Source organism: Crocosphaera watsonii WH 8501, assembly GCF_000167195.1.
Taxonomy (GTDB): domain Bacteria; phylum Cyanobacteriota; class Cyanobacteriia; order Cyanobacteriales; family Microcystaceae; genus Crocosphaera; species Crocosphaera watsonii.
Map to the genome: position 1 here is coordinate 115,090 of NZ_AADV02000002.1, position 115,343 is coordinate 230,432.

Genomic DNA, 115,343 nt, shown 5'->3' on the forward strand with positions numbered 1-115,343 from the left:
GTTTAGCGTAAAATTTACGCTAACAATTGTTTTTTATCCAAAGTCCAATTACTATGTTAGGTAAAGTATCCCACAATTAGGTTTTTTTATGTTGCGTCGTTTTATCTGGTTAATGCCATTGGCGATCGGATTATTTCCTGCTTCCGTTAACGCCCTTCCTACCTCACCTCAAATTAATCAATTAGCCCAAAGAATTTGCAAACTTCCGGCTACATCCCCCGAGGTTTTTCAAGAATCTATGGTTAAAGAAATGATCCAAGCAATGGGAGGATGGATGGAGGAAGGCAACTTAAGTCTCGAAGAAATGCAAGATCAACAAACTCTTTTTGAAATAGGCAATGAAGTTGGCTTACAAATGTATGAAATTTGTCCAAATCGGATGAACGAAATCGGTAATCAATTTAGTAATGGAAGTTTATAAAACACCAATCATTAATTTTAATTAATCAGGCAGCAAATTAGATTTGATTTGTTCAACGGAATAGGGACATTTTTCAGGAAAAATCCATTCTGATAAACCTGTTTCGTTGACTGTATCTGCTTGAGGTAACTCCCAGAGAAAGTATTATTTTTTACTATTATAAAATTTCGTAGTCAAGGCTTTAGCCTTGAGCGTGACTATCTTTATCGTCTGTTTTGCCCTTTTTAGCCATTGGTTTATTTCTTCGTATTAATGGGTTTAAATTAGTAGCGACTCCAAAAGGGGCAACAGAAATCATGTTAAAAGTAGCAAATAGTGAAATAACAGAATCAGAATTAACAATTTGGATCGCAAATAATATTAACACCTAATCTTGTACAATAGATGAAGTCTTCAACTGTTCTACTTATGACTTCATCTCGTTATAAAGTTTGTATCACCCTTGGAACCCGTCCCGAAGCCATAAAACTTGCTCCTGTGATCCAAAAGTTTCGTAATTCAGAGGCATTTGACACCCATGTTATCTTAACGGGACAACATAAAGAAATGGTGGAACAGGTGATGCAACTGTTTGAAATAACAGCAGATGAAGACTTAAATATTATGCAGCCTAAACAAACCCTAACCGACATTACTCACCGCAGTTTACAGGGTTTAGAAGGCATTTTCAAGAGAATACAACCTGATTGTGTGATTGTCCAAGGAGACACCACAACCGCTTTTGCTGCCACCTTAGCTGCATTTTATAAACAAATTGCCATCGGTCATGTAGAAGCTGGTTTACGAACGGATAACATCTATAACCCCTACCCCGAAGAAGCTAACCGTCGTCTTATTTCTCAACTGGCCCAGTTACATTTTGCCCCCACAAAGTTGGCCTTTGAAAACTTAGGCCGTTCCGGTGTCACAGGAGAAGTACATTTAACCGGAAATACCGTCATCGATGCTTTATTAACCGTTGCAGACAAACAACCCAACTGTGATGTTGAAGGGTTAGATTGGAATCAATATAGAGTGTTATTGGCTACCGTTCATCGACGGGAGAACTGGGGAAAGCCTCTAGAAGACATCTTAAAAGGGTTTCACCTCATTTTAGACAAATTTCCCGATACGGCATTGTTATTGCCCATGCACCGCAACCCAACGGTGAGGGAACCTATACAAGCAGCTTTAAGTAACCATCCCAGGGTGTTTTTAACAGAACCTTTGGACTATGGGGAGTTAGTGGGGGCAATTCAACGCTGTTATCTATTATTGACTGATTCTGGTGGTTTACAAGAAGAAGCACCTAGTTTGGGTAAACCGGTGTTAGTGTTACGAGAAACAACGGAACGTCCTGAAGCTGTGGATGCAGGGACGGCTAAGTTAGTGGGGACAGATTATCAAAATATTGTTAGTAATAGTAGTGAATTATTGAGCGATAAACTAGCTTATGAACAGATGGCTAATGCGGTTAACCCTTTTGGGGATGGGAAGGCAAGCGATCGCATTTTAGAAATTGTACAACGTTATTTAGGAGAACTCAATGAATGATAACTGATAACTGTTCACTGATAAATCTACCACTTTACCAATAATTGCGATCGCCGGTGCTTCAAAGTTAGTCTCTTCTACCTGTTTAATAATAGTCTCTAACGTCCCCATTAATTGTTCTTGTTCTGGTCGAGTTCCCCAACGAATCAAAGCAATAGGAGTTGCAGCAGTTAAGCCACCTTTTTGTAATTTTCTGATAATATTAGGGAGGTTATGAACACCCATATAAATAACAATAGTTTCTGAACCTTGAGCGATCGCCTCCCAATTAATCTTAGGTCGATATTTTCCTACTGCTTCATGACCAGTAACAAAGGTAACAGAAGAACTATAACCCCGATGAGTGACGGGAATACCTGCATAAGCAGGGGCTGCAATACCAGAAGTAATTCCTGGAACCAGTTCCACAGGAATACCTGCATTAACTAAGTCTGCCATCTCTTCTCCTCCGCGACCAAATACAAAGGGATCACCACCTTTAAGACGAACTACGACAGGATATTGTCTCGCTTTTTCGATTAAAATTTGGGTAGTTTCTGCTTGTAACTTAGAATGACGACCCCGACGTTTTCCTGCATCGATTTTAATCGCTTTTTCCCCAATCATATCTAGTATCGGAGGGCTTACTAGGGCATCATAAACGACGACATCAGCGTGTTCAAGCAAAGTTTTGCCTTTTATGGTCATTAACCCAGGATCACCGGGTCCTGCCCCAACTAAATAGACCTTACCTAAGCAAATTTCGCTAATATTTTCCGTCATTTTGTTATTTCCTATATCATTAGCTGATCACTGATTTTGAACTATTTATCAAATGACTCACCATCATTTGAGCTAGTTCTGGAGTTGCCCCTAAAGGTTGTCCTAAGTTAAGTTGAACTTGGGGTAAACTTTCTTGTAGTTGTTGAACTTGTTGAGCGATCATATTGGTGATGCCCCCAGTAAAGAGAAAATAAGGCACAATAGTAATCCGTTGCTGACCCTGTTTCACAAAAGCATGAACCTGCTGTGATAAACTGGGTTTGATGCTCCAGTAAGCAACCTTAGCTTTTAATTGAGTTGCGATCGCCTCAACTGAATCATTGCCCCCTTGACGACGACTCCCATGAGAGACAATAATTCTAGCGTCTTGGGGATACATTAAGAACTGATGAGAGATAATCTTAATCAACCCTTCATAACTACCCAAGTAGGGACACAAATCTATTTCTATTGTATGGCCGATTTCTGCTTGGGCTGTAGCGATTTCTCTGGGAATATCTTCCCTAACATGAACACCGGGTAAGAGAAATAAAGGAACAATTTTCAGAGTTTTAATGCCTACTCTTTCTAGTTTAGTGGCAAATTGTTTAATTTTTTCGGATAAGGGAAGCTCAGATAATTCTAGGGATGCTGTTTGAACCATCGTTACCGGAGATAGTACCGCGCAATGGCTGCTTTGATCTGGGTTGCTTGTTTTATTGGTAGAGAATTGTAGTTGTTCTTCTACTAAATAGGATAATCGTTCTAATGCAATCTGTGGTCTAGGATCACGACTGCCGTGGGAGACAAGGAGATAAGCTGATGTTAAAGTCAAGGGATTTATAAAGAATATTCTATTTTTTTCAAACTAGAATATTCTAATTATACATTATTAATTATTACATTACATTACATCATGAATGAGCCGCAGTTTATATACTGGTTGGGTTTCATCCCCACCTAAAATGTGAATGTTTTTGATAAAATTTTTAGGTGGGGATGAAACCCTATATCTTTGATAATAATAAAATTACAGGCACCATTATGGCAGAAGAGACAAAACCCGTAGCGAAAAAAGGGAAGCCCCCTGCGATCGAGAAAAAACCCTTCACCGAGTTTATGGAGGAGCATTTTACCCCTACTCTCAAAGAAAGTCTCACAAAAGAGGGACTCAACGATATTGAATTATCCTTCACTAAAGCACCTGTTTCTATCCCTGGGGCCATATCCGATGAACCTTGTTGGCAAGTCATTGGTACTTGGGACAAAGGAAAACGACAATTTAACATCTATTTCCCCGGAGAGGATATAAAAGGACAAAAAGCCTTTTCTTATGCGGTTAATGGTAAACCTCCGAGTACCATTGAATCTTTTATGATCGATGAGCGTAAAGTTACCCTTGATTTAATGGTCTTATATACCTTACAACGCCTCAATGGGCAGAAATGGTTAACCCGAAATTGACCAAAATTTGGGAAGGGTTGGAAAAGTTTGAGACTCCCTGGGTTAAAATCACAGGGATTCTAGCTGTCTAGGTTTGTCTAGGTTTGTCTAGCTTTCATGAAGCAGCGGTAGGTTTCATGAAGCGGCAGAAAACTCTCCTAAAATTTTCACCTCTGGTTCTAATAATAAAGACCAATGAGACTGGACTTTTTCTTGAATATGATTAATGAGGTGGAAAATGTCCTGAGCTTTTGCCTGACCGCAATTTAAGATGAAATTAGCATGACGTTGGGACACCTCTGCATCTCCCACTCTATAGCCTTTTAATCCTAATTGTTCGATTAACCAACCGGCTGCATAAGGACTAGGGTTACGGAAAACGCTGCCACAACTAGGTTTATCGTAGGGTTGAGAACTTTTACGCTTCCAAAGGTTGTCTTGTGTCTTAGCAGTTATTTCTTCGCGAGTAAAGCCAGTTTGTAGTTGAAAAGTGGCTTCTATGACTAACCTTTTTCCTCCCTGTAACGCAGAGGTTCGATAACTATAATTTAGATCTTCTGGGGTCAAGGTTTCCACCTTGCCATCTGGGGACACCACCACAGCACTCACTAAAGAGTCAGCCGTACATTGATTGTGTGCCCCTGCATTCATTACCACTGCTCCCCCAACGGTTCCAGGTATCCCCACAGCCCATTCTAAGCCACTCCAGCCAAGTTTGGCCGCTTGCCAAGCCACACCAACAATGGGTTTTCCTGCTGCTACGGTAACTTGCCCTGTTGCCTCATCAAAGCGACGATGACGGAGATAACGGGTACTTAAGACTAACCCATCGATGCCGCGATCGCTGATCAACAGGTTGGATCCAGCGCCCAATAACACCAAGGGAATATCTTGTTTTTGGAACCATTCAAAAGTTTCTTGTAACTGTTCAAAGTTTCTGGGGGCAGTATACCATTGGGCTTTTCCCCCCACTCGATAAGAGGTATGAGAGGCAAGGGAAACATTAGGGTGGATTATTGGTTCAGAAGAAGGTTTAAAAGCAGTAATCATGGCTATTAGGGGACAATGAGGGTAATTTGAGCAAGAAGACTAGAGATTAAAGTATTTATTCTTGTAGAAATTCAACTGATAACTAAACTAAGCTGCTTGATATTGGGAAATGACTTGAGGAATAATCTGATTGAGGTTCCCTGCACCTAAAAACAGCACTAAATCCCCCGGTTGCAGTAAACTGGTTAAGGCTTCATTTAAGGCTTTTAGAGATGGCTCATAGATCACTTGGGCATGATGATTATCCTGTACTGCGATCGCTAAATCTTGGCCACTGATGTTGTGTCGGTTGACTTCTCCGGCACTGTAAATATCGGTTAAAACTACAAGATCGGCGTAGTTGAAACAAACAGAAAACTCCTTCAAAAAGGTTGCAGTTCGACTGTAGCGATGGGGCTGAAAAATAGCCACAACACGAGAAATATTGTTACCATCCACTTTACAACGAGCAGCAGAGAGAGTTGCTTCAATCTCGCTAGGATGATGGGCATAATCATCTATAAAGGTAACACCGTTACAATGGCCACGTTGCTCAAACCGTCGTTTTGCCCCTTCAAAGGTGAATAAAGCATCAGCGATTACAGAAAATTCTAAGCCCAATTTTCGTCCTACGGCGATGGCAGCTAAAGCATTACTAACATTATGATTGCCGGGGATAGTTAAGCGCATTTCCCCTAAATACTTGTCTTTTTCCCAAACTTGTGCAGTAGTCCCGTTATGATCGCTCAAGAGTTGTTTAACTGTGTAATCTGCTCCCTTATTGCTATCTAAGCTGTAGGTGATAGAGGGCGTGAGTTGAGTTGCTACGGTTTCACAGTCGAGACAACCGATTAAAATGTCGCACTGGGTTTCAAAAATTTGGAAAGTTTTGACCACATCATCTAGAGTTTGATAGTGATCGGGATGATCTAATTCAATATTAGTAACAATACCAATGTTAGGATAATGCTTAGTCAAAGACCCATCGGACTCATCCGCTTCTGCCACCAGATAACCCCCTCTAGCACCAATACGAGCATTTCCTTCCCAAGCATCCACTTCTCCACCAACAATAATGGTTGGATCAACCCCTGCCTTGAGGAGCATATAACCAATTAAACTACTGGTAGTAGTTTTGCCGTGGGTTCCGGCAACGGCAATACTTTGATAATCTCGAATCAAAGCAGCTAAGACATCGGAACGGTGGAAAATAGGGCAGCCTTTTTCCTTGGCTGCAGCATATTCCGAGTTATTATGACCAATAGCTGTTGAACAGATAACTTGGGGTAAATTTTTGTTAAAAGATAAAAGGTTAGAGTTTCCAAACCCTGTATTATGACCTTTGCGGTGGGTTAAGTCATTACCATTGGTAGCCACCGATACGGTTTCTAATATTTGTTCTGGACCATCGCTAAATAATTCTAAATTGGTTGCTTCTTGGCTGCTAAAAATATGCGCCCCAACCCCTTGTAATCGTTCAGTAATATGGGTTGAACGCAAATCAGACCCTGACACGGGTAATTGCCGTTTTGCCAGAACATATGCTAAAGCTGACATACCGATGCCACCAATGCCAATAAAATGAAAGGGCCGTCCACTAAAATCTACGGTTTTCACCATTACCTCTCCTCAGACACCACTAAAGTGAAATCAACTAATTATGATTTTACGGGCTATGATATCAAAAACTGACTCGTTGGTCATTAAGACACTTCATTTTCAGTATGTACCACATCAGATTATCTGAACCCAGTTTCTTCTCAAGAGTTCCCTGAATGGTCTCTATGGAGCAAAAATTATGGTATCTTGAATAAAGCCGTGATGCGCTCAAAGATTAATATAACCACAAAATCATAATTTGTAGGAGAACAATGGTAAAACGACTCATCCTGACGGCGATCGCCGCTGTCTTTTTCTTTTTACAATTCCCCATCCATAATGCTACTGCCTTAGAATTAAACGAAAAAACTCGCACAATTCCTTTAGCCGAAGATGGGCAAGAGACAACTCTCAGTGACCAACAATTGGCCAATGGTAACAGACTATTTATACGTGAATGTACTCAGTGTCATTTACAAGGGAAAACCAAAACCAATAATAACGTTAGTTTAGGGCTAGAAGACTTAGCTGGGGCTGAACCTCGTCGCGATAATTTATTAGCGATCGTTGATTACCTCAAGCAACCCACCAGTTACGATGGAGAAGACGATTACACCGAATTCCACGTTAATGTTAATCGTCCTGACATCTATCCAGAGTTAAGAGACTTCACCGAGGAGGATCTTTATGATGTATCTGGTTATGTTTTAGTAGCACCTAAATTAGATTCTTACTGGGGTGGCTCAATTTACTTCTAAAACAAATTATTAAAATAATTTGAGTTCATTTTTAATTTTATCTCTCTAGTTTTTTCTAGGGAGATTTTTTCTCAACGGATAATGGATAATATAGAAGCCGAGATATAACCGCTAAATGCTCTTACTACTATTTCATCTAGGGGATGAAAGATACGCCATTGATGGTACAAAAGTTGTGGAAATTATCCCACAAGTGTTACTGAGAAAACTCTACCAAGCACCAAAATACGTAGCCGGGGTGTTTAACTATCGGAGTAAAATCGTGCCGGCCATCGATTTATGTTATCTAATTGGGGAATATCCCTGTCGTCATTGTCTGAGTACAAGGATTATCATAGTAATTATCCTATGCCTGATGGTACCACCCGCTACCTTGGCCTAATGGCAGAACGAGTAACAGACACCCTCTATAAGTCAGAAGAAGAATGGATGTCAACAGAAGTCTCCTCTGAGGTAGCCGCCTACTTTGGAGAGATGATTCCTGAAAAAGACGGTATGATTCAAAGACTAAGGGTTGATAAATTACTCTCGGATGCTCAACGAAGCTGGTTGTTACCGGAAAATCTCTCACAGTAAGCAAAACGATGAACCAAGACTATCAAGGGATTAAGAAGTTATTAGCCCAAAAAATTGGTTTGGGTCCAGATAAAATTGGTCAGCGTCAGTTAGTTAGGGCGGTCAATATCCGTCAACAAGCTTGTGGCCTCAAGAAAATATCGGATTATTTAAAACGATTACAATCTTCAGCTTATGAATTTCAAGAATTGGTTGAAGAAATTGTCATTGGAGAAACTTGGTTTTTTCGGCATCGAGAGGCATTTTCTTTATTACATCATTATGTTAAAACTCAATGGCTGCCCTCCGGCTCACAAGAAACCCTAAGAATACTCAGTGTTCCTTGTTCAACGGGGGAAGAACCCTACTCCATTGCCATGACTTTACTCAACTCTCCTTTAACCTCACGACAATTTATGGTTGAAGGGATGGATATTAGTCAGGAAGCATTGACAATTGCGAAAAAAGGTGTTTATGGAAAAAACTCTTTTCGTTCTCACGATCAAGTAGATTATCGGCATTTTTTTGAGGTTGAGGAAAATCGTTATCAAGTTTCCCCCTCAATTCGCCGTCAAGTTAAGTTTTCTGCTAAAAACTTACTGTCTGCTTGGCCTCCGAATTATCCTCCCTATCATGTGATTTTTTGTCGTCATCTATTAATTTATTTAGATGAAGCCTCTCGCGATCGCGTTCTCAAAACCTTAGATAATCTGTTATCAGAGGGGGGATTATTATTCGTTGGTGCCGTAGAAACCACCTTGGTTAAAAGTCCTCATTTTCACTTTATGCCGTACCCCTCGGCTTTTGCTTATCAAAAAGTTGCCCTCCCTGTGGGCAAAGTTACTTCAAGATCAACGCAAATTCACCAACCTTTGAGGCGATCGCCTCCGAACAAAAAACCCTCAAAACAACAAATCCAAGTTTCTCCTTTAGAAATAGCACAAAAGTTCGCTAATCAGGGAAAATTAGAAGAAGCGGCCCAATCTTGTCAAACTTATCTCCAACAAAATCCCATTGATGCTGAGGGTTATGTCTTGTTGGGGGAGATTTCTCAAGCGCAAGACAACCCAGAAGAAGCTCAACGGTGTTTCCAAAAAGCTCTCTATCTTCAGCCTAATTATCGCAAAGCTTTAGTTCATTTAGCCTTGCTGCGAGAAAGTAAAGGAGATAAACAAGGGGCAGCCATCCTAAAAAATCGCATTCAACGATTAGAGAATCTTCAAGGTTGAAACTATGAAATTTTACAGATCGATGACTATCGAATCCAAACTATTGGGACTGTTGGTATTTTCTGCTTTTATTATGGGAGTTGGTGCCATAGTTACTTGGGTGGGGATGTCTAAGCTATACGCGGAAGTTAGACAAATGTCAGAAGAAGATTTATCTTTGATTCAAAATTTGATTTTAATGCAGGAAAATCAACTGGAACAAGTGCTTAACTTTGAGAAAGCTTATATCGCTGGCGTTAATAGTGTCAATAACCCCACCAATAAAACTAATTTTAATCAATCTCGTACTAACTTTCTTAATAATCAAAGTCGGGTTCGTACTGCCATCGAATCTTCCCAAAGTCTCATTCGTAAGCAACTAGATACTGCCAATAACCCAAAAGATGAAAGTGATTTTCAGGCGATCGCCGATAGCTTAAACGATTACGAACAAGCTCATATTAGTTATAACACTGGGGCTGAGAAGGTGTTCAGTTTAATCAATAGTAATGACATCGATTCTGCTAGAAATATTGGCAGCAGAGTTCAGGCTTCTCAAGATGGACTCAAAGACAAAAATATTGCTCTAGTTAACCAGGTAGTTGGTTTATCCCAAGATTCTGCTAAAGTAGCGAAACAACATCAACAAAATACCGTTAACATTGTTTCTATTACGTTTATCATTAGTATTATTACAATTATCAGTTTAGGCTACTGGATTACTCGTACCATTACTCACTCTTTAGGACACGCAGTTCAACTGGCAGAAGAGGTTTCTAATGGCAATCTCACCGGAGAAGTAGAAGTAATTTCTAAGGATGAAATTGGACAACTTCTAGAAGCTTTAAAAATCATGATTTATAACCTTAATTCTTTAATTTCTAAGGTACAACAATCGGGTATTGCTATTACCAGTTCAACAACACAAATGGCTGCTTCTCGCAAACAATTAGAAGCGACTTTAACCGAACAAATTGCTTCGACTAATGAGGTAACAACCACCGCCCAAGAAATTGCTAATACCTCTGAAGAATTAGTCAATACCATGGAACAAATTACGGAACTTTCCCAAAGTACGGCCACCGCAGCAAATCAAGGTCAAGATGATTTGGGGAGGATGGAAACTACTATGCGTCAATTGGCAGAAGCAACCACTTCTATTGCTTCTAAATTGGGAATTATGAGTGAAAAAGCCCACAATATTAACAGTGTGGTCTTAACTATCACCAAAGTAGCGGATCAAACCAATTTATTGTCTTTAAACGCTGCTATTGAAGCAGAAAAAGCAGGAGAATATGGTGCAGGGTTTGCAGTAGTTGCCAGGGAAATTCGTCGTTTAGCGGATCAAACTGCGGTAGCAACCTTAGAAATTGAACAGATGGTTAAAGAAATGCAATCTGCTGTTTCTACAGGAGTTATGGAAATGGATAAATTTAATAAAGAAGTGAGTAGTAGTGTGCAAGATGTGGGCAATATTAGTCATCAAATTGCTCAAGTTATCGAACAGGTGCAAAGTATTACCCCTCGCTTTGAATTAGTGAGTAAAAGCATGGAAGAACAATCTCGCAGCGCCCAACATATCCGTGAAGCGATGGAACAGTTGAGCGAAGGGTCCGAACAAACCGCTTATTCTCTCCACGATACTCATCTTGTCTTAGAAAGATTAAATGATGCTGCACAAAGTTTACAAACAGAAATCTCTGTGTTTAAAGTGAAAGATTAATGTTGAACCCAGGTATTTTGATAGACCTGGGAATTTCCCTTGATTAATCAAGATAGCCCATTAATAAAGCTGGATCATCTATTTCGTTAGGAGCAACAGGACGATTGCCCATAACGGTATAGGTTTCACTGACTTGTAAATGACTGACCATGATCGGTCTTTGTCCAGAGATGGTTAAGGTACTGGAGATTTCCATATCACCAGCAGCAACGGGACGGGCTGCACCAACGGACTTATAGGTACTGACTATCTTCAGATGACTAGCTTCTACGGGACGGTTTCCAGGGAGAAGGCCAGGTTCAGTAATTAGTTGAATACCCTGAGCGGTTGTACTGGTTTTTTCTTTAACAGATAAGGCACTACTCTGTTTTTCTGCTGTCGCTGTAGTAGTTCTACTGCGAGTGGTGGTGGTTTTGCTAGTAGCTGTTGTCTTTGGGGTTTCTGCGCTTGGAGTGCCGTTAGTTTGGGTTTTTTGGGTAGCCATAATTATTTATCTCCTGAATATTATTATCCTAAGCTTACAGGATTATAGTTCATTCAATATCTTACCTTGGCGAGAAGCCATTGTGGATAGTGTTTTGTGTTGTGATGTGCTTGGCTTCCACATTCAGAGTTACTCAGAAAAGTTTACATTGATCTGTGGTGATTTTTTATTATAATAAATAAATAATAGTCTTTTTGTTTGACATACAATCCTTAAATATTGACCGTTTAATTAACTTTAAAATCATGGTATCATCCTTAGAGAACACTCAAAATAAGTCGCAAAAAACGACCAACCAACAGGTATTAGAAACTTCCTCAAATTCAGATCCTATTTTATGCCCCCATTGTAAACGGACAGCCAGCAATGGTATTAAATGTAAAGGAATATGTATTGCTGATAATGATTATTAATCTTTATATAGAAAGTTTACAATAGTCAGATAATTGGGGAGCATCCCATTTTTGTATTTAGACAGTTTAAAAGGATGCAGATACTTCGCGAAACTTATTCGCGAATAAGTTTAAATATTTACCTTCCATCAATTAATTCTGACATAATGGGGGTGTAAACATTGAGAATTATCTCATTATGACTCCATTAGAAAGACTTGAACTTGAAGCTTGTATAAACAGAGCAAGTGAAATACTTTATAAAAATGCAGACCCTGACTCTTTAGAGACTCTTGAAGACATCGAAACTGCTGTGAGGGAGCAGGTTTTAGAGAATGTTAGTCCACAAATAGCCCGTCTTGTTGCGCCTTCCCTTGCGCCGTAAGACGACGCGGGTTCGCACCGCTTTTTTTATCGAAAGAAAAACAAAAACGAGAAAAGGAAGAAATCGGAAAATAAAAAGTTGTGTGGGACAATTAAAAATAACTGAAAAACAATGTGACCGCTTAGGCGTTAATCCTTATACTCGTCATAGTCCCCTTCTAGAAAAGTGTTGTTTGCTCTTAAGTGCCAATGAATCTTATCAGAATGCGGAGAAGGATATGTTATTATTAATGGGCTTTAAAGTTGGACATTCAACCCATCATCGAAAAGTCCAGAGAATCGACAATTTATTACCAGAAGTAAAACAAGGCTGTTCAGAGGTTGCTGTAGATGGAGGGAAAATCAGATTAAGAGGAGAAGACGGGGAAAAAAGTTATTGGAAAGAATATAAAACTGCTAGATTACAAGGAATATATTACGGTGCTTTTTTTGAGGATAATCAATCTTTAATCGATTGGGTTAATAGTCAGAAGTTAACTAATCCGCTTTATTATTTAGGGTTTGCTGAATAAAAGCAAAACCCTATTCTTTAAAAGGTTACACCCATATTCGCGATCGCAAAAAAGATCAGCTTTGTCGGCTACAAACCGCTATAATTGGTAGAAACACCTCCCAGTTGTTGGTCAAGAACAAATGTATCGAAAAGAGGAGCAACCTTTACCGCCCCCAGAAAAATTTGAATTACCTTTCGAGGGCAAATTGTCCCCCAATAATTGTTGGGTAATCATGGCAGAGTTGATACCTTGGGATGATTTTGAGGAAGAATATGCTAAACTTTTTTCAGCGGAAAAAGGTGCGCCAGCCAAACTATTTAGAATGGCATTAGGGACATTAATTATTAAGGAAAAATTAGGAACAAGTGATAGAGAAACTATAGAACAGATTAGAGAAAATCCCTATCTACAATACTTTATAGGTTTAAATTGTTATCAACAAGAGCCACCACTGGAATCTTCAATGCTAGTTCATTTTAGGAAAAGAATTGATGGAGAATTGATAAACAAAATCAATAAAAAAATAGTAAAAAGAGAAATAGACAAGAGTGATAAAGAAGTAAAAAAAAAGGATTGTCTCCAAGAAAAAGGAGAAAAAATAAAAAATAAAGGTAAACTAATTTTAGATGCGACTTGTGCGCCAGCAGACATCAAATACCCAACGGATTTAGGCATATTAAATCAAGCCAGAATTGAGACAGAAAGAATAATAGATAATCTTTATAAACCATTAAGAGTAAAATTGAGAAAAAAGCCGAGAACTTCTAGAAAAATTGCTAGAAAGGAATACTTAAAAGTAGCTAAAAAACGAAAAGTATCTTACCAAGAAAGAAGAAAAGCTATCGGGAAACAGTTAAAATACCTTAAGAAAAATTTAGGAAATATAGAAGACTTAATTCAAGCTGGGGCTTCCCTGGAAAATCTGAGTAAAAGACAGAAAAATTGTCTAGAGACTATCAAAAAAGTTTATGAACAACAACAGTCAATGTGGGAGAATAAGACCCAGAGTGTTCCTCAAAGAATTGTAAGTTTAACTCAACCGCATATTCGTCCAATAGTGAGGGGAAAAGCAGGAAAACCAATAGAGTTTGGAGCTAAACTCTCAGTAAGCTGTGTAGATAACTATGTGTTTCTAGACAAAATAAGTTTGGAAAACTTCAATGAATCTTGTCATTTAAAAGAACAAGTAGAAAAGTATAAAGAAACGTTTGGCTATTATCCCGAATCCGTCCATGTAGATAAAATTTATCGAACTAGGGAAAACAGAAATTGGTGTAAGGAAAGAGGGATAAGAATCAGTGGTCCGAAGTTAGGAAGACCTCCGAAAATGTCAGTGAAGAAGAAAAGAAACAAGCCCACTCCGATGAATGCTTCCGTAATGCTATTGAGGGAAAGTTTGGACAAGCTAAACGAAGATTTAGCCTAAATCTCGTGATGACAAAACTCCCTGAAACCTCCATTACATCTATTGCTATTACATTTTTAGTTGTCAATCTTTCTAAACTTCTGAGGCAGTTTTTGTCGCTTTTTTTGTCCTTATTTACTAATAATAGAACAGGGAAACTCATCAAACCGCCTTTCATTAATTTTGATTATACTTTAAACAATTTTTATGTACTAAAAGTTATTGATTTGTCAGAAAATTCTTGGTCAAAAGTGGCATAAATTTTGGAGAAACTTTTTCAGCAAACCCTAAATTAGTGGAAGATGGCAAGTTAGAGGTGAGAATTGGGATTCCCGTCGATAAAATAAGCATAATTAGGCGTAAAAGTCAATATTCTGTATTAATTAATAATAAACAGTATGGTGCCAAGCTTTCTGCAATTTTACCAGAAGTAGATGCTGCTACCCGTACTCAGACCATCATTTTAAACCTAGAATCCAGTGCAGGGTTTAGAGTTCCCCAAGGTGCGATCGCTCGTTTAAATGTGAATGAAACCATTGCTCAATCAGGGTTTTGGTTACCGACTACAGCGTTAATTAAAGGCGATTGGGGTTTGTGGTCTTGTTATGTGGTTATTGAAGGGGAAAATGGCACACAAATAGTTGAAAAAAGAGATATAGAGATTTTATATACCGAAAGTAGTCGAATTTTAGTCAGAGGAACGATTAACCCAGGGGATAGGGTTATTACTCAAGGAACTCAACGAGTTGTACCAGGACAAATTGTGATCAGTGAATAGTTAACAGTTAACAATTATGGATTTTTTATCAATTACATTTCTGATCTTGATTTTCTATCAATTACACTTCTGAATTACATTTCTGTGGGATAGCACACTCTACGTATTGAGAAACTTCTGACTTCTGACTTCATAAAATGGCTACTATCTTTTATCGAAATTTACGCTTATTAATCCTAACAATTCTCCTAATCCTTTTTGTGGGGTTATCTTCCTTTCAACTACTTCCGCGTATGGAAGATCCTGAACTCCTATCACGGGTAGCAACCATCACCACTTTTTGGCCAGGAACAAATGCTGAACGGGTGGAATCGCTAATAACCGAGAAATTAGAGGATAAATTGCAAGATATTGAGGAAATTAAAAACTTAGAATCCGTTTCTCAAAGGGGACTTTCCTTAATTACTGTAGAGTTAGAAGACTCAGTTAAGGAAGTTGATCCAATTTGGTCCCAAGTCCGAGGTAAACTGAATGATGCTCAAGTTAATCTCCCCAAAGAAGCAACCGAACCCGAATTTGAGGAATTAAAAATCAAAGCCTATGCAATGTTAATTGGCCTAACCTGGGAGGCGGATAATGAACCAAACTATGCTATATTACGCCGTCGTGCGAAGATGCTAGAAGATGAATTACGGTCAATTTCGGGGACAGAAGAAGCAGAATTACGAGGAGAACCCGATGAAGAGATTTTAGTGGAAATTAACCCCATTACCCTATCTAGTTTAGGGTTAACCCCACAACAAGTGGCTCAAACCATTGACGAAAGTGACGCTAAAGTCGCATCAGGACAACTCAGAAACCTAGAAAATGAGTTATTGCTAGAAGTTGATACAGAGTTAGACAGTTTAGAGAGAATTAAACAAATACCTCTACAATCTTCTATTTCTAGTCAAATCACCCGTGTGGGGGATATTGCCTTAGTCAGTAAAGGAATTAAACAACCACCCTCAGATATAGCAATTAGGTGATTTCCAAGAAAAAGTTTCCCACCCATTCTCAGAATCTGTTTGTAGAACATCTCAAATAAGCGAAAAGGGAAAAATAAAAAGTTGTTCGCGGATACTTTCCGCGAACAAAAACCTCCCTATCTAAAAGAAAGAAATACGCTAACTTTTAAATTAGCTTTGACTATTTTTAAAAAGGAAATTCACTTAATTTTACACTCTTATTAACTTTTTAGACTAACTGGGTCTAATCAAAATATCCCATTTAGGTAAGTGAGGATTACGTTCTAAACGTTTCTCAATTTCCTTCATCTCTTTTTTCGTTAAAGAAATGCCTTTTTGATAAACTTTTTTACTTAACTTAACTATCGGATTTAAGCCTTTCCATGTCATAGTTTTTACCCAAGCTAACATCGTTTGAGCATTTCTCAGAAGTGTTCCTTTCCAATGCCTCTCTAAAATTCCCCAACATCTTTCTATGGGATTATATTTACTGTGATAAGGAGGAAAATATAGTAATTGAATAGATTTCTTAGTTTGGTCGGCAAACTCTACCATTCTCTTCAAAAATTGCCTTCTTATTCCACTATTTTCTGGTCCATTATCAACTTTAATTTGGATGTTCTCTAGTTGCTGCTTTTCATTTATACTCAGACTTGTCCACCATTGCTCCAAGTTATCTACCATGAAATCACTCGTTTTATAAGAACTTCCAAAAGTTACATAAAGTTGCCCTGTATCTTCATCTACAATCCCACAAGGAACGTATTTTTCTTTAGTTCCCATATCATGATCTTGAGCTTGATTATAACCTCTGGTTTGTCCGCCACGTGAATATTCTCCTATTTCCACAGTTGCTTTACAATCCATACTTAAACGTTTCACAGAAGGGTCTTTTTTTCTATCTTTTTTCTCTATATTCTCGAAGATAGCGTCTGTCTCCGAGATTTTTTTTTAGGTTTAGCTTTTACCACTTTTCTTAATCGATAGCCCAAACGATTTAAAATATCTGCCATTGTCGAAGCAGCAGGAACCTCCTCTCCATTATATCCTAGATTTCTTAATTGTTTAATGGCTTCAGCCGCCGTTAATCTTGTATAGGCAATGGGGTTATTAAATGTGGGGTTTTGTTGTGCGTGAGCTTCGGCTATTTCTTTCAATGATTGGGCAACTATTGGGTATCTTTCCTCCCATTTTTTACATCCACTATTGACTGATTGTAATCCTAAACACACTATCCCAGTTCGTTTTTCATGTAATCCAAGTTGAACATTTTTTCTCCCCCAACCAAACACGATTTCGGTTTGTCTGGCACTTCCTCCACAATACTTGAGACACATTTCAGCTTGAAATGAACGACGCTCTGCTCCCGTCATTTTTGAGGCTGCTAAACGTAAATCATCGACCATCGACGGGGTTAAGGGATGATTTGTCTGTTTTAGCTTTAATTTACTCTCTCTAATCTTTTTACCTCTTCATTTTAATCTATTCCTTCTGTTTTTTCAGACAAGCCAATTATGAAATTTTAAAGTTGTGTACCAAGATCCGCTAACTCTCTGTTCCTTTTATTTCTTGAAAGCCTTTAGTCCAAGCGATTACCCCCTATGGGAAAAGCTTTCTCGGAAATCACCTTCCCTGGGTGGTCATATTTTGGTCCGCGTTTAAATCCTTTTTTGCGTTTCTTTTTGTCAGAAGGCTTTTTTAGTTGGTCTGATGATGGGGGGACTGAACTGTTTTTTGAGTTACGGTTTTTTAGCTTATCTCTCTCTTCTTTCAATTTTTCAATTTCTTGCTGTTGTGTAGAGATTTGTTGTTGTTGCTGGTCAATCAGTCTTTGTTGAAGAGATAACTGTTGTTGTGCCTTGACTAGCCACTCAATCATGAAGACATTGTTCGCCAACTGTTCATCGGCGATAGCTCTAACTAGCTTTGAATCAATGGTAGCATTTGTGGTCATAACCCCCACTATACATAAAAATCCCCGATTTTACCTTTATGTTGTCAAGACAGATTCTTTATTGCGGTGAGCAATTACTGTTTCTTTTCTTCTTCACTGACATTTTTCGGAGGTCTTCCTAACTTCGGACCACTGATTCTTATCCCTCTTTCCTTACACCAATTTCTGTTTTCCCTAGTTCGATAAATTTTATCTACATGGACGGATTCGGGATAATAGCCAAACGTTTCTTTATACTTTTCTACTTGTTCTTTAAAATGACAAGATTCATTGAAGTTTTCCCAACTTATTTTGTCTAGAAACACATAGTTATCTACACAGCTTACTGAGAGTTTAGCTCCAAACTCTATTGGTTTTCCTGCTTTTCCCCTCACTATTGGACGAATATGCGGTTGAGTTAAACTTACAATTCTTTGAGGAACACTCTGGGTCTTATTCTCCCACATTGACTGTTGTTGTTCATAAACTTTTTTGATAGTCTCTAGACAATTTTTCTGTCTTTTACTCAGATTTTCCAGGGAAGCCCCAGCTTGAATTAAGTCTTCTATATTTCCTAAATTTTTCTTAAGGTATTTTAACTGTTTCCCGATAGCTTTTCTTCTTTCTTGATAAGATACTTTTCGTTTTTTAGCTACTTTTAAGTATTCCTTTCTAGCAATTATTCTAGAAGTTCTCGGCTTTTTTCTCAATTTTACTCTTAATGGTTTATAAAGATTATCTATTATTCTTTCTGTCTCAATTCTGGCTTGATTTAATATGCCTAAATCCGTTGGGTATTTGATGTCTGCTGGCGTACAAGTCGCATCTAAAATTAGTTTACCTTTGTTTTTTATTTTTTCTCCTTTTTCTTGGAGACAATCCTTTTTTTTTACTTCTTTATCACTCTTGTCTATTTCTCTTTTTACTATTTTTTTATTGATTTTGTTTATCAATTCTCCATCAATTCTTTTCCTAAAATGAACTAGCATTGAAGATTCCAGTGGTGGCTCTTGTTGATAACAATTTAAACCTATAAAGTATTGTAGATAGGGATTTTCTCTAATCTGTTCTATAGTTTCTCTATCACTTGTTCCTAATTTTTCCTTAATAATTAATGTCCCTAATGCCATTCTAAATAGTTTGGCTGGCGCACCTTTTTCTGCTGAAAAAAGTTTAGCATATTCTTCCTCAAAATCATCCCAAGGTATCAACTCTGCCATGATTACCCAACGATTATTGGGGGACAATTTGCCCTCGAAAGGTAATTCAAATTTTTCTGGGGGCGGTAAAGGTTGCTCCTCTTTTCGATACATTTGTTCTTGACCAACAACTGGGAGGTGTTTCTACCAATTATAGCGGTTTGTAGCCGACAAAGCTGATCTTTTTTGCGATCGCGAATATGGGTGTAACCTTTTAAAGAATAGGGTTTTGCTTTTATTCAGCAAACCCTAAATAAGTTAGCAGAATCTGAAGAAGAATTAAGACAGTTAGAAAGATATGAAGAGGAGATCACATCCTACGACAAAGCTTTAGAAATTAAACCTGATGATCATCAAGCTTGGAATAACCGAGGGGTTGCTTTACGTAACTTAGGAAGATATGAAGAGGCGATCGCATCCTACGACAAAGCTTTAGAAATTAAACCTGATAAACATGAAGCTTGGAATAACCGAGGGAATGCTTTAGGTAACTTAGGGGGATATGAAGAGTCGATCGCATCATACAACAAAGCTTTAGAAATTAAACCTGATAAACATGAAGCTTGGAATAACCGAGGGAATGCTTTAGGTAACTTAGGAGGATATGAAGAGTCGATCGCATCATACAACAAAGCATTAGAAATTAAACCTGATGATCATCAAGCTTGGTATTTTCGAGGGAATGCTTTATATAACTTAGGAAGATATGAAGAGGCGATCGCATCTTATGATCAAGCATTAGAAATTAAACCAGATAAAGATAAAGCTTGGTATAACCGAGGGATTGCTTTACATAACTTAGGAAGGCTAGAAGAGACGATCACTTCTTGGGATAAAGCATTAGAAATTTCATCTAATGATTATGAAGCCTGGTATTGTCGAGGGAATGTGTTATTTTTCTTAGGAAAGCATGACGAGGCCTTAGAATCCTATCTCAAAGCAAGAGAATTGCAACTTGATTATGATGAAGTTTGCATTAAAGTATGCAATTTATTTCATCCTACTAATTCTTTTCGTCCGCCTATAAATATACTAGAACGGATGATAGAGCTTAAGATGGCCGATTATAACGAATATAACGGATTGAGATCACTAGACGAAGGTTACGACGAAAAAATAATGAATAAATTGAAACAATAAATATCTATTGTAGGGACATAATATTATTATGGCCGCAAATGGCATTATAGCGTTTCTTAGACTTATGAGGTACACCCTGCCCTCCTGTAGAGACGTTGCATGCAACGTCTCTACAACAAACTATGTACCTCACGAGTATGAGAAGTGCTATATGTCCAGATAATACCCTCAATTGGGTTTTTAGCCAGGGAATTAGGTTAAATCGCTTCGAGATCGCTTTCTCCAGTGCGAATGCGAATAACCTGGTCGACAGGAGAAACAAAAATCTTGCCATCTCCAATTTCCCCTGTACGTGCAGCCCCTCTCAGCTTGTCAATAACCATTGCTACCTGATCATTCTCAACCACAATTTCCAGCTTCAATTTTTGTAGAAATTCTACCGTATATTCCGAACCGCGATAACGTTCGGTTTGTCCTTTTTGTCGTCCAAACCCCCGAACCTCAGAAACTGTCATACCAACAATTCCCGCATTGACTAAAGCGATCTTTACTTCGTCTAATTTAAAGGGGCGGATAATCGCTTCTACCTTTTTCAAAGTGGGTTACTCCTCGTAATCTAGGTTTACTCGTTGTCTACTATAGATATAAATTCCCACCCAGTTGCCCATAAACCCTAAGATTTTTAAGTATTGATGAGTATTGATCCTCGAAAAATCCAAATCCAGTTACAAAAACCTGAACTTCCCCTACATATCTTTGATACAGTTACCTCCACAAATCAAGTGGTTTGGGACTTATTAGCAGAGGGAAACCCCTTCCCTCTGATGGCGATCGCTTCTCAACAAACAGCAGGAAGGGGACAATGGGGCAGAAACTGGGTTTCTGCGGTGGGGGGACTTTATCTATCCATCGGTCTAAAATTGCAGATAACAGCCCAAAATGCTCCCCATTTAACCCTCTTCAGTGCTTGGGGTATTGCTGAGAATTTACCTCGTTATGGACTACCCGTAAAATTAAAGTGGCCTAATGATCTTATTTTGCAAGGCAGAAAATTAGGGGGAATTAAAAGCGAAACTCGTATTCAACAAGAGACAATTACCCACTGTGTCATTGGTGTAGGGATTAATTGGTGTAATCAAACACCAGATCCAGGGATTACCATTCAATCTTACGACAAACCCCATAATATTGACAGTTTAGAAACCTTAGCGGCCATTACCACCAATGGAGTCTTTCGGGGTTATGACCATTATTTGAGCAATGGGATTGATAATTTACTGAGAAATTATATAGAAATCTTGGATAGTGTCGGCCGTAAAGTTATCATTGAAGGAATGACAGGAACTATCATCGGTGTTAGCACTCAAGGAGAGTTAAAGGTTTCTTTGCAGGCCCCTGGGTCAAAAACCACCCTGAAACTACCACCAGGAACCCTATCCCTTGGTTATTCACAAGGGGAAACATGACCTAATTGAACATTAACAAGAGGAAGGTTTAAGATTATGCAAGCGATTTATATTCCCCATTTACTCAACGCTCCCAATAGAACCCAAACCCTTGTTTTTGATGATTTTATCCCTGAATTACAAAGTTTAACCCCCTTTCGTGGGAAAATGATGGTTCGTCACGGAGGAACTTTTTTGGAAGTGGGGGTTAAAGGAGAAACTATTATTACCTTAACCTGCGATCGCTGTTTACAACGGTATAATCGTCGTCTTGCTCTAGATACTTCGGAAATTATTTGGTTAGATAAAGACGCAGAGTTACCGCAAAATTATCCTCAAGAAAGAGAAGTTTCTTTGGAAGATTTATCAGAAACTTTATCCCCAGATGGACATTTTGATGCTCAAGGTTGGCTTTATGAACAATTATGTTTAGCGGTTCCTTTAAGACAATTATGTGGTAAAGATTGTCAACCCCCAAAAACAAAAACAGAGGAAAATGAACCAAAAATTGATAGTCGTTGGTCTGGTTTAGAAGCTTTAAAGCAACAATTACAGAACTAGACAAGACCCCGTTCTTAATGACGGGGTTTAAGTGAGTTGACAACAGTTTCCTTAAGTTCAGTAATGGGGGATAAATGGTGAATAAGATTGATAAAGTTGCTCTTTTTGGTGGTACTCATGGCAACGAGATGACGGGAATTTATTTGATTAAAAAATATCTCCAAAACCCCGATTTAATTGAGCGTTCAACTCTTAAAGTTTTTCCATTTTTATCTAATCCTAGAGCAATTGAATCCAGAGTTAGATATACAGAAATTGATTTGAATCGTTGTTTTGGTTCGGAGGAAATAGACAATTTAGATAATTTTTTATATGAGCAACTTTTAGCTAAAACCATTCATCAAAAGCTACTCAATGAGCAGATAAATTTTGTTGTGGATCTCCATAGTACAACAGCTAATATGGGATTAACAATTATTCTTTCTGATACAGATGATTTTCATCTACAACTCTGTAGTTATTTAAGCAGTATTTATCCCGAAATTAAGGTTTTATTCTATGCTTCAAAGGAAAAAGATAAATTGTTGAGAAGTAATACAGAATTAGGATTGACCATTGAAATAGGTGCAGTTGCTCAGGGAGTCTTAGATGCAAATTTATTTATTAAAACAGAAAAGATTGTTGAGAGTTTATTAGATTATTTAGACAAAAAAAATCAAGATCAAATTCCTGAAAAAAGTCATAAATTAGGATTTTATGAAGTATTTGAAAGACTTGATTATCCCAGAATAAATGAAGAAATAGCAGCTATGATTCACCCTAATTTACAATTTAAAGACTATAAACCTCTTAATCCAGGGGATGATTTATTTATTACTTTCGATGGTAAAACTATCACTTATCAGGGTGATTCAACAGTTTACCCTGTCTTTGTGAATGAAGCAGCTTATTATGAAAAAGGAATTGCTATGTGTTTAGCTAAACAACGGGAAATAGTTGTAAATTTTAATAATGGATAATGGATAATGGATAATGGATAATGGATAATGGATAATTACAGAGATAGAATATAGAATGACATTTGATTCTACATTCTATCTCACTGCCTTGGTCAAATTTCTAGTAGTAGAATTATTAACAGAGTAGATGTTAAACAGGCAAACAATGTCCTAATTACATTCCACTTATTCCAACGGGGTTCAAAGTTTAAACGTGCTGTTTTTAATGTACTTTCATCCATATCCATAACATCCCAAGTTTGTAGTTTATTATTCAGTGGAACATTAATGGTAAAAGTGGGTAATTGAACACCAAAAATGTAAATAAATGTACCAACAAGAAGCAGAGGAAAAAATTGATTTAATTGTCCAATGCCAAGTATGGCAGAAGTGATTAAAAATATTACTGAACCAACCCAAACTAAAACAAAAATTGGTTGATTGTTCTGAATAATACTATCTATCACCTGAAAAGCACGAATAAACTCTCGGTCATTTAAACGTTGTATTCCCGGCATCACTACTAGGACAAAAGCAAACAAAAATCCAGCGACCAAAGAACAGAAAAGTGTGGCTATACTTAGGGTTTGCTGAAAAAGTTTCTCCAAAATTTATGCCACTTTTGACCAAGAATTTTCTGACAAATCAATAAGTTTTAGTACATAAAAATTGTTTAAAGTATAATCAAAATTAATGAAAGGCGGTCTGATGAGTTCCCCTGTTCTATTATTAGTAAATAAGGACAAAAAAAGCGACAAAAACTGCCTCAGAAGTTTAGAAAGATTGGCAACTAAAAATGTAATAGCAATAGATGTAATGGAGGTTTCAGGGAGTTTTGTCATCACGAGATTTAGGCTAAATCTTCGTTTAGCTTGTCCAAACTTTCCCTCAATAGCATTACGGAAGCATTCATCGGAGTGGGCTTGTTTCTTTTCTTCTTCACTGACATTTTTCGGAGGTCTTCCTAACTTCGGACCACTGATTCTTATCCTTCTTTCCTTACACCAATTTCTGTTTTCCCTAGTTCGATAAATTTTATCTACATGGACGGATTCGGGATAATAGCCAAACGTTTCTTTATACTTTTCTACTTGTTCTTTTAAATGACAAGATTCATTGAAGTTTTCCCAACTTATTTTGTCTAGAAACACATAGTTATCTACACAGCTTACTGAGAGTTTAGCTCCAAACTCTATTGGTTTCCCTGCTTTTCCCCTCACTATTGGACGAATATGCGGTTGAGTTAAACTTACAATTCTTTGAGGAACACTCTGGGTCTTATTCTCCCACATTGACTGTTGTTGTTCATAAACTTTTTTGATAGTCTCTAGACAATTTTTCTGTCTTTTACTCAGATTTTCCAGGGAAGCCCCAGCTTGAATTAAGTCTTCTATATTTCCTAAATTTTTCTTAAGGTATTTTAACTGTTTCCCGATAGCTTTTCTTCTTTCTTGATAAGATACTTTTCGTTTTTTAGCTACTTTTAAGTATTCCTTTCTAGCAATTTTTCTAGAAGTTCTCGGCTTTTTTCTCAATTTCACTCTTAATGGTTTATAAAGATTATCTATTATTCTTTCTGTCTCAATTCTGGCTTGATTTAATATGCCTAAATCCGTTGGGTATTTGATGTCTGCTGGCGCACAAGTCGCATCTAAAATTAGTTTACCTTTGTTTTTTATTTTTTCTCCTTTTTCTTGGAGACAATCCTTTTTTTTTACTTCTTTATCACTCTTGTCTATTTCTCTTTTTACTATTTTTTTATTGATTTTGTTTATCAATTCTCCATCAATTCTTTTCCTAAAATGAACTAGCATTGAAGATTCCAGTGGTGGCTCTTGTTGATAACAATTTAAACCTATAAAGTATTGTAGATAGGGATTTTCTCTAATCTGTTCTATAGTTTCTCTATCACTTGTTCCTAATTTTCCCTTAATAATTAATGTCCCTAATGCCATTCTAAATAGTTTGGCTGGCGCACCTTTTTCTGCTGAAAAAAGTTTAGCATATTCTTCCTCAAAATCATCCCAAGGTATCAACTCTGCCATGATTACCCAACGATTATTGGGGGACAATTTGCCCTCGAAAGGTAATTCAAATTTTTCTGGGGGCGGTAAAGGTTGCTCCTCTTTTCGATACATTTGTTCTTGACCAACAACTGGGAGGTGTTTCTACCAATTATAGCGGTTTGTAGCAGACAAAGCTGATCTTTTTTGCGATCGCGAATATGGGTGTAACCTTTTAAAAAATAGGGTTTTGCTTTTATTCAGCAAACCCTAAGTAGAAAGACTAAAGAAGCAGGAAAATTTATTTTAGCAACTAACTTAGTAGAGGAAAATAAATTAGAAGCTAGTGAAATTCTGATAACTTATAAAAACCAGCAATCTACGGAAAGAGGATTTCGATTTTTGAAAGATCCCTTATTTTTTACTGATAGTTTCTTCGTTAAAAAACCAGAAAGAATAGAAACAATGTTATTTTTAATGTCTTTGTGTTTGTTGATTTATAACTTGGGGCAAAGAGAATTAAGAAATTGTTTAAAAAGAGTCAAAAAAGGAATAAATAATCAAGTAGGGAAAGTAACATTGCGTCCGACTTTGAGGTGGATATTTCAATGTTTTCAAGGTATTCATTATGTGATTTTAAACGGAGTTAAACAAATTGTCAATTTAACAGAAGAAAGGCGTTTTATATTGAGTTTATTACCTGCATCTTGTTAAAGATATTATCTATAAATTGAATTGGATAAAGCAAAAATAATAAAAGAATAAGAGTCTAATGATATCAAATGAGAAGAGGAAACTCTCCTTCGTTTGTGCTGAGTCTTGCTAAGTTTTCAATGAGTATAAATCTTCTTAATTTGATTATTTTTCCTAAAAATTTAATGAAAAGAGAAATATTCTTGCCCAGGTATGATTTTCGGACTTTTTGAAACTATGTATTTTTTTATACTACATTTTGAAGTGCGGAATCTGGGTTAAAATTTAGTGTTTGTAATAACCAAGTAATTTCTGAGGGTACATAATATCTTTCATTGCAGTTAATTGTTTTTTTGTTGCCCAGATCATCTTCAATATTAAAAATGCTCGACTCTCGAAAAGTCATTAAATCAAAAGAATGATTTTCCGTGTTTCCAGAATTAATATTATCATCCATCAAATCTTTAACGGAATGATAGAGGGGATATAAAGCATTTAAAGCCGTAAAAATAAACAGTCCCCCAGGTTTTAAAGCCTTAGCTGCACTAGCAAGAATTTGGAAATTCATGTCATCGGTTTCCATTAAACAAAATCCCCCTTCACACATAATATAGACCAAATCGAATTCATCAATAAAAGGTAAATTTCTAGCATCATGTTTATAAAACTCAAGAGATAAATTTTCCCCAAGCACTTTGTCTTTAGCCCTGTTTAATAGGGAATCTGACAAATCGATACCTACTACTTGATAACCTCGTTTGGCCAATTCAATAGAATGTCTGCCTGTTCCACAACCGATATCTAATATTCTGGTATTTTTATCATAATTAATTTCTTCTTCAAGAAAATCACACTCACCAACAGTTCCTTTAGTAAACCCTTCTTGATCGTACTTAAGAGCGTAATTTTCAAATAATTCTTCGTACCACTGTTTCATGATTTTATCTTAAGGGAATAAATGTGACAGGGATATCATAACTTGTTGACAACTCCACTGCCCTTATGGCGAGTGAATTCTTCCTTCACCGCTCAACGCCTTGCAAAAGCAGTGCCTTTGCTTGGTCTGACTCGAACTCCAGAAGCAGCAGCGAGATGCCCTCCCGCCAAAATTCGTAATCCTTCATCTTTGATATTTTTAGCAGCGTTTATGTCACGATCATGGGTAGTTTGACAATGCTCACAAGTCCAGGTTCTAACATTAAGTGGCAAACTGTCCACTTGTGTTAGGCATACGTTACAGGTCTTAGAGCCAGGAAAAAACCTATCAACTTCAATGTAAGTTGTTCCTTCCCATTCTGCTTTATACTTAAGCATGGTGCAGAACATCCCCCAACCAGCGTCGCTAATAGACTTGGCTAGGCTATGGTTCTTAACCGCCGACCCACCTTGAATTGAATTCAAGGTGGAAAGCGGCGGTGCATTCCGCACCATGTTTTTGACCGCCAGATTTTCTACTACTATGACTTGGTTTTCGTCAACTAAATTACGACTTAGCTTGTGTAGAAAATCCTCACGACATCGGCTTATCTTTTCATGAACCTTAGCAACTTTAACTTTAGCTTTATTACGGTTACTAGAGCATTCTTGCTTACGGCTAAGTTGTTTTTGTTTAATTGCTAACTTTTTCTCATACTTACGATAGTATTTAGGATTACCGTGCTTAGTACCGTCGCTAGTTATAACGAAATGGGTTAACCCTACATCAATACCGACCGCCTTGCCTTGAGAGTTAGGCTCAGGCTTTTCTTTCCCATCATCGTACAAGCAAGAGGCGTAAAATTGACCAGAGGGGGTCATAGAAACAGTTACGGACTTAAGCTTACCTTGGGGCAATTTAGATACCTTACAGTAGACTTTCTTTATTTTAGGTAATGTTAAGTAGTCCCCTTCTAGCTTGATTCCTTGAGGAAATCTGATAGATTGTTTTTTATGCCTCTTCTTGAAATTAGGGTACTTGGCGCGCTTCCCAAAGAAGTTAAGAAACGCACTGGACAAGTCTAAAGCTACCTGCTGTAAAGCTTGTGAAGGTGCTTCAGGCAGCCATTCGTACTCTTCTTTAAGTGTAGGTAAAAGTTTAATGATGTCGTTGCGACTCAACCCTTTACCAGTGTCTTTGTAGGTTTGGCTTGTTAGGTTAAGAGCATAGTTGTAAAACCAACGAGCGCACCCAAAAGACCTAATTAACAAGTCTTTTTGGGCTTCTGTTGGATATATACGGTACTTGTACGCTTTTAACCTTATCTTTACCAAACTTACGACACTATGTTAAACTAACCAGTTAGGTAATGTCAACCCCTAAATCAAGTCCCCCTAAAAGGGGGAGGTTTTAAACCCAATTTTTCGATAAGTTGCAAAAATAACCAGATCAACTCCGAACTCCGAAATCCGTTTGATAACTGAGCAACGATAACGCATGACAATTCGATACAATATTGTCAACGAGACATAATCAAGCTAAACTCTCGAACGAACACTATCCGCGATTAAATGGAGTAGCTGGAGAAACAAACACACATGGGCAAAGTAGTCGGCATTGATCTGGGGACAACTAATTCTGTCGTTGCAGTAATGGAAGGCGGAAAACCAGTCGTGATCGCCAACTCAGAAGGAATGCGTACTACCCCTTCTGTGGTTGGCTTCAATAAAGATGGAGAATTAGTCGTTGGACAAATGGCCAGACGACAAGCGGTTTTGAACCCCCAAAACACCTATTATGGGGTGAAGCGGTTTATGGGACGAAAATACCCAGAATTAACCCCCGAATCAAAACAAGTTCCCTACACCATCCGTCGGGATGAATACGGTAGCATTAAAATAAAATGTCCTCGCCTCAAAAAAGACTTTGCTCCCGAAGAAATTTCAGCTAAAATTCTCCGTAAATTGGCAGAAGAAGCGGAACGCTACTTAGGAGAACCTGTTACAGGAGCCGTGATCACCGTTCCGGCCTATTTTAACGATTCCCAACGCCAAGCCACTCGGGACGCTGGCAGAATCGCTGGATTAGAGGTTTTACGAATTATCAACGAACCCACAGCAGCGTCATTGGCCTATGGGTTGGATCAAGAAAGGTCACAAAAAATTCTCGTCTTTGACTTAGGAGGAGGAACTTTCGATGTATCTGTGTTGGAAGTGGGAGATGGAGTGTTTGAAGTCAGAGCTACCAGTGGGGATACCCAACTAGGAGGAGGAGACTTTGATAAACGCATTGTCGATTGGTTGGCCGAGCAATTTTTAGAACAGGAAAAAGTCGACCTTCGTAAAGATAGACAAGCATTACAACGGCTGACAGAAGCAGCAGAAAAGGCGAAAATTGAGCTATCAGGGGTCAGTGTCACCGATATTAACCTCCCCTTCATTACTGCCACCGAAGAGGGTTCCAAGCACATAGAAACCCGTCTGATGCGCCCTCAATTCGAGGATCTCTGCGGAGACTTAGTAAGTCGTCTCACTCGTCCCATTAAACGGGCTTTGAACGATGCTAGATTAACCCCTGTACAGATCGATGAGGTGGTGTTAGTGGGTGGGGGGACTAGAATGCCCATGATCAAAGCCCTGGTACGGAGTTTTATCGATAAAGAACCCAACGAAAATGTTAACCCCGATGAAGTAGTAGCGGTGGGGGCGGCCATTCAATCGGGTATTTTGGCAGGGGAAGTGAAAGAAATCTTGTTATTGGATGTTACTCCTCTGTCTTTGGGTTTGGAAACCATTGGAGGTGTCACTAAAAAGTTGATACCCCGTAACACCACTATTCCTGTACGTCGTTCCGATATCTTTTCTACTGGGGAAAATAATCAAACTATGGTAGAGGTTCATGTGGTGCAAGGAGAAAGGGAAATGTCTAAGGATAATAAATCCTTGGGACGGTTTAAATTAACAGGGATACCACCAGCACCAAGGGGCATTCCTCAAGTGCAGGTAGCTTTTGATATCGACGCTAACGGAATTTTACAGGTGACGGCACGCGATCGCACCACAGGCAGAGAACAAAGTGTGGTGGTTCAAGGTGCTTCTACTCTTAGCGAAGGGGAAATTAATCGGATGATTAATGAAGCAGCGGAGTTTGCTGAGGAAGATAGACAGAGAAGGGAAAGGATCGAAAAACGGAATAAGGCCAAAGCTCTAACGGATCAGGCATTACGTCGTTTAAAAGACGTTACTTTGGACTTTGGAACCCAATTTACCAGTGGTTATCGTCGTCAAATCGAAGCTTTAAATGCAGAGATCATGGATAGTTTAGATAAAGACGACGAAAGACGACTAGATCGGGCGCAAGCAGACTTAGAAGATGTTTTGTACGAACTGAAGCGAGAAGTGCGTTTACAATATGAGGATGAAGAAGATGAGGGCATTTTTGATTCTATCCGTCGTACCCTAGTGGGAGACGATGAGGACGACTATCCTTATACTCCCCGTGGTTCAAGTTATGGTAACGATTATGATACACCCCGTTATCCAGAAAGATCAGACTATGGACAACCCCGTTACGATGAACGTCGTTATGATGAGCGTCAAACCTATGGTTCTCCTCCTTCTCGTTATGAACGCAATGATCGTTACGATGACGAATACGATGAATGGGACAGCGGCGATCGCCCCAGTCCCCGATCCCGTCGTCCTTCTCCTGAACCCCGTCGCTATCCTCCCAAAGACTCCGATAGCTATTACACCCGCGATCGCTCCCGTCGTATTCCCAAAGAAAACCAATGGGATGAAGAGGATGATGATTGGTTTTGAACTACCACACGCTGACGCAAGCGTACAGCGTGGGTTTCCTACCCAGAGACAAGCACAGTAGTAGATTTCTTGCGTCCTCTATTACTGCGGCTTACAGTCTGGCGATAGGCTTTGTCCCGTGTCCCACAGGTCAAAATTCGTAGTCCCTCTTCTCTGAGGTTAATTGCAGCATTAACATCCCTGTCGTGTGTTGTATGGCAGTTATTACAAGTCCATTTTCTGACATCAAGGGGTAAACTACCCACTTGATTTAAGCAAACATGACAAGTCTTTGAGGAAGGGAAAAACCGATCAACTTCAAGATAGGTTTTTCCATCTTGTTCTGCTTTGTATTTAAGCATGGTCATGAACATTCCCCATCCCACTTGTCCTATGGCTTTAGCCAGACAATGGTTTTTCATCATACCTTTAACGTTAAGATTTTCTGTCACAATGACTTGGTTATCGTCAACAATCCTACGAGAGAGTTTGTGTAGAAAATCCTCACGACAGTTAGCTATTTTACGGTGTACTTTTGCAACTTTCCTTCTAGCGTTATTACGGTTATTAGAACCTTTTTGTTTTCTAGATAGTTATTGCTGCTTAAGTTTTAAGTTCTTTTCATATTTGGTGAGAAATCTTGGATTATCAAATTTAGAGGCATCACTGGTAATAGCAAAATGGGTTAAGCCTACGTCAATACCGACTGCTTTTCCTTCTGTTGATGCTTCTGGCTTTTCTTTACCATCATCAAATAAGATAGAAGCAAAGTATTGACCACAACAGTTTTTACTGATAGTTACAGTTTTAATCTTACCCTCAATAGGTCTATGGATAACTGCTTTTACATCTCCAATTTTAGGAATTTTCAAGTAGTTATCAAATACTTTGACGTTTTGAGGGTACTGTATAGACTGCCTACCACGTTTCGACTTAAATCTAGGATACTTAGGGTTTGCTGAAAAAGTTTCTCCAAAATTTATGCCACTTTTGACCAAGAATTTTCTGACAAATCAATAAGTTTTAGTACATAAAAATTGTTTAAAGTATAATCAAAATTAATGAAAGGTGGTTTAATGAGTTCCCCTGTTCTATTATTAGTAAATAAGGACAAAAAAAGCGACAAAAACTGCCTCAGAAGTTTAGAAAGATTGACAACTAAAAATGTAATAGCAATAGATGTAATGGAGGTTTCAGGGAGTTTTGTCATCACGAGATTTAGGCTAAATCTTCGTTTAGCTTGTCCAAACTTTCCCTCAATAGCATTACGGAAGCATTCATCGGAGTGGGCTTGTTTCTTTTCTTCTTCACTGACATTTTTCGGAGGTCTTCCTAACTTCGGACCACTGATTCTTATACCTCTTTCCTTACACCAATTTCTGTTTTCCCTAGTTCGATAAATTTTATCTACATGGACGGATTCGGGATAATAGCCAAACGTTTCTTTATACTTTTCTACTTGTTCTTTTAAATGACAAGATTCATTGAAGTTTTCCAAACTTATTTTGTCTAGAAACACATAGTTATCTACACAGCTTACTGAGAGTTTAGCTCCAAACTCTATTGGTTTTCCTGCTTTTCCCCTCACTATTGGACGAATATGCGGTTGAGTTAAACTTACAATTCTTTGAGGAACACTCTGGGTCTTATTCTCCCACATTGACTGTTGTTGTTCATAAACTTTTTTGATAGTCTCTAGACAATTTTTCTGTCTTTTACTCAGATTTTCCTGGGAAGCCCCAGCTTGAATTAAGTCTTCTATATTTCCTAAATTTTTCTTAAGGTATTTTAACTGTTTCCCGATAGCTTTTCTTCTTTCTTGATAAGATACTTTTCGTTTTTTAGCTACTTTTAAGTATTCCTTTCTAGCAATTTTTCTAGAAGTTCTCGGCTTTTTTCTCAATTTTACTCTTAATGGTTTATAAAGATTATCTATTATTCTTTCTGTCTCAATTCTGGCTTGATTTAATATGCCTAAATCCGTTGGGTATTTGATGTCTGCTGGCGCACAAGTCGCATCTAAAATTAGTTTACCTTTATTTTTTATTTTTTCTCCTTTTTCTTGGAGACAATCCTTTTTTTTTACTTCTTTATCACTCTTGTCTATTTCTCTTTTTACTATTTTTTTATTGATTTTGTTTATCAATTCTCCATCAATTCTTTTCCTAAAATGAACTAGCATTGAAGATTCCAGTGGTGGCTCTTGTTGATAACAATTTAAACCTATAAAGTATTGTAGATAGGGATTTTCTCTAATCTGTTCTATATTTTCTCTATCACTTGTTCCTAATTTTTCCTTAATAATTAATGTCCCTAATGCCATTCTAAATAGTTTGGCTGGCGCACCTTTTTCTGCTGAAAAAAGTTTAGCATATTCTTCCTCAAAATCATCCCAAGGTATCAACTCTGCCATGATTACCCAACGATTATTGGGGGACAATTTGCCCTCGAAAGGTAATTCAAATTTTTCTGGGGGCGGTAAAGGTTGCTCCTCTTTTCGATACATTTGTTCTTGACCAACAACTGGGAGGTGTTTCTACCAATTATAGCGGTTTGTAGCCGACAAAGCTGATCTTTTTTGCGATCGCGAATATGGGTGTAACCTTTTAAAGAATAGGGTTTTGCTTTTATTCAGCAAACCCTAATTACAGGTTTACTTGCTTCTGGTTTACCCTTAACAGGAATGTTACTTTATCCCCCTTTAAGATTAAGACAATTAAAAGCTCAATATCGCCGTCAAGAATCTAAAAAATTGATTGAACCGTAACAGTTTTAATTTAATACAGAGTTTGGGCATAATAGTATTATGCCCCTACGAGGATGAGAATTTATGAATGATTTGTTGTAGGGGTTTAATACTATTAAAACCACTCCACCTGTGTATAACATCAAAAAATCATGCTAACCACTGACAAACCTACTAACCCAAAAGCTGATCGAGTTGTTTTATATCATATTGGTTGGCAACAATTTAATAACTTATTAAAAGACTTAGGAAATAACCGTTCCGCTAGAATAGCTTATGATCAAGGAACATTAGAAATTATGACCCCTTTACCCGAACATGAATATTTTAAAGAAAGAATCAGCGATACAATTAAGGATGCTGCTGACATATTAGACTTAGACTTTGAATGTTTAGGATCAAGCACATGGAAACGAGAAATTAAACAAGCAGGAGTTGAACCGGATAACTGTTTCTACTTCCAAAACGAACCCTTAATTAGAGGGAAATTAACCTTTGACTTAAATCAAGATCCTCCCCCAGATTTAGCTTTAGAAATTGATTTAACCAGTAAATCTTTAGATCGCTTGCCAATTTATGCTCGTTTAGGCGTTCCTGAAATATGGTGTTATGATTCTGGCAAACTAAAAATTTATCAATTAGAAAAAGAAACTTATATCGAAACAGAAAAGAGTTTTATTTTTCCTGCTCTTAACATTAAAGAAATTCCCAGATTAATTGAATCATACCGTGAGTTAGGAAGACATACTTTCCGCAAAGCTGTTAGGGAATGGGTGAAAGAACAAATTATGATTTAAGTCTTTTTCTCAATTTCAACTAAACGATAACGTTCAACATCATTAAGGTCTTTGAAAGAATGAATAAATTTTTCTTGATAACCCTTATTCTCGATAATTTCTCCATCCTCTCCTTTAGGGTTATCTCTATCGGACTCCCCATAAAGAAGATAAAGACAGCTAGTATTAAGAGTTTCTAATTTCTCCAAGTCTTTAATTTTCCATCTTCCCATATCTAATTTATTTTGAACAACATCTACCCCATATTGTTGATATTGACTGGGAGGCATTTGGGCAAAAAATGGGATCATGATATAAGCATAAGTTCCATAAACATGATCACTATAAACAATACATTCATAAGAAGTTTTTTCAGCATAGCTGATGGTTTCTCCTAAAGTTGATAACCAAACATCTGTATGCCAACGGGGATATTCAAAGACATATCGCTGAGAATAAATAACTAAATTAGCGAACATAACTCCCATGAGCAAAAATATGGCAGCCTTTTTCCATATACCTTGAGAAAAGTCAGTTATTTTACCAACAGCATAACCAGAAATAATCGCAAATAATGGAGTAACTAGTAAAGTCCTAACCGCACTCTCTGGAGAAATAAAAGCAGCAGGAATGGGGTATAATACTAACCATATATATAAGATCCATTTATGATAGGTTTTCTCTTTAATCAGGAGTAGTAAACCTGCCAAAATTAAGGGTATTTGAAATGAGTAAAGTCCGGCCATATTATTAATCTTATGACGAGGACTGGGATCACCTTCAAAAAACAAGAAATCTAAACTAAAATAGGAAAAATAATCACTAACAATTTTATTAAAATCTGTTTGAATTCCTACTGTATTAGCTCTAGCCATTCCTTCGGGAGATAATTGATAAATAATTTGAGGAATAAATAGAATAGAAAAAGCAATTAAAGCCCACGTTGTATAATATCGATTTTTCCAAAGATGTTCCCAATATATAGCACCTAATCCCAGTAAGAATAAAGGAATAAAAACTCTAGAAGAATTGTACGTATAGATACTAATACAAAATAGTAAACTTGAAGCAACTAACCATTTGGGCTGCTTAAAACTCTTGAAAAATAAGAAAAGACTTAAACAAAATAAACAGGGAACCAAAATCGCTCGAAACGTGACACGACTAAAATGTATATGCCAGGGTAATATTGCTAAAAATAGAGCAGATAAGAGACCTATTTTTTGATTAAAAATTTCTTTAGCAAGATGGTACACTATGAAAACTGTTAAGGTTCCAATCACAGCGGAAGTAATTCTTGCTCCAAAAGTGGTTAATCCAAATAGTTTAATGAAGGGAACCATGAGGTACGTATAAAGTCCTTCACGGTAATCATTAGCTGATTTAAAATACCACGGTAAAAACTCTCCATATTGATCCCGTAAAGTATGAAGAATTGAATAAGCATCGTAAGCATTGGATGCTTCATCGGTAAACAAACCACTGGGTATGCTTCCTAGAAATACTACTCTTAATAGTAAAGCGGTAATTAAGATAGCTGGCAAATAGAGGGAAGTATTTTTAAATTTAGTTAACATTTTACAATTTAAGATTTTTGGCTAAGAAAACAGAAAAAATCAGTAAACTACCTATTATTTTAAAATTTTTCTCCCTTGACATTTCTCCGCAACATATTCAGGACTTATATCAAACTCTCCTTGAAGAGAATAATTGCGAGGAGGATGGAAATAAGAACTATAGAAAAAAGTATGAGGTCCTTCACCAACTAAGCAAACAGACTCACCATCTTTTATCTTTGCCAGCACTTCTTGAGACACATTAGGCTCGATATAATCTGATAAGGGAGAAAAGGAAGGCTTGCTAAAAAAGTAATTTGTTTTCTCCATAAAAATAAACATAAAAGCTGCTGCAACTAAGGCAAAATATTGTGGTTTAAGAATTCGTTTATCGGGTAATAAGTCTAGATTATGACACAGTAAATAACAATTTAGAGAAACAAAAACTATCATCCAATACATATAGTATCGAAGTTCATAAGCTTGAGGCATCAATGGTGTTAATGCTGTCATAATCAACATTAAAATCATAGCGACTTTAGCCTGAGCATTGAAGTTTCTGATGCACAAATAAATAAATAAACAGAGGTTAACTAGGACATAACCGCCAAAATAACCACCGATACCAAATCTTTCTTCATCCCACGAAATAAAGTCCATAGCTAAAGTCCAAGGCCAAGGTCTTCTATCATCAAAAGCATTAATTTCCAATACCGACCTTCCCCAGCGTAGATGTGGAGGAAGCTTTCTTATATTTTCGTGCATGAAATTAGGAGCAGCTTCGTTATGATTGAGAACTATGCCAGCAATCTCAACTTTAACGGGATAAAATGGATTTTGATAAACAATGATATTTTTGATTGGAGTCGCAAAAATCAATAAACTTGCTAATAAACATAACAAGAAACTCTTAATTGCACGAGGACTATTAATTTTTTCATTTTCTGTTTGACCGTATTTCAAAATTACTTGTGGCAAAACTGTCAGCAAAATTAAACAAACCACAGGAATTAATTGAAATTTAATATGTGCCGCTCCTGCTGCTGAAGCGATAATAAGGAGAAACGTTTTGTTATTTAAGGAAATCTTATTAACATACAGTAGATAAGTTGTCAAAATTAAAATAGAAACACAAACATTCCCCGGTAAGTCAATATAACTTCTAGCTGCGTGCATATGAACCATCGGCACAGCTAACAAGGAGAGAGTAGCCAAATAAAAGGGTATTTTTAGATAAAACTTTAGATAAGAGATGATAGTAATTAGACTAAAAAAAGCGAGTAAATTGGTTGCTTCTGGTCTTTGAAATATTTTCCAAAAAAGTCCTTGTAAAAAGTTGGCTAATAGGGGAAATCCCTTGAGACGATGTTCTAAATTGTATTCAAAAGTATATTGTTCGGGGGAGATAATACCCCAAATCCTAGCAGCAAAAGGAAGATGATACATATAGGCATCTCCCCCATAGTTACCATCAAAAAAGCTAATCTGAAAAATAGAAAATAGTATAGTAATAGAACCGACTGTTAACAATATTTTCAGGGTTAACTGAGAAACTATCTTGGATAGAAAATGGTTAGTGTTTTTGTTATTTTGTAAAATAGGAAATGTTATACTCAGTAGTCCTCCTATTCCTAAAAAAGCTCTAATTTTTCGTAATAGTGAGCCGTCAATATATCCGAAATAACCAACTATTCCCAACATTAATGCTAGGGAAATTAAGACTAAACCAAGAAGTGTTATTTTTTGTTCTCTTAGTCCAAAAATAAACGGAATATTTTTGAGGGCTGGCACAGCAACATATACCAGGGATGATGTAGTTAAAATGATGATGCCGAACACGAAACTAATCAGAGGAATAAACATAATTTTGAAATTTTAGTTTATATACTCTGGATTAGAATTAATTTCTAATCCAGCTTAAAGTTTATACTTAGTGCTAGAATCAAATACTATATATAAAGATTAGTGGGCAAGTTTTTGAAGTCGCTAATCTCAATAATTCTTGCTCCTTGGACTGACAAAGTATCGTCAAAGGTTTCATGAAGAAAGTCGAAATAAAGGTCTATTTTTGATGTCTCAGAAAGATGAATCACCCAATCACGATAACTAGAAGCCAATAAATTACTATAAGCGTGGTAACGAAAAATAGGTTTATCCCCTACTTTAACCCCACAAGTTAAGTCATTATCGGTTCCCTGTGCCGTAAAAACAACATCGATTAAGTAGCGTCCTTTATCCAAAATTAAAGGTGTTTTTAACCCAATAGAACCGTTTTCTTTGCTATAAAAATTAGAAGCATCTAGGGTGGTTCCTTCTCGGAAGCTAAAAGGGGGATTGTAAGGTACTTCTGATAAACGTTCTTGATGGATATAAAGATTGTTGCGGATAGCGACTCCTGGGGGATAATCTTGGGCATTTTCGATGGTTTGATAGGTATTCAAATCAATAGAAATATACCCTTTCTCTAATAAGAAATCTAAACAACGAGTATCTTCTGGCTGGGTTTCTAAAATTAAATGGGGCTTGGCCGATTCGATGGTTTTGGACATTCCTTTAACGGCATCAAATTCTGCCCCTTCGATGTCCATTTTAACTAGATTAGGAACTAATTTGATATGTTCAACAAAATCATCTAGAGCAATAGTTGAAACCTCATAACCTTGAGTTCCTGTTGATTGTTCTGCGTAGATGCTATCGTTGAGATGACTGCCTAAATAAATGGGAACTTTACTGTAGGATTTGTAATAGACTGCCGCATGAAATAACTGCACATTACTACACCCACTAAGGACAATATTACGCTGACATTTATCAACAATACGGGGACTAGCTTCAAAGGAACAAACCACCCCTTTAGGTCCCACCATTCGAGACATAACGGTGCTTAAACCTCCAAAGTTAGCACCCACATCAAAAACTACATCACCAGGACGGCATAAGTCTCTCAAGGCTAATTGTACAGGAGGTTCCCAGAAGTTGCCCTGATACCAGGGAGAAATACCATACATTCGTACTTCTTCTAGTTTCTGATTGAGTCCTAATTGTTGATCAATTTCTGGGGCTAAACCTTTACTTAGTTTTGCTTTTAACCATTCTTTCAGTTGTTTCATGATTCAGTTTTCTCCAATTTAGTTAACCATAAAAATGCGTGTTGTTCGTGACAATTATCGTTAAAAATACGATAATCTGGCTTTAATCCTAAGCTTTTTTCTTCATCCCAGGTTGCTAAATGTTCTTGTTCGATTTGTTTGGCTAACTTCCGAGTTTGTAGAACTCTGCTTAACGGGGGAAATCGAGATAATTTAGGCATCCAATCTAAAGAACGATAAGCTTGTAATAAGGTTTCAATTCCTTTGAAATACTCTAGAACTTTTGATTACTGCGATAAAAGGTTTGACCACCGCCAACCTTACTAAATAAATCGAAATCAGCAATCAGGACTTTCATAAGATACTAATTAATCACTTTTTTATAGTTTCGCCTTGGTTGACAGAATCAATTAATTCTTGGTTTAAGGCTAATGATGGCATCCGTAAAATACTAAGCACAATTTAAGGGTTTGTCAACTTATTTTATCGGAAGTCAGTGAGTTGAATGTTTAACCTTAACTTAGTTTATGATAACTAACCTAAGATTATCGGCTTTTCGTCATAGAAAATATAATCTAAAATAGAGGTCAATGATGTTGCTGACGTTGACTCATTGCCAAAAGTTCCCTGAGAAGGCAGTTATCAGTTATCACCTCAATAGAAAAGTTCGTAGTGAAGGCTTTAGCCATCATGAGGACTATCTTTATCATCTATTAGGACTAACTACAAACTAGGGAAATTCAAGATTTTAACTTTTGAATAGTAGAAACTAAAATGACTTGCATACTATCTACCTATTTATTTATTTAATTCTCTTAATAAAAAAACGTAGAAGGTAAAATCAACTATTACTTCTACGTTCTTAACTCTAATTTTTTGAAATTAAATTAGAACTTAAAGGTAGTCCGTAAAACCCCAACCCAAATAGTATTGTTATCTTCATCCCCTTCAGGGTTGATCACAGTGTAGAAACCAGGGGTTAATAAGATACCATCTGCAAGAGGATACTTATACTGAGCCTCGATGATATAAGGAGTATCTCTGTCAATAGACTGTAAATCTCCAGGAAGGGTTTCAACCCGTTCAGCAGTAACGTATTGTCCACCACCAACAGAAAATACAGCACCTTCCTTAAAGATATCCACAGCAGACAAAATAGCTGTCCAAGTCCATAAATCAGCCCCTAAACCACGGCGATCTTCTCCATTAGCCGGGTTAGCAACACCTTGAGCGCGGGCTAAAGCATAGGCACCAGTAGCGTATAAATGGAACGTATCATTAATACGCCAATCTCCTGTTATACCGTAACTATCTCGATTAGTGGCTACGTCAAAGAAGGGATCACTAGCCACACGGCTACCATTACTAGAGGAAGTATTAACATCATCCTCAGTGAAGTGGGAAAACACATAGGTAAAACTGATGTCTAAACTATCAGTGGGATAAATACTTAACTGACCCCCTGTACTATAGGAACCGTTAAATAAACCTTCCCCTAAGTCGGGGCTATTTCCGTTATCTGCTAGGTAAAGACCCCTGACTACAAAAACATCGTCCCAGAACTTGTATTCCGCACCAGCACCGATCCCTTCCGGTCCACGGAATAGTAAGGGGTTACGACGGATGAAACGGGACAAAGCACCGCTTCCAGAACTAGCTAAGAATGGGTTACCTACATCAAAAATGTTGTCAATATCTAAGGCATTGGTTCCTACCCAACCACGGAACTTACCGATGGGGAAGCGATAGTAAACATCATTTAATTCCACATCAGCATCATTAGACGCATCGTGTCCTAAACGGGCCATGGTGGTTCCCATTGCCCGATCCCATCGGGGAATGGTTCCAGTTTGAACACGAACCCTTAAACGGTCTTTTCCGTAGAAACTACTGTCAAAATTGAGTCGAGTCCGGAAGGCTAAAGTGGCATTATCATCAGGTCTTCGGGTTGCTCTGCGTCCGTCTGCCCCAAAGTTAAAGATAGCATCCCGTTGACGAGAATCGATCGCCCGTTCTCCAGATGCAGAGGAGAAGGTAAACAAGACTTCCCCTCCTAGTTTAGTGGTGGTAGAAAACTGATGATCTTCGAGGAAAGCAACCCGTGATTCTAAGTTATCCACCCGTGATTTTAGGGCCATTAACTCTTGTTCAAATTCTTGGGCCAACCGCTTTAATTTTTCGATATCTTCCCGTAAAACGGCGACATTTTCCTGTAATAACCGTTCGATGGTGTTTAAACAAGCGTTTAAACCGGCAGCAAACTCCCAACGAGACGTAGCGCGGTTGCCTCGGAAGGTGCGATCGGGATAGCCCACAATACAACCATAACGCTCTACTAAACTCCTTAAAGCTTCGTAGGCCCAGTCTGTAGGGGAAACGTCTCTTAACTCAGAAATATTGGTAACTTGGGACATTCCATCCCCACTGGTGTTATCCCAAAACTGTTTACTGGTGTCTCGGTTTAAAGGAGTGTTGAGGGTTGGACGATTTTGTAATACCCCTAAAGCTTCTTCAGGGGAAATGATCTCCCCTTGAGTTTGGTTTAGTTGGCTTTCATCGGGAACAGCGATCGCACTTTGAGCAGCGATCATCGATAAGACTGCTACACCGGATGTCATTTTGAGACATTGGGAGAATAATTTCCGCACTTTTGCGTTCCTCACGCCTAAAACTAATAAGCCTAATTGATGTTTTGGGAACAATTTCGGCTATTAATACTAATCTAATGGTTAGTTAAGAGAAGATTGTCAAATCATCATCTTTTATTATTATTTTCCTGAATTTTTCTCTATCCTTTCTCTATCCGCATTAACGTTAGTGAGCAGGATGCTCACACTCCCCCTGCTCCCCCTGCTCCACACTCCCCACTCACCCCCGATGGCCGGTAACAATATAGGAGACACGCTGAGCAATATTAGTAGCGTGATCAGCCATTCTTTCTAGATGACGAATCATCAGAGCAAGGAGTAAAAATGGCTCAATTACCCCTGGAATACTGTGCTGATAAGCTAAATGATGATAGAGTTCCTCGTAAGCATCATCCACGGTATCGTCTAACTTTTTCACCCGTTGGCCGGCACCGGCATCTAAGTCTGCCAAAGCCACTAAACTGGTAGCCAACATCATTTGAGCATGATTAGACATCATGGCAATATCGTCCATACAATCGTGGGGTTCGTAGGCAAATAATTTAACGGAAATTTCCCCTAAATCTTTGGCATAATCTCCAATCCGCTCTAAATCTCTGACTAATTGCATAAAAGCACTCAGAAGACGTAAATCTTGAGCAACAGGAGATTGTAGGGTCATTAATGTCGCACAGTCTAGTTCGATTTTACGATAGTAACGGTCAATTTTTTTATCGAGAATAGCAATTTTGTGGGCAGCATCAATATCTCTTTCAAACAAAGCTTGATGACTGAGTCGGAAAGATTCTTCTACTAAGGTTCCCATGCGCAAAACTTCTTGTTCGAGTCGTTTCAAACAACGTTGAAAATACGTATTTTCTGGATAATTTTCTGGGTAAGAGACATTCACAACACTATTTTTAACCTATACCTAATACTACTTGATTAAAAATTTAATTTAGACCTATATCTACCATAGTCTTTTTTCTCTGCAAGTTACAACAATTTGCAACATAAATTTATTGTCAGATTATATACTTTAACAGCAAGAAGTTAAGAAATCACTAACACTTTAAGGGGTTTTGGTTAACATAATTTCTATCCAAGCCCCTCCTGTATCAGGATGATTTTTAGCTGTGATTGTTCCCCCGTGAGCTTCGATAATTTCTTGGACAATCGCTAGTCCTAAACCGCTTCCTGATCTGACAGATTGATCATCTACTCCTTGTCGGGTGCGAGAGGTATCCCCACGATATAAACGATTAAAAATATGGGGTAGATCCTTATCTAAAAAACCTGTTCCTTGATCGAGAATACTAATTTCTCTGGTTTGCTCATCTTGATTATCTCGGAGATTGACAAGAATTTCACTGTTATTAGGACTATGTTTAATACTATTATCAAGAAGATTAATAAAAACTTGAATTAAACGAGAGCGATCGCCGCTAAATTGTAATGTTTTTGCTCCAGAAATCCTTAAATTGATTTGTTTTTCTTGGGCAAGGGGTTCTACTACTTCCCAGGCTACCAATAGTATATCGTTTAATTCTAATAGTTCTAAGCGTAAATTTTGGTAAGGATTGTCTTGTATTTGACTCAATTCTAACCAATCTTCAACTAAATTAATCAGACGCTGGGTTTCTTGTCCCATTTGCTTTGCTCGACGGCCTTCGGGATCTGCTAAACGTCTTTCTAACCACTCAGAAATCAGGGAAATTGATGTTAAAGGAGTGCGTAACTCATGGGTGAGATCGGATAAAGCACGATCACGAGAACGGGATAACTCCACTAGGGGTTGTTGGTTATGAAGATAGACAACAACTTGTCCTTGAGGTAAGGGATAAGCAAAGCCTTTTAAAGCTACAGAACTGCTATTTAGGTTATTTTTTGGGTAATTCTGGTTTTGATGTCCTTCTGGTACGTAATTGGTGGGGTAGAATGTCCACTCATTCACTTGAAGACTTTGAGTTTGCCGAGTTTGTTCGATTAGTTGATCCAATTCATAGGAACGAACTAACTCCAGTAATAAACGAACTTGTCCAGGTTGCCAGCGATCAATTTGCAATAAGTGCTGAGCTTGTTGATTACACCATAGTAACTGATTTTCTTGATCTACCCGTAAATAAGCAATGGGGGCGATCTCTAAAATCTCCTGTTTTAATGCTAATTCTTGTTGTTGTTTGTGGTATTGTTCTTTAATATAGCCAATTTCCCTCTTAATTAGAGTTATTACTGGTAAAGCTCCCAATAAATCTTGTGTATCAGGACAGAAGGTTAAAACGTTCTTTAATTGAGCTTTTAGGTGATAACGGCTCCAAATTAGAATCATCATCCCTAAGAGAAAGCCAAGAATAAAAGAGTACAAAATTACACAGGGGGTTTGACAGCAGTTTTCAATTGAGTGTATCAAAATTTGGCTTAACTGAGTGACGGGGTGACCCCGGATTTCTCACAAATTAATTTGAAAGCCCAATCCAGAGATGAAAAATGATAATTTTTAGGACTAATAGAAATTTTGAATATAGATGAATAAAAAAATTGACTTTGATTATCCAAAAATTGAGTTTAAGAGGGAATAATTATATTAACTTTTGATTTTCTCCACGATAAATAAGACTAAATGAAAGTATCAGTCAGTCAACAACTTATGATAGATATCTTTTTTGAAAAACAACTTATTCTACTTATCCAGTATTAGGAATAGTTTTAATTCTTTTGTTAGCAATAGACAAAATATCTTGATAAGGACAAGCACTAGCTATAGCGATAATAATTCTTCTACAACTAATCTTTATTCTGGCTCCCAACTTAAGAAGATTTAGACGTATTCTTCCCACAGTTGCTTTAGCCAATGAAGTTTTTTTTTAAACAGTGTTGACGAAAAGCATTTATGAGAACATAAGCCCAGGAATGTATCCATAATCTTAGTTTATTACTTTGAAATGTTTGAGTTGAAGTTCTATCAGCTAACAAGTCTAATTGTTGTTCTTTAATCCGATTTTCCATCTCGCCTCTCGGACAGTATTTTTTTGTATAAAGTTTTGAGGGTGGAATTTTTGAAGCGGGCAAAGATGTCACCACATGGCGCATTTTTAAGCCATCACTTCCATAACAAACTTTTGTCACTACTCTTCTTTGACAACTCCATGACTTTTCTGTTTTATAACGAATAGAGCGATACCAAGTAGAAATTGGTACTAATTTTTTAACTTCTTCTAAATCTTCTTTTTTCTGAAATAAACTATCCATTAATTCAGTTATTGGAGCTAGTTTTTTTTCATATTCATGTTTGGCTTTTTCAATTACATCATCCGCTCGTAACTTAAGAACGCCATTTATTCCCATAGCTATAACATAATCAACTAAAGGCTGATTTTCACAAAAATAGAAGATTTCTTCACGGGCATAGGCACTATCACCCCTAACTAGGATATGAGTCTCTGACCATTTTTCTCTAATTAGTCCGATAATTCTTTGTAATTCGTCTAAGGCTCCATCGGCTGGATCTACATTAGATGAACGAAGTTTAGCAACTAATAAATGATGCCCACAGAAAATATATAAAGGAGCATAACATACTCCGTGATAATAACTATTAAAAAATGGCCCTTCTTGATTACCATGTACTTGGTCATCCGTGACATCCATATCTAATATAATACTTAAGGGAGGTTTTTTATAAGACTCTAAAAAAAAAATTCGACAAAAGATTTTTCAATGGCTTCAAAGTTGGGTTCTATTTTATGATAACGACTCGTTTTTTGGTCGAGAATAGTCTCAGGACAATATTCCAATCTATTAATTGTACTTTTTCCAGCTAACCATCCCTTTTTATCTTCAAGTTCATTAAGCTTTTCTAAAGCGATCTTAAGGGCAGGATCGTGACGTAATTTATCATGGTCATTGACATCTTCATAGCCTAAAATAATTCCATAAAGCCTTTGTGCTAATAACTCATGAACGGAATGATCTACATAAGATTGATGACGATGATCTTGAAAACAGTTACCAAACTTCTCCGTAATTCCCAGTTTTTTATCCAACTCAGCTATCCAGACAATCCCCGCATCTGAAGTGATTAGTCCCCCATCAAAATTAGCGATTATTTCTTTTCCTTTCTGTTTACTAAAGTTGATTACTTGACGAGGGGTTCGGGGATGACTGGGACTCATTAAATCAGTTTAAGGTAAATTGCTTTAATAATTAAATTATAGCATATTTTATTCTAACAATCTAGTACTATTAGAGATTTTATTAATAATTTTTTTGGAAAAATGAGTGATTGATTTATCTTTTCATCTTTGTCTAATTCGGGTTGATTTTAACTTAAAATCTGACAACAGACTGTTGGTTGGGGAAATCTGCGATCGCTCTGTTCAAACCCACTTCCTGTAAGGCTTCCGTGTTTGGCGATCGCGGATTTTGTGAGAAATTCGGGTATAATAGGTTGTAGAAGTAGAATAGTTACGGGAATTGTTATAGTATGTAGAAGAATTATTATGGGAACGACTAGGAGTTGAGGAACCCCTGCTAGATCCTGATCCCGATGAACTGCTAGAACTTCCAGAAGAAGAACGACTACTCGAACCAGAGGAACCCTTCTTGAATGATCCCCCTCCACTGCGTCCCCCACTGCTTCTTGCTTGTACTTCCTGTTGAGGTTTTAACCAACTATGAGAGGTGTTAGGTGCTTGTGGTAGTTCAATGGTGTTTATCGTGGCGATCGCTGCCACAGTTGTTAAAAATAATTTTGTTGTCTTTTGTAACATAATTGATCATTGTTTATCCCTACTACCATAAGAGTTCCCAAAAATCATCTACAAATTAAAATTTCGAATACGCTCAGTTTTAATACCTCGACTAACTATTCCAATCTACTATATCTAACAATCAAATCCAAACAATTATTATTATTAATGACGAATCAATATTTTGCTACCGTTGCCAGAGGTTTAGAAGAAATTGCTGCTAAAGAGTTAGAAAATTTAGGAGCAAAAAATGTTAATCCTGACTTTACAGGGGTTTATTTTGAAGGAGATAAAGCTTTATTATATAAAGTTAATATCTGGTCAAGAATTATTTTCCGTGTTTTAGTTCCTATTAACACTATTAATAGTAAAAATGCAGAAGAATTATATAAAAATGTAAAAAAAATAAATTGGGCTGAACATTTACAAATTGATCAAACCTTTGCTATTAATTGTACAGGAAAAAATCAAGAATTAAACCATAGCCATTTTACCGCCTTACAGATTAAAAATGCCATAGTTGATCAACAAAGAGATCGTTATAATAGACGCTCAAATATTGATGTCAAAGATCCCGACATATTAATCAATGCTCATATTTATGATCATCAATGTATCCTTAGTTTAGATAGTTCTGGAGAAAGTTTACATAGAAGAGGATATCGGCCAGCAATGGGGGATGCACCTCTAAAAGAAAGCTTAGCTGCTGCCCTATTAGAAATGGCAAACTGGACCCCTGATATTCCTTTTTTAGACCCCATGTGTGGCTCAGGAATTTTACCCATTGAAGCTGCCTTAAAAAGCTTAAATATTGCCCCCGGTTTATCGAGAAATCGTTTTAATTTTGAACAGTGGTCAGACTTTGATGCAGAATTATGTGATAGAATAATAGATGAGGCAATAGAGCAACAAAAACACGAATTAGACGCGCCCATTTTTGCTAGCGATCGCAACGTTGAAATGGTGAGACAAGCAAGGATAAACGCAAAAAAATGCGATGTAAACCACCATCTTAAATTAACTCAAGTTGCCTTAGAAAATATTGAAGCACCCACGGATCATGGTATCATTATCTGTAACCCTCCCTACGGTAAACGGTTAGGTAAGTCTGAAGAATTAGGGTCATTATATAAACTATTAGGAGATATATTTAAACAGCGTTTTAAGGGTTGGACTGCTTATGTTTTAAGTGGAAACAAAGAACTAACCAAAAAAGTTGGTTTAAGAACATCAGGACGTATTCCCGTGTATAACGGTTCTTTGCCTTGCACCTTACTTAAGTACGAGTTATATTAACCCAATCTAAAGATGAATTTTTCACTGTTTCTTGAAAATTATCACAGGTTAAATCAACACCTAACCAACTTCCTAAAACGGCTAAATCTTCATCAAAAATAACTGTAAGTCTGTCAATATTTTCTGCTGTTAAATCAGGTTTTTTCTTAATTGTCCAGAGACTTCTTACCCAGGTGCGAAAGCTTTTAAGGATTAGTAAACGTCGTAATTGTTTTAATCCTGGTGTTTCCACAATAGCATCTCGCCAAGCACTTTTAATCATGCGTTGATTAGAAACATTACTAGCATTTAATTCCTGATACCATTGGGGTTTATCTTTATATCCAATAAAGCGGCAAATTCTTTCTAATTCTGTTTGTGGAGTGGTTAACATTCTCTCAAAAAAGATAGGTAAAACTCTCTCTTGGCCAAAAGTATCAAAATAGGGTTGTAATTGTTTAGTATACAAACTATATTCCAGCAATTCTGGATGTGGGTCAATACTTTCATTAATCCCAACAGAAATAACCCTTTGACTCCATTCATGAATATATTGAGAGACTAAACGATTAATCAGATGACGCATAACATAAATAAATTTAGCATCAGGTAGATATTTTTGTAGTCTTTCAATAGTATGGGGATAGGTAGGGAGTTTCGTGTAATGAGTGCTAGACTCTCCAATTAAATCATTAATATTAGCCTCTTCAAAATGGGATAAATACCATTCTGATCCCTTATTATATTCTTCATCATTACTAAAAAAATTAGGTTCTTTCAGTTCACTCATGAAAATTCCTGGCTGTTGGTTTAATTGTTCATGGAGGGAACTGGTAGCGCATTTCATGGCACCAATAATAATAAAATTAGGGAGTTTTTTTCATAACTACTAGGGGGTAAAATAGGTAATTGTAAAGGTTCTTTCCAGTTCATCCAAATATCTTGTTCTTGATATTCACAAGTATGGGGTTGTTTATTGTTGATTAATTCTCGTATCCAAGCAATACTTCTTCCCAATAACCAACAAATATTAGCGAGCCAAAGACCAAATATGCCATAAAACTTAGCAAAATAGCGAGAACGAGACGCATATAGATAGGATCGGGGACGTTTACGCGCTTTGACATCAGATTTTACTGAACCACTACCACGCCTAAGATGAACTACCCTAGCATAGGGCCAATGAAGAATATTCCATCCTGCATTTTTAGCAGAATGACAATAATCAACATCATCAAAATACATGAAATAGCCTTCATCCATCAAACCTATTTGCTCAATAACCTCTTGTCTAATTAGGGTTTGCTGAAAAAGTTTCTCCAAAATTTATGCCACTTTTGACCAAGAATTTTCTGACAAATCAATAAGTTTTAGTACATAAAAATTGTTTAAAGTATAATCAAAATTAATGAAAGGCGGTTTAATGAGTTCCCCTGTTCTATTATTAGTAAATAAGGACAAAAAAAGCGACAAAAACTGCCTCAGAAGTTTAGAAAGATTGACAACTAAAAATGTAATAGCAATAGATGTAATGGAGGTTTCAGGGAGTTTTGTCATCACGAGATTTAGGCTAAATCTTCGTTTAGCTTGTCCAAACTTTCCCTCAATAGCATTACGGAAGCATTCATCGGAGTGGGCTTGTTTCTTTTCTTCTTCACTGACATTTTTCGGAGGTCTTCCTAACTTCGGACCACTGATTCTTATCCCTCTTTCCTTACACCAATTTCTGTTTTCCCTAGTTCGATAAATTTTATCTACATGGACGGATTCGGGATAATAGCCAAACGTTTCTTTATACTTTTCTACTTGTTCTTTAAAATGACAAGATTCATTGAAGTTTTCCCAACTTATTTTGTCTAGAAACACATAGTTATCTACACAGCTTACTGAGAGTTTAGCTCCAAACTCTATTGGTTTTCCTGCTTTTCCCCTCACTATTGGACGAATATGCGGTTGAGTTAAACTTACAATTCTTTGAGGAACACTCTGGGTCTTATTCTCCCACATTGACTGTTGTTGTTCATAAACTTTTTTGATAGTCTCTAGACAATTTTTCTGTCTTTTACTCAGATTTTCCAGGGAAGCCCCAGCTTGAATTAAGTCTTCTATATTTCCTAAATTTTTCTTAAGGTATTTTAACTGTTTCCCGATAGCTTTTCTTCTTTCTTGATAAGATACTTTTCGTTTTTTAGCTACTTTTAAGTATTCCTTTCTAGCAATTATTCTAGAAGTTCTCGGCTTTTTTCTCAATTTTACTCTTAATGGTTTATAAAGATTATCTATTATTCTTTCTGTCTCAATTCTGGCTTGATTTAATATGCCTAAATCCGTTGGGTATTTGATGTCTGCTGGCGTACAAGTCGCATCTAAAATTAGTTTACCTTTGTTTTTTATTTTTTCTCCTTTTTCTTGGAGACAATCCTTTTTTTTTACTTCTTTATCACTCTTGTCTATTTCTCTTTTTACTATTTTTTTATTGATTTTGTTTATCAATTCTCCATCAATTCTTTTCCTAAAATGAACTAGCATTGAAGATTCCAGTGGTGGCTCTTGTTGATAACAATTTAAACCTATAAAGTATTGTAGATAGGGATTTTCTCTAATCTGTTCTATAGTTTCTCTATCACTTGTTCCTAATTTTTCCTTAATAATTAATGTCCCTAATGCCATTCTAAATAGTTTGGCCGGCGCACCTTTTTCTGCTGAAAAAAGTTTAGCATATTCTTCCTCAAAATCATCCCAAGGTATCAACTCTGCCATGATTACCCAACGATTATTGGGGGACAATTTGCCCTCGAAAGGTAATTCAAATTTTTCTGGGGGCGGTAAAGGTTGCTCCTCTTTTCGATACATTTGTTCTTGACCAACAACTGGGAGGTGTTTCTACCAATTATAGCGGTTTGTAGCCGACAAAGCTGATCTTTTTTGCGATCGCGAATATGGGTGTAACCTTTTAAAGAATAGGGTTTTGCTTTTATTCAGCAAACCCTACTTAGATATCTATATTGGAACCGAAACTGAATGAAGCTATTTAATATTTAAAATTCCCTAAAAAGATGGAAAGAGAGTTTTTAAAATCACCTTAATTCTCTATTTTAGCTCTGGAGATATGTTTAGCGTAAAATTTACGCTAACAATTGTTTTTTATCCAAAGTCCAATACGAGGCTTACTATAAACTTTTTGAAGCTTTAGGTTTGCCCCAAGTAGAAATTTCATGGCTAAATTCTAGTAAAGTTGCGCCTCCTCCAGAAGAGGATATCTTAAATTATGTAAATTTGAGAGATATATTAGAACAAATTAAGAAAGGTGAATCAGAGAAATTACTGAATCAATTTACAAAATCTAAACCAGTTACAAGTTATCAATCAAATTCAAATTTCACGAAGCTAAAAAGCAAAGTAAAAAAGATAATCTCTGTTATCAGAGAATAAATTTTTTTAACTGTGCTTGTTCATTAAAACAGCGACGATATACGCCTTCTGTCACCAGAATAGCGGTTAAAATATTGGTCAACATAATCATAAATAAAATTAAAATTTGATAAGAGGCTGCATTTAAAGGGTTGTTTCCTGCTAACACCTGGCCGGTAAACATTCCTGGTAAACTAACCATCCCTACCACCATCATTTGGTTTAAGGTAGGAATTAAACTAACTCTAATAGCTTCTTTTCGATAACTAGCGATGGCCTCTTTAGGAGTTGCCCCTAAAGATAAATAGGTTTCCACCTCAAGTTGGTTATGAGAGATGGTGCTAATAAGACGTTCCCCCGATAAAGAAGCACTATTCATAGCATTTCCCAGTATCATGCCTGTTAAGGGAATTAAATACTGAGGAGAATACCAAGCTTCCGGCTGGATAATCAAAGCGAGGGCATAACTAATGGTTAAACCACTACTCACCAATAACGATACCCAAACCAGAGGAAAAAGTCCCTTAATCTTTTGAGAAATGCGGTTACGGGAGACTTGGGTAGCAATGGTTAACATTACCCCTAAAATGAATAGAACAGGGATAGGATGGTTTAATTCAAAGATGGCAGTGATAACATAACCCACCACCAACAGTTGAAGTAGCGATCGCCCCGTGGCTAAAAAAAGTTGTCCTTCTAGGCCCAACCGTTGCCAGTTGGACAAAACCATAGCAATAGCCATGATAGCCAAAGACCACCCCAAATCTAAAAAATCAAGTTCAATTGCACTACCCAATAGATAATTCTCCCCAGTTGTTTAGCTTACCCACCAAAATAAGGGGGCTCATTACCCGCTTTCCATTTGATGTTACAGCCGATACTAGGCTTTTGTTGAGTATAAACCTTTCTATCTAGTAAAACCTCTTCTATGGCTGCTTTTAAGTCCTTTCCAGTAACAGGAACATCATTACCGGGACGACTATCATCGAACTGTCCACGATAAACTAAGGTATTGTTGCTATCAAATAAGAAAAAATCAGGAGTACAAGCAGCAGTATAAGCTTTAGCAACTTCTTGGCTTTCATCGTAACAGAAAGGAAAATTAAAACCTAATGTTGCTGCCATTTCTTTCATTTTGTCAGGGGCATCACCGGGGTGAGTAGTGATATCGTTGGAACTAATAGCTACAACACCTAAACCTTTATCTACATATTCTTTTCCTACGGCTGCTAGGGCATCCTGAAGATGTTTAACGAAAGGACAATGAACACAAATAAACATTACTAATAAAGCTTTTTTGTCCGTAAAGGTATCGAGAGAAATCTTATTACCTGATACTGCATCTTCTAAAGAAAAATCAGGGGTTTTTGTCCCCAAAGGTAACATAGTAGAAAGGGTCTTTACCATGATAATAACTCCTAGTTAATTATAGACAATTTACAACAGTTATTGATTTTACAGGTTCACAGTCTCGAAGACTGGGTTAAGGTTTGCTTCGGCAATGAAAATGCTATACTTACAATTATACCTTTTATATAGGGTTATATAGCGTTTCTCGGACTCAATATGTACACCTAATATCAAGCCTCCGAACTCCGAACTCCGAACTCCGAACTCCGAACACTAGAAAACTGTGTACCTCACAAGTATGAGAAGTGCTATAGTTGTTTTAACAAGTCATCCACCTTTTTTATTCCTTCTGTGTTATCGTACTCTTGATAGAGCTTTTTAGCATAATCGAGGGCTTTTTTTGCTTCTCCATTCCTATTTCTTTCTTTAAAAGCCATACCTAAATAATAATAAGGTTCTGGATTTTGAGGTATAATTTCGATTAAATCTTGATAGGTAATAGTTGCTCCTAAATAATCTTTTTGTGCCAACTGAATTCTGCCAACTCCTGCAAAAGCTTCTGGATTTTTTCTGTTAAAAAATGAAACGCTACGATAGATATTCAGTGCTTCATCTAGATTATCTTGAACTTCATAAATACGGGCAATTTTTAACTGAACTTTAATATTTCTGGGATCAACTCTTTCTGCTCTTTTTAGGTGTTCCTTTCCTAATTCTAGTTGACCTTGTTGTAGATAAGCAGTAGCCAATAATAATCTTAAATCTACATCACGGGGAAAACGTTGAACTGCATTGCCTAAATATTGTAAAGCTTGATCCAGTTGTTTTTGTTGTAAGAGAGAAGAACCCATAATAGCAAAAGCTTCGGGATTATTTGGATCAAGGGCGATCACTCTTTTGTAAGCTTCTGCTGCCCCTTCATAATCTTCTTGGCGGAGTAAAACAACACCTAAACCAATATAACTTTTAACAAATTTAGGGTTTAGTTGAATAGCATAATAATAGGCAGAAGCTGCGTTATTATTATCTCCAACATTAGCTAAGCTATCCCCTAAAGCATAATAGAAATTAGGGTTACTCGAATCAAGAGAAAGGGCTTTTTGATAATATTTTACTGCTGCTGAATGGTTACCCTGTTTACTGTGTAAATAACCGATTCCTGAAAATATTTTAGCGTTATCAGTGTCTAAACTGGCGGCCTGTTGATAGATAGCGATCGCCCGTTGATAGTCTCTCTTATCTACATGATCTCTCCCTCGGCGTAATAAATCATCTAATTGTTTCTCGCGAGGGGTTTGTGATACAAGTAAAGGTAAATCAGTAGAAGCCAAAACAGGGGGAACAATACTGCTGAAAATAAGGGTTGTGAGTAAAGAGAGAGTAAGTTTAGAAATCATAGCTTTTATTAAATGGGAGTAAAAAAAGGTTTGAAGAATCAAACCTTGCAACATTATAGACAAAAAAATTTTAAATGCCTCGTTTGATAGCCACTTCAGCTTGCTTAAATTCCTGTTTTAAGCGTTTTTTCAACTTTTCAGGTAGGGGACGATTTCCATAGGAAGTATAGTAACCTGCAAGGGAATTTAATGCCGTCTGCATGGTGGTGAAGGAACGAAGTCCTCCAGACTCTCCATTGCGTCGATAGCGAGAAATATAATCATTAATTTGTTCTTTGGCTAAAGATTTGATCTCTTGCTTGTTCTCAGCATCATTAGGTAGATCGAGGGCAGTGGTTAAAGTTTCGATAACTGCTAAGGTATCTTCGCTATAATTACCAGAGAGTCCGCTTGAACTATTACCACATCCTGTTAAAGTAACCACAGCCACTAAAACTAAGGCTAGAATACGAGATAAGGCAGATTTGAAAAACATAAGTTGTTAATACAATGAAACAATTCTAGATTTTCCCTATCCTATCCTAGAAGGGGTAACAGAGTGAAGTCAGGCAAACAAAGCACTAACTTGTTGGGGAGGAATGGGTTGACTAAAAAAGTAACCTTGGGCCTGATGACATCCTTTTTCTTTTAAAAATGCTGCTTGTTCTTCATTTTCTACCCCTTCGGCAATAATCTGTAAATTGAGGGCATAACCCAAAGCGATCACCGCTTGTGATATGGCCGTATCATTGGTGTCGTGGGGAAGATCCCTAATAAAAGACTGGTCAATTTTAAGTTTATCAATAGGTAGTCTCTTCAGATAATTTAAGGAAGAATAACCTATTCCAAAATCATCAATGGTCAATTTTATACCCATGCCTTGTAACTTTTCCAGTTGCTTAATATTCTGTTCTGTTTGCTTCATTAATAACCCTTCGGTTAACTCTAATTCTAAATACGCGGCTGGTAGGCCAGTGGTTTTGAGGACATTTTCAACCACTTGGATAAAGTCCCCATGTTGAATTTGAGGGGCAGCCACATTAACAGCAATACGACCAAAATCGAGCTTCTGCTCTAACCAAATTTTAGCTTGTCGACAGGCAGTGGTTAACACCCAAGTGCCGATCTCTTGAATGAGTCCACTTTGCTCGGCAATGGGGATAAACTGTGCAGGAGAAACCACTCCTAACTCTGGATGATGCCAACGTAATAAAGCCTCTATTCCTAGACAACGATGGGACAACATCTCAATTTGGGGTTGATAGAGTAAATAAAATTCCTTCTTTTTGAGGGCTTCTCGGAGGGCATTTTCCAATAACATATATTCAAAAACAGTGGAAGTCATTTCCTTCCTATAGAAACAGTAGGTATTGCGGCCATCTTCCTTGGCACGATACATAGCAGCATCGGCATTGCGTAGAAGGGTAGCAACATCTGTTCCATCATCGGGAAACAAACTTAACCCCATACTAGAAGTCATCTTAATAGTTCGACCTTCTATGATAAAAGGTTCCTCAAAAGTCCTCATCAGTTTCCCCACAACCATCCCTGCGTGTTGAGTATCTTTAATGTCTTCTAAAATAACCACAAACTCATCCCCACTAATACGAGCGACGGTATCACTCTTGCGTCTCTGTTGACATAGGCGTTGTGCTAACTGTTCTAATAAGGAGTCACCGGCCCTGTGTCCCAAGCTATCGTTAATATTTTTAAAGCGATCCAAATCGATAAACACCACTGCTAACTTATCTCCCTTGCGAGTAGCTTGTTGAATACTTTGCTCTAAACGAGTATTCATGAGCATACGGTTAGGTAAATTGGTGAGAGTATCATGGTGAGCCTGATAATAAAGCTTCTGTTCTGATTCTTTGATCTGGGTGATATCATGAATGTTTACCACAGCAGAGGTAACTCCTTTATTTGCTTCTCTATAGGGGGAGTATAGGGCATGATAATAACGTTGTTCCTCACCCAGATCAAACCAAGTTTCATATCTGACTTCTTCTCCTTGTAAGCAACGATCTAGGTGGGGTTGGATTGTATCCATAAATTCTTCCCCAACAATCTCAACAACAGACTTACCAATGATCTCTTCTTTTGCTCTCTGGAAGTTTCTCGCATAAGCATCATTGACTATTTGATAAGTGTAGTTTTGATCAATAAGGGCCATCATGTCTTGAGTGGTGGCAACAATACATTCAAAGATCCTTAGTTGTTCCTCCATGCGTTTGCGATCGCTAATATCCATCACCGAACCGATATAACCTTTAAACTGGCCATCGGCACTAAACCGAGGCTTTCCGGCATCGATACCCCAACAATAGACACCATCACGACGGCGAAAACGATAATCAATAGAAAAAGGCTGTCTTTTTTCATTAAACTCTAGAAAGCGTTTACGAGCTAATTCTCTCTCATCGGGATGAATCACGTCTAACCAACCAAACCCTAGAGCAGTTCCCTCTTTTTGCCCAGAAAAATCGTACCAGCTTTGACTGACATAAGTAGAATAACCAGTTTCGTCTGTTACCCAGACCATAACTGGAGCATGATCGGCCATGTTCCGAAAAAGGGCTTCACTTTCTCGTAAGGCCATCTCTGTTTCTTTGTGTTCCAGTTCCAGTTGCTTACGTTCGGTGATATCCATAACTATGCCAAGGAGACGAATAACATTACCTTGATCGTCCTTTTCAGCACTGCCTAAAGCTTGAACCCAGTGGATGGAAGCATCTGGGTGAATAATACGATATTCTATTCTGTGTTCTTTGCCCTTTTCTCGACAATCTTGGACATTTTTTTGCCAGTGTTCCACGTCTTCTGGATGAATCGCTCCTTGAACCTGTTGCAACTCCCCCCGAAATGTACCTGGTTCCATCCCCCAGATTCTTTCTACTTCTTCTGACCAAAATACTTTTTCTGTTACCACATCAAACTCCCAAGAACCAGTTTGGCTGAACTTAAGGGCCTGAGCATAATGGTTTTCTCTGCTGTTGAGTGTTGCTTGAGTGCTATGTAATTCTGCTAAAACCTGGGATAATTGAGCCGTCCTTTGGGCGATTCGTTGCTCTAATTCTTGATTTTGTTTTTGCAGGTCTATTTCTGCTTGTTGATCTTGCCTTTCGGGTTGGTGGCGATCGCTAATATCATGGAAAAAAATTGCCAGTCCTCCTGGAAAGGGATGAGTTTGAATTTCCAGGCAAATGACTTTTGTAGACTTATTAGGATAGCCATATTCCATACTACTAAATACCTGTTTATCCATAGCATGGCGTAAATTTTTTTCCACATCAGTACCGACCCAAGTTGGCCATACTTCCCATAATGTTTACTCGGAAGAGGATTCCTCGAAATACTCCTCTTTGTCCCTTGCTCCCTCCTGGTGATTATCTTCTAATAAGTGCCTTAAAATTCCTTTTAAGGCACTTTTATAGATAACGCACCAGTCCTCATCCACTAATATAAACCCATTCATCTTAGTAGCTAAAACCTTTTTTATCTAGTTTTTTACTTATTTGAGCCGTATAGAAACTATACAAAATTTGTCTTTGTTTAGGAAATAGGGAACAATGGAAGCAAGGATAAAATGCCACTACAGCAAATATTTATCCCATAAATAGTTAACAAAATATATGCACTATATCATAGCTAAAATTTGGCGAGATAGGGCTTAATTTTATAAATTATTAACAATACTAAGTCCTAACACCAGAAGTCCAATCTAGGGATTCTGGAAATTGGGGAATAGAATCAAGGAGATTTTTAGTATATTCTTCTTGGGGATTATTAATAATAGTCTCTGCGTCTCCTATTTCCACAATTTCACCTTGATTCATGACCATAATACGATCGCTCATAAACCGGACTACACTTAAGTCATGGGAGATAAAAATACAGGTCAATTTCAACTTTTCTTGTAAGTCTTTTAAGAGGTTCAAAACCTGTGCTTGTACAGATACATCTAAGGCAGAAACTGACTCATCACAGATTAAAAAACGGGGATTTAAAGCTAAGGCGCGGGCGATACAAATTCGTTGTCTTTGTCCTCCAGAAAATTCGTGAGGATAGCGATTAAAACTGTCTATATCTAATCCTACTAAAGTCAACAATGCTGCCACAATCTCATTGATTTGCTTACTATTGCTTTGGGTTTTATGAATAATCATCGGTTCAGCAATAGCTTGTCCTACAGTTAGTCTGGGGTTGAGAGAATTATAGGGATTTTGGAAAACAATTTGCATATTTTTTCTCAAATTTTTTAACCATTTATTGCTCATCGATTTTTTAGAAATCTCGTAAGTTTCAAAAGAAATTGTGCCACTTACTGCTGAAATAAGTCTAAGAATAGCCCTTGCTAAAGTTGATTTTCCGCAACCAGATTCACCAACTAACCCTAATGTTTCCCCTGCATAAACTTCAAAACTCATGTTATTAACTGCCGTAAATTTATTGGATTTGGATCCCAAGAAACCTGATTTTCCAAACTCTACATTTAACTTATCTACTGACAATAAAACTTTCTTTTCTTGGGCTTCTTGAGTTCTAGATTCAATTTCATCATGAGGTATAATTTGATAAATTAAATCGCTTTGTTGAGATGCTTCTGTAACTTGATTATCTGTCAAGAAATCAGCGACAGTGGGTAATTTATCTACTTTAACATGAAGGGGAGGACGACAAGCTAATAATCCTTTGGTATAGGGATCTTGAGGAGAATAAAGTATATTTTCTTTTTTCCCTTTTTCTATTACTTTTCCTTGATACATCACCAATATATTATCAGCTACTTCATTGATAACTCCCAAGTCATGAGAGATAAAAATCATCGCAATATTTTTATCTTGACAGAGACCTTTTAATAACTCTAAAATTCCTTTTTGAACCGTTACATCTAGAGCAGTTGTTGGCTCATCAGCAATTAAAATAGTAGGATTACAAGAGATTGCCATAGCAATCATAACCCGTTGTAACTGTCCTCCAGATAGTTCGTGAGGATACCTTTTTAGATAGGCTTTTGCTTGTTTATCGGGACAGGTTTGCTTTAAAACTCTGACACTTTTTAATAAATTAATTGCTTCTTGGTTAGCCTTTTCTTGAGTTACATTCTGATGTAGTTTAATAGCTTCAGTTAATTGATAACCTATAGTATAAACGGGGTTAAAAGCACTCATAGGTTCTTGGAATATCATGGCAATTTCTTGACCACGATATCTTGTCCATTCTGATGATTCTAATCTGGTTAAGTCAATGGTATATTCTGGAGATTGATAATATTTAATACTACTTTCTTGAGCAATTTTACCAGGATTTTGAATTAAACCCATAATAGCTAAAGAAGTCACAGATTTTCCTGAGCCTGACTCCCCAACAATACCTAAAATTTCACCTCTTTTGAGTTGAAAATTAATATCATTTACTGCTATTTTATTTGATTTTCCTTGTAACGGGAATTCAATACGGAGATTAGATACATCAAGAACAATATCACTCATGATTCTCATAGAAATATAAAATTAGACAGATTTTAACTTATTTTTTAGCATTTGACAAAGATTCTACTAGAGTTTGCTCCATTATCAAGGGATAATTGATAGAGAGCATCCTATTTTTGCAAAAAACTTAATTCTTGGAGTTTGACGGGGAGACGGGGAGACGGGGAGAAATTCATCAGATCAACTATTATCAGTAAAGGACAAGAAAGCAACTTTGGGATGCTCCCAATTGATAATGGATAATTAAACATATTTTTTGCAATTTAACCAGGATTATACCAGACTTTGATCATTTTTTTGTGAATTGATTAAAACAATCTTACCTTTTCCATAAGTAATTCAAAGTCACATTATTAAAGAAGCGTGTCACAATATAAATAAATAATGAAAACATTATACGGAGAGGGATATGGTAGCAACTCCCATCAAAACAAAAAAGCGTTTAAGCATACAAACTGGTGATATTGCCGAAAATACAACTACTATTAGATCCTTAGACTGGGATCGAGATCGCTTCGACATAGAGTTTGGTCTGCAAAATGGAACCACTTATAACTCCTATATTATTAGGGGTGAGAAGATCGCCTTAATAGACACTTCTCATGTTAAGTTTCGACAGTTATACATCGATACCATAACCGGACTCATTGACCCCAAAACCATCGATTATTTAGTGGTTAGTCACACCGAACCGGATCATAGTGGTTTGGTTAAAGATATCTTAGAACTAGCTCCCCAAGCAACTATAGTAGGGTCAAAAGTAGCGATTAATTTTCTAAAAAACTTTATCCATCAACCCTTTGAATACATTGCCGTCAAAACGGGGGATAGTTTGGACTTAGGGAAAGGTCATGTTTTAGAATTTGTCAACGCCCCTAATCTACATTGGCCTGATACGATTTTAACCTATGATCAAGGTACCGAAACCTTATACACCTGTGATGTATTTGGGATGCACTATTGTTCTGATGTGCTATACGACGAACACTTAGAGGATATTGCCCCAGACTATCACTTTTATTATGAGTGTTTGATGGGTCCCAACGCGAGATCGGTGCTTTCGGCCTTAAAACGCATGGACAAGTTAGGTCATTTTTCCTTAGTAGCCAATGGTCACGGTCCCTTGCTGCGCTACAATGTCCATGAGTTAGTAGAACGTTATCGTACTTGGAGCGAGGAACAAAGCAAAGCCGATAAAAGCGTTGCTGTGTTTTATATTTCTGATTATGGATATAGCGATCGCCTCTCCCAAGCTATTGCCAAAGGTATCACCAAGGCCGGTGTAGCAGTAGAAATGGTTGATCTAAAATCAGCCGATGCTCAAGATGTCCACGAGATCGTCAGTGGTTCCGCCGGTTTAGTGGTGGGAATGCCCCCCTTAGAAGGCACTCATAGCAACGAAACCACCAGCAACATCGGAACCATTCTCGCCGCAGCTAAAAATAAGCAATATATAGGGATGTTCGAGTCTTATGGTGACAACGATGAACCCATCGACCCCTTATTAACCAGGTTCCGAGAAGCTGGCTTAAACAAAGGGTTTAATCCTATTCGGGTTAAAGATACCCCCACAGAAGCTATTTATCAACTCTGTGAAGAAGCAGGAGTCGACTTAGGACAAGCGTTAACCCAAGCCAAAAAAGTCAAGCAAAGGAAGTCCTTAGATAGCGACTTAGATAAAGCCATCGGTCGTATTAGTGGCGGTTTATATATTCTCACCGCTAATAAGAGAGAACTCAACGGGGCCATGTTAGCCTCTTGGGTAACACAAGCAAGTTTTGACCCCCCAGGGTTTACTGTTGCCGTAGCCAAAGATCGGGCGATCGAGTCTTTGATGCAGGTAGGAGATAGTTTCGTTTTAAACATCCTCGAAGAAGGGAAATATCAACCCCTGATGAAGCATTTCCTGAAAAGATTCCGTCCTGGGTCCGATCGCTTTGAAGGGGTTAATGTCCAAACCGCTAACAATGGATCACCTATCCTAGTGGATGCTTTAGCCTATTTAGAATGCGAAGTTGTCAGTCGGATGGAATGTAGTGATCATTGGATCGTTTATAGCAAAGTGAGCAATGGGCGAGTTTCTAACCCCGATGGGTTAACCGCTACTCACCACCGAAAAGTCGGTAACTATTACTAAACCTGTAGGGTGGGCAATGCCCACCTTGTCTAATGGTCAACTACAATTTGAAAAATACAAGGTAAGCTAGATAAGTAAAGGATTAACAAAAGTTCCTCCAAGGTGGGAAGAAAATTTCTCGATCGAGTGTGAGTGGAAAAAGATTGTTTAATCTGGTAAGTGCGACTCTAGCAAAGTGATAAAACTCCATGCTGCGAATCATCACCCAGTCAGCCGAGATAAATACAGAATTGCAAAGAATCGGAGATCGCCCCTATCGGGACGAGATTCAAGCAAAAGAGGTTGCTGTGGGAGAAATTTTGGAGAGGATTAAACATAAAGGGGATCAAGGACTATTTAAACCCTTCGACACCCTCACCACTCCCACAAACCTTAAAGTTAGCGGCTCCGACTTAGACGCAGCCTATCAAAAAATTTCCAAAGAATTACTAGATACCATCCAAACAGCCAGCCAAAAACTAGAAAACTTCTATAAACAGCAACTGCCCAAACCTTGGGTAAAATTTGAAGAAGACGACGTAGTTGTAGGCAAACGTTACATTCCTGTCCAACGGGCTGGGATCTATGTACCCTGGGATCAAGCTTCACCTATCACTCGGGTACTGATGCAAACCCTCCCCGCAAAAATTGCCAAAGTACCAGAGATTATCCTCGTCAGTCCCCCGGATGAAACTGGCAAAGTTCCCCCCGACATTTTAGTAGCTGCACAAGTGAGTGGAGTTAACCAAATTTACCGCTTAGGAGGAGCCCAGGCCATCGCTGCTTTGGCCTACGGAACCCAAACTATTCCCAAAGTAGATGTGATCACAGGAACCGGAGGATTAGATGTCATTTTAGCTAAACGCATGGTTTATGGCACTGTCACCACCGACACCCCTGTGGATGCCTCAGAATTATTTATTATTGCCGATGAAACGGCAAACGAATCCTACATTGCCGCCGACATATTAGCCCAAGTTGAACAAGATCCCAGTAGTGCAGTGATAGTCCTGACAACGAATTTCAACTTGGCACAAAAAATTCAAAGCAAAGTACAACAAAAATTACAAGATAACGCCCACGGCATTTTATCCGAAAAAGCCATTGCTCATTATGGCTTAATTGCGGTGGTGGAGTCCCTAGAACAAGCTGTTAAGATTACCAACCAATTTGCCCCTCATTATCTGATTTTAACCTTAGCTAAACCTTGGGATATAGTAGAGAAAATTCGTACCGTCGGTAGCCTGTTCATTGGCCAAATGACCCCAAAAGCTATTGGTGATTATTTGGGTAATGGAGGCGTAATTTTGCCCCCTTCTGGCTTAATTCGTTATGCTTCTTCGGTGCGGGTAGAAACCTTCTTCAAACCCTCCCATCTCATCGAATACTCTCCCACTGCCCTAAAAAAAATAGCCCGTGTTTTGGAGACTTTGGCCCTCGCCGAAGGTTTTACCGGCAGTGCAGAAGCTATTAATTTACGATTGAAAGAAGGAGAAAATTGTGACTGAATAACTGGTAATTGGTAAATCTCATTGACTAAAAACAGTGTCTATGAATGAACGTCTTCCCAAAGCTAAGCATCCTCCAAATCGTTTGGCCTGTTTACCATACGGGGTTGGTCATGATGATGAAGGGGTCTGTCTAGAGGTGCAACTGGGTCCTTATCGCATTTTACTGGATTGTGGTTTAGGGGATCTCAGCCATTTAATCGATCAAACTCAAACTCCAGTTGATGCGGTCTTTTGTAGTCATGCTCACAGGGATCATGCTAGAGGTTTAAAATCACTTCATGAGGCTTTTCCTAACTTACCTATCTATGCTAGTCAGGTCACTAAACACCTTCTTCCCCTGAATTGGCCCCAGAAAAATCCCCCCAAAACCTCTAATTTTTGTCAGGGGTTATCCTGGGAAAAACCCCTGGAATTATTTGATGATTTAACGGTGCAATTATTTCCCTCCGGCCATTTACCAGGGGCTGCGTCTATTCTCTTGAGTTACCGTACCAGCCAACGAACCTATAAATTACTCTACACAGGAGATTTTTCTTTATCCAATCTCCAATTGGTGGAAGGACTCTCTATCGAAGCATTACGGGGTTTATCTCCCGATATTTTGATTATTGAAGGAAGTTATGGGACTATTCGCCATTCCCATCGTCGTCAACAAGAAAAACAACTAATGCAGCGTATTCATGAGTGTTTGACTCATGGTTACAGTATTGTTTTACCAGTGCCAACCTTGGGGCTAGGACAAGAAATTTTAAAATTATTACGTTCCCATCATCAATTTACGGGCCGTGAGTTGGATATTTGGGTGGATGGGGAGGTGGCCAACGCTTGCGATCGCTATTTAGATTTGCTTTCAGAGTTTCCCTTATCGGTACAAAATTTCGCTAAGCATCAACCTCTTTTTTGGGATGAGCGCATCTGTCCCCGTTTACGTCGTTTGACCCCCCAACAACGGGGAAAAATTGGACAAAATTCCTGCATTGTCTTAACAGATGATCTCACCACTCTTTATGACGAAGGTTATTTGCTATCAGGGTTATGGGTGATTTTATTCCCTGCTTCTCCCAATGAGGGACAAACCCTAGAATCACCGGAAATTATGTCCCTGATGGAACGGGTTTCTATTCATAGCGAGTCTTATGTTTTGGCGGAACATAGCGATGGCCGCAATACCACTCAATTAATTCATAATTTACGACCACAGCATATTATTTTTGTTCATGGTTCAACGATTAATTTAAGAGATTTAACTAATTTAGAAGAGCTACAAAATCGTTATCAACTTCATCTCCCATCCCCTGGAACTTTAGTGGAACTTCCCATTGGAGACAAGTTTATTCAACCAGAAGCTCCTTCTTCTGGTGTTTACGAGGGAGAGTTAAATGATTTAGAAACCAATATTACCTTGACTTTCCCCCACACCATTGTTAACGATCCTCACTGGCGTTATTTCGCTGATACGGGCCTGCTTGAAGCTCGTTGGCAAGGGGATGAGTTGGTTTTGCGCGGTATTTCTCAACGGGAACTGCTCAACCAAAGTAAAACCGATCAGATATTTAATGATTTAGATTGTTGTTTGACCTGTTGTCATTATCGGGGTCAACGTTGTTGGAATTCTCAGTCCCCTCTTTATGGGTTTAAGGTGACACAAGAGGGTTACTGTCCTGTTTTTAAACCTCTACCCAAACCAGAAGATGAGTAATTACCCGTTTATGATAGGATATTTTGTAATCCATAATATAAAACAATTGGGAAGGTACATAACCAGATGGAAGCCGTATTCCTTTTAGCAAAATTACCCGAAGCTTATCAAATTTTCGATCCCTTGGTAGATGTGTTACCAGTCATTCCCGTATTTTTCTTGGCTCTAGCCTTCGTTTGGCAAGCAGCAGTAGGTTTTAAGTAAACTTTGACTTACTCTCAATAGTTAAGTTTCTTATTTATCAAAGGCATCTACTTATAGATGCCTTTGTTTTTTTTGGCAACTTTACCCCCCCGATGATTTCGTCAAGTTAATTCCTTAGCTTTATCCCGCAGACAGAATTCGGACGACATTGTGATAAACTATAAATTTTTATAGGAAGTATTGTATTATGGGTTTTCAAGAGGTTTGTTTATTGTTGGCTTCAGTGCTAACTAGCGCCATGGGACAGTTATTCCTGAAAATGGGAGCCAATTCATTAGGAAAGGTGAACGCAAGTAATGCTGTCAGTCATATTCTTAATATTCTTTTGACCCCAAAACTAATATTAGGGTTGGCTTGCTATGGGTTAGGGGCGATCGCTTATATTCTTTTATTAACTCGTGTCAACCTTAGTGTAGCTGGCCCTTCTGCTTCGATTATCTATATCTTTTCTGTCTTATTTGGGTATTTTGTCTTTAAAGAAAATATCCTCATCCATCAGGCTCTTGGTCTAGGACTTATTGTCTGTGGCGTTGTTCTTGTGGCCTCCAAAGGTAACTAAAATTATTTTTGCGATTAGTCTTGCTAAATGTCTGGAGGTTGTGCTATGATAATTAGTCGTTGAGAAAGACAAGGGCTTGTAGCTTAGTGGATTAGAGCGCGTGGCTACGAACCACGAGGTCGGGGGTTCAAGTCCCTCCAAGCCCGTACACATGGAAAAATATGAGTAATTTTCAGATTATTCGTACCAATAATGCTCCTTCCCCTGTCGGCCCTTATAATCAGGCCATTGCAGCACAGGGGAGGCTTTTGTTTTTGGCTGGACAGATTCCTTTGCACCCGGAAACAGGGGAACTGGTTGGGGAAAATGATATTACTGAACAAACCCAACAAGTTATGAAAAATATCGCTGCTATTTTGGCCGCAGCAGGGGCAAACTGGCAAAATGTGGTTAAAACTACTGTTTTTTTGAGCAACTTAACCAATTTTACCCCGATGAATCAAGTGTATGGTCAATACTTTAACGAAGAAACAGCGCCTGCACGGGCTTGTGTAGAAGTTTCTCGTCTGCCTAAAGATGTTTTAGTGGAGATTGAATGTATTGCCATAATCCCCTAATTTTTGTTAGATCAAATCAAATTGATGACAAATAACCCCACACACAGCGGCAAAAACCGTGATTCCTAAAGCTAGGAGAGGGTTTTGTCCTTGGCTAACCGCAAAAGAGGTAACAACCCCTGCACCTAAACCCGCAGTTAAAGCAGCACTCACAAAGTCTTTGTCTGTATTTTTCTTATACATATATTTTTCTTGGTTCTATTAATACAAGAGATAATTTTGACGTTGCTCAAACTTAACATTCTCTGAGAGCCAAGTGTCAGGAAATGCTGTAAATTGCAATCAAGCTTTAAGTTTAGTCATATCTCTTAACAATAACCAAGAGGCTACCGAATAAAGATACATTAGATTAAGGAAAGCCGATCAAGTTTTACGGAAAATATGTCCAATACCTATACTGTTGAGATCCATCATCAAGGAAACACCCAAACCATTGAAGTTCCCGAAGATCAAAAGGTGTTAGTTGCAGCTAGAGAAGCAGGTATCGATCTACCAATCTCCTGTGAAGCAGGAGTCTGTACAAGCTGTGCAGGAAAGCTCTTGGAGGGAGAAGTTGAACAAAGTGACGGGATGGGTTTAAGTCCTGAGTTACAAGGAGAGGGTTATGCCTTATTATGCGTATCCTATCCTCGTTCTAACCTCGTCGTTGAAACTGAAAAAGAAGAAGAGGTTTATAGCAGACAGTTTGGACAACCTTAACTAATTATGATATCAATGAATAAGGGGCTTAATTTGATTAAGCCCCTTATTTATGTCTTAAATTGATAATAAAGTCGATTCTATTTCCTGTTTCACCTTTGAGCTAATATTACCCTCTCCCTGTAAACATTCTACTAAGAAAACATTCCCATTATAAAAAAGGTTCCATAATTCCTTTTCTTGTTCATCTAACCGCCAGTCATAACAAATGTTACGGTGATTGATTAATATCTCTCGAAATTTATCAACCCATTCTTGCCCTTGATTTTTCCACCAAGGTGATTTCCGAGAAAGCTTTTCCCATAGGGGGTAATCGCTTGGACTAAAGGCTTTCAAGAAATAAAAGGAACAGAGAGTTAGCGGATCTTGGTACACAACTTTAAAATTTCATAATTGGCTTGTCTGAAAAAACAGAAGAAATAGATTAAAATGAAGAGGTAAAAAGATTAGAGAGAGTAAATTGAAGCTAAAACAGACAAATAATCCCTTAACCCCGTCGATGGTCGATGATTTACGTTTAGCAGTCTCAAAAATGACGGGAGCAGAGCGTCGTTCATTTCAAGCTGAAATGTGTCTCAAGTATTGTGGAGGAAGTGCCAGACAAACCGAAATCTTGTTTGGTTGGGGGAGAAAAAATGTTCAACTTGGATTACATGAAAAACGAACTGGGATAGTGTGTTTAGGATTACAATCAGTCAATAGTGGATGTAAAAAATGGGAGGAAAGATACCCAATAGTTGCCCAATCATTGAAAGAAATAGCCGAAGCTCACGCACAACAAAACCCCACATTTAATAACCCCATTGCCTATACAAGATTAACGGCGGCTGAAGCCCATTAACAATTAAGAAATCTAGGATATAATGGAGAGAAGGTTCCTGCTGCTTCGACAATGGCAGATATTTTAAATCGTTTGGGCTATCGATTAAGAAAAGTGGTAAAAGCTAAACCTAAAAAAAATCTCGGAGACGGACGCTATCTTCGAGAATATAGAGAAAAAAGATAGAAAAAAAGACCCTTCTGTGAAACGTTTAAGTATGGATTGTAAAGCAACTGTGGAAATAGGAGAATATTCACGTGGCGGACAAACCAGAGGTTATAATCAAGCTCAAGATCATGATATGGGAACTAAAGAAAAATACGTTCCTTGTGGGATTGTAGATGAAGAGACAGGGCAACTTTATGTAACTTTTGGAAGTTCTTATAAAACGAGTGATTTCATGGTAGATAACTTGGAGCAATGGTGGACAAGTCTGAGTATAACTGAAAAGCAGCAACTAGAGAACATCCAAATTAAAGTTGATAATGGAGCAGAAAATAGTGGAATAAGAAGGCAATTTTTGAAGAGAATGGTAGAGTTTGCCGACCAAACTAAGAAATCTATTCAATTACTATATTTTCCTCCTTATCACAGTAAATATAATCCCATAGAAAGATGTTGGGGAATTTTAGAGAGGCATTGGAACGGAACACTTCTGAGAAATGCTCAAACGATGTTAGCTTGGGTAAAAACTATGACATGGAAAGGCTTAAATCCGATAGTTAAGTTAAGTAAAAAAGTTTATCAAAAAGGCATTTCTTTAACGAAAAAAGAGATGAAGGAAATTGAGAAACGTTTAGAACGTAATCCTCACTTACTTAAATGGGATATTTTGATTAGACCCAGTTAGTCTAAAAAGTTAATAAGAGTGTAAAATTAAGTGAATTTCCTTTTTAAAAATAGTCAAAGCTAATTTAAAAGTTAGCGTATTTCTTTCTTTTAGATAGGGAGGTTTTTGTTCGCGGAAAGTATCCGCGAACAACTTTTTATTTTTCCCTTTTCGCTTATTTGAGATGTTCTACAAACAGATTCTGAGAATGGGTGGGAAACTTTTTCTTGGAAATAACCTTGCTCCTTTTAATTATGGTAAATCTACCCTATTAAATGCTTTACTAGGAGAAAAAACTTTACCCATCGATCTTATTCCCACCACAGGGGCAGCCATTTATGTTAAATATGGAGAATAATTAAAAACCAAAATAACCTTAAATAATAATAAAATTATTGAAGAAGAAGGAACAAATATCCTAAAAAAATATGCAACACTTGATGATAACAGGTGTATGAATCAAGAAGTAAAATCTGTAGAAGTTTATTGTAATCATTCCCTTTTAAAAATGGGAGTGGAATTTTTAGATTTACCAGGAACCAATGATCGAGAAGAGCAAAATAAATTAGTTAAAGATCAATTATTAACTTCAGATTTAATTATCCAAGTGGTTGATGCTCGAAAATTAATGACTCTTGAAGAAAGAGAAAATTTTAGAGATTGGTTGCTAAACCGTGGCATTAATAGTGTTATATTAGTGATAAATTTCTTGAATTTATGGGAACCACAAGAACAAAAAGACGTTTATTATAGATTACGCTTTGTTGCTGAAAGTTTTCGCTCAAATTTACCTTCTGGGTTCAGTAATCTATATAGAGTTGATGCTTTACCGGCATTGAGAGGGAAACTCAAAGGGGATAATAATGAAGTACAAAGAAGTGGTTTGTCCATGCTTGAGTCTGCTTTACAAACTATTATCATTCAACAGAAACAAGAACAAACTTTTAGAAGAGAACGTTTTGAGACAATTAGTTTTCAAGTGAAAGAGATAGCCCTCAATCAAAGAAATAATCTTATTAAACAATTGAAAAATATAGAACAGAGAATAGATAAAGAAAAAGAAATCAAACAGAAAGCACAACAAGTCATTAACCAAGGATTTCAACGCGCCCTCTCTGATTTTTATAGTTGGCTATACTTACCTAAACTATTAAATCAATATCAAAATGAATTAGCGATCGCTTTAGAACAAAATACCTTTCAACAGTGGTGTAATAATGATTTTCAAGATAAAATAATTACTTATCAAAAGAATATCAATGAATGGGGAGATAAAGCTTGTTTATTTTTTGAAAATAACTTCTTGACTCCTTTAAATATTAGCATTCCTGATCCCCCAGAAATATCCATTTCTTTACCAGAAGGAAATGAAGAAAAATCTAACTATTTTAATGATATCACCACCGTTGGTATTCCTACAGGAATCGGTTTGTTAGTAGGAGGACCTATAGCAGCTGCCGTTTTAGGAGGGGCAAGTTATTTCCTCAACAAAACCACAACACAAGCAGAAAAAGAAGCAATGACACAGAATTCTCAAACTCCATCTACTTCTGTTGAATTTGCTCAGAACTATTTAACTCATTTTAGTGAGCAAGTATTATTAAGTTTACGGAAATATGAACAAGAACTATCCAAAATTATGGAGGTACCCCATAATTTACACTCATCAGAAATAGCTCAGTTATCTTATAAAATACAGATATTAAACGATCTTTTAACGGGACTTTAGCTAATTTTAGTCCAAGAATCCCTCACTTTTAGCGAAGGGAGCGTCAAATGGGAAATCGTTTCAACAGGGCGATCGCCTCTTTAGCGGTTGTGATCAAATAACCGGAAATGCCTGGAGTTTGGGGAATTTGCCAAAGAATATCAACAGTTCGCCTCAGCAAACGAACTAAGTCTCCTTCGTCCAAACTGGTGTTTTCACAAAGTTCCTGCCAGTCACCCCCTAAAGCCCATTGTTCCACCAAGCCCATTAATTCTAACTCTAACCAAACAGGAATAGTAACTTGATAGCGTCGTTGGGTTTGGTTCAATAAACGGCGCATTTCCCCAATACTCACCCCGTCTTCTGGAGACTCTTGAAACAGACTCAAGACTTCTGGAGACGGTAAATAATTTGTCCAAGTGTCAGGGCGGAGGGTTTCGGTAATAATAGCACTCACCGCCGCCGCTAGTTGAGGGGCTTCGAGATGCTCTAAAGTACTCGACATAAGCACCATGCCCAACCATAACTGGTTTTCTCCGCGCATGGTAGCCGCCGCTTCACCAAGGGCTGTGGGAGTGTAATTATCTAAAGCCTTAAATTCCCGTAAAATCTCGATTAAATTCAGAAATTCTTGCCAATAGTAAGATTGATTGGACTGTAATTTTTGGAACTTAATTTGTCGGTTATGGAGTTGTTCCCGTAATTCTAAACGTCGATGATGGGACTTAAATAAGCGTTTAAAATCTTTGCTTTGGGTTAAGGGATGATCATCGAGTAAGGTTTGCACATGATCAATACGTTGTTGTTGTTCGATTACTTCTGGTGGGGTGATTCGGCCAAAGGCGCGATCGCTCATTTGTTGGGTGATTTGCCTAGAATTTTCATCCCCTTTTGGTCCCCTGCCTAAAGATAATCTTCTCAGATCCGGTAGGGTCAAATTATCCGCAAAAGAGAGGGGTAAAGAAGCCCCATAAAAATCAACAATATCTCCTCTTTTTACTAAATACCAGTAGTTATTATCCCCCAAACATAGCAAATCAAAACCTTGTCCCGAGCCTGGAACCATAGCCACAATCGTAGCTAGTTGAGGAATAGATGTTTTTAAGCGTTTGCCCTTTAAATAAACTAAATCCCCAATATTCAACTTACTCAATTGACCGGCAATTTCTTTTTTACGCTTTTCTTGTGCTTGAGCTTCAAGAACTTTCAGAAGTCGTTTTTCTTCTTTTAATCGAGCTTTTAATTTCTCATAAGCTAGGATATCTTTTTCTTGTAGCCCTCCTAATTCGATATCCAGTTTAGCTAATTCTGTACTCAAACTAGCGATAGCCTGTTGTTCTGGTTCTAGTTTTAGTTGAGCTAAATATTCGGCAAAACTCCTTTCTAAGAGGTCCTTTGCTTCCCGTAGGCTGTGTTTTTGCAACAGGTTTAAGACCATACCATAGGAAGGGGTGAAACAACTTTTTAAGGGTTCAGACTCTGCGGTGGCTAAGTAAGCAGCTTCTGTTGCCCCTTCAAAGGGGGTTTGAATGGTGACCACATGGCCCACCTCATCCATACCTCGTCGTCCTGCCCGCCCAGCAATTTGCAGAAATTCTGAGGGGTTTAACATACTGTGTCCGGTATCAATGCGTTTAGATAAAGCAGAGATAACCGTAGTTCTGGCTGGCATATTGATCCCGGCTGATAGGGTTGCTGTGGCAAACACCACTTTAACCAAACCCACTTCAAATAGTTGTTCCACTAATTCTTTCCACAGGGGTAAAATCCCGGCATGATGTGCCGCAATACCTCTGGTTAAAGGTTCGAGTTGTTCTGAGCGTACTAACTGACACAGATTAGCTAGAATCTCGAATAAATGGACTTTGCTCTCTTCATCCTCCCCTAAATAGGTAAAGAGATTAGACTGGGGGGAAAGGGTGCTTAAAAAGTCTTTGAGGGGTTCGTATAAAGGTGGGTTTTCTGTGGCCACCGCCTCGAGGAGACTCACTTGTAAATTGGTATTTTCCCCTAAAAAGAAGGTCAACAGGTTATATTGTAGAGCATGGGCTTCTTCGGGAGACACCAACACCACCCCCTCAAGTTTTTGCACGGCTCGATCGCATTCTCGACGGCTAAAGATAACATAGATGGCTGGTAAGAGATCCTTTTCATAAAGTTGTTGGATCACCATCATCGGAGTGGGACATTCACTTCGTTTTACTCGTCGGCGTTTCTTACGGTTTCCTTTGGGTTTGAGGCGATTGTTAAGGCCCGTTTGTTGCTGGTTAAGCAGGGGATAGAGTCCGTTTTTCTGGCTAAAGTAGAAGCGTAGAGGAACGGGGCGAAAATCCGAGTTAATCAGTTTACACAGACTGATAGAGGTTTTGTCGGGATCAAAGTTGGGAGCAGTTTTCCGCACTTGATTGATCCACTTGGTTAAGTCTTCTGAGTTGCCGATGGTTGCAGAGAGAGCGACTAATTGAATGCTGGGGGAACAATAAATAATCGATTCTTCCCAGACGGTTCCCCTACCACGATTACTAATATAATGACACTCATCTAAAATAACCGTAGCCACATTTTCTAAGGATGTTCCCACTTGCCCAATGGGGGTTTCGTAGAGCATATTACGGAAGATTTCTGTGGTCATCACCACAATCGAAGCGTCGGCATTGATAACCGTATCTCCTGTAATTAACCCCACCATCCCTTCGACTACTCCTGCTTCTGTGGTGGCAAATTTGTCTTGGAAGTCTCTAAACTTTTGATTAGATAAAGCTTTGAGAGGAGTGGTGTAGAAAACTCTTTGACCTAGATGCAAAGCCCGATAGATGGCAAATTCTCCGATAACTGTCTTACCTGAACCTGTGGGGGCGCAGACAACGACAGATTCCCCTTGATGCAACGCTGCGATCGCTTCCTGTTGAAAGGGATCTAGTTCAAAGGGAAATAGTTCTTCAATCCTAAGCTCAGTTGAGGTTAATGGTTGTTTCACTCAAAGTTACGTATTTAGGCAATCACAGGTTAAACCCTATTTCTATTTTAGGGTAAAAATCCTTGATTTTTTAGGTCAAGCCTCCTACTTCCCTCGTTTCAAGTGGGGGCAGAATGACTTTATTTTTGGTTAAGATATTAATCTTAACAATTTTTCTGAGAGATTAGGGCCATAGCTTGCCAAAATTTTAATTTTACTTTACAATTAGAGTAGCAATAAATCCCAACAATATCGATTCAGATTTTGCTGAGAGAAAAGAAATTACCAAGAAAATTTAAGCTACAACCACCCCTGTGAATTTCCTTCACTGTATCTACAAACAACAAATAAATAAGAGATAGCTAAACATGACAACCAAGAAAAAAGTTGATACGGTTCGCCACTATCTTCAGTCTATTGGTAAAACCCCCTTACTCTCTAGTGCTGAAGAGATTAAACTAGCAGAAGAAATCCAGGCTATGTTGCCTCTATTAGAGAAGGAACAACTGAGCCGAGAAGAGGAAAAAATTGTCGCTAAGGGACAAAAAGCTAGAGAAAGAATGATCGAGGCAAATTTACGTCTGGTGGTTTCCATTGCTAAGAAGTACCTCAATTCGGGCTTGTCTTTGTTAGATTTAATTCAAGAAGGAAGTTTAGGCTTAATTCGAGGTGTGGAAAAATTTGATCCGGCTCGCGGTTACAAGTTTTCAACCTATGCTTATTGGTGGATAAGACAGGGAATAACCAGGGCGATCGCAGAACAAAGTCGTACCATTCGTTTACCTATTCATATCAACGAAAATCTTAATAAATATCGTAAATCGATTCGAGAACTAACCCTAAAATTAGGGAGAAAACCAACTCAAAGAGAGATTGCTGAAAATATGGAAATCTCCGTTGACAGGTTACAATTTCTCCAACAAGCAGCTTTTAAAACTAAGTCCCGTAGTTTAAATGTTGTTATTGATGAAAATCAAACCGAGTTAGGGCAATTATTACCCGATGAGGAAAGTATTTCCCCTAGTGATTTTGTCAAACAAGAAGAGAAAATATCTCAGATAAATAATCTTTTAGAAAGTTTGACTCCCAGACAGAAAGAAGTAATTATTCTGCGTTTTGGCTTACGAGATGGTAAACAAATGAGTTACAAAGCCATTGGCGAAAAATGTGGTGTTAGCCATGAAAGGGCCCGTCAAATTTATAGCCGCGCCTTAAAAATTTTACGGAAGCAAACAGGTGAGGCAGAAAAGCTGGCGGTTTAAATGTGTGAATTTCTATCCTATTTTTAGGGAGAAAACTAGCCATTATGATATATGGCGTTTCTCGGAGTGCGATTCGTTGAGCTAGAAAGTTTGGAAACAAGCGTGTAGCTCGTTCAGAACATTGAAATCTGAATAACTGTTGATTTGTTGGCTAATGGAGCCACACTCGGAATCAAAGGAGAAAATCCTAAGAGTGACGACATAACCCTCCGTTTTGGACTTAGTAAACCCAGGATGGAAGCAGGGTTAGAAGGGGAACCCGTCATGAAGCAGCATGGTAAGTCGCTCCCCAAGTCAATCGGTCATGGTTAAACATTACGTTGAATCATCGACATGAACCCTCAAAACCGCCAAGTAGCCAAATCTGTTTGATAGGCTGCGTTCAAAAGAACAAGGTAAAAAGTGGAGTTTTTCCGTGAGCATCCACACAGATTCCTAAAAGTAACCTGGGGGAAAGATGAAACCTAAAACCGATATACCCAAATCAACGGAACGAATTAAGTCCATGATTGCTCTTACCACCGGTCGAGTAGGTAAGTAGGGACAAACTGAACCGCAAGGGTCATGGATGTGAGAAGCAATTAAGTTGCTAATGCCCACTTGTAATGAGTACGGATAAGCTGACGTATTGCTGGTTAATTAGAAGAAATAGTCTCTATTAGAGGTGAATATGTCGAATGCGAGTATAACCAAGACTACGCCAGAGTGGAACACAATTAACTGGGCAAAAGTCCAGAGAAAGGTGTTTAAGCTTCAAAAAAGAATATTTCAAGCTGTTAGGTGATTTCCGAGAAAGCTTTTCCCATAGGGGGTAATCGCTTGGACTAAAGGCTTTCAAGAAATAAAAGGAACAGAGAGTTAGCGGATCTTGGTACACAACTTTAAAATTTCATAATTGGCTTGTCTGAAAAAACAGAAGAAATAGATTAAAATGAAGAGGTAAAAAGATTAGAGAGAGTAAATTGAAGCTAAAACAGACAAATCATCCCTTAACCCCGTCGATGGTCGATGATTTACGTTTAGCAGCCTCAAAAATGACGGGAGCAGAGCGTCGTTCATTTCAAGCTGAAATGTGTCTCAAGTATTGTGGAGGAAGTGCCAGACAAACCGAAATCGTGTTTGGTTGGGGGAGAAAAAATGTTCAACTTGGATTACATGAAAAACGAACTGGGATAGTGTGTTTAGGATTACAATCAGTCAATAGTGGATGTAAAAAATGGGAGGAAAGATACCCAATAGTTGCCCAATCATTGAAAGAAATAGCCGAAGCTCACGCACAACAAAACCCCACATTTAATAACCCCATTGCCTATACAAGATTAACGGCGGCTGAAGCCATTAAACAATTAAGAAATCTAGGATATAATGGAGAGGAGGTTCCTGCTGCTTCGACAATGGCAGATATTTTAAATCGTTTGGGCTATCGATTAAGAAAAGTGGTAAAAGCTAAACCTAAAAAAAATCTCGGAGACGGACGCTATCTTCGAGAATATAGAGAAAAAAGATAGAAAAAAAGACCCTTCTGTGAAACGTTTAAGTATGGATTGTAAAGCAACTGTGGAAATAGGAGAATATTCACGTGGCGGACAAACTAGAGGTTATAATCAAGCTCAAGATCATGATATGGGAACTAAAGAAAAATACGTTCCTTGTGGGATTGTAGATGAAGATACAGGGTAACTTTATGTAACTTTTGGAAGTTCTTATAAAACGAGTGATTTCATGGTAGATAACTTGGAGCAATGGTGGACAAGTCTGAGTATAACTGAAAAGCAGCAACTAGAGAACATCCGAATTAAAGTTGATAATGGACCAAAAAATAGTGGAATAAGAAGGCAATTTTTGAAGAGAATGGTAGAGTTTGCCGACCAAACTAAGAAATCTATTCAATTACTATATTTTCCTCCTTATCACAGTAAATATAATCCCATAGAAAGATGTTGGGGAATTTTAGAGAGGCATTGGAACGGAACACTTCTGAGAAATGCTCAAACGATGTTAGCTTGGGTAAAAACTATGACATGGAAAGGCTTAAATCCGATAGTTAAGTTAAGTAAAAAAGTTTATCAAAAAGGCATTTCTTTAACGAAAAAAGAGATGAAGGAAATTGAGAAACGTTTAGAACGTAATCCTCACTTACCTAAATGGGATATTTTGATTAGACCCAGTTAGTCTAAAAAGTTAATAAGAGTGTAAAATTAAGTGAATTTCCTTTTTTAAAATAGTCAAAGCTAATTTAAAAGTTAGCGTATTTCTTTCTTTTAGATAGGGAGGTTTTTGTTCGCGGAAAGTATCCGCGAACAACTTTTTATTTTTCCCTTTTCGCTTATTTGAGATGTTCTACAAACAGATTCTGAGAATGGGTGGGAAACTTTTTCTTGGAAATCACCCAAAGTAGCGATCGCTCTGTAGAAATTAGTCAAGAGTATGGAGCTAACGTAGTCCAGTTTAATTTTAACGGACGTTGGCCAAAAAAGAAAAATTGGTCTTTAGAGAATTTACCTTTTCGCAACGAATGGGTTTTAATTGTTGATTGTGATGAAAGAATTACCCCTGAATTATGGGACGAGATAGAAACGAATATTAAGGATGATAATTACAATGGATATTATCTGAATCGTAAAGTATTTTTCTTAGAAAAATGGATTCGTTATGGAGGAAAATACCCTGACTGGAATTTACGATTATTTCGTCATCAAGTAGGACGTTATGAGAACTTAAACACAGAAGATATTCCCAACACGGGGGATAATGAAGTTCACGAACACGTTATTTTACAAGGTAATGTGGGCTATCTAAAAGAGGATATGCTACATATTGATTTCCGTGATATTTATCACTGGTTACAAAGACATAATCGTTATTCTAATTGGGAGGACAGAGTTTATTATAATTTATTAACAGGACAAGATGACAGTGGCACCATTGGTGCTAACTTGTTTGGAGATGCAGTTCAAAGAAAAAGATTTCTCAAAAAAATCTGGATTCGACTACCGTTTAAACCTTTACTAAGATTTGTTTTATTTTATTTTATTCGCTTAGGATTTTTAGACGGCCATGCTGGATACACTTATGCACGTTTATTGAGTCAATATGAATATCAAATTGGAGTAAAACTTTATGAATTACGACAATTTGGATGACAACTAAATGTTAATACAAACGACCTAAATGATGATTCTAAAACTTCTTCAGAACCCATACAGGTAAAATTGTAAATGGAAATAGAACCAAATGGTGTCCCAATTGTCGATAATAATCCTTGGGTAGATTTACGTGAATATGATCAGTCTTGGTACGATCGTGGTCGCCCTGGATGGTATGTATTATTATGGTGGTTAATACAATCCATTGCTTTTCCCTTAGGTAATTTCTGATCAAGAAGATACCTAATGATCCCCCCTAACCCCCCTTTTTAAGGGGGGAAATAACTGGAAAAGCAGGTATATTTTATTCTGGAAATCACCTTAAGTTTACACAATGCTAATGGCTTTCGTTGTTGGTTATTACGTCGTTTTGGGGCTAAGATCGGGAAACAAGTAATTATTCGTCCTACTGCCCGTTTTACCTACCCTTGGAAAGTTGAGATTGGGGACTATAGTTGGGTTGGAGATGATGTGGTTTTTTATAGTTTAGAAATCATAAAAATTGGTTCTCAAAGTGTAATTTCTCAGAAGAGTTATTTGTGTACAGGAAGCCATGATTTTCGAGATCCAACGTTTAATTTAATCGTTAAACCGATCACCATTGGTAACGGTGTTTGGGTAGCTACAGACTGCTTTATTGCCCCGGGGGTTAAAATTGCTTCAAATGCCGTTATTGGTGCTAGAAGTAGTGTTTTTAAGCATATTCCTGCTGCTATGGTAGCCTGGGGAAGTCCTTGTAAACCTCATTATTTAAGGAAAATGAATAGTGAGGGGAGTTCGGAGTTCGGAGTTCGGAGTTCGGAGTTATGATTTTTACCAGTTTGTGTAGATTAACATTGTTTAAGGGATCCTAAATTCATGACAATTTTATCAATAATTTGTCTTAATTGTGAGGATTTTAAGTCAGATTTATTGACAAGAATACTAAAAGCTAGGGGAGCATAATTTGGAGGATTTATATAACCAGATAAGGAAGAAGTACCTGATAATGTTCCTGTTTTAGCTTGTACTTTTCCTTCAATGATTGTCTTTTTAAAACGATTTGTTATGGTTCCATTGACACCACCAATGGGGAGAGAATCACGATAATTTATCCCTTCTGGAGTTTCTGCCATTAGGGTTAGTAAATTGACTAATGTTTCTGGGGTAACTAAATTATGACGAGATAATCCTGAAGCGTCTTTTAAGTGATATGAATTAGTATCTAATCCTAATTCAGTAAGAATTTCTTTTAGGTTATCAAGAGAACTATTTTCTGGTGTACCATTGACTAAAAGATTTAGTAAGCTTTCTGCATATAAGTTATTACTGTCTTGGTTTGTTTTCGTAATAATTTCTTGCAAAGGATCTGAATTAATTTCAATTATCTTCACTAAGTTTTCTGTTGCACTATCTCCATAAACCACCTGAGACTTAATAATATTTATTCCTTCTTTTTCTAAGTAAAATTGCACTGAGTTTAAAAAATATTCTCCTGGGTTAACCACTGTCATTCCCAAAATTCTAGGATCAGAATTAATTGCTAAACTCCCTGTAATTGTTAACAATGGTTTTGCAAAGTTTCTATTAATTGAAACAGAATAAGAGCTATCTTCTTCCCCTGTTACAGTTTTATTATCAATAATCCATTGATTTGCAGCAATAGAATCAGACCAATCCATTGCTAATTTTTCTCCTATTTCTTGAGTATTTAAGGTTAAAATAACAGTATTTTCATTAAGAATTAACTTGTTAACTGCTGGTGCATAATAAAATTGTATATCTTCCCATTCCCAAGTAGGATTAATAGATGGTTTTTCTAGAGGACTATCTTGAACAATTAAATTATCAATACTATTAATTCCTCTTGCCTTTAATTCTTTAGCTAATGTTTCTAACTGTTTACTATTAAAAGTTGGATCACCTTGTCCTACTATTTTTAAAACACTTAGATTAGGATAGGAACCAGAAACGTAAACAGGAGTTTTAATTTGATAATTAGCTCCAAACTTAATTAATGTCGCTGCTGTTGTTAGTAATTTAACGTTAGAAGCAGGGATAAAATATTTCTGGGAATTTAACTCATATAATGTGGTTTGATTATCTAAATTTTTAACTAATATTCCCCAATGCGATCGCTTTAATTCTTCTTGGTCTAAGATAGTATCTATTTTACTTTTTAAATCAGCTTGACAAACTGATATATCTTTTTTATTAAGAGTAGAACTAATTTCCTTAGCTTGCAAAGGGATAGAAAACATAAAGATAAAGGAAAGAATAAACCAACCTATTCTAACCCCTCTTAACCTTAGATAATAAAGATTCATTAGCTCCTCTTAAGATTTTCAACTTAGTTTATATATAGCAATCAGTAATGATTTATGAGATTATCGAGATCCCCCCTTTAGTTCCCCATATTCTTAATTTATCTCCAATCACTCCAATCATCATTGAAAATAGAAGTATTGGGGAAAGTAGTCGGATTGTTATTAGCATCTAATTTTTGACGTAATTCTTGTAACTTTTTCGAGCGAAAAATAGGTTCTTCTACTAACTGATAGGGTAAAATTTGTCGATCAATAGCAAAAGCAGCAGTAGTTCCGGCCGCAGCACCAGATGACCATTCAAAGGAGTGTACCCGATAAGCAGCAGCAGCAATATGACTAACAGCGATACTCTTACCCGTCACCAGCAAATTATCGATGTTTTGGGGAATCATCGACCTTAGAGGCACTTGGAAAGGATAAGCTTGACTTTGACCCTCTCTTTCCCCTTTACGCTCCGTGTTACCTGGTTTTTCCGCCGGATATTCCGTCATACAGGGATGAAAATCAATAGCATAATGACCAATACCCACAGAGTCAGGGTAAATAGTCGATCGCTCACGTCGGGTAACTTGTTCTGGGGAAGCATCCCCACGGAGAACCTTAAACCCTTCTAACCCGGCTAAAGCAGCGTGTAAACGACGATAGGTACTAGGAGAAAGGTTTTGTTTATAAAAATCATCTTGATAGTTACGACGAGAAATATCGATTTCGTTGATCATAAATCCATTTTCATAAAGAAAAGACTCACGACCAATAATGCGCCTTGCTTCACGCATATAAGGGTATTTAGATAACCCGTGAACCGTTCCCATAGGAGACTCTAACCCCTTCATATAAACATGATAGGGATCGGGGGTTTTGACCCCATCTCCTAACTGGGAGTCCGTAGTTCCTACCACTAACCAATAGAAATAACCGATAGAATGTTCTTCCCCTTTTCGTAGGGTTTCTGTGCGTAAACCACCCATCCACTGTCCGGGATCTAGTTGCCCCATTTCTTCTAGTTGTCGACGACTATAGATGAGGTTATCTCGAGAGGTTCCCGGGCGATAATCATTACCCCAAGTCCAGTTTTGCATAGAAATATCCCCAGGAGTCGGTGTGGTAAAACCGATCCCTCCAAACTCGCTTTGTTCCCCCTGTTGAGGACTCCAAATACGTCGGTAAGTATAGACTAAATCAAAATCCGCTAACCTCTCCAACTCGTAGCTATAATAAGGGGCGTATTGAGCATAAAAATCCGGTATATCGTATTCTTGGGGATCTTCGGTAGTTTCCATAGCAAAGGTATAAGTAAACCCTTGAGTACAATAGGGATCACCACTGACACTAGCGGAAGAGGGTTCTAGATAAGAACGGGGATCGATACCTAAACGGTAGGGAACATCAGCTAGACCGACTATTTCCCCTGTTTCTGTGGCTTCGATCACATACCAGTCTGCTGGTACCCCTTGATCGTGGGGCTTAGGAATAAACTTAATAATAGTCTTGTCAAATAACTTAGAATCTTCGTAGGTATAAGCATCCTCGATGGTTTGGGAGAGGGGATAAGTATTTAAAGGGGGTGCGCCCTCTTTGGGGGTGTGTTGAATAGCGATCGCACTCATGATCTGTTTTCCCTTTCCCCCGTTAGGATTTCTTTCGATGCTTAAATCTTTAACCACAGTGGAAGGGAACCAGTTAAGTTGTCCGCCGCCTTTTCTGGCTGCATCATCCAACATTCCCTTGAGGATTTTATGACCATCTTCCGGGAGAAAACAAGAATAACTTACCCAACAGTCTCCAGGGTTGAGTTCCCCGTAATAGTCTTCGATGCGTTCTCGTAACTCTAGATAACCCCGTGGATAGATCAACTCCGCTCGCTGGGTTGGACGTTCATCTAAAGCAGAGGTTCCCTGAGAAGAAAGTTGTCCCCCAACCCAGTCGGTTATCTCCGTCATACAGACAGTTTTTCCTGCTAATAACCCCTCATAAGCGCCTCCGGTTCCTGCCAGTCCACCACCGACTATTAATAATTCACATTCTACCGTTTTATCGGGGTTACGAGGTGGTGTAGCAAGGGTTAAGGGAGTCATCCCTTGCAACATTACTAAAGTCAAAGGAAGAGAAGCAAAATAGGGACGGATACGATTAAGCATAGTTGATGAGGAGAGGTTATCTAAATTATTATGTAGGTCTCTTTTTGCTTATAGAATGAGTTGACTTATGGGGGGTTCCCTAATCTTTGCCAATGATTTCTATATGTTACGAGACATTAAAAAGACCTATAGAGAGAATATGGGAACCTTATCCTTCAAAAGTATTACTGGAGAGCAAAAAACCATCTAATAATCCCTCCCTTTTCTTAGGTTTTACTATGATCTCCACAACCTAACCGAATAGAAGTATGATAGTGTGTATTGTTTTAACACTCACGTCATTTTATAGACATCAATCACTATGGATATTTTAGCTCTCGGTTGGGTTAGCGTATTAGCTTTATTCACTTGGTCTATCGCTATGGTCGTTTGGGGACGTAACGGTTTCTAGCACTGTGGAAACATCATCTCTTCTCAATGTACTCTTTCTCACTGCTTTAGTATTACTCGTTTTGGTCAGTGGGGGGATACTCTATTTAACAACCATAGAATGGCGCGATCGTCGTCGCCAAGACCGAGATAAAAAAAGCGGACGCTAAACCCTGGAGAGGACAATCTTTGTCCTCTCTCATTTTTTTAGTAGTTACTGTAATTTCACCCAAATGGGTGAGCAATAACCCTTAAGATGGATGAAGCCATGACCCAAAGTTAAGGAGTATCCTAGTACCCGTAAGGTATATGAATACTAATTCCTTTCAGGAGTGTGACACCATGTCTATCAAAAAAATAACCTTTGACACCGTTGTTATTCTTGCTTTCTTGATTGGGACAGGTTTACTTTTTGACTATATCTTAGAAACTCCTTTGTCCAATCCTCTTGTGGGTGATGGTGTTACTACAGAAGAAGAAGCTTAATTCCTGTCAGGAACTCATGATTAAAAAGGACAAATCACTTCAGATAAACCTATTTAATTCACCCAACTAGATGAAGACTTGAACGAGGAAATGATGGGATATTAATAACAGCAAGAAACAAGTTTTCCCTACATTGAGATTTCCTCCTCAGATGTACCAGATGACCTCCTCCACCCTAGAAATAGGGTGGTTTTTATTTGGGATGGAATCAGCCATCAAGATAGAAAAGAAAAGTCAGAAAAACAAAAAGAACAGCCTAACCAATGCTCAAAACTACTGAGAATTAATTGGGTTCTGTGGATAACCGTTTCTTGTTGCCAAGGAGCATCATTCATCATTTTAATGAACATTAAAGCACAAATAACCATCAAAGAAATACTTCCTCTACTCAAATAATGTAAAGTAATGTAAAGAGCAGTCATAATGAAATAACCGATGCAAAGCAATCAATTATCCGTGAGAAACATTCAACTCCCTAACTTGGGTATTGGTACCTGGGCTTGGGGAGACAGTTTATTTTGGGGTTACGGGTCCAACTATGGGGAAACAGAGGTACAAGCAGCCTTTGATGCAGCCGTGGCAGCAGGTGCCACCTTTTTTGATACTGCAGAGGTTTATGGGTTAGGAGAGTCAGAAAAACTGATCGGTAAATTTCTCAAACAAACCAGCCAACCCGTACAAATAGCCACCAAATATTTTCCCTTACCCTGGCGTTTTAATCGGGATGCAGTAGCGGAGGCATTAACCGCTAGTTTAGATAGATTAGACGTTGAACAAGTGGCTTTATATCAAGTGCATATGCCTTTTGACTTTTTCATGGGGCAAGAAACCTTAATGACAGCCTTGGCTACAGAAGTTAAAAAAGGCCGTATTCTTACCGTTGGGGTCAGTAATTATTCCGCTAAACAAATGCAGCAAGCTTATGATTATTTAGCCACTTATGATGTTCCTTTAGCGGTGAACCAAGTACGTTATTCTTTGTTAACTCGAACTATTGAAAAGAATGGTATTCTAGACAAAGCCCGTGAATTGGGAGTAACAATTTTAGCTTATAGTCCTTTAGATCAAGGATTATTAACAGGAAAATATACTCCAGAAAAACAAGAACAAGTTACAGGTGCCAGAAAAATAGATCCTAAATTCTCTGCGTCTGGATTAAAAAAAATTGAACCGATTCTTAATCAACTAACAGCACTGGGAGAAAAATACGACAAAACTCCTGCTCAAATTGCTTTAAACTGGTTAATTGCCCAAGGTGATGTAATTCCTATTCCTGGGGCAAAAAATGCCAAGCAAGCACAAGAAAATGCAGGGGCAATGGGTTGGTTACTCAGTAATGAAGATGTTAAACAACTGAGTTTATTAAGCTGTCAATAATTATGAAAACTTTGAACTTATTTTTGGGTTTATGTGTTCTATTGTCAAGGGTAAAAGTAAATTAGCTAAAGCTAAGAAAAAATAGAACAATTAGTTCATTAGATTAACCCCTCAGCTATGAGTAGTCTGGGGGATTTTTACAGAAGCATTGAATTCAATAAATCCCATTGGGTTTGTTCTGATTTTCTATTTCTGAGATAACTGATAAACTTTTAGCGATCGCAAACGATTAATAGCAGCGGCTAATTCAAAGCGACGAAATATAACTAAGTCTCCTTGGGGAAAATGACTTAAAATATCCAACCCTTTACTATCAATATCCTCCATCACTTGATCTAAAATATCAGGTAAGCTTGTTTGCTCATTCATATAATATTGTTTGGCGTAAATTATAGCAGCAGAAATTGACCTTAACTGCCCTGGTTCAATTAATTGTTCAACAGAGGTTAAATCAATGTCTTCTGTTCCAAAAACTACTTGATCTACGTCTCTCACTTTAACTTTAACGTCCCGTCTTCCTCGACTGGGATCAATACTTTGGGCTAAGGGTATTCTGGGGGTTATATTACCGAAATTATTGCCCCCTTCTATCATACGCTCATTGGGGTTTTCTTGTGCAATTTTTTGGGCTTTTTCTGTAACATTATAGGGTTCAAAGTTATCCATAGCAATTACTTGATCTGCTACATCAAAATAGTCTCCACTTCCTCCCATTACTAAGATAGTTGATACACCATAGTCTATATATAATTGTTTAATTTTATCGATAAATGGGGTGATGGGTTCTTTATTTTTTGCTATTAATTGTTGCATCCTGCGATCGCGGATCATAAAGTTAGTTGCTGCGGTATCTTCATCCACTAATAATACTTTACTTCCTGCTTCTAATGCTTCGATAATATTGGCTGCTTGAGAGGTACTTCCACTTGCATTGGTGGTGGTAAAATCATTAGTTGAGCGTTGTTGTGGTAATTGATTAATAAAGGGAGAAATATCAACCCCTACAATACTTCTACCATCTTCTGCCCTAATTTTTACCGCTGATGGATCACTAATTACAAATTCTCTACCATCCCCAGGAATATGATTGTAAATACCTAATTCTATTGCTTTTAATAAGGTCGATTTTCCGTGATAACCTCCCCCAACAATTAAGGTAATTCCTTGGGTAATACCTAAACCTTTGATTAACCCTTGATTGGGTGTTTCAAAAGCAATTTCTAATGATTCTGGGGACTTAAAAGGGATAGCATCTGTTTCCAGGGGACGAGGATCAATACCACTTTTTCGGGGTAAAATAGACCCATTAGCTATAAAAGTAACTAAGTTATTTTTTGATAATTGCTGACGGATAAAATCTGCATCTTCTGCTGTCTCAACTTGTGTTTTAATCCCCTGAGAATCTAAAGCTTGATATAGTAATGTTTGTTCAACAATATCGGGTACATCTTCACATAACATTTGTGCTGCTTGATGACCTAAAATAGTCCTTCCCCTTGCAGGAAGTCCCACCGAAAAACGTATTTCTATATCATTTTTATTAATATTTGCTGCTGTTCTTTTTAAGATTTCTTGACCAATTTTTATAATAGTAATTTTTCCGCTTTTTCCTGTTCCTCTGTGACGACTTATTTGTTGACAAGCTTGACTAAATTGACGAATTAAATAGTCTTCTAAAGCAATTTTTCTACTTTCATTTTCATATAACTCAGTGGGGAATTCAGCAACATTATGGGGAATTTTAATAATCAGTTTACTGGGGGAGGCAAAGGGATCACCCTGGATATGTTCGATAATTAAATCAAATTTAGGAAATTGATAGTTTGCCTTGATATCTTTATACGCTTTGTAATTTTTTCCGTCTAGTCGGATTAGGGTATTATATAAGTCTTGATTATCCATTATTTTCTGTTACAGCTAGAAGACTGTGTTAACCTGAGTTCGACATAAGGAAATTTGGAGACAACTGATTTACATCAAGAGTATTAAACCCTGATTATCTCATGGAAAAAACTCGCGCCTCCTAACTCCTAACTCCTAACTCCTAACTCAGTTTATTACTTTTTTTTTGTAGTTATAGACAACCCTAAATCCATTGTAACGACTTCGGCTACTACGTTGAACTTTATTGCGGGTTGCACAACGACAATAAAATGGAAAAGCTGCCCAAGATCCTCCACGCATAGGAGAATATTGATCGTATCCATCTATCCAAATACTACCATCTTTTGGCGCATTATGATATGTTTCGTGCCAATCATCAGCACACCATTCCCAGATATTTCCGTGCAGATCGTATAAACCAAAATTATTGGCAGAAAAGTAACCAACTTCGGTGGTTTGTTGCCGATGTATTCCAATGTTTTCTTGTTGATAATTTCGTGTACTATTATAATTTGCTAATGTCTGGGTGATAGTATCTCCAAAATTAAAGGGGGGATAAATATATATCCCGTCTAACTGTCTATATTGACTAGGATCAATAATACCTCTACAAGCATATTCCCATTGTGCTTAACTGGGTAAATTAAATTCAATACCAACTGCTTCGGATAACTTCTGACAAAATTCTAAACTATCATAAAATGATACACTATCTACGGGTTTATTTTGACCTTTGAATTCAGAAGTATTATTCCCCATTGTCCTTGTGTAATGGGATATTTACTCATACAAAATGATGACAAACTTACTTCGTGCTGTGGTCTTTCTTGTGAGGAATTTTTACCTTCTTTTTCAGGAGTTCCCATCCAAAATATTCCCTTGGGAATGACAACCATCTCTAAGTAAATATTTGCTGCTAACTCAACCGCAAAATATTGACTTTTCTTGTTTTCTTGTTCTATGATTTCGCCTTTATGATTAACTTTAATAACTTTAAAATTAAAATCTTTTAGAGAACTAACTATCTTTTTATTATATTTACTTATAGTAGTTGTGGGTTTAATTGTTGAATGATTATTTGATAAGTTAGAAGGAGTTGCCGGAATCTGAGAATTTGTTTTTTGAGTTTTTAAAGGATTAGAAGAGGTTGGGGTAATTTGAGTGTTTTTTAGAGAATGATTGGGAGATGCTAAAAAAGTTCTTTTAATGGTTGTGGGTAATTTATTTTTATTTTTAATCAGGAAAATAAGATAACTTAGGAAAGAAAATAAGATAATAAATACACTGAGTAAGGTTACATAATTGATAATTTTTTCCCACAGCAATAAAGGTTTAGAGGATGAGGGATAGAGAAAATATTTTATCAGCCAAGCTATAATTATACTGCCATTAAAACAAGTTACTAAGAGAAATATTTGGGGTTTTGCAATTACACTAATTAAATCATAAGCACTAGATTTTTGTGGTTCTGAGATTGGTAAATTAGTAGAAGTTTCTACTGGTTGTATATAAGTAGGTGATTCTTGTAAATTCTCTAAGATTTCTTTAACATTGTGATAACGATTTGGGGCTAAATGTTCTAACATTTTATTTAAAATATGACTTAATTGATCACTAATTTTAATTTCTTCTTTTTCTAAATATTCTTGCCATAACCAAGTCGCTTGACTACTATCATAAATCGGATCATTTTCATTATCATCACCTGGAAAACATCCTGTTAGCAAGCGAATGCAAGTAACCCCTAAACTGTAAATATCACTAGCAGGTTGTGGATGTCCTGTCATTTGTTCTATAGCAGCATAACCAGGAGTATAAATTAAAATTCCGCGAGTATTCGAAACCTCTTTAACCCCCCCAAAATCAATTAATATTAATTTGCCATCATAACGACGACGCATAATATTATCCGGTTTAATATCTCGGTGCAATAAGTTTTTTTGATGGAGATAATCTAAAACAGGTAATAAATCTTTTAACAGGGATTTTATTTTATCTTCACTAAATATTCCTTGTTGCTCAAATTCTGTAACTAAGTCATCTCCATCGATATATTCTTCAACTAGATAGAGAGAATTATTCTCTTCAAAATGATCATAAATAGCAGGAATTTGTTCATGTTTTAGAGTGTCTAATATATTAGCTTCTCGTTTAAATAATTCTTTAGCGGTTTCTAAACCTTTTCCTTGAAGATTAGCAATAAATTTTTTTAATACTCGTTTTCTATTGTGAAAATTTTGATCTTCAACTAAATAAGTTTGGCCAAAGTTTCCCTCCCCTAATACTTGTTTAATAATATAGCGATCGCCGAATAAATAACCTTGGGTGGTTTTGGATAATTCTTGACCACATCCTTGACAATAATTATGAGTATTGGGATTATTAGGATCAGGACAAGCAGGATTAAGACAGTAAAGAGTCATAATAGTCTTAGTAGTGGCCTAATATTATTAAGCACACACCGGAGTAGTTAACATGATAAAATGAAGCTTTATCAACTATTTTGACATAAATATGATAGGATCGTCTCAGAAGCTAAATCCCCTTAATTTAACAGAACCTGTTATTACACGATATTTTGAAACTCTAAACAAGGGTGATTTTCCAGAAACAGCTAAATTATTCGCTATTGATGGTGTTTTACAACCTCCCTTTGAGTCTCCCATAAGCGGACCAGAAGCGATCGCTAATTATTTACAGCAAGAAGCAAGGGAGATGATACTTTCCCCCCTCTCCGAAGCTTTAGAAACAACAGAAACAGGCCACACTCAAGCTAGGATCAAAGGTAAAGTAAAAACCACCTTATTCACTGTCAATGTAGCCTGGATCTTCATTCTTAACAATCAAAAAGAAATTATTTCAGTAGAGGTGAAATTATTAGCTTCTTTGGAGGAATTGGTTAGTTTGAGGCGTTAAACTGCATAAGCAGGTTGCTCAAAGGCTAATTCCAAGAGTTTACGACCTAATTCTGTATCTCTTGGTGAGGGAACCCATTTGGGATGGCCTGTTAACAAAAGGCTTTCGATAGTTTCCTTATCAAAGAGATGCCAAGTTAAAGCTCCTTCAACCCTTCCCTCTATAGCGTAACAGTTATTGCTGAGACAATGAATGATTAACTTACCAAAAGGACGCTTGATGACCATTTTTTCTTGAGGTTGCAACCCACGTAACCCCAAAATAGCATCTTTTAATTCTTGAGAAGAAGTCACACACAACCCAGGAATAACGACTTTTGACTGGCGATCGCCGTTAACAGCTAACCAGTAACGTCGTGAGGGATCGATACCTTCTAACCAGTTTATTTCATCGTCTAAACGATAGCGGGGTGCGATAATCAAGGGTTTGCTCATCATTAATATCTTGTAATCGTAGTTTACTATAAATCTAAAAATTGATAATTATCATCCTAGTTGCTTCAAATTCTAAAGGTTTATTAGTATTCTGTCAGAAATGTTTACAAAACTTAACTACTTGCTGCCTTAGATGAGTATCATTGCTTAACGGCTTTGATACCATTTATTTTGTATGAAAAAGGTGGGCAATGCCCACCCTACGGAATTTAACGTTTGGCTAATTTTTTCGTCTTCATCTTCCGTAACCGAATAGACTCTGGTGTAACTTCTACTAACTCATCGGAACCAATATATTCTAAGGCCCTTTCTAAACTCATTTCCTGGGGGGCCTGGAGTTGAACTAATTCCTCTCCACTAGCTGCACGATGGTTGGTTAACTGTTTCGTCTTACACACATTTAATTCTAAGTCTTGGGGACGGTTATTTTCACCAATAATCATCCCTTTATAAACTTTGGTTCCGGGAATAATAAAGAAGACACCGCGATCTTCTGCGTTTTTCATAGCGTAGAAAGTAGATGTCCCTTCCTCAAAGGCAATAATCACCCCATTGTAACGGGTTTCCAACTCACCAGATAAAGGACGATATTCCAAGAAACTATGGTTCATGATCCCTTCACCCCGTGTAATGCGGATAAAGTCACCACGGAAACCCAGTAAACCCCTGGCCGGGACAACAAACTCTAACTGAGTCCGTCCATTGACCCCGGTTTGCATATCCTGCATTTCCCCTTTTCGTTGGCCTAAACGTTCGATGCAAGATCCTACTGCTTCTTCGGGAACGTCTAACACTAAATATTCAAAGGGTTCATAGGGTTGGCCATTAACCTCACGATAAATAACTTGGGGTTGGGCCACCTGAAACTCGTATCCTTCCCGACGCATGGTTTCGATTAAAATACCTAAATGGAGTTCACCCCTACCGGAAACGGAAAACTGGTCCGGAGAGTCTCCTGGTTCAACCCTTAACGCTACGTTGGTTTCTAACTCACGCATGAGGCGATCGCGTATTTGTCGGGAGGTGACAAACTTACCTTCTTGACCGGCAAAAGGAGAGTCATTTACCGAGAAAGTCATCTGTAAAGTTGGTTCATCTACCTTAATTAAAGGTAACGCTTGGGGTTCATCGGGACAAGTTAAAGTCTCCCCGATGTTAGCATCAGCAAACCCGGCCACAGCAACGATATTCCCTGCGTTAGACTCTTCTAATTCTACCCGTTGCAGTCCTTCAAACCCTAACAGTTTACTAATTTTACCTCGAACAATTGTACCATCTTCTTTCATCAAAGCTGCTTGTTGTCCTGCTTTGAGAGTTCCGTTATGGATACGACCAATCATAATACGGCCTAAATATTCGGAATAATCTAAGGTAGTTACTTGTAGTTGTAGGGGTTTGCTTACGTCCCCTGCTGGTGGGGGAACATGGTGTAAAATTGCTTCAAATAGAGGTTTCATGTCTTCTGACTCATCCTCTAGGTTATCTTTTGCAAACCCCGATAAACCCGACGCATATAAGGTGGTAAAGTCGCACTGATCGTCATCGGCCCCTAGTTCTATGAAGAGGTCAAAAACCTTATCCACTGCTTGATCCGGTTCAGCTTGAGGGCGATCGATCTTGTTAACAACTACAATGGGACGTAACCCTTTTTCTAAAGCTTTTTTGAGAACAAAACGAGTTTGTGGCATGGGACCTTCGTTAGCATCTACAATCAAGATGCAACCATCTACCATCCCTAACACTCGTTCTACTTCTCCCCCAAAGTCCGCGTGTCCAGGGGTATCAACGATGTTAATTAGGGTGTCATTGTAGCGAACTGCTGTATTTTTGGAGAGGATAGTAATACCCCGTTCTCGTTCGAGGGTATTGGAGTCCATCACACAGTCAGGGATCTCTTCCCCTTCACGAAAGATACCAGACTGTTTGAGAAGGGAGTCCACCAGGGTGGTTTTACCGTGATCGACGTGGGCGATAATAGCAACGTTACGAATGGGAAGAGACATAGGTTACGGTAATGAGAAGTATATAGTTACATTACTACAGATTTCTTCACAATTCTAACCTAGTTTCGACAAGGTTTGATAAAAAAATTATAAATGATAGGAGTTAGGAGTTCGGAGTTAGGAGTTCGGAGTTCGGAGTTCGGAGTTGGATGTTAGGTGTACTTAATGAGTCCGAGAAAAGCTATAAATAGTTATTTCAAGTTATACTAATCTCTGAAAAATTTGCACACCTTTTAGTATTAAGTTTTCATTTTTGTTAAATTATATGATAAGAGATTTTCGGAGAAAAATTATGACTCATTGGAAAGATCCGATTCATCCTGGTGAAATTCTAGCTGATGAAATTGAAGAAATTGGCTTAAATATCTATGGAATTGCTAAAAAAATTGATATTTCAGAAGAACAACTAAAGTTAATTATTGAAGGAAAATCCAACCTTAATGCAGAAGTTGCTTTAAGATTAGGAAAATTCTTTAATACTGGGGCTAATTTTTGGATGAATTTACAACAAGCTTATGATTTAGAAATAGCAGAAGTGCAACTAGGAGATAAATTAAATATGATTACTCCTTATGAAAACATCAAATAAAATAGATATATGAAACTTAGAATCAAACAAAATATTATACAAATAAGCAGCTTATTGATTATTGTCTTTGTTGTCTATAGCTGTGAACCTCATCTTTTTAATATGGATGACGGACCATATTATTCAGAAGACTATGGGGGAGATATTGAATTATTAACCTTAGAGTCTCAAGTTAAATTATCTCGTTTAGGAATCCCTACTTATATTCTTGAATCATACTTATTAACCCCCACTGAAAGTGTTATTGTTCTTAAAAATACTCAGGGTGAAATTATCTGGCAAAAAATTCCTATTAAGTTTGATGTTGGCAAAAAAAGACTTTTGGGAACAGTAAAATTAAGACAGAGATATACTGATTTAAGGTTAGATGGAGGTTGGGAGGTTAGTATTAAACCCAGTTGTCAAGAACCTGGTATATTATATATTAGTCCTTGGGGAGAGTTTCTTTTCTTTTATCATAGTTGGTAGGTTATTATAGTGTTTAGTTTTTCTCATGATTATTAGAGGTAAAATTGATTATGAAATTACTTAAAGTCTCTGTTCCAAATTTTCGTAACCTTAAGAATGTTGAGTTAACCTTTGAACCCAGTTTAAAACCTGCTGTTTTTCCTATTGGTAGCGAAAATGGTGGAGGAAAAAGTACCTTATTACAATTAATTTTTGTGTTGCTGACTTGTTCATTGGATGATAATAAGAATATTTACTTGAGTAATTTTTTAATTTCTGTCATAGATAACTTTCAAGATACTGATGAAATAGCTCAATTTGAGTTGAATTATCAAGGAGAAATAATTAATTTTACATTCACTTATTTAGACGAAAATGACAGTGATAATCAAAAAATAATAAAATTTACAAAAGAGATTTTGAATTTCAAGAAAGATTTACAAGATAAATCAAAGGAGATAACAAATATAGATCAAATTATATCCGAGAAGAGGAGGGAATATATGGGAGAATCATCAGGATTAGTAGAAAAAAAGTCAAAAGATATAGAAAAGCTAGAAGAGGGCAAACAGACATTAATTTTACAACAAGAAGAAATTAAACAGTATATAAAATCAACAAATTCTAGACTCTTAATTTATCAAAAAGAGCTAAAAATCCTTTGCTGTAATTATATTGCAGCTCAGGACAAATGGATGATTTGTAAGACAAATATTGATAATTTTGAAATATCTTATAAAGCATTTGCTTATGCTAGCAAAAACATTTATTTAGTTACACCACCGACACAGATGTTTTTATTTTTTGATCGAGAAATCAAAAAATTGATGGATGGTAATTTTGCTGACTATTACAATAAGGTTAATGCTATAAGAAAACAAATAGCTAATATTTACATTTATAATCAATTATCTATAATTGCCATAAAACACGCCTTTAAACAAGCAAGAGAACAAGACTTTAAAACTGCGCTTGAGAATGATAATCTAGAATACGGTACAGAATTGAAAGGATTAGCAGAGGATTTTCATCAATTTTTAGGTAATGATAAATATATCAAACCTTCACCAGATATGAATTCCATTATTGTTGAACGCAAAATCTCAGAAAATGAATTTATAGAACTGGAACCCGAAGAATTAAGTCATGGAGAATTAAAAAAATTAGGCTTGTATGCTTGGATCAAATATAATAATATCAATGATTCTATTATTCTCATTGATGAAATTGAAAATGGTTTCCATCCTGATTGGCAATATAATATAGTAAATGAATTAGCATCTTGGGGAGATAATCAATATTTATTAGCAACACATTCCTTCTATTTATGTGAAGTATTAACCCCAGCTCATGTTAAAGAAATTGAACCTAAAATGTTAAATCCAAACTCTGAAGAATAAAAACTATTATGAATGATATTGAAGTAAAAGATCCAGAATTTTGTCAGATAATATTGAAGCATCGAAGAATAAAAAATAATCTAGTTATTCTCTGTGAAGGAACTAGAGAATACTTAAATGTTCATACTCCACAACAAATTAAGAGACTAGATGATTTTCCTGATGCTAACTTTTGGAAACAAACTATTCCTATGGAATGGAAAAGCAAAAAACCTGTATTTATTCCCTGTGGTTCCCGTTCAGATATTCTGAGAATTTATCCTCAATTAATTGATTTACATAACAATGATCCTGATAATTCTTATTTATCTCTACATAAACTATTTATTCTCATTGACTTAGATATTCAGTGTCAGGATATAAGCAATATTTGTCCTCATTATCAAACTACTGAAGAACTTTATCATGCTATTTATGAAAATAATCCTATTGATACAAACATAATTGATCAATCAAAAATTATTATTACTGGATGGATACATAAAGAAGCATATTTTTTAGAACCAGACTTACAAGACTATTTACAAAATGAATTACCTTTAACTAAAATTACATATAAAAATAATCCTTTATCCTTAGAGACTATTTATCAAGACATGATTCAAGATATAAATGACAATCCAGATATTAATCATCGTGATAATATAAATAATGTTCTCCAACGAATAGAAAAATTTTTATCTATGTCTATTCCTGATAAAAACAGTCTTATTAATGAATGTGAAAAATTAAATCAAAATTCAACAATAACCCCTCAAGAAAAAAGAAAACTCATAGAAGTTATCCTAAAAATTGTTAAAGCTAAACCTTATTGGGAAGATGAAATTATAATTGAAGATGACTATCTTTCTGAAAATAAAGCTGAAGATAATGTTCTTTTAGCAATAGCTAGATTTTATGCTAATTCTTGTAATTTATCGGATCAATCTAATTCAACGGTGTATCATATACCTCAATGGGTCAATTTTCTTTATACAAAACACAAAGAATTAAGGTGATTTCTGATAAAGGAGATCCCCGATGATCCCCCCTAACCCCCCTTATTAAGGGGGGAATAATAATAATTGAGATCGAGTGATTCGCTTATGGGAACAAGATCCTAATTTATTTATTAATCAACCTGGATTATATCCCTTTGCACCCTTAACTAACAGTAAAAATCCTAACACTTTACTGCAACAAATTTCTGCTAAAATCAATAACCTAGAAGATATTTAACAGCGTCAAATCTTAGGAAGTTGTACAAGCATTTTAGCCGGTTTACGATTTGATAAAATATTAGTTAACTCACTATTTCAGGAGGAGATTATGAAAGGTTCTGTTATTTACCAAGATATCCTACAAAAAGGAGAAAGGAAAGGAGAAATAAAAGAAGGATTAAAATTAGTAATGTTACTTCTAAATCAAAGATTTCCTAATTTAGAAGAAAGGTTAACCAATAAAATTGAAACCCTTTCTTTAAACGATATCGAAGATTTAGCTATGTCTTTACTGGAATTTAAAGATATTAATGATTTAGATGCTTGGTTAGATTATCCTGAATTATAAATTACTGCACTAGATATTATGAGATTCGGGGTACCTCAAAATGGCAATTATCCATTGTCCATTATCTACTATCCATTGTTATGGAGATTCGGAGTACCTCGGAATGACATATAAAATTTAGCTTGCATTTTTTACGATTTTATGGTAAGGAAGGGGAAGACTAAAATAATAATAAATCTCCCCAAAACCCGTTACTTAAACAGCAACAGGTTTAGCAAGATAACCCATTTCTTCGAGTTTCTGCCAAACTTTGTTAACACTTTCCTCTAAAGTTTCGAGATCGGTACGACATTCAACTTCAGGGTTTAAAGGGGGTTCGTAGGGATCATCAATACCAGTGAAAGATTTAATTTCACCAGCGCGGGCCCGTTGATATAATCCCTTCACATCTCGATCTTCGCAAACGTTCAAAGGTGCATTAACAAAGACTTCCACAAAGTCTCCAATTTTACCTTTGACTTCTTCACGAATCTCACGATAAGGAGAAATAGCAGAAACTAAAACAATCACACCGTGACGGGTAAGCAACTGAGACACAAAACCGATACGACGGATATTGGTGTCACGATCTTCTTTAGAGAAACCTAACCCCTTGGTTAAATTCGTTCTAACAATATCCCCATCTAAGATTTCTAGAGGATAACCTGCTTCTCTTAATTTCTTTTCTAAAGCTTGGGTAATGGTGGTTTTGCCGGCACCACTTAATCCTGTAAACCAAACTGTTACGCCCCGTTGTTCCATGTTCTTTTTAAAATGTTGTTAATGGTTGTCGACAATCACTTTAAATCTTTTATGCTTTGATGACAATAGGTTGACTTTTCTGAAACAATATGCCATAAAAAATCAAAAAAGCCTTAGATATAGTTAAATGCCAACACTTTCTAAAGCAAGCTTGACATTTTCCCTGACAGAGTTAGCAGAAATGTGTAGGGCTTCTTTTTCCTCAGATGTTAATTGTACTTCTAATATTTTCTTAACTCCACGACAACCCAAAAAGCAGGGAACCCCGATATAAATATCATTTAATCCATATTCACCTTGTAAATAAGCCGCCGTTGGCAATAAACGAGATTGATCCCTGACTATGCTTTCCACCATGACATAAGCCGCAGAAGCTGGTGCATAATAAGCCCCTCCTGTTTTCAATAATTTAACCACCTCTGCCCCTCCTTTACGGGTTCTCTCCATTAAGCGATCGATAGTTTGGGAGTCTAATAATTCAGTAATAGGAATGCCGTTGACGGTGCAATAACGGGCTAAAGGCACCATTAAATCCCCGTGGCCACCCAATACCATGGCCGTCACATTGGCAGTAGAAATGCCCAACTCCATAGCGATAAAAGTTTGCAGACGAGAAGAGTCCAAGACACCAGCCATCCCCATCACCCTTTGTGGCGGTAAACCGATCACTTTGCGGGTTAAATAGGTCATCACATCGAGGGGGTTGGCAATGACTATGAAAATGGCATTAGGAGAGTATTTAAAGGCTTTTTCAGCCACGTCAGCCACAATTTTAGCATTAATCGCCAAAAGGTCATCTCTACTGATACCAGGGGTTCTGGCTCGGCCTGCGGTAATGACGACTAAATCAGCGTTAGCTGTATCTTCATAGTTGTTTGTCCCCACTATCTCACAGTTATGATATTCTAGCCCCTGAGCCTCCATTAAATCTAGGGCCACTCCTTGGGGGAGTCCCTCTATTACATCCAAGAGGACAACATCAGCTAAGTCTTTTTCAACGATCCGTTGGGCTAAAGTTCGCCCCACATTACCTGCGCCGATGATAGCTACACGGAGAGATTGACAAAGAAGAAGGGGGTCATAAGGGACAGTCATAACTTTTCAGGTTTTTGACGCTCTCCTGGCTGAAGCGCAGGAGATTCATAACGAATCCCTGTCGGGATGGTTATTATCTTGTTTTCACAAGTTCCCAGGCTCACCACGTTTGCCTCAAAGGGCGTAGTGATATTTCCTTAAACCCTGCCAATTCAGGTGTTGGGCGTGTACTTTCCGAGAGTCCCCCGGTAGGTTTTTAAGTCTTGTACTGACTGACTTTATTTTACCATATTCACGGCATTTAAAAATGAGCAGCGACCCCGCGCCGTCTTAGGGCGCAAGGGAATGCGCTGCGATGCCGAGTGGTTCTACATCACCTGTTTAAAAACAGGCGTTTTGAACATCCCGTGTGTTGTTATAAGGTTTATTCTATAGGTTCGAGTTGATCGAGGCGTAACCAAACACTGGGAGTGGGAACATAAAATCGAATCAGGGCGTATTCATCATTCATCTCCAGAATCTCCCCTTTGCTTTCAAAGATATAACTGGGAAAACGCTGATCACTGGCTTTCGCTTCTACACTATTTTCAAGTTTTTCTTTGATGACACGCACTAATGCGCCTTTTTTCAGTTTAGCTGGCATATATGCTTCCTTTCCTCTCAATTTTTAGTGCTTATTTTTTATAATACCAAGTTTTCTGCTAAATATTAATGCTCTTGGCTCTTTTTTAACTTAACACTAACCTGTTGATTTTTTTGGGACTGACCAGTATACTTTCGCTTAATCATGTTATACAGTCTAGAAGACTGTGTTACGATTCACATTTAAAAATGCTATATTAGACCGTGGATAATGATTCTGTTAATATAAACCGAAAAAACCACAAATTAATTATGATTAGTGTTATTACTCCTGTTTACAATGGAGAGTCTTTTATTGAGTCTTGTATTAAGATTGTGATTGAGCAAAATTGTGGTGATGTTGAACATATTATTGTTGATGGTGGTTCCCAAGATGGGACAGTTACTATTATCAAACAATATGCTGAAAAATATCCTCATATTCGCTGGATTTCTGAAGCTGATCAAGGTCAATCTGATGCTATGAATAAAGGTCTTGACATGGCCAAAGGAAACATTATCAGTTTTTTGAATGTTGATGACTATTATGAACCATTAGTTCTTAACAAAATACAAAAATTTTTTAATAATTTACCCGAACCGAGTTTATTAGTAGGTAATTGTAATATTTGGGATAGTAAAGGAAATCTCAAAGGAGTCAATAAACCTTCAAAACTACATATCACAGATCTATTATTAGGATGGACTTTTGCTCAACCTCCTGTTAATCCCTCTGCTTATTTTTATCATAAATCTCTTCATGAGAAAATTGGTTTCTATGATCTAGGCGAAAACTATGCAATGGATATTGATTTTTTATTGAGGGCTGTTCAAGCTGCTAAAGTTAAATATATAGATGAAACTTGGGGAAACTTTAGATATTTGGAAGGAACAAAAAGTGTTGAAGATGCTAAAAGTGGTCAAGGACAAAAAAGTTATCAAAAACTTTTACAGAATTATCGCAAAAAATTACCATTTTTTTTACAACTGTATATGTTAGTTTTGGTGAGAGTGACATATTTTTACCGTCATCCTCAAGATATCATTCCTTCTTTCAGACAAAAAGTGCAATCGATTTTTTCTAATTAAATATATAAAATTACTAAGTAGGATACCAATAATGTTGCTAAACCTCGATATTTATTGCTAATAATTAAGATGAAATTACTAATAATTTTTCCATCAGAGATCCGAAGTGGTGCAGAAGAATATGCACTAACTATTGGTAAAGCGGGGATAAACCAAGGTTGGGAAGTCAATGCTGCTTTTCCACAAACAGAAAAAACCATCTCCTTAATTAAAGATTTTCAAGAGATAGGAGTTACATATCATCCTTTAGATATTGCTCCTGTAGACGGCAAAAGACTTAAACTATTTAGAGAGCATATTCCCCATTGTTATAGAACTTTCTCTTTGCTAGAAAAAGTCAAACCTGATGTGGTTCATCTTACTGTTCCCTGGCCTTTTTGGTGTTTTGATACCTTAGTAACTTGTGCTGTATTAAATATTCCAACTGTGGTTGTCTTTCAATTATTCCCTGGTTACTACCATTACAGTAAACTAAGATTAAAGGCTTATCAATGGGCATATAATAGAAAACAAAAATGGATTGCAATATCGAATAATAATCGACACTTTATCAGTGAGTCCTTTAAAATCCCTCAAGAAGAACTCAGCGTGATCTATAATGGAGCAAAACCTAGTTCTGAATTTCTCAATTACTCTCCAGAAGATACAGTAAATCTTCGTCATCAAGTTGGTCAAGAAATCGGAATTTGTCCTAATGATATCATCTTATTAACCGTAGGACGTTTACATTCCCAAAAAGGATACCAAGACTTAGTCGAAGTAATTTCACCTATTATTCAAGAATTCAGTCATGCTAAGTTTGTCTGGGTAGGAGAAGGAGACAAGTGAAAATATTTAGTTAAACAAATCAACAAGCAGAACCTTAATAATCATGTTATTCTATTAGGTTATAGAACCGACGTTCCTCGCTTAATGAAAGCAGCAGATTTATTTGTTTTTCCTACCTATTTTGAAGGAGGACAATCATTTGTAGTTAGTGAAGCCATGGCATATAATTTACCTATTATTACCTCGGATGCTAGTGGTATTCCGGAAATTATTGACAATAAAGTTCATGGCTTACTCTTTTCTAAGGGAGATAAAGAGCAACTAAAACAAGCCATTTTTTGGGCATTAAAAAAACCACAAGCAATGCAAGAAATGTCCAAAAATGCCGCAATGAGATTACAAGATTTTTCTGAAGAAAAAATGACAGAAGAAACTCTTAAAATTATAGAAAATATAACCTAATAGCCCTAATTAAGAAAATCATGAAAAAGATCAATATCATTACTGTAGATAACAATGGTGGTTTAACAAGTGATGCCAAAATACTGAAAAAAATTTTACAAGAATCAGGTTTTAAGGTTTCTGTTTTTGAAGTAGGAAAACCTACTATTGGTCATAAGTTACACCGAATCTATACCTACGGGGAACTTTTTTTTAGTGAGAAAATTACTAAGACTCCTCCCTATGACATTAACCTATTTTTGCAGGATATTATTCCTGCTTGGTTTTCCTATGCTAAGATTAACTGTCTAATTCCGAATCAAGAATGGTTTAGAGATGGTTGTTTGCAATTTCTACCCAAATTAGATTATATTCTTTGTAAAACAAAATATGCTCAATCTATCTTTAAAAAACTAGGATGTCAAACGGAATTTATCAGTTTTAGCAGTTTTGATTGTTGGGATCAACATCAAGAAAAAAATTATAATCAGTTTTTTCATTTAGCAGGAAGTAGTTCAATTCAAAAAGGAACAAAAACCATTGTTACTCTCTGGAATCGTCACCCTGAATGGCCTACCCTGATCCTCAGACAAAACAAAAAATCTTTTCATGTTTCTGCCCCTAATATACAATATATTCATGATTTTTTAGACGATGAAACTCTCAAAAAATATCAAAATACATTAGGTATTCATTTATGTCCTTCAGAAGCAGAAGGGTTTGGTCATTATATTCTAGAAGCTATGAGTACCAAAGCTTTAACTCTAACCACAAATGCACCTCCTATGAATGAATTAATTACCCCAGAAAGGGGTTTATTAGTGAATTATCACAACACAAAACCCCAAAGATTAGGAACTAATTATTATGTTGATCCCCAAAACTTAGAGGAGAAAATAGAAGAAGTTTTGTAACTGCTCACCGCAACAAAAAAGTCTTATTGAAAAGCACTACAAACAACATCAGTTGAGTCAACAAAAATATAAGCCCTGTGATTTAGCGTAAAATTTAAGCTAATTTATTACGGCTATTTAAATGACTAACATTCCCAGAATCAAGTCTTTTAAAAACCTCAAATAAAAACAACAATATGAGAAAAAAAAAGAATAGTAAGATAGTTTTTTATTAGCGGAGATTATCCGCTAACCCTGTGTATTTTTGTGCAGAGAGATAGGGGGATCAAGAAAAATCTATCCCCCATCGGCTCCGGAGCCTTTTACATCTCTAATCCTGGGGGACTCCGACCAGCTAATGACAATAATTTGCATAATTGGACAATGGAATTTTGCCCCTGTAATCTCATGGTCTCTAAAAAACTGAACATTTGGGTGACTAACTCTGCACCCCAGTCGCTTCTTACTCCCCCACTTACTTTGCGGTGAATGACAATGGGACGTAAAGCTCTCTCAGCATCATTATTATCTGGTTTGACTTCAGGATAAGTTAGAAAGGTGAACCACTCTTCCCAATGACGTTTGAGACGGTTAATCAATCTTTGTGCATCATAAGGCCATCCTTTTTTGGGAGTTGCTTTAAAAATCTTTTGCAGTGAGTTCTCGACTTCTGTTCTTTTGGAGCCTAAGTCTTCAAGGGTTAAATTTCGAGCATGATAATGACGATAATGGATACGGGCGGTTGCTAAAACTTGCTGTACATCGGCAGCAAATTCTCGATTCGCTTGAAAACGACTGGTTTTAAGGGACTCTAACTCTCGTTCTAAATGTGCCAGACATTTCTGTTTGGCCATCGCACTTTGTCTAAAGTAGGCACTATAGCAGTCACTGGTGAGGATGCCCTTAAAATCTGCTCCTAACAATTTCTCGACTTCTGCGGAGCTTCTAGTGGGAGCCAACATCAACACACAGACCTCATTTGATGTGGCTACCCAAACCCAATACTTGATGCCATCGATGCAATAACTGGTTTCGTCAACACATCGGATTCCTGGCTGCTGGATGTACTTTAACCACTGTTGGGTCAAGGGTTCTAAACTTTCTTGAAACCATTTGTGCATTTTGGCAAGGCTCCCTTGAGAAATGGGAATGCCAAAGACATACTCTATAAAATGTTCCTGTTTACGCCATGTAAGATTACCCCCATAGCCAAGCCAGCCCACGATGCTACTTAATCGCGCCCCATAACTGAATCCTTCTTTAACTCCCAATGGAACAGGACTGTAATCTGACCATCCACAACTAGTGCAGCTTGGCGAAAGTAATCCACCAGATTTTTACAGAAACTTTCGTGACTAGCCACGACAATGTGTTTCAATGAAACTAACGGAAGAATCTCGAAGTTGATGTCCATGATAAAAGCATTGCCAATTAACCTCTCCAACCTACAGAAAACAGTACTCCAACAAATAGTGAGAGGGACAACAAACCCCTATCGCCTTGTTAGACGAGCCAAGCTAATCTTAGCCGCAGCATCAGGAGAGAGCAATAGTTCGATTAGTCGAAGATTAGAATTAGACCGAGTACAAGTGCGTCAGTGGCGATCGCGATGGTTTGAGGAGAGAGAAAAACTGAGTGCCGCCGAAGAACAACAGGTAACGGAGAAAGCATTAATGGTCTTGATCAAAGGAATTTTAAGCGATCGCCCAAGACCTGGAACAACAAAATCCTTTACGGTCGAACAAGTAGTCCAGATTGTAGCGATCGCTTGTGAAGAATGTGAAAAATCAGACAGACCAGTGAGCCATTGGACACCTTCAGAGTTGGCGGATGAAGCCATAAAAAGAGGAATTGTCGAAAAGATTTCCCCCCGTAGTGTGGGGCGTTTTTTAAAAAGAAGCGACATTACAACCACATCTCGTTCGTTACTGGTTAAATGCCAAAATTGATGATCCCTTAAAATTTAAAAAGCAAGTCAAATATATCTGTGAACTTCATCAAGAAGCTAAAACTTTGTTAGAACAAGGAATTCATTTAATTAGTACAGATAAAATGACAGGGATTCAAGCTCTTGAGAGATTATTTCCGAACAAAAGAATCAAGCCTAAACAAGTAGAAAAAATCGAATTTGAATATGAAAGACACGGAACTTTAAGCTTGATTGCGAACTGGGATGTGGCAAGAGGAAAAGTTGTTAGTCCCTCTATTGGACCGACAAGAACAGAACAAGATTTTTCTGAACATATCCAGAGAACGATTAAGATTGATGAAAAAGCAGAATGGATTTTTATTGTAGATAAACTCAACACTCATAAATCGGAAAGCTTAGTCAAATTAGTAGCAGAAAGCTGTGGAATTACTATTGATTTGGGGAGAAAAGGAAAGGAGGGGATTTTGCAATCTATGGACAGCAGAGCAGATTTTTTATCAGATGAATCTCATCGAATTCGCTTTGTTTATATTCCCAAACATACATCGTGGCTTAATCAAATTGAGTGTTGGTTTTCGATCTTAGTCCGGCGTTTACTCAAAAGAATTACTGTCCGTTCAACTGAAGAACTATCCCAAAAAATTCTCAATTTTATTGATTACTTTAATCAACATTTTGCTAAGCCGTTCGTTTGGAAATTTAAGGGCTTTAAAGATCATAAGTAACTGGTGGATTATTTTTGCTAAGCTGCACTAGTCGTGCATTAGGAGAGGAAGGTCCACCTCAACCTCCTCAACCCACAACTCGTGCAGTAGGAGAAGAAGAACCTCAATTTACTACCTACGCATTGGGAGAGGAAGAACCCTCTACTCGTGCAGCGGGAGAAGAAAGTCAACCCACAACTCGTGCAGTAGGGGAAGAACAACCTGAATTTACTACTTTAGCCATAGGAGAAGAAAGTTCTCCCTTTGGACGGTATTAATGGTTGATTTAGATCCCAGCAAAACCTTGGTGATAGCAGGTGGCCACTCAGATCCTAATTTGGGTCAATTGGTGGCCACTGCTCAACAAGCTGGTATTGTGGTGCAAGACCTTCGCCACGGTGTCAAAGATAGTCCTCCCCTATCTTGGCAAGTTAATCAAGGTTCTCTCAAGGTCAATAATCAAGAAATCAAGCCTTATGGTGCGTTCATTCGTTATGATGTTTTTGCCGGGATGGAGGACTCTCGGCCAGAGGTAGCAAAACGGGCCATGGGTTGGTATCAAACCCTGCAAGGATGGTTATTATCTGACCCGAAGATTAGACTATTTAATCGTCATCAATCTCCCATGGGTGGCAATAAAGGTGCTACTTTGGTACTGGCACAACAATGCGGTTTAGAGATTCCTCAAACCATGATTACCAACGAAGAAGCATCTTTACGGCAATATACTCCAGGAACAGCGATCGCTAAACCGGTGGCCGGTGGGGATTATTGTTATGGGTTAGAAGAACTTTTAAACGGGGTTGAGTTTCGTTCAGGTTGTGCTGCTAATCTTGCTATTGTCCAAAATAGACTGGTATCTCCAGAAATTAGGATTTATATTGTGGGTAATCAAGCATTGGCTTTTGAAATGCGCAGTAATTCCCTTGATTATCGAGTTAAACAAGATGCAGAGGTGATCTTTTTAGGGGAGGTTCCCTCAGAGGTGGAATCATTACGGGTTCTCACGGCTAAACTGAATATGGATTTTGGGGCCGCTGATTTTAAGAGTGATCCACAAACAGGAAAATTGGTTTTCCTCGAACTGAATACCTCTCCCATGTTTGCTCGTTTTAATCAAGTGTCTCAAGGTGCATTATGTACGGCAATGTTAAAGACACTATTGTCAATCGAAGGTAATGATTGATTTAAGGAAAGCAGTCTATTACGAATATATTGATGATGGTGTGGTTGAAATTTTCGACAAATATAAATGGGGACTGAGACGGTTAGGGGTTAACTTTTCTCAAGAATTATTAGAAACTATCGTCTATTGTTCCCGAAATTTAGAGAATACGTTAATGGCATTTTGTTCTTGGGTTTTATGGTTAAAAAGTCGAGGAGAAAAACCCAATTCTGATATTTTATCGGAAACATTAATCAACGCCTTAAAATCTGAGATTGGTTGGATACCTTACGATTATCAAAAGGACTTTTTACAGCAAAATCTAGACATTTTAGAAAGTCCTCAAGTTTCTTTATGGAAAACAGCAGAGAAAGAGTTAGGAGCAAGTTTAAGAAACCGAGTTATTGCTGATATCTCTGAAGAAGGTGAGCTTATTTTTAAAGTAAATGTTTTATTAACAGATGACGAAAGGGAAAAAATTGAACGGTTTAAAATTTATATTGACCAATTATTTTTATAGGTTCTATCCTTAAATAGGTAAATGAATGGTCCTAATAGCCCTAATTGTAATTATTATCTTTCTCCCAATAATATAACATTTTCATTTTAGTTGCGTAACATTAAATTTTAGTCAATACAAATTGCTATAAAATAAAACATAGTCCTAGAAACTATCAATAATGATTACCATTGCATTACCCAAAGGGGCATTATTATCAGATTCCATTGAACTATTTAAAGGCATTGGCTTAGATTTTAGTGCCTTTTTAGACTCCAAAAACCGTCAATTACAAATAACAGATCCTACAAATACCGCCCAAGGACTCTTAGTTAGAGCCACCGATGTACCTGTTTACGTGGAATACGGACAAGCACAACTAGGCATAGTAGGCTACGATTTGCTACTAGAAAAAAGCCCAGAAGTTGCCCATCTAGGGGACTTAAACTTTGGCGGTTGCCGGATGTCCGTAGCTGTTCCCAAAACCAGTCCCTACCAAAACCCCAGAGAATTACCCCCCAATAGCAAGATTGCCTCAAAATTTGTAAACTGTGCTAAAACTTATTTTCAACAGCTAGACCTACCGGTAGAGATAATACCCCTTTATGGTTCGGTTGAACTCGGTCCAATTACTGGAATGTCAGAGGCGATCGTTGACTTAGTTTCCACAGGGCGTACCCTCAAAGAGAATGGACTGGTGGAGGTGGATACCCTATTCCAAAGTACGGCTCGCCTCATTGCCCATCCCCTTAGTTATCGGTTAAATTTAGATCATCTTAATGATTTGAGCGAACAAATCAAAAATTCTGTGTCAAAATCATAAAAACAATAGACCCTAAAATATTATTAATGGAGGAATGACCACCAAAAAAATCAAGAACAAATCGAACAACAGTAGTTAATGCTACAAAATTCAACATTAGTAATATCGACAAAAAAGCTGTGCTAAAATCAGCTAACAAGGGCAAGTAACAGGTGATGGATTAATAAAGATATGTTTGAACGCTTTACAGAAAAAGCCATCAAGGTAATAATGCTGGCGCAAGAGGAAGCTCGTCGCCTCGGGCATAACTTCGTCGGGACAGAACAAATTCTTCTTGGCCTCATCGGTGAAGGTACCGGAGTCGCCGCCAAAGTTCTCAAATCAATGGGGGTTAACCTCAAAGACGCTCGCATTGAAGTTGAGAAAATCATTGGTCGGGGTTCAGGTTTCGTCGCTGTGGAAATTCCTTTTACCCCAAGAGCAAAACGAGTGCTGGAACTCTCCTTAGAGGAAGCCAGACAGTTAGGACACAACTATATCGGTACTGAACACCTTCTCTTAGGTCTAATTAGAGAAGGGGAAGGGGTGGCCGCTAGGGTTCTCGAAAACCTCGGTGTTAACCTCTCCAAAGTCAGAACCCAAGTTATTCGTCAGTTAGGTGAAACCGCAGAGGTTGCCGCCGGTGGTGGTACACCAGGACGCACAAAAACCCCCACTCTCGATGAATTCGGTTCCAACTTAACCCAGTTAGCCGGTGAGGGTCAACTCGACCCCGTAGTTGGACGACAAAAAGAAATCGAGCGTGTGATCCAAATTCTCGGTCGTCGTACCAAAAATAACCCCGTTCTCATCGGTGAACCCGGTGTGGGTAAAACAGCGATCGCAGAAGGGTTAGCTCAACGCATCGCTAACAAAGATATTCCCGACATTCTCGAAGAAAAACGAGTCGTTACCCTCGATATCGGTTTATTGGTCGCCGGAACCAAATACCGTGGGGAATTTGAAGAACGTCTCAAGAAAATTATGGACGAAATTCGTCAAGCTGGAAACGTTATCCTAGTTATTGACGAAGTTCATACCCTCATCGGTGCTGGTGCTGCTGAAGGGGCCATCGACGCTGCTAATATCCTCAAACCTGCTCTAGCACGGGGCGAATTACAATGTATTGGGGCAACCACCCTCGATGAGTACCGTAAGCACATCGAACGGGATGCAGCCCTAGAACGTCGTTTCCAACCCGTAATGGTGGGTGAACCCTCCGTTGATGAAACCGTAGAAATTCTCTTTGGACTACGGGAACGCTACGAGCAGCATCATAAGCTAAAAATCTTAGATGAAGCTTTAGATGCAGCAGCGAAACTTTCTGATCGCTATATTTCTGACCGTTATCTTCCTGATAAGGCCATCGATCTTATCGATGAAGCAGGATCACGGGTTCGCTTAATTAACTCTCAACTGCCTCCTGCGGCCAAGGAATTAGACAAAGAACTACGCACTATCTTGAAGCAAAAAGATGACGCAGTTCGCTCCCAAGACTTCGATCGCGCTGGAGAATTGCGGGATCAAGAAATGGATATTAAAGAGCAAATTCGCTCTATTTCCACCGCTAAGAAAGGAGAAGGAGACAGCGCAGAACCCTTTGTGGATGCTGAAGAAATCGCCCAAATCGTGGCTTCTTGGACTGGTGTTCCTGTGAACAAGTTGACGGAAACAGAATCCGAAAAACTTCTCCACATGGAAGATACTTTACATCAACGCTTGATCGGTCAAGAGGACGCAGTTAAAGCTGTTTCTCGGGCTATTCGTCGGGCAAGAGTAGGCTTAAAGAACCCCAACCGTCCTATTGCTAGTTTCGTCTTCTCTGGACCTACTGGTGTGGGTAAAACCGAGTTAACCAAGTCCTTAGCAGCGTACTTCTTCGGGTCAGAAGAAGCCATGATTCGTCTGGATATGTCCGAATACATGGAACGTCATACGGTTTCTAAGTTGATCGGTTCTCCTCCAGGATATGTGGGTTATAACGAAGGGGGACAACTCACGGAAGCTGTTCGTCGTCGTCCCTATACCGTTGTTTTATTCGATGAAATCGAAAAAGCACACCCCGATGTCTTCAATATGCTGCTACAAATCTTAGAAGACGGTCGTTTAACCGACGCTAAGGGACGTACAGTGGACTTTAAGAACACCTTATTAATCATGACCTCTAACATCGGTTCCAAGGTCATTGAGAAGGGTGGCGGTGGCCTCGGATTTGAGTTTGAAGACGACCAAAATGAGGCACAGTACAACCGTATACGTAACCTAGTTAACGAAGAATTGAAGCAATACTTCAGACCTGAGTTCCTCAACCGTTTAGATGAGATTATCGTCTTCCGTCAGTTGAACAAAGAAGAAGTCAAGGAGATTTCCGAAATTCTTCTCAAGGAAGTATTTGCACGTTTAACCGAGAAAGAGATTACTCTACAAGTTACCGATAAATTCAAGGAACGCTTGGTAGAAGAAGGGTATAACCCTGCTTACGGTGCAAGGCCGTTACGTCGTGCTATTATGCGTCTCTTAGAGGATGTCTTAGCAGAGGAAATTCTTTCCGGACGAGTTGGCGAAGGCGATGTCGCTGTAGTTGATATCGGCGAAGATGGCAAAGTTCAAGTGGTTTCTAATGAGAAACAACAACCAGTTTTAGCTAAAGCTACCGACTCGTAATTATTCAGATTTAACCCTCAAGCAACGGTAGAAGTTTCACTCTTCTGCCGTTTTTTCTTGAATAGAGTAGTAAATAATTACCACAAAACTATGGATTCTATTCGACTACAAAGATTACGTTGTTTATCAGATACCGGGGAAATTAAAATTAAACCCATTACGATACTTGTGGGAGAAAATAGTTCAGGGAAAAGTACCTTTTTGCGTTTCTTTCCTTTACTTAAGCAAAGTGTTGAGTCTAGAACCATTGGACCGGTTTTATGGAATGGTCGATTAGTGGATTTCGGCAACTATAAAGATGCTCATCAAAAGCATTCTGAAGAGGATATTTGTTTAGAGTTTAAATTTGAAATTCCTTCCTTTCCAAAAAATAATGCTTAAAAAAAAAATACAGACGAAGAAATAATATTCTGGTCAAGTAGAAGACCATTAATATTTAATCCCATTGATGTTTCTGTTATTTTACAGCTTTTAGAAGAGAAAAAACAACAGATTACTATAATACATAAATTGATCATAAAATTTGCCGATTCTGTAATTCAACTTGAAATAAACAAAGAGAATAAAATCTCTTGCTTTTTAGTAAATTCCTTTGATATTTTAGAAATGTTAGGTGATAAATATATTTTGTTTGATTTGGGTCATAAATTTATGTTACCGCAAGTAAGAGAATTTTCAAATAATCAAGAGAAAATTCTCAACTTAGGAGTTTTGAACAGAGTCAATAGAACAAGATTTATTTTTCAACAATTATTCAGTAAACTTTTTCAAATAACAAAAAATAAAGCCCATAAGTTTACATCAGAAACTACTATTTTCAAAATGATATCTTCATTTGTCATTGGAGATTCAGCAACTATGCTTCAAGATATTAAAAATAATCCTTTTTCTACCAAAACTTGGAAGAAAAGCGTAAACTCATGGACAATAGAATCTAATGAATTTAGGCAATTTAGAGATTTAATTATCGCTAACTCAGTACCTTGGTTACTAGAAGAATGTGATGATTTATTAGCTAATTTTGCTACTAAAATTAGTTATATGGGTCCAGTTAGAGCAACAGCAGAGCGTTACTATAGAACACAAGATTTAGCAGTAGATGAGGTAGATTATCAGGGAACTAATTTACCAATGTTTCTCCGAAATTTAACACATGGAGAATTGAAAGAATTTAGGACTTGGACACTTAATAATTTTGGTTTTGAACCTCTAATCACAACAAGTCAAGGATTAATTTCTTTAGAAATACGACCTTCTAAAGATTCTAAAGAATCTTTTAATGTTGCTGATACAGGATTTGGTTTTTCTCAAATTTTGCCTATTATTACTCAGTTATGGTTTCTGAGTGAGTTTACTAAGACTTCTTCAAGAATTCGTCCTCCTGGTTTCCGATATAATAGTCCTGTTATTTTCCCTATTGAACAGCCTGAATTACATTTACATCCCCGTTTACAAGGAGTTTTAGCTGAAGTATTTGTTAAATCAATTGAAGCAGCAAAAGAAAGAGGGATTGATTTACGTTTAGTCATTGAAACCCATAGCGAAGTTCTAATTAATAAATTAGGATATCTGGTTGCAGAAAAACACATTTTACCAGAAGATATTAATATAGTATTATTTTATAAATCTGATCAATCTAAAGAAATAAAAGTCAGGACAAGTCAATTTGATTCTGAGGGTTATTTAAGCGAAGATTGGCCATTAGGATTTTTTGATATGGATCTTATTTAATATGTTGATTAAAATTGATGTTTCTGTTGTCCAGAGTTTTGAAAATTCTAATTCATGGCCAGATGATCTTATTATAGCTCTTGAAAATTTAGCACTTGCAAGACGTGAAGGCAAACATTCAATAATTGCAGATTTAAACACTTTAAAAATAATTGCAAAATGTTCAGACTTATCTAAAAATGCCAAAATTTCTTATAAAAAAATATTAAATGACAGACCTAAATTTAAAGCTTATCTTTCCCATGTCTCTAGATATATTGAAATTATTCATCCTTGTAATGTTAATAAAATAGATTCTAATTCAGGAAAAGATATTATTAAATTACCTTACACTTTTTTCAATGATTCAGAAACAATACAAAAATCTATACTGTTGTGTAAAAATTTACAAGATACTGAATTTTATAAAATAATCGCTGAAACTTTTTGTAAATGGAAACGATTAAATATTAAACCAAAATTTGAACCATCCTTAGGAGGAGGAAATACAATATCAACTGTATATGAGAATATTCAAAATAAGAAAAAAAGATTGTGTCTATGTATTGTTGATAGTGATAAGTTATCTCCTAATAGTAGTCTAGGTTCTACAGCTAGAAATATTAAACAAAAAGATGATAATACTTCCGTTACGACGCTACTTTATATTTTACCCGTTCGTGAACTTGAAAACTTAATCCCTCTTTCAATTTTATCTGAACTTATGTCTAAAAATGGAGATAGAGAAAACCCTTTTAAACAATTAGAAAAAATTGAAGAAAGTTCAGTAAAAGAAATACGAAATTTTTTAGATATCAAAGAAGGAACAAGACTAAAAAAATAGTTAATGAACCGAGTTCAGTCAAAGATTTTTGGAAAGATAAACTTGATAAACTGCCAAATTATTCCAATGATATTGATGAATGGTGTTATGAAAATTGGTCGTGTTGTGATCCTGATCCTAAGAAAAAATCATGTAAGTGTAAGATTTCATTAGGTTTTGGTCAAAAAATCCTAGAAAATACAATTACTTATCTCAATACTCAATCTTCATTTACAATTCCTTCTATGGTTGAAGAGTCTTTACATTCTGAATGGAAAAATATTGGACAACTTATGCTAAATTGGGGCTTCGCAGATTCTCCAATTCGTGTTTAATTATTCATCGATTGACAATGTTATCAGGGGATCGCCAGTTTTAGTTATAACTAGGATTTGACTCAGCAAAGAAGTTATGGAAATGCTGTTAGAAGAGCAAAAAGAATCTTTGTAATACAGAGAATATATGAAAAAAAAGATTGCACAAGATGCTTAAGGGAGAGAGACTAAACTCTCCAACCTTACCCACTACTTGAGATGTTTATTCAGCATCTCTTCTAACTGTTGTTTGGTGATCGCTCCTTCCTGTTTGGCCAATAGTCCTTTTTAACAATTAACAATGGTCATTCCGAGGTACGAGGAATCTCCTTAACTTCTTGATCATTATAGGTTTTTGTTATCTTCTATAATTGTTGATTAAGTGCTTTAACTAATAAATGTACTGTGGTTGATGGATTATCTTGACCAGGATTAGATTTATGATATTGTTTCAGTAACTTTTCAGAATTTCTAATAGCAGTTTCTTGTCTATCCAATAACTCATCATAGATAGTATCACTATTTTTTGTGTACTGTTTACCTAATAATGTATTTAACTTCTTCAGGTACTCTTTTCGAGGAATAGGTGAATTTAAAAACTCAAAGTGTAAGACATACCATAACTCAAAAGCTTCGTTAGAATAAGCAACCTCAAATCCCTGCTTTTCAGCCTTATTTAGGGTTTGCTGAAAAAGTTTCTCCAAAATTTATGCCACTTTTGACCAAGAATTTTCTGACAAATCAATAAGTTTTAGTACATAAAAATTGTTTAAAGTATAATCAAAATTAATGAAAGGCGGTTTGATGAGTTCCCCTGTTCTATTATTAGTAAATAAGGACAAAAAAAGCGACAAAAACTGCCTCAGAAGTTTACAAAGATTGACAACTAAAAATGTAATAGCAATAGATGTAATGGAGGTTTCAGGGAGTTTTGTCATCACGAGATTTAGGCTAAATCTTCGTTTAGCTTGTCCAAACTTTCCCTCAATAGCATTACGGAAGCATTCATCGGAGTGGGCTTGTTTCTTTTCTTCTTCACTGACATTTTTCGGAGGTCTTCCTAACTTCGGACCACTGATTCTTATCCCTCTTTCCTTACACCAATTTCTGTTTTCCCTAGTTCGATAAATTTTATCTACATGGACGGATTCGGGATAATAGCCAAACGTTTCTTTATACTTTTCTACTTGTTCTTTTAAATGACAAGATTCATTGAAGTTTTCCCAACTTATTTTTTCTAGAAACACATAGTTATCTACACAGCTTACTGAGAGTTTAGCTCCAAACTCTATTGGTTTTCCTGCTTTTCCCCTCACTATTGGACGAATATGCCGTTGAGTTAAACTTACAATTCTTTGAGGAACACTCTGGGTCTTATTCTCCCACATTGACTGTTGTTGTTCATAAACTTTTTTGATAGTCTCTAGACAATTTTTCTGTCTTTTACTCAGATTTTCCAGGGAAGCCCCAGCTTGAATTAAGTCTTCTATATTTCCTAAATTTTTCTTAAGGTATTTTAACTGTTTCCCGATAGCTTTTCTTCTTTCTTGATAAGATACTTTTCGTTTTTTAGCTACTTTTAAGTATTCCTTTCTAGCAATTTTTCTAGAAGTTCTCGGCTTTTTTCTCAATTTTACTCTTAATGGTTTATAAAGATTATCTATTATTCTTTCTGTCTCAATTCTGGCTTGATTTAATATGCCTAAATCCGTTGGGTATTTGATGTCTGCTGGCGCACAAGTCGCATCTAAAATTAGTTTACCTTTATTTTTTATTTTTTCTCCTTTTTCTTGGAGACAATCCTTTTTTTTTACTTCTTTATCACTCTTGTCTATTTCTCTTTTTACTATTTTTTTATTGATTTTGTTTATCAATTCTCCATCAATTCTTTTCCTAAAATGAACTAGCATTGAAGATTCCAGTGGTGGCTCTTGTTGATAACAATTTAAACCTATAAAGTATTGTAGATAGGGATTTTCTCTAATCTGTTCTATAGTTTATCTATCACTTGTTCCTAATTTTTCCTTAATAATTAATGTCCCTAATGCCATTCTAAATAGTTTGGCTGGCGCACCTTTTTCTGCTGAAAAAAGTTTAGCATATTCTTCCTCAAAATCATCCCAAGGTATCAACTCTGCCATGATTACCCAACGATTATTGGGGGACAATTTGCCCTCGAAAGGTAATTCAAATTTTTCTGGGGGCGGTAAAGGTTGCTCCTCTTTTCGATACATTTGTTCTTGACCAACAACTGGGAGGTGTTTCTACCAATTATAGCGGTTTGTAGCCGACAAAGCTGATCTTTTTTGCGATCGCGAATATGGGTGTAACCTTTTAAAGAATAGGGTTTTGCTTTTATTCAGCAAACCCTATTTAGAGAATCTAGTTTTTGGTCATGAAGGTTATTCATTTCTCGTTTTACGACAGTTTTATGATGTATGTGGTGAGTTATTTGTTGTTGCTAAAAACCCAGAAAGTAAAATTGTTGCATATACGATAGGTTGTCCAAAAATAAATACATTAGATTCTTGGATCTTAGCCCTAGCAGTTGCTCCTTCATATAGAAATCAGGGTATTGCTCGAAAATTGACATCCTATCTTTTATCTTATTTTAGACAGATGAAGATGAATTATGTTTTTTTAACAGTAAATCCTCATAATACTATTGCGATAAATTTGTATCTTAGTCTTGATTTTAAACTCATAGCTTCCAAAGCAAACTATTTTGGCAATAACTCACCTCGAAATATAATGAGGAAGGATTTATTTTAATACTTTAGTAAAAAAATATGCTTCAATCTTAGAATTTAATTGAGATGAAGGTAACATTGCTTATTTTTTAATAAATTAAGCAATAGCTGTCACTAATTGATAATGTAATAAAATTAATTGATTAGCTGGTACTGTTTCCATTGCATAGGTTGTTCCATCATTATTAGAAAATTCTACTTCAAATGCTTTACCATCATATTCCATAACAATGGTTCCGACTTGTCTTTTATATAGGGTAATAGGTACGCCAGTTTCAAAGTGAGTTGTTTGTCTATCTTCTGTTAAAGCAACCATATCTAATTCCTTAAAATTGTTCATAACAATACCTCATTTATTGACGGGATAACAATTAGTTAATCTGGGAAAGTTTTCGTTAAAATGTTTAGCATAAATCGAAAAAAGATAAAATCCTGTTTTTATTGTCTTGATGAGCAATATTATTGAGTAATTCTTTGTTTGATACAATAAAGATAACAATATATATCTTTAGTCATGAATTATCGCGATCGCATCGTCATTAATCCTAGCATTCGCAGTGGAAAACCTTGTATTATTAATACTCGTATCGCTGTAGCTGATATTGTCGACTATTTAGGTGGAGGAATGTCCATTGAGGAAGTATTAGACGATTTTCCTGATCTAACCCTTGAGGATATACAAGCTTGTTTTGCCTTTGCTGCTGATCGCGATCGACGCTTAACAACTATTCCCCATAAAATTACTATTTGATGAAAATTTATCTCCTAAACTACCAATCTTGTTAGCTTTACATTTTCTCAATAGTATTCATGTTCGAGATTATAAATTAAAAGGTTTTCCTGATCAAGATATTTGGGAATATGCGCGTTTAAATGGATTTATAACCGTATCTAAAGATTCTGATTTTTATCAGCGCAGGTTACTTTACGGTCAACCACCTAAGGTGATTTCCGAGAAAGCTTTTCCCATAGGGGGTAATCGCTTGGACTAAAGGCTTTCAAGAAATAAAAGGAACAGAGAGTTAGCGGATCTTGGTACACAACTTTAAAATTTCATAATTGGCTTGTCTGAAAAAACAGAAGAAATAGATTAAAATGAAGAGGTAAAAAGATTAGAGAGAGTAAATTGAAGCTAAAACAGACAAATCATCCCTTAACCCCGTCGATGGTCGATGATTTACGTTTAGCAGCCTCAAAAATGACGGGAGCAGAGCGTCGTTCATTTCAAGCTGAAATGTGTCTCAAGTATTGTGGAGGAAGTGCCAGACAAACCGAAATCGTGTTTGGTTGGGGGAGAAAAAATGTTCAACTTGGATTACATGAAAAACGAACTGGGATAGTGTGTTTAGGATTACAATCAGTCAATAGTGGATGTAAAAAATGGGAGGAAAGATACCCAATAGTTGCCCAATCATTGAAAGAAATAGCCGAAGCTCACGCACAACAAAACCCCACATTTAATAACCCCATTGCCTATACAAGATTAACGGCGGCTGAAGCCATTAAACAATTAAGAAATCTAGGAT

General features: G+C 37.3%; 100 protein-coding genes, 1 tRNA gene and 17 pseudogenes (1 of these 118 running past the window's edge). 67 read left to right on the top strand and 51 right to left on the bottom strand.

Translation table 11 applies throughout. The features are described 5' to 3' along the window. Positions 1-88: 88 nt before the first annotated feature. Both CWATDRAFT_RS04080 and wecB read left to right on the top strand, forming a co-directional pair. A complete protein-coding gene (locus tag CWATDRAFT_RS04080; RefSeq protein ID WP_007303797.1) occupies positions 89-421 on the top strand; it encodes a hypothetical protein in 333 nt (110 codons plus the stop codon). A 408-nt stretch (positions 422-829) separates the two neighbouring features. Then, a complete protein-coding gene (gene wecB / locus CWATDRAFT_RS04085; protein ID WP_042711170.1) occupies positions 830-1,954 on the top strand; it encodes a non-hydrolyzing UDP-N-acetylglucosamine 2-epimerase in 1,125 nt (374 codons plus the stop codon). Here the strand turns inward: wecB and cobA are convergent. Next, complete coding sequence (gene cobA, locus CWATDRAFT_RS04090) at positions 1,934-2,716, bottom strand: uroporphyrinogen-III C-methyltransferase (RefSeq protein WP_007303799.1); 783 nt, start codon at positions 2,714-2,716, stop codon at positions 1,934-1,936. The genes wecB and cobA overlap by 21 nt on opposite strands. A 19-nt stretch (positions 2,717-2,735) precedes the next feature. Further along, positions 2,736-3,530, bottom strand: a complete 795-nt coding sequence (locus CWATDRAFT_RS04095; RefSeq protein ID WP_007303800.1) for a sirohydrochlorin chelatase — start codon at positions 3,528-3,530, stop codon at positions 2,736-2,738. Between the two features lie 209 nt (positions 3,531-3,739). Between CWATDRAFT_RS04095 and CWATDRAFT_RS04100 the strand changes: the two genes are divergently transcribed. Next, positions 3,740-4,159 (top strand): DUF2996 domain-containing protein, encoded by a 420-nt coding sequence (locus CWATDRAFT_RS04100; RefSeq protein ID WP_035824714.1) that lies wholly within the window; start codon positions 3,740-3,742, stop codon positions 4,157-4,159. A 114-nt stretch (positions 4,160-4,273) separates the two neighbouring features. Here the strand turns inward: CWATDRAFT_RS04100 and murB are convergent, their stop codons facing one another. After that, positions 4,274-5,188, bottom strand: a complete 915-nt coding sequence (gene murB, locus CWATDRAFT_RS04105; protein ID WP_007303802.1) for a UDP-N-acetylmuramate dehydrogenase — start codon at positions 5,186-5,188, stop codon at positions 4,274-4,276. A gap of 87 nt (positions 5,189-5,275) precedes the next feature. After that, positions 5,276-6,787 (bottom strand): UDP-N-acetylmuramate--L-alanine ligase, encoded by a 1,512-nt coding sequence (gene murC / locus CWATDRAFT_RS04110; protein ID WP_007303803.1) that lies wholly within the window; start codon positions 6,785-6,787, stop codon positions 5,276-5,278. Between the two features lie 251 nt (positions 6,788-7,038). Here murC and psbV point away from each other — a divergent pair, with 251 nt between their 5' ends. The 5 genes from psbV to CWATDRAFT_RS04130 all read left to right on the top strand — a co-directional run bounded on the left by psbV (position 7,039) and on the right by CWATDRAFT_RS04130 (position 11,010). Continuing rightward, on the top strand, positions 7,039-7,524 hold the full coding sequence (psbV, locus tag CWATDRAFT_RS04115; RefSeq protein WP_007303804.1) for a photosystem II cytochrome c-550: 486 nt from the start codon (positions 7,039-7,041) through the stop codon (positions 7,522-7,524). A 115-nt stretch (positions 7,525-7,639) separates the two neighbouring features. Further along, positions 7,640-7,906, top strand: coding sequence for a chemotaxis protein CheW (locus CWATDRAFT_RS39320; protein ID WP_232286993.1), 267 nt, complete (start codon positions 7,640-7,642; stop codon positions 7,904-7,906). A 47-nt stretch (positions 7,907-7,953) separates the two neighbouring features. Next, complete coding sequence (locus CWATDRAFT_RS39325; RefSeq protein WP_232286995.1) at positions 7,954-8,100, top strand: hypothetical protein; 147 nt, start codon at positions 7,954-7,956, stop codon at positions 8,098-8,100. A gap of 8 nt (positions 8,101-8,108) precedes the next feature. Further along, a complete protein-coding gene (locus tag CWATDRAFT_RS04125; protein WP_007303806.1) occupies positions 8,109-9,308 on the top strand; it encodes a CheR family methyltransferase in 1,200 nt (399 codons plus the stop codon). A 22-nt stretch (positions 9,309-9,330) separates the two neighbouring features. After that, positions 9,331-11,010: a methyl-accepting chemotaxis protein gene (locus CWATDRAFT_RS04130; protein ID WP_007309360.1), complete on the top strand. Its 1,680-nt coding sequence runs from the start codon at positions 9,331-9,333 to the stop codon at positions 11,008-11,010. Positions 11,011-11,053: 43 nt separating this feature from the next. On the opposite strand, the gene CWATDRAFT_RS04135 is transcribed toward CWATDRAFT_RS04130, so the two are convergent. Then, on the bottom strand, positions 11,054-11,494 hold the full coding sequence (locus CWATDRAFT_RS04135; RefSeq protein WP_007303808.1) for a hypothetical protein: 441 nt from the start codon (positions 11,492-11,494) through the stop codon (positions 11,054-11,056). Here CWATDRAFT_RS04135 and CWATDRAFT_RS41625 point away from each other — a divergent pair. From CWATDRAFT_RS41625 to CWATDRAFT_RS04165, 5 genes and pseudogenes are all read left to right on the top strand, one after another. Continuing rightward, positions 11,463-11,669 (top strand): trehalose-6-phosphate synthase, encoded by a 207-nt coding sequence (locus tag CWATDRAFT_RS41625; RefSeq protein ID WP_081450907.1) that lies wholly within the window; start codon positions 11,463-11,465, stop codon positions 11,667-11,669. The two genes, CWATDRAFT_RS04135 and CWATDRAFT_RS41625, sit on opposite strands and share 32 nt — an antisense overlap. A gap of 416 nt (positions 11,670-12,085) precedes the next feature. Next, a pseudogene (locus tag CWATDRAFT_RS04150) lies at positions 12,086-12,770 on the top strand (ISKra4 family transposase); the annotation flags it as partial. Positions 12,771-12,903: 133 nt separating this feature from the next. Beyond that, positions 12,904-14,429 (top strand): IS5-like element ISCwa2 family transposase gene (locus tag CWATDRAFT_RS04155; RefSeq protein WP_085961738.1). Its coding sequence is split into 2 segments (ribosomal slippage): positions 12,904-14,089 and positions 14,089-14,429, totalling 1,527 coding nucleotides; the frame shifts between segments, so codons are not numbered across the junction. Next, a complete protein-coding gene (locus tag CWATDRAFT_RS04160; RefSeq protein ID WP_007303812.1) occupies positions 14,411-14,947 on the top strand; it encodes an efflux RND transporter periplasmic adaptor subunit in 537 nt (178 codons plus the stop codon). Before CWATDRAFT_RS04155 ends, CWATDRAFT_RS04160 begins: the two co-directional genes overlap by 19 nt. 137 nt (positions 14,948-15,084) lie before the next feature. Next, the gene (locus tag CWATDRAFT_RS04165; RefSeq protein WP_007303813.1) at positions 15,085-15,915 is read left to right on the top strand and encodes an efflux RND transporter permease subunit; all 831 of its coding nucleotides are present in this window, start codon (positions 15,085-15,087) and stop codon (positions 15,913-15,915) included. A gap of 213 nt (positions 15,916-16,128) precedes the next feature. Here CWATDRAFT_RS04165 and CWATDRAFT_RS41630 read toward each other — a convergent pair. From CWATDRAFT_RS41630 to CWATDRAFT_RS04185, 3 pseudogenes are all read right to left on the bottom strand, one after another. Further along, positions 16,129-17,300: pseudogene (locus CWATDRAFT_RS41630) on the bottom strand (ISAzo13 family transposase). 221 nt (positions 17,301-17,521) lie between these two features. Further along, positions 17,522-17,857 (bottom strand): annotated as a pseudogene (locus CWATDRAFT_RS04180) (DUF6444 domain-containing protein); the annotation flags it as partial. A gap of 68 nt (positions 17,858-17,925) precedes the next feature. After that, a pseudogene (locus CWATDRAFT_RS04185) lies at positions 17,926-19,140 on the bottom strand (IS5-like element ISCwa2 family transposase); the annotation flags it as partial. A gap of 171 nt (positions 19,141-19,311) precedes the next feature. Between CWATDRAFT_RS04185 and CWATDRAFT_RS32845 the strand changes: the two are divergent. Continuing rightward, a pseudogene (locus CWATDRAFT_RS32845) lies at positions 19,312-19,968 on the top strand (tetratricopeptide repeat protein); the annotation flags it as partial. A gap of 395 nt (positions 19,969-20,363) precedes the next feature. On the opposite strand, the gene CWATDRAFT_RS04200 reads toward CWATDRAFT_RS32845, so the two are convergent. Next, entirely contained in the window at positions 20,364-20,702 is a 339-nt protein-coding gene (locus CWATDRAFT_RS04200) for a P-II family nitrogen regulator (protein WP_007303819.1), read from the bottom strand. 96 nt (positions 20,703-20,798) lie between these two features. Between CWATDRAFT_RS04200 and CWATDRAFT_RS04205 the strand changes: the two genes are divergently transcribed. From CWATDRAFT_RS04205 to CWATDRAFT_RS04215, 3 genes are all read left to right on the top strand, one after another. Continuing rightward, positions 20,799-21,572 (top strand): biotin--[acetyl-CoA-carboxylase] ligase, encoded by a 774-nt coding sequence (locus CWATDRAFT_RS04205; protein ID WP_007303820.1) that lies wholly within the window; start codon positions 20,799-20,801, stop codon positions 21,570-21,572. Positions 21,573-21,608: 36 nt separating this feature from the next. Next, a complete protein-coding gene (locus CWATDRAFT_RS04210) occupies positions 21,609-22,112 on the top strand; it encodes a YceD family protein (RefSeq protein WP_007303821.1) in 504 nt (167 codons plus the stop codon). 74 nt (positions 22,113-22,186) lie between these two features. Beyond that, positions 22,187-23,071, top strand: coding sequence for an aspartoacylase (locus CWATDRAFT_RS04215; protein ID WP_007303822.1), 885 nt, complete (start codon positions 22,187-22,189; stop codon positions 23,069-23,071). A 92-nt stretch (positions 23,072-23,163) separates the two neighbouring features. On the opposite strand, the gene CWATDRAFT_RS04220 is transcribed toward CWATDRAFT_RS04215, so the two are convergent. Both CWATDRAFT_RS04220 and CWATDRAFT_RS04225 read right to left on the bottom strand, forming a co-directional pair. Further along, positions 23,164-23,658, bottom strand: coding sequence for an anthrone oxygenase family protein (locus tag CWATDRAFT_RS04220; RefSeq protein WP_007303823.1), 495 nt, complete (start codon positions 23,656-23,658; stop codon positions 23,164-23,166). 3 nt (positions 23,659-23,661) lie between these two features. After that, complete coding sequence (locus CWATDRAFT_RS04225) at positions 23,662-25,188, bottom strand: IS5-like element ISCwa2 family transposase (protein WP_007303824.1); 1,527 nt, start codon at positions 25,186-25,188, stop codon at positions 23,662-23,664. Positions 25,189-25,317: 129 nt separating this feature from the next. Between CWATDRAFT_RS04225 and CWATDRAFT_RS04230 the strand changes: the two are divergent. After that, positions 25,318-25,767: pseudogene (locus tag CWATDRAFT_RS04230) on the top strand (IS1634 family transposase); the annotation flags it as partial. Positions 25,768-25,993: 226 nt separating this feature from the next. Here CWATDRAFT_RS04230 and CWATDRAFT_RS04235 read toward each other — a convergent pair. Both CWATDRAFT_RS04235 and CWATDRAFT_RS04240 read right to left on the bottom strand, forming a co-directional pair. After that, the gene (locus CWATDRAFT_RS04235; RefSeq protein WP_007303826.1) at positions 25,994-26,683 is read right to left on the bottom strand and encodes a class I SAM-dependent methyltransferase; all 690 of its coding nucleotides are present in this window, start codon (positions 26,681-26,683) and stop codon (positions 25,994-25,996) included. A gap of 92 nt (positions 26,684-26,775) precedes the next feature. After that, on the bottom strand, positions 26,776-27,996 hold the full coding sequence (locus CWATDRAFT_RS04240) for an RNA-guided endonuclease InsQ/TnpB family protein (protein ID WP_007303827.1): 1,221 nt from the start codon (positions 27,994-27,996) through the stop codon (positions 26,776-26,778). A gap of 264 nt (positions 27,997-28,260) precedes the next feature. On the opposite strand from CWATDRAFT_RS04240, the gene dnaK reads away from it, so the two are divergent. Further along, a complete protein-coding gene (dnaK, locus tag CWATDRAFT_RS04245; protein ID WP_007303828.1) occupies positions 28,261-30,483 on the top strand; it encodes a molecular chaperone DnaK in 2,223 nt (740 codons plus the stop codon). Between the two features lie 38 nt (positions 30,484-30,521). On the opposite strand, the pseudogene CWATDRAFT_RS04250 reads toward dnaK, so the two are convergent. Together CWATDRAFT_RS04250 and CWATDRAFT_RS04255 are read right to left on the bottom strand one after the other, a co-directional pair. After that, positions 30,522-31,418: pseudogene (locus CWATDRAFT_RS04250) on the bottom strand (RNA-guided endonuclease InsQ/TnpB family protein); the annotation flags it as partial. Between the two features lie 23 nt (positions 31,419-31,441). Beyond that, on the bottom strand, positions 31,442-32,968 hold the full coding sequence (locus CWATDRAFT_RS04255; protein WP_007303831.1) for an IS5-like element ISCwa2 family transposase: 1,527 nt from the start codon (positions 32,966-32,968) through the stop codon (positions 31,442-31,444). A gap of 392 nt (positions 32,969-33,360) precedes the next feature. Here CWATDRAFT_RS04255 and CWATDRAFT_RS04260 point away from each other — a divergent pair, with 392 nt between their 5' ends. Beyond that, a complete protein-coding gene (locus CWATDRAFT_RS04260) occupies positions 33,361-34,005 on the top strand; it encodes a Uma2 family endonuclease (RefSeq protein WP_007303832.1) in 645 nt (214 codons plus the stop codon). On the opposite strand, the gene CWATDRAFT_RS04265 is transcribed toward CWATDRAFT_RS04260, so the two are convergent. The 9 genes and pseudogenes from CWATDRAFT_RS04265 to CWATDRAFT_RS32855 all read right to left on the bottom strand — a co-directional run bounded on the left by CWATDRAFT_RS04265 (position 34,002) and on the right by CWATDRAFT_RS32855 (position 46,025). Continuing rightward, positions 34,002-35,561 (bottom strand): glycosyltransferase family 39 protein, encoded by a 1,560-nt coding sequence (locus CWATDRAFT_RS04265; RefSeq protein WP_007303833.1) that lies wholly within the window; start codon positions 35,559-35,561, stop codon positions 34,002-34,004. The genes CWATDRAFT_RS04260 and CWATDRAFT_RS04265 overlap by 4 nt on opposite strands. Positions 35,562-35,615: 54 nt before the next feature. Next, positions 35,616-37,403 (bottom strand): hypothetical protein, encoded by a 1,788-nt coding sequence (locus CWATDRAFT_RS04270; protein ID WP_007303834.1) that lies wholly within the window; start codon positions 37,401-37,403, stop codon positions 35,616-35,618. 86 nt (positions 37,404-37,489) lie between these two features. Then, positions 37,490-38,650 carry an FkbM family methyltransferase gene (locus tag CWATDRAFT_RS04275; protein ID WP_007303835.1) on the bottom strand — a complete coding sequence of 387 codons (1,161 nt, stop codon included), beginning with the start codon at positions 38,648-38,650 and terminating at the stop codon, positions 37,490-37,492. Further along, on the bottom strand, positions 38,647-38,850 hold the full coding sequence (locus CWATDRAFT_RS04280) for a hypothetical protein (protein WP_007303836.1): 204 nt from the start codon (positions 38,848-38,850) through the stop codon (positions 38,647-38,649). Before CWATDRAFT_RS04280 ends, CWATDRAFT_RS04275 begins: the two co-directional genes overlap by 4 nt. Positions 38,851-39,516: 666 nt before the next feature. Further along, positions 39,517-41,277: an iron uptake porin gene (locus CWATDRAFT_RS04285; RefSeq protein ID WP_007303837.1), complete on the bottom strand. Its 1,761-nt coding sequence runs from the start codon at positions 41,275-41,277 to the stop codon at positions 39,517-39,519. A 220-nt stretch (positions 41,278-41,497) separates the two neighbouring features. Further along, a complete protein-coding gene (gene phoU, locus CWATDRAFT_RS04290) occupies positions 41,498-42,166 on the bottom strand; it encodes a phosphate signaling complex protein PhoU (protein ID WP_007303838.1) in 669 nt (222 codons plus the stop codon). 162 nt (positions 42,167-42,328) lie between these two features. After that, positions 42,329-43,588, bottom strand: a complete 1,260-nt coding sequence (locus tag CWATDRAFT_RS04295; RefSeq protein ID WP_007303839.1) for an ATP-binding protein — start codon at positions 43,586-43,588, stop codon at positions 42,329-42,331. 352 nt (positions 43,589-43,940) lie between these two features. Beyond that, positions 43,941-45,428, bottom strand: a pseudogene (locus CWATDRAFT_RS32850) (IS1380-like element ISCwa5 family transposase). A 204-nt stretch (positions 45,429-45,632) separates the two neighbouring features. After that, entirely contained in the window at positions 45,633-46,025 is a 393-nt protein-coding gene (locus CWATDRAFT_RS32855) for a hypothetical protein (RefSeq protein ID WP_232287000.1), read from the bottom strand. A 147-nt stretch (positions 46,026-46,172) separates the two neighbouring features. On the opposite strand from CWATDRAFT_RS32855, the gene CWATDRAFT_RS04315 reads away from it, so the two are divergent. After that, positions 46,173-47,300, top strand: a complete 1,128-nt coding sequence (locus tag CWATDRAFT_RS04315; protein ID WP_007303842.1) for a THUMP domain-containing class I SAM-dependent RNA methyltransferase — start codon at positions 46,173-46,175, stop codon at positions 47,298-47,300. Here CWATDRAFT_RS04315 and CWATDRAFT_RS04320 read toward each other — a convergent pair. The 3 genes from CWATDRAFT_RS04320 to CWATDRAFT_RS04330 are packed head-to-tail and all read right to left on the bottom strand — an operon-like array spanning position 47,281 to position 50,132. Then, on the bottom strand, positions 47,281-48,126 hold the full coding sequence (locus tag CWATDRAFT_RS04320) for a sulfotransferase family protein (RefSeq protein WP_007303843.1): 846 nt from the start codon (positions 48,124-48,126) through the stop codon (positions 47,281-47,283). The two genes, CWATDRAFT_RS04315 and CWATDRAFT_RS04320, sit on opposite strands and share 20 nt — an antisense overlap. Beyond that, positions 48,123-48,602 carry a glycosyltransferase family 2 protein gene (locus tag CWATDRAFT_RS04325; RefSeq protein WP_007303844.1) on the bottom strand — a complete coding sequence of 160 codons (480 nt, stop codon included), beginning with the start codon at positions 48,600-48,602 and terminating at the stop codon, positions 48,123-48,125. The genes CWATDRAFT_RS04320 and CWATDRAFT_RS04325 overlap by 4 nt, the downstream gene beginning before the upstream one ends. A gap of 3 nt (positions 48,603-48,605) precedes the next feature. Then, positions 48,606-50,132 (bottom strand): IS5-like element ISCwa2 family transposase, encoded by a 1,527-nt coding sequence (locus CWATDRAFT_RS04330; protein WP_007303845.1) that lies wholly within the window; start codon positions 50,130-50,132, stop codon positions 48,606-48,608. 342 nt (positions 50,133-50,474) lie between these two features. Between CWATDRAFT_RS04330 and CWATDRAFT_RS04335 the strand changes: the two genes are divergently transcribed. Then, entirely contained in the window at positions 50,475-50,711 is a 237-nt protein-coding gene (locus tag CWATDRAFT_RS04335; RefSeq protein ID WP_042711175.1) for a hypothetical protein, read from the top strand. Here CWATDRAFT_RS04335 and CWATDRAFT_RS04340 read toward each other — a convergent pair. The 6 genes from CWATDRAFT_RS04340 to CWATDRAFT_RS04365 form a co-directional block, all read right to left on the bottom strand. Beyond that, on the bottom strand, positions 50,701-51,486 hold the full coding sequence (locus tag CWATDRAFT_RS04340; RefSeq protein WP_007303846.1) for an ABC transporter permease: 786 nt from the start codon (positions 51,484-51,486) through the stop codon (positions 50,701-50,703). The genes CWATDRAFT_RS04335 and CWATDRAFT_RS04340 overlap by 11 nt on opposite strands. A gap of 26 nt (positions 51,487-51,512) precedes the next feature. Continuing rightward, entirely contained in the window at positions 51,513-52,097 is a 585-nt protein-coding gene (locus tag CWATDRAFT_RS04345; RefSeq protein WP_007303847.1) for a thioredoxin family protein, read from the bottom strand. A 251-nt stretch (positions 52,098-52,348) separates the two neighbouring features. Then, positions 52,349-53,491: a tetratricopeptide repeat protein gene (locus CWATDRAFT_RS04350; RefSeq protein ID WP_007303848.1), complete on the bottom strand. Its 1,143-nt coding sequence runs from the start codon at positions 53,489-53,491 to the stop codon at positions 52,349-52,351. A 16-nt stretch (positions 53,492-53,507) separates the two neighbouring features. Next, positions 53,508-53,912, bottom strand: a complete 405-nt coding sequence (gene psb27, locus CWATDRAFT_RS04355) for a photosystem II protein Psb27 (RefSeq protein WP_007303849.1) — start codon at positions 53,910-53,912, stop codon at positions 53,508-53,510. A gap of 69 nt (positions 53,913-53,981) precedes the next feature. Continuing rightward, a complete protein-coding gene (locus CWATDRAFT_RS35480; protein WP_007303850.1) occupies positions 53,982-56,702 on the bottom strand; it encodes a sensor domain-containing protein in 2,721 nt (906 codons plus the stop codon). A gap of 406 nt (positions 56,703-57,108) precedes the next feature. Then, on the bottom strand, positions 57,109-58,905 hold the full coding sequence (locus CWATDRAFT_RS04365) for an ABC transporter ATP-binding protein (protein ID WP_042711176.1): 1,797 nt from the start codon (positions 58,903-58,905) through the stop codon (positions 57,109-57,111). Positions 58,906-59,314: 409 nt separating this feature from the next. Between CWATDRAFT_RS04365 and CWATDRAFT_RS04370 the strand changes: the two genes are divergently transcribed. From CWATDRAFT_RS04370 to CWATDRAFT_RS04395, 7 genes are all read left to right on the top strand, one after another. Next, positions 59,315-61,042 carry a diflavin flavoprotein gene (locus CWATDRAFT_RS04370; protein ID WP_007303852.1) on the top strand — a complete coding sequence of 576 codons (1,728 nt, stop codon included), beginning with the start codon at positions 59,315-59,317 and terminating at the stop codon, positions 61,040-61,042. A gap of 188 nt (positions 61,043-61,230) precedes the next feature. Continuing rightward, positions 61,231-62,529 carry a histidinol dehydrogenase gene (hisD, locus tag CWATDRAFT_RS04375; protein WP_007303853.1) on the top strand — a complete coding sequence of 433 codons (1,299 nt, stop codon included), beginning with the start codon at positions 61,231-61,233 and terminating at the stop codon, positions 62,527-62,529. A gap of 43 nt (positions 62,530-62,572) precedes the next feature. After that, a complete protein-coding gene (locus CWATDRAFT_RS04380) occupies positions 62,573-64,231 on the top strand; it encodes an MBL fold metallo-hydrolase (protein WP_007303854.1) in 1,659 nt (552 codons plus the stop codon). A gap of 66 nt (positions 64,232-64,297) precedes the next feature. Then, on the top strand, positions 64,298-64,435 hold the full coding sequence (locus CWATDRAFT_RS32270; protein WP_007303855.1) for a photosystem II reaction center protein K: 138 nt from the start codon (positions 64,298-64,300) through the stop codon (positions 64,433-64,435). Positions 64,436-64,622: 187 nt separating this feature from the next. Continuing rightward, on the top strand, positions 64,623-64,994 hold the full coding sequence (locus CWATDRAFT_RS04385) for an EamA family transporter (RefSeq protein ID WP_007303856.1): 372 nt from the start codon (positions 64,623-64,625) through the stop codon (positions 64,992-64,994). A 72-nt stretch (positions 64,995-65,066) separates the two neighbouring features. Next, positions 65,067-65,140, top strand: a tRNA-Arg gene (locus tag CWATDRAFT_RS04390). Between the two features lie 15 nt (positions 65,141-65,155). After that, positions 65,156-65,551, top strand: coding sequence for a Rid family detoxifying hydrolase (locus tag CWATDRAFT_RS04395; protein ID WP_007303857.1), 396 nt, complete (start codon positions 65,156-65,158; stop codon positions 65,549-65,551). A 6-nt stretch (positions 65,552-65,557) separates the two neighbouring features. Here the strand turns inward: CWATDRAFT_RS04395 and CWATDRAFT_RS38195 are convergent, their stop codons facing one another. Then, a complete protein-coding gene (locus tag CWATDRAFT_RS38195; protein WP_007303858.1) occupies positions 65,558-65,734 on the bottom strand; it encodes a hypothetical protein in 177 nt (58 codons plus the stop codon). A gap of 198 nt (positions 65,735-65,932) precedes the next feature. Here CWATDRAFT_RS38195 and CWATDRAFT_RS04400 point away from each other — a divergent pair, with 198 nt between their 5' ends. Then, the gene (locus tag CWATDRAFT_RS04400; protein ID WP_007303859.1) at positions 65,933-66,250 is read left to right on the top strand and encodes a 2Fe-2S iron-sulfur cluster-binding protein; all 318 of its coding nucleotides are present in this window, start codon (positions 65,933-65,935) and stop codon (positions 66,248-66,250) included. Between the two features lie 57 nt (positions 66,251-66,307). On the opposite strand, the gene CWATDRAFT_RS04405 is transcribed toward CWATDRAFT_RS04400, so the two are convergent. Further along, on the bottom strand, positions 66,308-66,625 hold the full coding sequence (locus CWATDRAFT_RS04405; protein ID WP_232287002.1) for an NACHT C-terminal helical domain 2-containing protein: 318 nt from the start codon (positions 66,623-66,625) through the stop codon (positions 66,308-66,310). Between the two features lie 124 nt (positions 66,626-66,749). Here CWATDRAFT_RS04405 and CWATDRAFT_RS38200 point away from each other — a divergent pair, with 124 nt between their 5' ends. The 3 genes and pseudogenes from CWATDRAFT_RS38200 (at position 66,750) to CWATDRAFT_RS04420 (ending at position 69,628) form a co-directional block, all read left to right on the top strand. Further along, positions 66,750-67,091 (top strand): hypothetical protein, encoded by a 342-nt coding sequence (locus CWATDRAFT_RS38200; RefSeq protein ID WP_007303860.1) that lies wholly within the window; start codon positions 66,750-66,752, stop codon positions 67,089-67,091. A 148-nt stretch (positions 67,092-67,239) separates the two neighbouring features. Continuing rightward, complete coding sequence (locus CWATDRAFT_RS38205) at positions 67,240-67,920, top strand: ISAzo13-like element transposase-related protein (RefSeq protein ID WP_071905647.1); 681 nt, start codon at positions 67,240-67,242, stop codon at positions 67,918-67,920. A gap of 187 nt (positions 67,921-68,107) precedes the next feature. Next, a pseudogene (locus CWATDRAFT_RS04420) lies at positions 68,108-69,628 on the top strand (dynamin family protein). 43 nt (positions 69,629-69,671) lie between these two features. Here the strand turns inward: CWATDRAFT_RS04420 and CWATDRAFT_RS04425 are convergent. Continuing rightward, positions 69,672-72,584 (bottom strand): DEAD/DEAH box helicase, encoded by a 2,913-nt coding sequence (locus CWATDRAFT_RS04425; RefSeq protein ID WP_007303864.1) that lies wholly within the window; start codon positions 72,582-72,584, stop codon positions 69,672-69,674. A gap of 347 nt (positions 72,585-72,931) precedes the next feature. On the opposite strand from CWATDRAFT_RS04425, the gene CWATDRAFT_RS04430 reads away from it, so the two are divergent. The 5 genes and pseudogenes from CWATDRAFT_RS04430 to CWATDRAFT_RS04455 form a co-directional block, all read left to right on the top strand. Continuing rightward, complete coding sequence (locus CWATDRAFT_RS04430) at positions 72,932-73,825, top strand: sigma-70 family RNA polymerase sigma factor (RefSeq protein WP_007303865.1); 894 nt, start codon at positions 72,932-72,934, stop codon at positions 73,823-73,825. Positions 73,826-74,495: 670 nt separating this feature from the next. Next, a pseudogene (locus tag CWATDRAFT_RS32875) lies at positions 74,496-74,606 on the top strand (reverse transcriptase N-terminal domain-containing protein); the annotation flags it as partial. Positions 74,607-74,895: 289 nt separating this feature from the next. Then, positions 74,896-75,997 (top strand): annotated as a pseudogene (locus CWATDRAFT_RS39330) (ISAzo13 family transposase). 203 nt (positions 75,998-76,200) lie between these two features. Beyond that, positions 76,201-77,043, top strand: a pseudogene (locus CWATDRAFT_RS04450) (glycosyltransferase family 2 protein); the annotation flags it as partial. A gap of 249 nt (positions 77,044-77,292) precedes the next feature. Further along, positions 77,293-77,781, top strand: a pseudogene (locus tag CWATDRAFT_RS04455) (WcaF family extracellular polysaccharide biosynthesis acetyltransferase); the annotation flags it as partial. A 20-nt stretch (positions 77,782-77,801) separates the two neighbouring features. Here the strand turns inward: CWATDRAFT_RS04455 and dacB are convergent. Beyond that, complete coding sequence (gene dacB, locus CWATDRAFT_RS04460) at positions 77,802-79,277, bottom strand: D-alanyl-D-alanine carboxypeptidase/D-alanyl-D-alanine endopeptidase (protein WP_007303872.1); 1,476 nt, start codon at positions 79,275-79,277, stop codon at positions 77,802-77,804. 98 nt (positions 79,278-79,375) lie between these two features. After that, a complete protein-coding gene (locus CWATDRAFT_RS04465; RefSeq protein ID WP_007303873.1) occupies positions 79,376-81,415 on the bottom strand; it encodes an FAD-dependent oxidoreductase in 2,040 nt (679 codons plus the stop codon). 301 nt (positions 81,416-81,716) lie between these two features. Between CWATDRAFT_RS04465 and petN the strand changes: the two genes are divergently transcribed. The 3 genes from petN (at position 81,717) to CWATDRAFT_RS36985 (ending at position 82,270) form a co-directional block, all read left to right on the top strand. Beyond that, positions 81,717-81,806, top strand: a complete 90-nt coding sequence (gene petN, locus CWATDRAFT_RS32885) for a cytochrome b6-f complex subunit PetN (RefSeq protein ID WP_008277373.1) — start codon at positions 81,717-81,719, stop codon at positions 81,804-81,806. Between the two features lie 4 nt (positions 81,807-81,810). After that, positions 81,811-81,954 (top strand): hypothetical protein, encoded by a 144-nt coding sequence (locus CWATDRAFT_RS38215; RefSeq protein ID WP_007303874.1) that lies wholly within the window; start codon positions 81,811-81,813, stop codon positions 81,952-81,954. 139 nt (positions 81,955-82,093) lie between these two features. Next, on the top strand, positions 82,094-82,270 hold the full coding sequence (locus CWATDRAFT_RS36985; RefSeq protein WP_156177800.1) for a hypothetical protein: 177 nt from the start codon (positions 82,094-82,096) through the stop codon (positions 82,268-82,270). Between the two features lie 215 nt (positions 82,271-82,485). Here CWATDRAFT_RS36985 and CWATDRAFT_RS39340 read toward each other — a convergent pair whose 3' ends face one another. Then, positions 82,486-82,692: a hypothetical protein gene (locus tag CWATDRAFT_RS39340; protein WP_042711178.1), complete on the bottom strand. Its 207-nt coding sequence runs from the start codon at positions 82,690-82,692 to the stop codon at positions 82,486-82,488. A gap of 13 nt (positions 82,693-82,705) precedes the next feature. On the opposite strand from CWATDRAFT_RS39340, the gene CWATDRAFT_RS04475 reads away from it, so the two are divergent. Continuing rightward, positions 82,706-83,647: an aldo/keto reductase gene (locus CWATDRAFT_RS04475; RefSeq protein WP_007303875.1), complete on the top strand. Its 942-nt coding sequence runs from the start codon at positions 82,706-82,708 to the stop codon at positions 83,645-83,647. 186 nt (positions 83,648-83,833) lie between these two features. Here CWATDRAFT_RS04475 and CWATDRAFT_RS04480 read toward each other — a convergent pair whose 3' ends face one another. From CWATDRAFT_RS04480 to CWATDRAFT_RS04485, 3 genes are all read right to left on the bottom strand, one after another. Next, positions 83,834-85,549 (bottom strand): ABC-ATPase domain-containing protein, encoded by a 1,716-nt coding sequence (locus CWATDRAFT_RS04480; RefSeq protein ID WP_007303876.1) that lies wholly within the window; start codon positions 85,547-85,549, stop codon positions 83,834-83,836. 147 nt (positions 85,550-85,696) lie between these two features. Further along, entirely contained in the window at positions 85,697-86,134 is a 438-nt protein-coding gene (locus CWATDRAFT_RS41285) for a formylglycine-generating enzyme family protein (RefSeq protein ID WP_326997403.1), read from the bottom strand. Between the two features lie 110 nt (positions 86,135-86,244). Continuing rightward, positions 86,245-87,954 (bottom strand): bifunctional serine/threonine-protein kinase/formylglycine-generating enzyme family protein, encoded by a 1,710-nt coding sequence (locus CWATDRAFT_RS04485; protein ID WP_007303877.1) that lies wholly within the window; start codon positions 87,952-87,954, stop codon positions 86,245-86,247. A 91-nt stretch (positions 87,955-88,045) separates the two neighbouring features. On the opposite strand from CWATDRAFT_RS04485, the gene CWATDRAFT_RS04490 reads away from it, so the two are divergent. Beyond that, positions 88,046-88,447: a nuclear transport factor 2 family protein gene (locus CWATDRAFT_RS04490; RefSeq protein ID WP_007303878.1), complete on the top strand. Its 402-nt coding sequence runs from the start codon at positions 88,046-88,048 to the stop codon at positions 88,445-88,447. On the opposite strand, the gene CWATDRAFT_RS04495 is transcribed toward CWATDRAFT_RS04490, so the two are convergent. Beyond that, positions 88,444-88,884, bottom strand: coding sequence for a hypothetical protein (locus tag CWATDRAFT_RS04495; protein ID WP_007303879.1), 441 nt, complete (start codon positions 88,882-88,884; stop codon positions 88,444-88,446). The two genes, CWATDRAFT_RS04490 and CWATDRAFT_RS04495, sit on opposite strands and share 4 nt — an antisense overlap. Positions 88,885-89,090: 206 nt before the next feature. Then, complete coding sequence (gene typA, locus CWATDRAFT_RS04500) at positions 89,091-90,884, bottom strand: translational GTPase TypA (RefSeq protein WP_007303880.1); 1,794 nt, start codon at positions 90,882-90,884, stop codon at positions 89,091-89,093. A gap of 292 nt (positions 90,885-91,176) precedes the next feature. On the opposite strand from typA, the gene CWATDRAFT_RS04505 reads away from it, so the two are divergent. The 6 genes from CWATDRAFT_RS04505 to CWATDRAFT_RS31545 all read left to right on the top strand — a co-directional run bounded on the left by CWATDRAFT_RS04505 (position 91,177) and on the right by CWATDRAFT_RS31545 (position 94,868). Next, positions 91,177-91,473, top strand: coding sequence for a HigA family addiction module antitoxin (locus tag CWATDRAFT_RS04505; RefSeq protein WP_007303881.1), 297 nt, complete (start codon positions 91,177-91,179; stop codon positions 91,471-91,473). A 9-nt stretch (positions 91,474-91,482) separates the two neighbouring features. Then, positions 91,483-91,941: a hypothetical protein gene (locus tag CWATDRAFT_RS04510; protein ID WP_007303882.1), complete on the top strand. Its 459-nt coding sequence runs from the start codon at positions 91,483-91,485 to the stop codon at positions 91,939-91,941. Between the two features lie 50 nt (positions 91,942-91,991). Further along, positions 91,992-93,320, top strand: coding sequence for an AAA family ATPase (locus CWATDRAFT_RS04515; RefSeq protein WP_007303883.1), 1,329 nt, complete (start codon positions 91,992-91,994; stop codon positions 93,318-93,320). Positions 93,321-93,328: 8 nt separating this feature from the next. Continuing rightward, on the top strand, positions 93,329-94,318 hold the full coding sequence (locus CWATDRAFT_RS04520) for a hypothetical protein (RefSeq protein ID WP_007303884.1): 990 nt from the start codon (positions 93,329-93,331) through the stop codon (positions 94,316-94,318). 76 nt (positions 94,319-94,394) lie between these two features. After that, positions 94,395-94,538, top strand: a complete 144-nt coding sequence (locus tag CWATDRAFT_RS36990; protein WP_007303885.1) for a hypothetical protein — start codon at positions 94,395-94,397, stop codon at positions 94,536-94,538. Between the two features lie 90 nt (positions 94,539-94,628). Next, positions 94,629-94,868: a DUF4351 domain-containing protein gene (locus tag CWATDRAFT_RS31545; RefSeq protein ID WP_007303886.1), complete on the top strand. Its 240-nt coding sequence runs from the start codon at positions 94,629-94,631 to the stop codon at positions 94,866-94,868. Between the two features lie 195 nt (positions 94,869-95,063). Here CWATDRAFT_RS31545 and cysC read toward each other — a convergent pair whose 3' ends face one another. From cysC to ndhO, 3 genes are all read right to left on the bottom strand, one after another. Next, positions 95,064-95,609 (bottom strand): adenylyl-sulfate kinase, encoded by a 546-nt coding sequence (gene cysC, locus CWATDRAFT_RS04530; RefSeq protein WP_007303887.1) that lies wholly within the window; start codon positions 95,607-95,609, stop codon positions 95,064-95,066. Between the two features lie 123 nt (positions 95,610-95,732). After that, positions 95,733-96,704 (bottom strand): malate dehydrogenase, encoded by a 972-nt coding sequence (mdh, locus tag CWATDRAFT_RS04535; protein WP_007303888.1) that lies wholly within the window; start codon positions 96,702-96,704, stop codon positions 95,733-95,735. A 364-nt stretch (positions 96,705-97,068) separates the two neighbouring features. Beyond that, on the bottom strand, positions 97,069-97,287 hold the full coding sequence (gene ndhO, locus CWATDRAFT_RS04540) for an NAD(P)H-quinone oxidoreductase subunit O (RefSeq protein ID WP_007303889.1): 219 nt from the start codon (positions 97,285-97,287) through the stop codon (positions 97,069-97,071). Positions 97,288-97,538: 251 nt separating this feature from the next. On the opposite strand from ndhO, the gene CWATDRAFT_RS04545 reads away from it, so the two are divergent. The 4 genes and pseudogenes from CWATDRAFT_RS04545 (at position 97,539) to CWATDRAFT_RS04555 (ending at position 100,477) form a co-directional block, all read left to right on the top strand. Beyond that, a complete protein-coding gene (locus tag CWATDRAFT_RS04545) occupies positions 97,539-98,354 on the top strand; it encodes a glycosyltransferase family 2 protein (RefSeq protein ID WP_007303890.1) in 816 nt (271 codons plus the stop codon). A 69-nt stretch (positions 98,355-98,423) separates the two neighbouring features. Then, complete coding sequence (locus CWATDRAFT_RS04550) at positions 98,424-99,182, top strand: glycosyltransferase family 4 protein (RefSeq protein WP_007303891.1); 759 nt, start codon at positions 98,424-98,426, stop codon at positions 99,180-99,182. 12 nt (positions 99,183-99,194) lie between these two features. Beyond that, positions 99,195-99,584: pseudogene (locus CWATDRAFT_RS39345) on the top strand (glycosyltransferase family 4 protein); the annotation flags it as partial. A 20-nt stretch (positions 99,585-99,604) separates the two neighbouring features. Further along, entirely contained in the window at positions 99,605-100,477 is an 873-nt protein-coding gene (locus tag CWATDRAFT_RS04555; RefSeq protein ID WP_007303893.1) for a glycosyltransferase, read from the top strand. 302 nt (positions 100,478-100,779) lie between these two features. Here CWATDRAFT_RS04555 and CWATDRAFT_RS04560 read toward each other — a convergent pair. Further along, positions 100,780-101,766: pseudogene (locus tag CWATDRAFT_RS04560) on the bottom strand (IS66-like element ISCwa4 family transposase); the annotation flags it as partial. 57 nt (positions 101,767-101,823) lie between these two features. Here CWATDRAFT_RS04560 and CWATDRAFT_RS04570 point away from each other — a divergent pair. The 10 genes from CWATDRAFT_RS04570 to CWATDRAFT_RS04615 all read left to right on the top strand — a co-directional run bounded on the left by CWATDRAFT_RS04570 (position 101,824) and on the right by CWATDRAFT_RS04615 (position 110,774). Beyond that, entirely contained in the window at positions 101,824-102,405 is a 582-nt protein-coding gene (locus CWATDRAFT_RS04570; RefSeq protein ID WP_007303150.1) for a helix-turn-helix domain-containing protein, read from the top strand. Between the two features lie 64 nt (positions 102,406-102,469). Further along, positions 102,470-103,111 carry a transposase gene (locus CWATDRAFT_RS04575; protein WP_007303895.1) on the top strand — a complete coding sequence of 214 codons (642 nt, stop codon included), beginning with the start codon at positions 102,470-102,472 and terminating at the stop codon, positions 103,109-103,111. Positions 103,112-103,125: 14 nt separating this feature from the next. Continuing rightward, complete coding sequence (locus CWATDRAFT_RS04580; protein ID WP_007303896.1) at positions 103,126-103,368, top strand: hypothetical protein; 243 nt, start codon at positions 103,126-103,128, stop codon at positions 103,366-103,368. Beyond that, a complete protein-coding gene (locus CWATDRAFT_RS04585; RefSeq protein WP_007303897.1) occupies positions 103,368-104,276 on the top strand; it encodes an ATP-grasp domain-containing protein in 909 nt (302 codons plus the stop codon). The genes CWATDRAFT_RS04580 and CWATDRAFT_RS04585 overlap by 1 nt, the downstream gene beginning before the upstream one ends. After that, entirely contained in the window at positions 104,269-104,775 is a 507-nt protein-coding gene (locus CWATDRAFT_RS04590; RefSeq protein WP_007303898.1) for a hypothetical protein, read from the top strand. Before CWATDRAFT_RS04585 ends, CWATDRAFT_RS04590 begins: the two co-directional genes overlap by 8 nt. A gap of 160 nt (positions 104,776-104,935) precedes the next feature. After that, the gene (gene hisG, locus CWATDRAFT_RS04595; protein WP_007303899.1) at positions 104,936-105,577 is read left to right on the top strand and encodes an ATP phosphoribosyltransferase; all 642 of its coding nucleotides are present in this window, start codon (positions 104,936-104,938) and stop codon (positions 105,575-105,577) included. 171 nt (positions 105,578-105,748) lie between these two features. Beyond that, positions 105,749-108,220, top strand: coding sequence for an ATP-dependent Clp protease ATP-binding subunit (locus CWATDRAFT_RS04600; RefSeq protein WP_007303900.1), 2,472 nt, complete (start codon positions 105,749-105,751; stop codon positions 108,218-108,220). Between the two features lie 90 nt (positions 108,221-108,310). Continuing rightward, positions 108,311-108,601 carry an AAA family ATPase gene (locus CWATDRAFT_RS04605; protein WP_007303901.1) on the top strand — a complete coding sequence of 97 codons (291 nt, stop codon included), beginning with the start codon at positions 108,311-108,313 and terminating at the stop codon, positions 108,599-108,601. A 129-nt stretch (positions 108,602-108,730) separates the two neighbouring features. Beyond that, a complete protein-coding gene (locus CWATDRAFT_RS04610; protein ID WP_007303902.1) occupies positions 108,731-109,951 on the top strand; it encodes an AAA family ATPase in 1,221 nt (406 codons plus the stop codon). A gap of 1 nt (position 109,952) precedes the next feature. Beyond that, positions 109,953-110,774, top strand: coding sequence for a hypothetical protein (locus CWATDRAFT_RS04615; RefSeq protein ID WP_007303903.1), 822 nt, complete (start codon positions 109,953-109,955; stop codon positions 110,772-110,774). A 658-nt stretch (positions 110,775-111,432) separates the two neighbouring features. Here the strand turns inward: CWATDRAFT_RS04615 and CWATDRAFT_RS04620 are convergent. Continuing rightward, positions 111,433-111,771, bottom strand: coding sequence for an RloB family protein (locus CWATDRAFT_RS04620; RefSeq protein WP_007303904.1), 339 nt, complete (start codon positions 111,769-111,771; stop codon positions 111,433-111,435). Positions 111,772-111,774: 3 nt separating this feature from the next. Then, a pseudogene (locus CWATDRAFT_RS04625) lies at positions 111,775-113,301 on the bottom strand (IS5-like element ISCwa2 family transposase). 115 nt (positions 113,302-113,416) lie between these two features. Between CWATDRAFT_RS04625 and CWATDRAFT_RS04630 the strand changes: the two are divergent. Further along, positions 113,417-113,839: a GNAT family N-acetyltransferase gene (locus tag CWATDRAFT_RS04630; RefSeq protein ID WP_042711181.1), complete on the top strand. Its 423-nt coding sequence runs from the start codon at positions 113,417-113,419 to the stop codon at positions 113,837-113,839. Positions 113,840-113,914: 75 nt separating this feature from the next. On the opposite strand, the gene CWATDRAFT_RS04635 is transcribed toward CWATDRAFT_RS04630, so the two are convergent. Further along, entirely contained in the window at positions 113,915-114,157 is a 243-nt protein-coding gene (locus CWATDRAFT_RS04635) for a DUF4926 domain-containing protein (RefSeq protein ID WP_007303906.1), read from the bottom strand. Positions 114,158-114,331: 174 nt separating this feature from the next. Here CWATDRAFT_RS04635 and CWATDRAFT_RS04640 point away from each other — a divergent pair, with 174 nt between their 5' ends. The 3 genes and pseudogenes from CWATDRAFT_RS04640 to CWATDRAFT_RS39350 form a co-directional block, all read left to right on the top strand. Beyond that, complete coding sequence (locus tag CWATDRAFT_RS04640; RefSeq protein WP_007303907.1) at positions 114,332-114,568, top strand: DUF433 domain-containing protein; 237 nt, start codon at positions 114,332-114,334, stop codon at positions 114,566-114,568. A 28-nt stretch (positions 114,569-114,596) separates the two neighbouring features. Next, positions 114,597-114,809 (top strand): DUF5615 family PIN-like protein, encoded by a 213-nt coding sequence (locus CWATDRAFT_RS04645; protein WP_007303908.1) that lies wholly within the window; start codon positions 114,597-114,599, stop codon positions 114,807-114,809. A gap of 242 nt (positions 114,810-115,051) precedes the next feature. Then, a pseudogene (locus CWATDRAFT_RS39350) lies at positions 115,052-115,343 on the top strand (ISAzo13 family transposase) (it continues 811 nt past the right edge of the window).

Coding starts and splice junctions, on each gene's coding strand:
- CWATDRAFT_RS04080 (WP_007303797.1), top strand. CDS start 89: ATGTTGCGTCGTTTTATCTGGTTAATGCCATTGGCGATCGGATTATTT.
- wecB (WP_042711170.1), top strand. CDS start 830: ATGACTTCATCTCGTTATAAAGTTTGTATCACCCTTGGAACCCGTCCC.
- cobA (WP_007303799.1), bottom strand. CDS start 2,716: ATGACGGAAAATATTAGCGAAATTTGCTTAGGTAAGGTCTATTTAGTT.
- CWATDRAFT_RS04100 (WP_035824714.1), top strand. CDS start 3,740: ATGGCAGAAGAGACAAAACCCGTAGCGAAAAAAGGGAAGCCCCCTGCG.
- murB (WP_007303802.1), bottom strand. CDS start 5,188: ATGATTACTGCTTTTAAACCTTCTTCTGAACCAATAATCCACCCTAAT.
- murC (WP_007303803.1), bottom strand. CDS start 6,787: ATGGTGAAAACCGTAGATTTTAGTGGACGGCCCTTTCATTTTATTGGC.
- psbV (WP_007303804.1), top strand. CDS start 7,039: ATGGTAAAACGACTCATCCTGACGGCGATCGCCGCTGTCTTTTTCTTT.
- CWATDRAFT_RS39320 (WP_232286993.1), top strand. CDS start 7,640: ATGCTCTTACTACTATTTCATCTAGGGGATGAAAGATACGCCATTGAT.
- CWATDRAFT_RS39325 (WP_232286995.1), top strand. CDS start 7,954: ATGTCAACAGAAGTCTCCTCTGAGGTAGCCGCCTACTTTGGAGAGATG.
- CWATDRAFT_RS04125 (WP_007303806.1), top strand. CDS start 8,109: ATGAACCAAGACTATCAAGGGATTAAGAAGTTATTAGCCCAAAAAATT.
- CWATDRAFT_RS04130 (WP_007309360.1), top strand. CDS start 9,331: ATGACTATCGAATCCAAACTATTGGGACTGTTGGTATTTTCTGCTTTT.
- CWATDRAFT_RS04135 (WP_007303808.1), bottom strand. CDS start 11,494: ATGGCTACCCAAAAAACCCAAACTAACGGCACTCCAAGCGCAGAAACC.
- CWATDRAFT_RS04165 (WP_007303813.1), top strand. CDS start 15,085: ATGGCTACTATCTTTTATCGAAATTTACGCTTATTAATCCTAACAATT.
- CWATDRAFT_RS04205 (WP_007303820.1), top strand. CDS start 20,799: ATGAGTATTGATCCTCGAAAAATCCAAATCCAGTTACAAAAACCTGAA.
- CWATDRAFT_RS04210 (WP_007303821.1), top strand. CDS start 21,609: ATGCAAGCGATTTATATTCCCCATTTACTCAACGCTCCCAATAGAACC.
- CWATDRAFT_RS04215 (WP_007303822.1), top strand. CDS start 22,187: ATGGTGAATAAGATTGATAAAGTTGCTCTTTTTGGTGGTACTCATGGC.
- CWATDRAFT_RS04225 (WP_007303824.1), bottom strand. CDS start 25,188: ATGTATCGAAAAGAGGAGCAACCTTTACCGCCCCCAGAAAAATTTGAA.
- CWATDRAFT_RS04235 (WP_007303826.1), bottom strand. CDS start 26,683: ATGAAACAGTGGTACGAAGAATTATTTGAAAATTACGCTCTTAAGTAC.
- dnaK (WP_007303828.1), top strand. CDS start 28,261: ATGGGCAAAGTAGTCGGCATTGATCTGGGGACAACTAATTCTGTCGTT.
- CWATDRAFT_RS04255 (WP_007303831.1), bottom strand. CDS start 32,968: ATGTATCGAAAAGAGGAGCAACCTTTACCGCCCCCAGAAAAATTTGAA.
- CWATDRAFT_RS04260 (WP_007303832.1), top strand. CDS start 33,361: ATGCTAACCACTGACAAACCTACTAACCCAAAAGCTGATCGAGTTGTT.
- CWATDRAFT_RS04265 (WP_007303833.1), bottom strand. CDS start 35,561: ATGTTAACTAAATTTAAAAATACTTCCCTCTATTTGCCAGCTATCTTA.
- CWATDRAFT_RS04270 (WP_007303834.1), bottom strand. CDS start 37,403: ATGTTTATTCCTCTGATTAGTTTCGTGTTCGGCATCATCATTTTAACT.
- CWATDRAFT_RS04275 (WP_007303835.1), bottom strand. CDS start 38,650: ATGAAACAACTGAAAGAATGGTTAAAAGCAAAACTAAGTAAAGGTTTA.
- CWATDRAFT_RS04280 (WP_007303836.1), bottom strand. CDS start 38,850: ATGCCTAAATTATCTCGATTTCCCCCGTTAAGCAGAGTTCTACAAACT.
- CWATDRAFT_RS04295 (WP_007303839.1), bottom strand. CDS start 43,588: ATGATGATTCTAATTTGGAGCCGTTATCACCTAAAAGCTCAATTAAAG.
- CWATDRAFT_RS32855 (WP_232287000.1), bottom strand. CDS start 46,025: ATGTTACAAAAGACAACAAAATTATTTTTAACAACTGTGGCAGCGATC.
- CWATDRAFT_RS04315 (WP_007303842.1), top strand. CDS start 46,173: ATGACGAATCAATATTTTGCTACCGTTGCCAGAGGTTTAGAAGAAATT.
- CWATDRAFT_RS04320 (WP_007303843.1), bottom strand. CDS start 48,126: ATGAAATGCGCTACCAGTTCCCTCCATGAACAATTAAACCAACAGCCA.
- CWATDRAFT_RS04330 (WP_007303845.1), bottom strand. CDS start 50,132: ATGTATCGAAAAGAGGAGCAACCTTTACCGCCCCCAGAAAAATTTGAA.
- CWATDRAFT_RS04345 (WP_007303847.1), bottom strand. CDS start 52,097: ATGGTAAAGACCCTTTCTACTATGTTACCTTTGGGGACAAAAACCCCT.
- CWATDRAFT_RS04350 (WP_007303848.1), bottom strand. CDS start 53,491: ATGTTGCAAGGTTTGATTCTTCAAACCTTTTTTTACTCCCATTTAATA.
- psb27 (WP_007303849.1), bottom strand. CDS start 53,912: ATGTTTTTCAAATCTGCCTTATCTCGTATTCTAGCCTTAGTTTTAGTG.
- CWATDRAFT_RS04365 (WP_042711176.1), bottom strand. CDS start 58,905: ATGAGTGATATTGTTCTTGATGTATCTAATCTCCGTATTGAATTCCCG.
- CWATDRAFT_RS04370 (WP_007303852.1), top strand. CDS start 59,315: ATGGTAGCAACTCCCATCAAAACAAAAAAGCGTTTAAGCATACAAACT.
- hisD (WP_007303853.1), top strand. CDS start 61,231: ATGCTGCGAATCATCACCCAGTCAGCCGAGATAAATACAGAATTGCAA.
- CWATDRAFT_RS04380 (WP_007303854.1), top strand. CDS start 62,573: ATGAATGAACGTCTTCCCAAAGCTAAGCATCCTCCAAATCGTTTGGCC.
- CWATDRAFT_RS32270 (WP_007303855.1), top strand. CDS start 64,298: ATGGAAGCCGTATTCCTTTTAGCAAAATTACCCGAAGCTTATCAAATT.
- CWATDRAFT_RS04385 (WP_007303856.1), top strand. CDS start 64,623: ATGGGTTTTCAAGAGGTTTGTTTATTGTTGGCTTCAGTGCTAACTAGC.
- CWATDRAFT_RS04395 (WP_007303857.1), top strand. CDS start 65,156: ATGAGTAATTTTCAGATTATTCGTACCAATAATGCTCCTTCCCCTGTC.
- CWATDRAFT_RS38195 (WP_007303858.1), bottom strand. CDS start 65,734: ATGTATAAGAAAAATACAGACAAAGACTTTGTGAGTGCTGCTTTAACT.
- CWATDRAFT_RS04400 (WP_007303859.1), top strand. CDS start 65,933: ATGTCCAATACCTATACTGTTGAGATCCATCATCAAGGAAACACCCAA.
- CWATDRAFT_RS38200 (WP_007303860.1), top strand. CDS start 66,750: ATGGTCGATGATTTACGTTTAGCAGTCTCAAAAATGACGGGAGCAGAG.
- CWATDRAFT_RS04430 (WP_007303865.1), top strand. CDS start 72,932: ATGACAACCAAGAAAAAAGTTGATACGGTTCGCCACTATCTTCAGTCT.
- dacB (WP_007303872.1), bottom strand. CDS start 79,277: ATGAATCTTTATTATCTAAGGTTAAGAGGGGTTAGAATAGGTTGGTTT.
- CWATDRAFT_RS04465 (WP_007303873.1), bottom strand. CDS start 81,415: ATGCTTAATCGTATCCGTCCCTATTTTGCTTCTCTTCCTTTGACTTTA.
- petN (WP_008277373.1), top strand. CDS start 81,717: ATGGATATTTTAGCTCTCGGTTGGGTTAGCGTATTAGCTTTATTCACT.
- CWATDRAFT_RS36985 (WP_156177800.1), top strand. CDS start 82,094: ATGAATACTAATTCCTTTCAGGAGTGTGACACCATGTCTATCAAAAAA.
- CWATDRAFT_RS39340 (WP_042711178.1), bottom strand. CDS start 82,692: ATGACTGCTCTTTACATTACTTTACATTATTTGAGTAGAGGAAGTATT.
- CWATDRAFT_RS04475 (WP_007303875.1), top strand. CDS start 82,706: ATGCAAAGCAATCAATTATCCGTGAGAAACATTCAACTCCCTAACTTG.
- CWATDRAFT_RS04480 (WP_007303876.1), bottom strand. CDS start 85,549: ATGGATAATCAAGACTTATATAATACCCTAATCCGACTAGACGGAAAA.
- CWATDRAFT_RS04485 (WP_007303877.1), bottom strand. CDS start 87,954: ATGACTCTTTACTGTCTTAATCCTGCTTGTCCTGATCCTAATAATCCC.
- CWATDRAFT_RS04490 (WP_007303878.1), top strand. CDS start 88,046: ATGATAGGATCGTCTCAGAAGCTAAATCCCCTTAATTTAACAGAACCT.
- CWATDRAFT_RS04495 (WP_007303879.1), bottom strand. CDS start 88,884: ATGATGAGCAAACCCTTGATTATCGCACCCCGCTATCGTTTAGACGAT.
- typA (WP_007303880.1), bottom strand. CDS start 90,884: ATGTCTCTTCCCATTCGTAACGTTGCTATTATCGCCCACGTCGATCAC.
- CWATDRAFT_RS04505 (WP_007303881.1), top strand. CDS start 91,177: ATGACTCATTGGAAAGATCCGATTCATCCTGGTGAAATTCTAGCTGAT.
- CWATDRAFT_RS04510 (WP_007303882.1), top strand. CDS start 91,483: ATGAAACTTAGAATCAAACAAAATATTATACAAATAAGCAGCTTATTG.
- CWATDRAFT_RS04515 (WP_007303883.1), top strand. CDS start 91,992: ATGAAATTACTTAAAGTCTCTGTTCCAAATTTTCGTAACCTTAAGAAT.
- CWATDRAFT_RS04520 (WP_007303884.1), top strand. CDS start 93,329: ATGAATGATATTGAAGTAAAAGATCCAGAATTTTGTCAGATAATATTG.
- CWATDRAFT_RS31545 (WP_007303886.1), top strand. CDS start 94,629: ATGAAAGGTTCTGTTATTTACCAAGATATCCTACAAAAAGGAGAAAGG.
- cysC (WP_007303887.1), bottom strand. CDS start 95,609: ATGGAACAACGGGGCGTAACAGTTTGGTTTACAGGATTAAGTGGTGCC.
- mdh (WP_007303888.1), bottom strand. CDS start 96,704: ATGACTGTCCCTTATGACCCCCTTCTTCTTTGTCAATCTCTCCGTGTA.
- ndhO (WP_007303889.1), bottom strand. CDS start 97,287: ATGCCAGCTAAACTGAAAAAAGGCGCATTAGTGCGTGTCATCAAAGAA.
- CWATDRAFT_RS04545 (WP_007303890.1), top strand. CDS start 97,539: ATGATTAGTGTTATTACTCCTGTTTACAATGGAGAGTCTTTTATTGAG.
- CWATDRAFT_RS04550 (WP_007303891.1), top strand. CDS start 98,424: ATGAAATTACTAATAATTTTTCCATCAGAGATCCGAAGTGGTGCAGAA.
- CWATDRAFT_RS04555 (WP_007303893.1), top strand. CDS start 99,605: ATGAAAAAGATCAATATCATTACTGTAGATAACAATGGTGGTTTAACA.
- CWATDRAFT_RS04570 (WP_007303150.1), top strand. CDS start 101,824: ATGTGTTTCAATGAAACTAACGGAAGAATCTCGAAGTTGATGTCCATG.
- CWATDRAFT_RS04585 (WP_007303897.1), top strand. CDS start 103,368: ATGGTTGATTTAGATCCCAGCAAAACCTTGGTGATAGCAGGTGGCCAC.
- CWATDRAFT_RS04590 (WP_007303898.1), top strand. CDS start 104,269: ATGATTGATTTAAGGAAAGCAGTCTATTACGAATATATTGATGATGGT.
- hisG (WP_007303899.1), top strand. CDS start 104,936: ATGATTACCATTGCATTACCCAAAGGGGCATTATTATCAGATTCCATT.
- CWATDRAFT_RS04600 (WP_007303900.1), top strand. CDS start 105,749: ATGTTTGAACGCTTTACAGAAAAAGCCATCAAGGTAATAATGCTGGCG.
- CWATDRAFT_RS04605 (WP_007303901.1), top strand. CDS start 108,311: ATGGATTCTATTCGACTACAAAGATTACGTTGTTTATCAGATACCGGG.
- CWATDRAFT_RS04615 (WP_007303903.1), top strand. CDS start 109,953: ATGTTGATTAAAATTGATGTTTCTGTTGTCCAGAGTTTTGAAAATTCT.
- CWATDRAFT_RS04635 (WP_007303906.1), bottom strand. CDS start 114,157: ATGAACAATTTTAAGGAATTAGATATGGTTGCTTTAACAGAAGATAGA.
- CWATDRAFT_RS04640 (WP_007303907.1), top strand. CDS start 114,332: ATGAATTATCGCGATCGCATCGTCATTAATCCTAGCATTCGCAGTGGA.